Raw genomic sequence first — 105,119 nt, 5'->3', positions numbered from 1 at the left:
TATGAATCTTCCTCCCTGAATTGGTCTTAGCAACTTTATTCTAACTGGAAAGTTCATATGTTTCTATTTTTTTGTGTAAAAATAGGCGTGAATGAATTTCTTCATCCACACCAAAAATTATACAGCCCCAAAAACTAGCTTAGGCTAGTTTTTTTTATTTACCTCTTTACAAAGGGAACATTTGTTTGTATAATAGAGAAAAGAACAGGTGTTCCCATTAAATAATAGAGGTGAGATAATTATGCTAGGTATAAGAAGAGCAGGTTTAGTATTTTTTATTTTAATGATTGGCATTGCTTTAGGTACATTAGGTGTTAAAACAGCCCTATTGATCGTGACCCCCATTTTCATTTTGTGGTTCATGTTGTGGGACGAACGGAGTTACCGTCGCCATACTCGAAACAACTATGACAAATCTTATTACACATATCGCCGCTAGTCGGTAATCACTATAAAAAAACAAGGGCAACTTAGTCAGTTGCCCTTGTTTTTTAGTTTATTCAGTTATTTCTAGTGGTGTTCCTTCTATTATATTGTCGTAAAACCATTCTGAATCAGGAATCGACAAACGGAAACAACCATGGGAGGCTCGTGTTCCTAATTTTTCGGCTTCTTCGATATTAATTGACATATCGGCTTTAACTGGCACACTGTGAAATAAGTAAACCCCGTAATCTTTAAAAGAAACGTAATTTAAGGCCCCTTCGCCTAAAACACCGTTAAAGAAACTTTCACCGCGAATGTTTTGAATTTCAAAATGCCCCAGTGGCGTAGCATTAACTTCATCATCAAGACCTGATGAGGTGACCATCGTATAAATTAATTCTTGATCATCATAAAAGTAAATGCGTTGATCGGTAATATTAGCAACAATTCGTAATTGGGTTTCCCAAGTTATTTCCGGGTATGCTCCCCCTGTTGGTTTTTGCCAAAGATCTTTATCTAGCACTTCCACTGCTTCGGTTTTTACAACTGGTTCGGTTTCAACTGCTTTTTCTAAAGTAACGGCTTTTTCAACTAATTGATCAGCCACAATAATTTCTGTCTGAGCAGCTTTTTGACTCGCTCTGACTTGCTGCAACTTGAACACAAGACCTATCAGCCCGAGACTCATTAGTAAGGTAACAACAACTAACGCTTTCTTTTTCTTCATATTTGCCTTCACTTTCTTTGCTTAACATGACTTTAGAGTCCTTGCTTCACTACGAGAATAACATAGCTTTTTTTTAAGGTCAAAGAAAAAATTATGAAGCTTTTCTTAATTTTTAAAACTTATTAATGATTTCATCGACGTTCTTAATCATCACTGAAATAGTCCCATCAGGATTATTGATGAATTCAATTAAATCAGTATTTTTATAAACATCAACTGGAATAATCATTTCGATGCCGTTGGCTAATTTCAATTTTTGTTTACTGTATTTTTTTTCATACTTAGGAACATTCACCGGAATGTCTTCATCAAAGTTTGTCCGCTCAACTCGTTCAATATATTCTGCTTTCGCGGAGATATTATTTTCAAAAACCGCTTCAGCAATTCGCTCATTGCTAATCTTACCTTCCGATTCAATGCTTTCATAAACTGCTTGTTGAATATTCGATAGACTAACATACTTTTCTTCATTGTATTTATCAGCGATTTCTTTCACTGCTTTTTTAACAATTTTAATATTTTCTTGAACTGTCGGTGTTGCCTCGGTTTTTAACAAAATTTCTGAAAAGTAATTAACTTTTCGACCATCAAACTTATATTTTTTTTCAACTAAGTTAAAGGTTTTTTGGCTAAGATTAATTAAAACCCCTTCTTCAACTTTTTGAGTCACATTAGGTAAAATTGTTTTATTGATAATAATATTATTTAACATCTTGTCATCAGCGTATTCCACGAAATGGGTATATGAAGGCTTATAGTTTAATTTAAAGATGCCAATGTACTCTTCAAATTCTTGCTCTGCCCTAAAATAAAGTAAATCCCCACTAGGAATTTCTTCCCCTTGAACAACACAGTCATAAAATTTCTGAGCAATGGCTTCACTTTTTTCGATAAAACTAATAGTTTCATTACTGATTGTCGTAAATAATTCATTCGTCTCATCTAAAAGACCGGTTTTAAAATCTGAGTTATCAAATTTCTTCATAACGCCTTCTAAATAAGTTTTTACTGCGTAGTCCCCTAAATTTAGCTCTTGCTGGGAACAAATTAACGAACTGGCTTCTAAATCTAACACATGTAATATTGCTTCTCTAATTTCCATCAATAAACTCCTTAGTTGATTCTTTAACTTTCGTAACTAATGGATATTATACAACAGTTCACCTTAGTTATGTAAGCTCTTTAAGAACTAATATACATTTTAAGCTTAATTAGCTATACTTGATGTAACATTAAAATTTAATAGGAGTTGCATATGAAAAACTTAATTTTTAACGAACTACGGATTTTTAGTCGCAATTATAAAGTTAAATTATTAGTTTTAGTCTTAATTACCTTGGGCTTAGTTGGGGCCTTTGCCGTGGACAGCTTGAATATTGGAAATTTAGAAAAGGCTAAAAAGATTGAAGCTCAAGCTGTTAACGGAGCCTTAAAAGATATTAGTGAAAAAGAACGACTTGCCACACCTAAGTCAGAACTAGCAAACTCATTAATCTCCTTAGAAAGCTTAATTTCAAAACAACAAATGGCCTTAATTACTGAGAACAATCAACTATATTTAGCAAAAGAAGCTGAAATAATTGACTTGCAGCTTAGTTTAATTGGGCAGAATAAGAGCCTAGACCTTCAGTCCTTCTTCCCACCTAGCTTTCAATTAGCAGGGGATAAAGTTATTAATCAGTATCTAGTTAAAGAAACAATCCCAAAGAACTTTAATTTGTTAAATGGCGTTAGTTACACGATGTTTTTTAGCAGTTTATTATTAACTTTCTGGAGTATATTTTTATTTATCCTTTACGCTGATATATTGACTGAAGATTTTGAACATGACACTCTTTTAAAAGGCTTGCCTTATCTTTTCAGTCAGCGACTTTGGGCGAAAATCTGGCTCCAGTTCCTGTTTATGCTGTTAGCTCTTTTCCTAGCCATTAGTGGGGCCTTTCTGACAATGTCCCTCCGCTACTCAGTTGGTGACGTCAGCTACCCTTACAGTATTTATTTCAATCATAACTATCATGCGATCCCTTTTCGCCTCTACTTGCCCTTAGTTTTTATCATTATTGCTTGCTTAACCCTCTTTATTTTGCTATTTTCTGTTTGTTTAAATCTACTAACTAAAAATAGTTATGTCACTTTATTTATACAATTTTCAACTTACTTCCTTGCTACTCTGTGGCCACTGTCAAATAAGTACTTAGTCTTTTCACCTATTCCTTATTTGAATGCCCAGGCGATATTAACTGGCGAGACAGCCGTCACTGCTGGTCTGCCTAGTATTGATTTACTAACTGGTTTACTTATTTTATGTGCCTGGATAATTCTTTTAAGCTTAGTAATCCATTTCGTGACAGCTAATAGAAAGGTGGCAAAGACATGAGTGCTTATTTTAAATTTGAATGGCAACAGTTTACTACTAATAAAAAAAACATCGCTATTTTTTTAATTGCGTTGACCTTTGCTGGCTATTACGTCTTAAGTCTCGGTGCCAATTACCAACCGAAAGAACAGATCAACGAAAGCGAGCTTAAGGCAACTACCTTATCTCGCCGAGAATTTGTCGATGCTACTTCCATAGCCGACGATTTAAGTGGTAACTTAACCTACGCCGTTAATGTTTTTGAGGAATATTTAAAAATAGATGAACCACGCTTAGTTGCCTTAAGTACAAATAATTTAAAGGAGTATACTAAATTAACAGCTGAGTGGTATGACTTAAGTAATTATTTAATTCCGACTTCCCCTGAAGGGTTTCTTTACTACAACAGTGCTTATTTTACTTATGGTGAATTTTACCCTATGGAAGATGCTTTTTATGGTTATGAAATGACTAGCAAACGCTACGCAGGTTATCTCAAGGAAAAGATTCCGATTACTAGAAACATCTTAGAAGAAAGAACCGCCTTTCAACATTTACAGCGACTATTTGAAACCTTTTTGCCCTACTTATTGCTACTGTCAATGCTATTTTTAAGTGTTGATTTAATCACAAAAGATCGTCACCATCAAAGTATCCTTTTAGGCTTCCCTATTAGTAGCGGTCAAAAGTTAGTCGTTAAATATCTGATTAGTCTGCTAGGTCTGAGCTTAGTCATGACTTTAACTTTAAGTATTATTTTCATCGGGATTGGCTGGCAATTTGGTTTCGGTTTAGCAAACTTACCGGTTCCGATTAATTCAGAACAGTTCCTGCCTATCTGGCAGTTATTATGCCAAAATATTAGTTTACTATTGCTCCAAGGGACGGTTATTTTTTGGTGCTTGGCTCTCCTCTCACTAACTTTTAACAACGAGTTTCTAAATTTACTAATAGGTGTGGCTTACTTATTTACCGAAAAACTTTATTATGGTCGCGGCAAAGGTTTTTTCATCGACTATAGTCACTATCCTTCTAGTTATATCCGCACTGGAAAAATTGTAAACGGCTTTGACAACTATTACTACGCTTCAAAAGACGGTCTCTATCACTACCAACAAGGTTTGATTACCTTGGGGCTGACTAGCCTGATTCTAATGACTGTAACTTTGCTCTGGACCAAATCCAGAAAGTTCCATTCAATCTAACTAAGGAGGATATCTATGTTATCTATTAAACATATTACTGTCGCTTTTGAAGGTAAAAAAGTTCTAGATGATTTATCATTAACTTTTAAACTAGGAGAAATTGTTGGTTTAGTTGCGCCTAACGGGACTGGTAAATCGACCTTAATAAACGTTATTATGAATTTCCTGCAACCCCAAACTGGTTCAGTAACCTTTAAAAAAATATATAATTATCAATCTAAAAGTAACGAAGTCGCCATGCATCAGCAGATTTCGACTTTTCCTGAACAAGGGGATCTATACGACGAACTAAGCGGCTATGAGCATTTAGTTATGTTTGCCCAAATGTGGGGGAACAGTAAACACACCGTCGACAACATTATTACTAAACTACAAATGAGTTCCTATGTAAAGCAAAAAACTAAAACTTACTCCCTTGGCATGAAACAACGCTTATGTTTCGCTATGCAGTTAGCAACTGACACGCAAGTGATGTTAATGGATGAAGTGATGAACGGCTTAGATCCAAATAATATGGCCTTAATTTCTGAAGTATTAGTTGACTTAAAAAAACAAAACAAATTAATTATTATTGCTTCTCATTTATTAGATAATTTAGAAACATATGCTGACCGTATTTTATTTATGGATCGAGGTAAAATTATTTATCAGCGCAACAAACAGCACTTACTTTATGAGGACCAATTTTTACGGGCATCTGTTGACAATTATCAACGCCAAAGAATTCTTGCAAACTTACCAAAAGAGCAGACTAGCCCTTTTACATTAAAAAATCCGCAAAAACTCCTCTTAAATATCTCTGACTATTCAAATTCTGAAGTAAGTGGGTTACTTAACATCTTCCTTCAAGAAAATATTCAAGACTTTCAGTTAGGAAAACTGACTTTAAATGAGCTGTATTTTCATTATTACCTAGCCACATAATAAAAAGGGAATCTGCTTTGGCAGATTCCCTTTTTAGTTAGTCTTCCTTTTGTTGCTCTTCTAATTCTTTGCCTTTTTGAATAATAAATTTAGCTAAGTCATCTTTGACTTCTGGATGAGTTAAGCCGTATTCAATACTCGTTTTCATGAAGCCATATTTATCGCCCACATCATAACGAGTACCTGTAAACTCATGGGCAAAGACACGTTGGGTTTTATTTAAGGTATCAATGGCATCAGTTAATTGAATTTCGCCACCGGCACCAGGTGTTTGATGATCTAAAATATCAAAAATTTCTGGCGTTAATAAATAGCGGCCGATAATTGCTAAATTACTAGGCGCTTCTTCCGGTGACGGTTTTTCAACAAAGTTTTTAACGTTATACAAGCCTTCTTTAACCATGTGTTCCGGATTAATAATCCCATATTTAGACGTGTCTTCATGTGGCACTTCCATGACAGCAATCGTCGCCGCCCGAGTTTCATCATAATTATTAATTAATTGCTTCGTTAAAGGAATTTCCGCACTCATTAAGTCATCACCAAGCATGACGACAAAAGGCTCGTTCCCGACAAATGCCCGGCCTAATGAAACGGCATGGCCTAAACCTTTCGGACTTGACTGGCGCATAAAGTGTAAGTTTAAATCTGTCGTTTCTTCGACTAATTTTAACAATTCAGTCTTCCCTTTTGACTTTAAATTCATCTCTAATTCTAAGTTAGCATCAAAGTGATCTTCAATTGGTCGCTTAGCCTTACCAGTAATAATTAAAATATCTTCAATTCCTGAAGCTAAAGCTTCTTCCACAATAAATTGAATCGTCGGTTTATCGACAATCGGCAGCATTTCTTTAGCCATCGCTTTCGTTGCTGGTAAAAAGCGTGTGCCTAAACCAGCCGCTGGGATAATTGCTTTTTTGACACGCTGTTTCATTTTGCGTCGCCTCTTTCTTAAAACTCTTTTTCTGACTTACCATCACGTAGCATAATATTACGAGCGGCTTCCTTAACGTCAGCCTGATTGTATAAGACGTTATAAATCGTTTCAGTAATCGGTAACTCAACACCTAGTTCTTTCGATAACTCATAAGCCGCTTTCGTTGTTGACACACCTTCAACGATCATCCCCATATTTTCAAGGACTTCTTCTAAATTATGCCCACGACCAAGTAAGTCCCCGGCTCGCCAGTTACGAGAATGAACACTCGTACACGTCACAATCAAATCACCAACACCACTTAAGCCAATAAACGTTAACGGATCAGCACCCATTGCGACACCTAAACGACTAATTTCCGCTAAGCCTCGAGTCATAATTGCGGCTTTCGCATTATCGCCAAAACCTAGCCCGTGGATTGCTCCTGAACCTAAGGCAATAATATTTTTTAAGGCTGCCCCAGTTTCAACGCCAATCACATCATCATTTGTATAAATACGGAAGTAATCATTCATAAATAAGTCTTGGACGTAACCTGCATAAGTTAAATTTTTACTAGCAGCTGTAATTGTCGTAATATCGCCAACTGCGACTTCTTCGGCATGACTTGGTCCAGATAAAACAACGACGTCTTTCCGGTTTTCTGCTGGAATTTCCTCTTCTAAAACTTCAGAAATCCTCTTGTAACTGCCTTGTTCTAAACCTTTACTCGCGTGAATAATCACTGGTTGGTTTTCTAAGACTTGGGCCACGTCACGAGCCACTGAACGAACAGCTTTCGTTGGCACAACAAAGAGGATCGCATCCACATCTGTTAAACAAGTTTTTAAATCACTGCTTGCTTTCAATTCTTTCGGAAAAACAATCGTCGGCAAATAGTTTTTATTCGTATGTTCTTCATTTATTTCTTTAACTTGCTCAGGTTTATGCCCCCAAATCGTGACATCATGACCATTTTCAACTAAAACTTTCGCTAATGCGGATCCCCATGATCCAGGACCAAGAACTGCAATTTTCTGTTTCATTTAATTTTTTCCCTCCGTTGTCCGTGCTAAAATCCAATCAGTTAATTCAATCATTGATTCGGCTATTTTATCTGGTTTGTAAGGGGCCATCTCAGCCACTGTTTTTTGTGACCATTTCACAAAAACACCTTCAATGCCCGCATTATGGGCACTTTCGATGTCTTGCCAATTATCACCAACCATAATAGTATTCGCTTTTTCTGAACCAAGGCGGCTCATCCCTAAAAGGACTGGCTCTGGGTCTGGTTTGACTTTCTCATAGTCATTACCACCTAAAATAACATCAAAATAACTAGTTAAACCTAGAACGTCTAAGCCATGACGTAACATCGTATTGTACTTAGTTGAAACAACTGCCAGCTTAATACCGTGAGCTTTTAAACGCTCTAAAGATTCTGGCACATCTGGAAAGGCACGGATTAATTCATCATGCATTTGATGATTAAATTCCCGGTACTCCTTAACAAGCTCTAAGCCATGCTCAGGACTAACGCCTAGAAAAACTTCTTCTAAGGCTGGTCCATTAAACTTACGGACAGAATCCGTTGTGTACTCTCCTGGAAAGTGTTTATTTAGAACATGAAGATAGGATTCCGAAATTAAGTGATTCGTATCTCCGATTGTTCCATCAAAATCAAATAAAACTGCTGTAATTGGTGACATTATTTGGCTCCTTCACGATTATAAAATTTAGGTTGTACTTTTTTCCGGCGATAAATCATAAAGCCGATACTGCCAAGGAATAACAGAACGGATAAGAGTTGGGAAACTCTAAAGATTCCGAAAATCCAGAGACTATCAGTCCGCATGCCTTCGATAAAGAAACGACCAAATGAATACCAGAGAACATAGCTGAAAAATACTTCCCCTTCTTTTAAGAAGTCTTTTTTCTGACGTAACCATAAAAGTAACAGGAAGCCGATGACATTCCAAAGACTTTCATACAGGAAGGTTGGCTGACGGTAAGCCCCATCAATTAACATGTTTTCAATAATGAAGTTTGGTAGCTTTAAGTTTTGTAAATGGGCTAACGTCGTAACCCCGCCATAAGCTTCTTGGTTCATAAAATTTCCCCAGCGGCCAATTGCTTGAGCGATAATCACCCCTGGTGCGGCGATATCGAGAAACTTCCAAAAAGAAATATAACGAGACTGAGTAAAGAAGTAAATGACTAAACCACCAGCAATCAAACCACCATAAATCGCTAAGCCACCGTTACGAATGGCAAAGATTTCTAAAGGGTTATCAATATAGTAGCGCCACTCGAAAATAACGTAATAAAGACGGGCACCTAAAATTGAAAATGGTAATCCCCAAAACATAAAGTCGACAATGTCGTCTTCTCTTAGACCAACTCGGGTAGCTTCCCGGGTCGCTAACCAAACAGCTAGGACAATCCCCGTTACAATAATGACACCGTACCACTTGACTTCTAATCCAAAAAGATTGAAAGCCACTGGGTTTACTTGAGCTATATTTATCATCTAATTAATCATCCTTTAATTGTTTAATTCGTTTTCTGAATTTTCTTTAATTAACGCAGTTAAATTATTTTCAAATGTCTTAGTGGCATCATAGCCCATTGTTTTAGCTCTAAAGTTCATGGCAGCTACTTCAATAATAATCGCCACGTTTCGACCGGTTTTTACGGGAATTGAAATTTTAGGAATGTCAACGTTAGCTAGTTGGACTGTTTCAGCTGCGCCACCTAAACGATCGAATTTCTTTTCTTTGCTCCAATTTTCTAAGTTAACGACTAATTGCACTTGACCACTGCCGCGAACAGAACTCGCCCCAAACAAGTTCATGACATCAATAATACCAATCCCTCTAATTTCGATTAAGTGCTCTAATAAGCGAGCAGGTTCACCAATAACCGTCCGTTCATCTTGTTGGTAGACGTCTACTCGGTCATCAGCAATTAAACGGTGGCCTTTTTTAATTAATTCTAAGGCCGTTTCACTTTTACCAATGCCGCTATCCCCTTGAATTAAGACTCCTAGACCATAAACTTCAACTAAAACACCATGAATTGATGTCCGCTTTGCAAGTTTACTTTCTAAAAAATTAGAAATGACCCCTGAAATGCGGGAAGTTGTTAAAGCCGAACGCAAAACCGGCATTTTTTTCTCTTCAGCCGCTCGTAACATCTCAGCTGGTGGTGTTAAATTACGAGAAAAAATAATTGCTGGCGTATCCTCTTGACATAAACGACGCATCACCATATGTTGTTCTTCTTGCGTCATTTTTTCCGAAAAAGTTGTTTCTTTTCGCCCAAAAAGTTGCACCCTTTCATAAGGGTAGTAATTAAAGTAGCCTGTTAACTCTAATCCCGGCCGGGAGATGTCACTTGTTGTGATTTTTTTATTTAAATAGTCTTCACCGCAGATTACTTCTAACTGTAATTCATTAACGATGTCTTGGACTGTCACTGACTCTGCCATACAAAACCTTCTCTCTTAAATAGTTGCTTTCCCCATTTTATCATTTAACGTCTTAAGTTTCTAGTTAATACCCTGAAAGCTTAGACTTCTCTTAAAAACAAAAAAAGTCACAGCGATCGTCGCTATGACTTTTAAGCTTAATACCCTTTTGAATACCATTTAATTGCTTGACGCGTTTCACGAGCAATCGCCTTTTTTTGAATAGTGATCGTGGCTGAGTCTTGTTTAATTTCCACTTGATTTTTTAAGATTTGGTATTGTTGGTAAACACGTTCTTTTAAACTTTTACTTTTCATCATAAATCCTCCTTTAGTGAGTCCCCGACTTGGTTACTCCGTTAATTGCTATCAATGACGCTAAATAAAAAACTACTTCCAAAATGAAAGTAGTTTTATTAACACTGGGCTAGCTGGATTCGAACCAACGAATGACAGAGTCAAAGTCTGTTGCCTTACCGCTTGGCGATAGCCCAAAAAAAAAAAATGGAGGAAAGTGGATTCGAACCACTGAACCCTAAGGAACGGATTTACAGTCCGTCGCGTTTAGCCACTTCGCTATTCCTCCAAAAGACAGGTTATTTAACCCGACTTCAATATAATACATAATTTTGAAGATTAATTCAAGTGTTATTTAAAACTTTTTTATTTTTTTGATGAATTTAGTAATATTTTCGTAACAAAGCTTGATAAATCAAGCTTTATAATTAAATGAGAATTTTCTTATTGAAACAAATTCCAGTGACTAATTAAAGTTTCGTAGCCTTCGTCAAAAGTTTTAACGTATTTTGGGCCTTCGCCTTGAATTGAAACAATTAATTTACCTGTTTCTAATTTCTCAACTTCACCGATAATTTTTTTCCCAACAGTTAATTCGTGAACTTCAGCTGGTTGTCCTTTAGCGTTGACTTTTTTTTCAGTCACGGCCACTTCGATGTCTTTATTTTTTTTCATCATCTATTCTCCTCTACTTGAAATCTAACGAGCAATTAAACGTCCTTATCAAAGATACCATAATTTGGCGAACTTGTTAAGGTTGTTAGTTAATTATTACGACTTTCTATGGTAGCAAGTCTAAATTTAGTTGATTAATTATAGTTTGACTGACTTCCATTGGTGATAAATGGGTATTATTTATTTTTATTGAGCTGACCTTTGGAAAAAGCTCATTTAATTCCTCTGGCTGACTTTCCAAACGGTAATTTGCTAGGGAGTCTAATAAATCCTTACGAGAAAATGTTAGATCTCTTTTTGAAGGTTTCATTTTTAACCTTTGCTCATGAACATTACGTTTTAGCCGTTCTTCGACTTCAGCAATTAATTCAATAAAATAAACGGCTTGTTGGGCTTCTAAGAATATAGTTGCAATTTCATTTAAAAATTGAATATCTTCAGGAGCATCAAAGTTGATTAGGACTGTGAAAATAATCGTTTGAGTCGTATTGTGGTCAGGATTCTTGACGAAGGCTTTAAACAGCTCCTTACGGGTCTTGTCTGACAAAGCAAAAGTCGCTTCACTGTAGCCTAAATAATTTGCAAAAAGGTCAATTGTTTGATGATTAAACAATAATTTCCCATCGATTCGCTTTTCTAGTTCCATACCAACAGTCATTTTACCGACTGCCTGGCTGCCAATTATCACAATCAATGCCATCTTAGAACCCCTCTCTGTTACTTATTTACTGTTGATTATACCTTATTTTTAAATACCTAGGCTATTAATTACTTTCAAACCTAAATAAACAGCCCTCTTTAAGTGATTCTAAAAGGCTGCTTATTATGAGATGATGTTTTAAAGCTCTGTTGTTTTAACTGAAAACAACACATTATAACCACGTTCTTTTAACACTGTGCCAACTTCCGCTTCACTGGCATGACTTAATTGTAAAACAATTGTTGGAATTTTTTCATTGCGGTACACAACAAGTTGGACAATATTCATATTATGAGTAGCAAAGATACTTGTTAAGTCTGCTAAGACTCCTTGATGATCCTCTTTAATCTCAATGGCTACTCTAACCCCTGCTTGGTTATAACCAGTGAGTTCTAAGAAAGCATCAAAGATATCATTATTCGTAATGATACCGACTAATTCATGGTTGCTACTACAAACTGGTAAGACACCGACATTCTTCTGACGCATTTGAAAGATCGCCTCTTCGATTAAGGCATCGGCTTCAATTGTCGCCACCTCTTTAATCATAACATCAGCAACTGTCGTTTTGTTTAATAAATAAGTCGCTTCATAAACACTTAAACTAGTGGCTTTTGAAGGCATGGCTTCTTGAATCGTGCCTTCCGTTAATAAACCAATCATTTGATTATTCTCTAAAACCGGTAAACGGTGAATGCCATGCTCCTTCATCAAATCAACAGCATGATTAATTTTAGTCTCTTTAGTGACTGTGACTAGTTTTTTCGACATGTAATTTTCGACAATCATTAATTACCCTCCTAAGTATGCTTTCTGGACGTCTTCACTGGCTAATAATTCTTGACCAGTGCCACTTAAAACGACTTTGCCTGTTTCTAAGACGTAGCCGCGATTGGCAATTGATAAAGCCATATTCGCATTTTGTTCGATTAACAAGACCGTCGTCCCTTGTTTTTGAATATCTTGAATAATATTAAAAATTTCTTTAATAAAAATTGGTGCTAGGCCCATTGATGGCTCATCTAGTAGTAAGAGCTTCGGTTGAGACATTAAGGCTCGCCCCATCGCTAACATTTGTTGTTCCCCACCAGATAACGTCGCTGCATCTTGGGTTTTCCGTTCTGCTAAAATTGGAAAACGCTGAAAAACTTCCGCCATTAAGGCTTTATTCTCAGCCTTGTCTTTTTTTAAGAACGCACCCATTTCAAGATTTTCTAAGACCGTTAAGCCAGGAAAGACGTGGCGTCCTTCTGGAACTTGGGAAAGACCGCTACCGACGATTTTTTGCGGTGGCACTTTTTCTAAGCTTTGGCCTAAAAAATCAATGCTGCCAGTTGTTGGTTTAATTAAACCGGAAATCGTCCGTAAAATAGTTGTCTTTCCTGCTCCATTAGCTCCAACTAAAGAAACAATTTCCCCTTGATTGACTTCAAAACTAACTTTTTTAACGGCTTCAATCACGCCATAATGGACTGATAACTCACTTACTTTTAACATTAGATTTCCCCTCCTAAATAAGCTTGAATAACTTTAGGATTGTTTTTAATTTCTTCAGGACTGCCTTTAGCGATTAAGCGACCGTATTCTAAAACGTATAAGCGTTCGCAAACGTCCATCACTAGGGACATATCGTGCTCAATTAATAAAATAGTAATGCCAAATTCTTTTTGAATTTTACGAATTAACGTCGTTAACTCCGCAGTTTCTTGAGGGTTCATCCCCGCTGCTGGTTCATCTAAAAAGAGCACTTTTGGTTCAGTGGCTAAAGCCCGGACAATTTCTAACCGCCGTTGCTCCCCGTATGGCAAGTTTTTAGCTAAATCATTCACTTTACTTTCTAAATCAAAAATCGCCAAAAGCGCCATGACTTTCTCTTTCATCTCAGCTTCTTGTTGGTAAAACCGAGGCAAACGTAAAACACTTGTTACTAAACCTTGCTTATTATGACCATTCATGGCAATTAAGACGTTGTCTAAAACACTTAACTCTTTAAAGAGGCGGATATTTTGAAACGTTCTCCCTAGCCCTAATTTAGCAATGGTGTAAGGTTTCTTTTTAGTTAATTCCACTTCTTTGCCGGCAATAGTTAATTTAACACTGCCTTCTGTTGGTTCATAGACTCCGGTTAGTAAGTTAAATAAAGTAGTTTTACCGGCGCCATTCGGTCCAATTAAGCCTACGAGTTCGTTATTACCTAATTCGATCGTAACGTCTGAGACAGCCGCTAAACCACCAAAGTTTTTCGTTAAGTTACTGACTGTTAGTAGTGACATCTTGACTGCCTCCTTTGCCTTTAGTTAAAAGTTTTTTAATTGAAAATTCCCAGCTTCCTAGTAAGCCCCCTGGTTTGAAAATCATAATAATAATTAACGCTAACGAATAAATAATCATCCGTAAATCGCCAAAATCTCTTAAGAAATAGTTCAAGACTCCTAAAAGAATCGCTGCCAAGTAAGATCCGGTAATACTACCAATCCCACCAAAGACGACAATAATTAAAATATCCACTGATTTCATAAAACCGAAATCTTTAGGAACAATCATTTGAATGTAACTTGCTTGCAATGAACCTGCCACACTAGCCGTTACTGCACCGATGATAAAGGCCATCACTTTGTATTTCGTTGTATTAACCCCCATTGATTCGGCAGCAATCTCATCTTCTCTGATCGCTAAAGTTGCCCGACCAGCGCCACTGCGAATGTAGTTCGTTATTAAGACAGTCGTTAAGACGACAAAAATGAAGACAACTGGCCAAGTGGCGTAGGCTGGAATACCAAAAACACCAGCAGCACCTCCTGTGACAAAGAAACCTTGTGAAGGGTCATCTTTACCATTAACAATCACAATTCTAATAATTTCAGCGATTCCTAAAGTAGCAATCGCTAAATAATCCCCTTTTAAGCGTAACGTTGGAATACCGACCAAACCTGCCACAATTCCCGCAATTACCATGCCGATCAGAATACTGACAATAAAGCCTAAAAAGGTTGGTAGTTTACTAGCAATAATGGCTGTCGAATACGCACCAATTGCCATAAAGCCCGCATGGCCTAAGGAAAACTGACCTGAAAAACCGATAATTAAGTTTAAACCTGTTGCTAAAATAATATTAATACCAATAATAATTAATAAATCTTCTGTCACTGGATTAATTGCGCCGATCTGTTTTAAGACGAAAATTAAAGCAAAGGCCACTGCGGTAATTCCAAGCCAGACAAGATTATATGTCATGTTCTTTTTCATCTGCTCTCACCTAAACCTTCTCTTTAATATTTTTACCAAGCAAGCCTGCTGGTTTAATTAATAAGATCACAATTAAAATCCCGTAAACAATCGCATCTTTATATTGGGCAAGGCCTGGAATTGGCGAGCCACTAATAAAGGTTTCAATAATACCAATAGCAAAACCACCTAAAGCGGCGCCCGGAATAACGCCAATCCCACCAAACACTGCTGCCACAAAGGCTTTTAAGCCTGGGGTCACTCCCATTAAGGGATCAATACTGTTGTAGTACAAACCAATTAAGACGCCTGCCGCTGCCGCTAAGGCTGAACCAATTGCAAAAGTAAAAGAAATTGTCTGATTCACATTGATGCCCATTAACATCGCAGCATCAGGATCAACACTAACTGCCCGCATGGCTTTCCCCATCTTTGTGCCTTTAACGATAAATTGTAATAAAATCATCAATAAAATCGTCGTCACTAAAATAATTAATTGAATGTTAGAAATCGTGACTAAACCTAAGTCAAAGTTTTTCGGGACAATTCCTTGGGGATAGGGACGAACTTCCGGCCCGACAAAGTAAATCATGCCATTTTGAATTAAAAAGGAGACCCCAATTGCTGTAATCAACGCGGCAATTCGTGTTGACCCTCTTAATGGTCGGTAAGCTAAAAACTCAATGATTACTCCCATTAAGGCACAACCAGACATCGAAATTAATAAGGCTGCTAAAAATGGCAGCTGTAAAGAATTCATTAAATAATAGCCACTGAATGCTCCAAGCATATATATTTCGCCGTGGGCAAAGTTAATTAATTTAATAATACCGTAAACCATTGTATAACCTAAGGCGATTAAGGCGTAAATACTACCTAATGACAAGCCATTTATAAGTTGCTGTAAAAAAATATCCATAGCAAATCCCTTCCGATCTAATTTAAGAAAAAGCAAGGCATAGGCGAACCTATCCTTGCTGATTCACATTTATTTATTAAGGTTGGACAATTTCAGAAGTTGCTTCTTCGCCATTAGTTAAACCGATGACTACTGCTGCTTTAACTGGGTTATGATTTTCATCCATCGTCATTGTTCCCGTGACTCCGACAAATTCTTTTAAGTTAGCCAATTCATCTTTAATTTTTTCGCTATCGGCTTCACCAGCATTTTCAATTGCTGTTTTTAACATGAAGACTGAGTCATAAGCTAAGGCATTAAAAGAACTTGGTGATTTGTCTTTATGTTTTGCTTTAAAATCAGCTACAAAATCAGCAACGGTATCGTTAGCCGGGGCATTTTCCGAAAAGTGTGACGTATAGAAGACATCATTGACATTTTCAGCTCCTGCCACATCAACTAATTTAGAATCCGAGAAGCCGTCCGCACCTAGAATCGGTTGCTTGATTCCCATTTCACGAGCTTGTTTAATAATTAAGCCAGCTTCTGTGTAGTAACCAGGAATGTAGATGAAATCAAAGTCTTTGTCTTTGATTTTAGTTAAAATCGCTTTAAAATCTTTATCCCCTTCAACAAAGTATTCTTTTTCAACAACATCGCCTTTAAATTCATCTTCAAAAGCTTTCGTTAACCCTTTACCGTAGTCACTTGAGTTATCGCCAATGATGACTCCTTTCGTTTTACCCATGTTGTCTGAGGCGTACTTAGCAAGTAAGCTTCCTTGGAATGAATCTTGGTAACTAGTTCTGAAAATATATTCTTGAACTGTTCCGTTAACAACGGTAATTTCATCATTTGTGCCAGATGGTGTAATCGCTGGTACTTTAGCTTTCGTTAAGTTAGGAATCGTCGCTTTGGCAGCACCTGATGTGGCTGGTCCAATAATTGCGACAACTTTATCATTGTTAGTTAAGCTAGCGGTAACTGAAACGGCTTCGGCAGTTTCAGATTTATTGTCTTTTACGACTAATTCAATTTGCTTGCCTAAAATACCACCTTCGTCGTTAATTTTATCGACAGCTAATTCAATCCCATCACGTTCTTGAATCCCATAAGCCGAAACTGCACCAGAGAGTTCTAAATTTACGCCGATTTTAATCGTTTCCCCATCTTTCGCGCTTGATCCTCCGCCACCACATGCTGCCAATAACAGCATTGATGCCCCTAATAAAATACTAAGTCTTTTTTTCATCTTCCGAACCCCCTGATTTTTAATCATTCTCTAACATTTGAGATAAATACAAATATAAGGGATATTTGATTCAATGTCAAGAATTTTCTGACAATTCCGACAAAAGAATTTTAACTCCAATATAAAAAAGAACGAATCCTTAGATTCGTTCTAAACGTGCTTATTTATTCCCTTGATAAAAGCTGGCAACAGCACCAATCAAGTTAGCGTCATTTTTAAACTCACAGATTTTAATGTTTGGTAAGAAATCTTTGATACCGTGCTGGTCAAACAACGCTTTCACTCGTTGATTGACTTCTGGTAACAGATCAGGGTGAGCTGAGACACCTCCGCCAATCACGATACATTCTGGATCTGTTGTAAATTGAATACTAAAAATTCCTCGTGCCACATAATTATAGAAGCTTTCAACCTCAGCTTCAGCAAGCTGATCCCCTTCTTTGGCAAAAGTAAAGACTTCTTGCCCTGAGTAGGTTCCCTTAGGAAGGCCTTTGCTGACACAATAACGCTCTGCCATCTTGACAGCTGTGCCAACTGTACTAAAAGTATTTTCGGCATCCATATAAATCAACCCAAATTCCCCGCCATATAGATGAGCCCCTGTTTGAACTTGACCGTTTTTAATGACGGCGCCACCGACACCAGTCCCCAGAACTAAAAATAAAACATCTTGAAAACCTTTGGCTGCTCCTTGCCAGACTTCAGCAATACCGGCAGAGTTCGCATCATTTTCAAAAGACACTGGTAAATCAAAATAAGTTTCTAATTCAGCCTGAATTGGAAAATGATGAATGTAAGGAATCGCACTAATTCCTTCAATCACACCTTTTTTACGATTGACGGCGCCTGGGGCACTAATTGCCACCCCTTCAAAAGATTCATCAGAAAACCTATCTTTTACCGCTTTCATTTCGCTTTTTAAAGCTTCCCAAGTCTTTGGTGTCGGAAACTCGCCTTGGCTCTCTAAGCGTTCATTAGACCACTTGCCGTACTTAACACCAGTGCCACCCCAATCAAAAGCTAATACTGACATAATTCGACCTCTTTTCATTATAATCTTTACATTATTAGTATACCTTCAATTAATCAATAATTCTAGAATTAATTGATTTTTTAACTGTTGTCCCTCTTCGTAGATCGCTTCAGGATAGTTCTTAATAAAGTAATCCTCGATGACTTCTTTAATTTGAAAGCCACATCGCTGATACAAACGAATCGCCGGGTAGGAAAGATCACCAGTTTTAACAATTAAGCGGGCTTCTGACTGCTGGCGACTTTTTATTTCCTTGATCCCATACTCAACAAGCTCTTGCCCAATTCCCATACTTTGATAAGCTTCAGCCACTGCCAAGTTCATCAATTCGTAGTGATCTTCTGCTTCTTTGTTTAAAACTAAGACTCCTAGAACCTCACTAGTTGAATTAACTTTGACAAAGGTTTCGCTTGTTTTTAAATAAGCCGCAACTAAGCTAGCCTCTGGATCCGCTAAAAGTAACAACTCCCAAGGATAGTCTGACTCATTAGTGATTGCAATGATCGTCATGTTTGTGTACCCTTTCGTATGGTCCGTGATATTCTTGATCTGGGTTTCTCCGTAAACTAAATCTTAATGGCACATAGTCAATCCCACCTTTAATAAAAGGATGACATCTCAAGATCCGACCGATCCCCATGATAAAGCCTTTAAAGCCACCATGAGCGCCAACAGCGTCAAGCATGTACTGAGAACACGTTGGATGGTAACGGCAACGCCTTGGTAAGCCGGGGGAGATATATTTTTGGTAACCACGAACGGTTTTTATAATTATTTTTGACATCTTAATTCCTCGATTTCTATTAACTTCTTTCTATTATAAAGAAGAAGCACCTTTGAAGCAAAATAAAGAGGCTGGAGCAACTCCCAACCTCAATCTGCTTATTTAATAAATTTAAAAATATGGTTCCATGTCTCGCTATCAAAGACATCAGTCGGACGACCTTCTCCAATTACGCCAAAACCAATCATCGTTCCCACAACAAATAGAATAACGGCTAGTAAGACAATGACAATAATTTTTAATAGTTGGCGGATCACGTATTTAGTCGATATTCCCATAACTGACTCCTTATATAGTGAGTTTATTTAATGACTTCAGTTTTTTTGGCTTCCTTGAAAACTTCCTTGCCTGCATTATCAAAGCGTTGGATGTTAGCACCTAAGCCTCTTAGTTTCTCATGAAAATCGTGGTAGCCACGGTCTAAGTATTCAAGATGTGTCACTTTTGTTTGATCCTCAGCGACTAATCCAACTAAAACTAAGGCTGCTGCAGCTCGTAAATCTGTAGCGGCAACTTCAGCACCGTGTAATTTTGCTCGATCGTAAACGTAAGCAACATTGTTATCAATTTTAAAGTTAGCTCCCATTTTAGCCATTTCAACTAAATGTTGGTAACGGTTTTCAAAGACTGTTTCCGTCACAACACTCGTTCCTTCAGCAACTGCTTGTAAGGCACTCATTTGGGCTTGCATATCTGTTGGGAAACCTGGATGAGGTAAGGTTTTGATATTCGTTGATTTCAAGACTTTTGGTCCAACAACCCGAATACCGTCGCCTTCTTCACGAATTTTAACACCCATTTCTCTAAGTTTAGAGATTAGGGGACCATTGTGCTCAATAATCGCTTCTTCAATAAAGATATCCCCTTCAGTCATGGCAGCAGCTACCATAAAGGTTCCTGCTTCAATTCTGTCTTGAACAATCTTATGAGAAATTCCGACTAACTTATCAACGCCTTCAATTCGCATTGTTTCTGTCCCAGCACCAGTGATTTTAGCTCCCATTTTATGAAGAACGTTTGCTAAATCAACAATTTCTGGTTCCCGAGCGACGTTTTCAATAGTTGTGATGCCTTTAGCTTTAACAGCAGCCATCATAATATTTTGAGTGGCACCTACACTAGGGAAATCTAAATAAATCCGAGCCCCTTTTAAGCCATCTTTAGCGATTGCTTCAATGTATCCATCTTCTTGAGTGATCGTTGCTCCTAAAGCTTCTAAGCCTTTTAAATGTAAATCAATTGGACGAGTACCTATGGCACAGCCACCAGGCATCGCTACTCGAGCGTGATTGTTACGGGCTAATAACGGGCCCATCACGACAATTGACGCACGCATTTGGCTAACATATTCATAAGGTGCCTCAACTAATAGTTGACGGCTAGCATCGATTGTCACTGTATTTGTTTCTTGATTAAATTCAATATCAGTATTTAAATGTTTAATTACTTCATTCATCATAAAAACATCAGAAAGAATTGGGACATTATCTAATGTCGTAATACCTTCTTCTGCTAGTAGGCTAGCTGCTAGGATTGGTAAGACAGCATTTTTAGCCCCTTCAATTTTAACGTTTCCGGTTAATTTATTTCCACCTCGAACAATAATATGTTCCATCATGTTCCCCCCAAGTAAATTCAAACAAACTTTTAATAGTATAACACAATGACTAAAAATATTGTAGTAGTCTCGATGTTATTTAATATTCTGTATTATTATCGTAACATTGTAAGCCAAAAGTTTCGCATCAGCTCGAGACACTCCATAAAGAAGGAACTCGCTGTGTAACCTATCGCAATTGCTATTAAGACAAAAATCATGCGAATTTGAATCGAGTTAGTTCGTTTGAAAAAGGTATCAGTTCTAAAGGACTGCATTGCCCAAAATGTCAAATAAATAAAAGCAAAATGACTTGTTAAACGGACTAAGGCTTCAACACCATATACACTCATTTAATTTTCCTTTCAAAAACAAATTTCTAAACCTTCTCAATTCTATCATAGTTTTATAATAAAAAAAAGAAAGAGTGCTTAAAGCACCCTTTCTTCTGATATTCTTATCATTTAACGTTATTTTCTTGACACATTAATACGGTTGATTGCTCGACTTAGAGCTACTTCAGCCCGTTTTAATTGGTCAATATCATGTTCTTTTTTCGCTTCTTCAATCGTCGCTTCAGCTCGTTCTTTGGCTTTTTCAGCCCGTAAGACATCAATTTCTGATGGCTTTTCAGCACTGTCAGCAATAATCGTCACAACATTGTCACGAACTTCCATAATACCACCATTAATGGCAATAATGTCTTGCTCGCTACTATCGCGACTATTTTTAACTCGAACTTCATCAATTTTTAAAGGAACAATAATCGGAGCATGGTTAGGCATGATTCCTAAATCACCATCAACCGTTCGAACAACAACTAGTTGTGCCGCTTGATTGGTGTAGCTTAGGCCATTAGGAGTAACGACCTCTACTTTTAATTTAGCCATCCAGGGACCTCCGTTCTTAATAGCCTAGGTTTTGCGCCTTTTCGATAACTGCATCGATACTACCAACACTTCTAAAGGCTTCTTCAGGTAATTCATCATACTTACCATCTAAAATTTCTTTAAAGCCACGGACTGTTTCCGCCACTGGGACATAAGACCCAACTTGGCCAGTAAACTGTTCCGCCACATGGAAGTTTTGTGATAAGAAGAACTGAACACGACGAGCTCGGCCAACTAAGATTTTTTCTTCGTCAGATAACTCATCCATCCCTAGAATCGCAATAATATCTTGTAGTTCCCGGTATCTTTGTAAAATATGTTGGACTTCTGTCGCAACTTTATAATGTTCAACCCCAACGATTTCTGGTGCCAAAGCCCCTGAAGTTGAAGCTAAAGGATCCACAGCAGGGTAAATACCCATTTCTGTTAAACGGCGTTCCAAGTTAGTCGTTGCATCTAAGTGAGCAAAGGCTGTCGCTGGTGCCGGATCGGTATAGTCATCTGCTGGAACATAAATAGCTTGAATCGAAGTAATTGAGCCTTTTTGAGTTGACGTAATCCGCTCTTGAAGTTGACCCATTTCTGTTGCTAAAGTCGGTTGATAACCAACTGCTGAAGGCATCCGACCTAAAAGGGCTGACACTTCAGAGCCCGCTTGTGTAAAGCGGAAGATATTATCAATAAACAGTAACACATCTTGGCCTTCCACATCACGGAAATATTCAGCAATTGTTAAACCGGTTAAGGCAACCCGCATCCGGGCACCTGGGGGCTCGTTCATTTGACCAAAGACCATGGCAGTTTTTTCAATAACCCCAGATTCTTTCATCTCATAATAAAGGTCATTCCCTTCACGGGTCCGCTCACCAACACCAGTAAAGACTGAAATTCCCCCATGTTCTTGGGCGATATTATTAATTAACTCTTGAATTAAGACAGTTTTACCAACACCGGCTCCACCGAATAACCCAACTTTACCACCTTTTAAATAAGGGGCAAGTAAGTCAATTACTTTAATACCTGTTTCTAAAATTTCAGTACTCGTTGCTAATTGATCAAAAGTTGGGGCTTTTTTATGAATACTACTTTTTTCAATTTCATCGTCAAAAGGTTTTTCTAAATCAATGGTCTCACCTAAAACGTTAAACACTCGTCCTAAGGTTTCTTTACCGACTGGCACAGAGATCGAAGCACCTGTATCAAGTACTTCCATTCCCCGTTGTAAACCGTCTGTTGATTCCATAGCGATTGAACGGATGATACCATCACCAAGTTCAAGGGCTACTTCTAAAACAACTTTTTGTTTTGAGTCAGCTTTATAAACGACTAAGGCGTTGTTTATATCTGGTAAGGATTGATCTAACGGAAATTCCACGTCGACAACGGGACCGATAACTTGTACAATCTTGCCTGAATTCATGACACATTCCTCCCGTTATTACTCTAATGCCGCAGCTCCGCCAACGATTTCCGTAATTTCTTGGGTAATCGCAGTTTGACGGGCACGGTTGTATGAAATAGTTAAATCGTCAATAATATTTTTTGCATTGTCTGTCGCACTCTTCATCGCAGTCATTCTAGCCGCATGTTCAGCGGTTTTGGCATCTAAAATTGCACCATAAATCAAGCTTTCTGCATATTGAGGCAATAGTTTGTCTAAAATTGCATCTTCGCTTGGTTCTAGAATATATTCCAGTTCATAAGTTTTAACTTCACCTGCATCTAAATCAGAGATTGGTAACATTTTTTCCGCTCTAAATTGGGCTGCCAATGAGTTTATGTGATGATTATAACAAACATATAATTCATCAAAAACTTCATTTTCATACATCTGCACAGCCGCTTTAACAATTTTTCGAACTTCATCAAAGGTTGGATGATCGCTAATTCCTCGTAACTCATAGGCAATATTCATGCCACGACTTTTAAAGAATTCTGCACCGGCACTGCCGATGGCCATCATCACATACTCTTCGTCACTCTCATGATCTTCTTGCAACATCGTTAAAGTTTGCTTAATTACCGAACTATTATAACCACCAGCTAAGCCTTTATCGGCTGTAATAACAATATAACCGGTTTTTTTAATCGGTCTTGAAATTAACATACTATGGTAATCATCTGGATTCTCATCTTCAAATAAATCGACTTCCCGCTCACCTTCAATTAACTCTAACTGAGTGACTGCTAGGTGAGTAACGATTTCCCGAACTTTTTCCGAATATTTTTGGAAATTACGAGAATTCGCTTCTGATTTATTTAATTTTGAACCTGAAACCATTTGCATAGCGCTAGTAATTTGACTGGTTTTTTTTGTTGAGGTGATTTTTCGTTTAATTTCAATTAATGATTCAGCCACACAAACTCACCATCCTTTTAAGCGTCTGCTGTCTCTTCATTAGCAACTTGATTCGTGGCAGCAAAGATTTCTTTGTACTCTTTAATTGCGCCGTCGATTTCAGCTGATTCAGGTAGACCTTTCGTCTTGCTAATATGGGTGAATATTTCTGGGTAATTATCGTCAATATGATCAAATAATTCACTTTCAAATCGTAAAATATCATCTACTGGAATACTGTCTAAGAAACCATGAGTCAAGGCGTACAAAATCGTGACTTGTTTTTCAACAGCCAAAGGTTTGTGTAGATCTTGTTTTAAGATTTCGACTGTCCGACGACCACGGTTTAATTTAGCTTGCGTTGCTGCATCTAAATCAGAACCGAATTGAGTAAAGGCTTCTAATTCACGGAAACTCGCTAAATCTAAACGAAGGGTTCCAGCAACTTTTTTCATTGCTTTAATTTGAGCAGAGCCACCTACCCGGGAAACGGATAAACCAGCATCGACTGCTGGACGGACGCCTGAATAAAACAAATCGTTTTGTAAATAAATTTGACCGTCAGTAATCGAAATGACGTTCGTTGGAATGTACGCTGAAATATCACCAGCTTGGGTTTCAACGAACGGCAAAGCTGTCATTGAACCACCACCAAGATCTTCACTTAACTTAGCTGCACGTTCTAATAAACGTGAGTGTAAGTAGAAGACGTCTCCTGGGTAAGCTTCCCGACCTGGCGGACGACGTAATAGTAAAGACAGTTCTCGGTAAGCTGCCGCTTGTTTTGATAAATCATCAAAAACAACTAAGACATGCTTGCCGTTATACATAAATTCTTCACCAATCGTTGTTCCAGCGTAAGGTGCAATGTATAACAATGGCGCAGGCTGTGAGGCACTGGCGGTAACAACGATTGTATAGTCCATGGCACCGAAACGTTTCAGTGTTTCCACTTGGTTACGAACCGTTGATTCTTTTTGACCAATGGCAACATAAATACAAATCATGTCTTGACCTTTTTGGTTAATAATTGTATCAATCGCAATTGAGGTTTTCCCTGTTTTACGGTCACCAATAATTAACTCACGTTGACCACGACCGATTGGTACTAAGGCATCAATCGCTTTTAAGCCTGTTTGTAATGGTTCATCAACAGATTGACGTTGCATTACTCCTGGGGCAGGTGATTCAATCGGACGGTTTTTTGTCGTCTTAATATCACCTAAACCATCAACTGGTTGGCCTAAAGGATTAATGACACGACCGATTAGCGCTTCACCAACTGGCACTTCCATGATTTTTCCTGTGCGTTTGACTTTATCGCCTTCACGAATTGTTTCAAAATCCCCTAAGACAATAATCCCAACATCATTAGATTCCAAGTTTTGAGCCATTCCATATGCTCCATTTGAAAACTCTAATAGTTCACCACTCATGGCATTCTCTAAACCATAGGCACGAGCAATCCCGTCACCAACATAAGTAACGACACCGACTTCATCGACAGCTAAAGCATCGGCGTAATTGGCGATTTGTTGTTTAATGAGCGCACTGATTTCTTTTGCTTTAATGCTCATCTATCTTCACCTCTTTTTTCTCATTTACCTTACTTCAATAGTTCTTTGTGCATCGCGTCTAATTGTTTTTGGACACTATTATCAATGACTTTATGATTGGCACTTACGATTAAACCACCTAAAATTTCGGGTTTAACTTTTTTTCTTAAAATAACTTTTTTGTAATCATAACGTTTGGCGATTTCAGTTTCGATTCGTTCCGACTGGGAATCATTTAGTTCCACAGCTGAAGTGACTTCAGCGACTAAAATGCCTTTGTTATCATAGTAAAAATGTTCGAACTCATCAATAATTTGCGGAATTTCATCCATCCGACCGTATTCGTAAATCACTCGTAAAAACTTAGAAATTGTTTCGCCAAAGTCTTTATCTAATTCATGTAAGATATCAACTTTTTCAAAAGGTTCTAAGCGATCATCACTTAAAATTCGGCCTAATTCAGGAACTTCTTCATAAATTTCTCGTAAGGCTACTAGTTCTTCATGAATTTCGTCTAAATGGTGCTCTTCTTTCGACGTATCATAGAGGACTTTTCCGTAGCGACGATCAATCGTTAAGTTTTCAGTCTTCATGAGTTGTTCCCAGCCCTTCAATATAAGAATTAATTAACTCAGTATGAGTGTCTTGGTTTAATTCTTTTTTCAATATTTTAGCGGCTATTTGAATAGATAGATCTGCAACTTCACGTCTCGCAGACTCAATGATTTGTTCTCTTTCTATCGCGACGTCTTTTTCAGCTTTTTCACGATAATTTTGCGCATTACGCTTCGCTTCAGTAATAATGTTTTCAGCACTAACTTCGGCATTGTCTTTAGCACGTTTAATAATTCCCGCGGCTTCAGCTTTAGCTTTCGTTAACTCAACTTCACTTTTCTTAGCAAGGTCAGTAGCATCTATTTTTGCTTGCTCTGCTCCATCAATTTCATTAGCGATTTTTTCAGCTCGCTCATCGAGCATTTTTGTCATTGGTCCCCATGCAAACTTTTTAATAAGTAGCATTAATAGTAAAAACGAGATGCTGACAAAAGCCATAGTTGTAAGGGTAGTAGTACTACCTACGACTAAATTGTTGATCATAATCGCTCGCACTTCCTCTCTCAATTATATAGAAAGAAAGCAGAGACGGTTGCCCGATAGATTTCGGCGTCCTGCCTTCGTGTTTAATTTCCTAAGAATACTAATAGTAAAGCTACAACGATACCTAAAATTGGCACCGCTTCAATTAGTCCAGCACCGATAAACATTGTACTTCTTAATTCACCTGACATTTCAGGTTGACGAGCCATACACTCTAGTGTTTTTGAAATAACTTTTCCGTTACCGTATGCGGCCGCGATTGCTGATCCGAATACTGCGATTGATGCTGCGATGTAATTCATAATTAATTTCCTCCTAATATTCCGTTACTTGATTTATAAAACAATTATTATTAGTGTTCCGCCACAACTTTGTGTGAAAGATACACCATTGATAATGTCACAAAAATAAATGCTTGAATCCCTCCAATAAAGATGGAGAATCCGATCCAAATCATTTCTAATGGGATTGCTGGAACGGCACTTAATAAGCCTTTGCTTCCGGCAAATGTTGAGATCAATGTTAGTAAAACTTCCCCGGCATAAATATTTCCGTATAAACGTAGACCTAACGTTAAGACGTTAGTAAATTCTTCCATTAGTTTAATCGGCATTAAAAACTTAGCTGGTTCAGCGAAACTATTCGTGAAATAACCTTTAATCCCAAATTTCTTCATTCCGAAATAGTTTGTTAGTAAGATTACGATTGCTGCTAACGTTAATGTAACTAACGGATCGGCAGTCGGGCTTTTCCAAAAACTGATTTCTTCTCCCTGAGTGTTATGAACACCGATTTTTGTTACCAACCCGATTAGATTGGAAACCAAAACAAATAAAAACATTGTAAAAGCCAACAAATGATAATTTCTGACTTCTTTGCTAGGTAAATTGTCCGAAACTATTTTGCGAACAAAATCCATCACCATCTCTAAGACGTTTTGTTTACCTGTGGGCTTTAGTTGCAGATTCCTAGAACAATAAAACACAAAGGCAAAAATGATTGCACATGTTAAGAGAATCATTAAGCAAACTGTTACATCAAAATCATATCCAGCCAAATTAACAATCCAGGATTTTTCTTCCATATTACTTCACCTCTTTTCCAAAGAGAAGATAAAAATAACAAAAATAATAACTAAGAAACACTGTATAAGTTTTTTCTTATAAAGCTATTACTTATCGCTACTCGACATTGATATAATACCACCATTCTCACAAAAACACAAAGGTTTTCATGAAAATAACTCAATTTCTTTCACGTTGTTACTACTATGCACTTATCTTGTTCTCTCTTAGGTTTTGTTAAACTTTAAAACAAGCTAAAACTATTCATTTATTTGTTTGGTTTTACTTTAATCAATTCTCCTCTCGCATAAAAAGTCACTTACTCCCCTATCGTATCAAATATCGCGAGGTTTTTAAAGATATATGTGAATTATTTACACTTCTTTAGAGAAATATCTTTTTTTAAAGGCATTCCACAAAAAAAAGATGCTAAAATAGCATCTTTTAATAACGTTCTTTCAAAGCTCGGGCAATTTCCCGGTTTTGATCTTTACGTTTCAAATCTTCACGTTTGTCATATTGTTTCTTACCTTTAGCAATCCCAATTAAAACTTTAGCGTACCCATTTTTAATATAGACTTTCAATGGCACTAAAGTAATTCCAGGATTTTTAGTTTCACCAATCAACATGTCGATTTGTTTTTTACGCATTAACAATTTTCTTGTCCTCAAAGGTTCATGATTAAAGAGATTTCCTTGTTCATAAGGGCTGATGTGAACGTTATGTAGATAAACCTCACCGTGACGTACTTTAGCGAAACCATCTTTTAAGTTAATTCGTCCTGCTCTAATGGCTTTGATCTCAGTCCCTTTTAGGACTAAGCCCGCTTCAATTGTCTCCATAATAGTAAAATCATGCCGGGCCTTGCGGTTTTGGGCAATTAGTTTTCCTTCATGTTTAGGCATAAAACGACCTCCAACTATTTAGACTTTTTCTTCTTGTTATTTGTTTTCTTTTTCTTAGCAACTTCCTTATAAAAAGGTTTCTTACTTGCTGCTTTTTTCTTTTTATTCCCTTGATTTTGACGGTAGTCCGTCGGTTTGTTTGATTTCTTATCCCGATTGCCACGACCTGGCGCTTCACGACGAGGACGTTTTTGTTCTTTTGGTATCTCAACCTTCTCATTTTCAGGGACTTCTTCGGAAGAAATCATTTCAAAATCGATTTCCCGGGTAGTTGTATCAGCTTTAGTCACTTTGATGACTACTTTTTGACCAATCTTATAGGTGACACCTGTTCGTTCGCCAACTAACGCTAAGTGACTTTCGACGAAATGGAAGTAATCCGGCAATTTAGTAATGTGAATTAAGCCCTCTACTGTGTTTGGCAATTCGATAAAGAGTCCAAACTTAGTAACTGATCCAATGACGCCAGCAAATTCTTCGCCAACTTTGTCCTGCATAAATTCAGCTTTTTTCAGACTGTCTGTGTCCCGTTCAGCATCAACTGCTCGACGTTCCATTTGTGAGCTATGAACCGCAATTTCTGGTAACGCTTCGGCCCACTTCTCTTTCGTAGCTTCCAAAATTGGTTTTGTCATGTAAGCTTTAATCAAGCGATGGACAATCAAATCTGGGTAACGACGAATAGGTGAAGTGAAGTGCGTATAGTCTTCCGCAGCTAAGCCGTAATGGCCGGCAGGGTCATCACTGTATTTCGCTTGTTGCATACTGCGAAGTAACATTTTATTGATTACCGCTTCTTCTGGCTTACCAGAAATTTGTTCTAAGACTTCTTGTAATGCTTTAGGAGTGATGTCTTCTTTTGTTCCTTTTACTAGAATACCAAAGTTTGTAGCAAATTCAAAGAAACGTTGCATTTTATCTTCTTTTGGTTGCTCGTGGATTCGGTAAATAAATGGTAACTTAGCATCAGTAAAGTGCTTTGCGACGGTTTCATTAGCGATTAACATAAATGATTCGATTAAGCGTTCGCCAACTCCCCGACTTCGTAAGACAATATCAATTGGATGGCCGGCTTCATCGACAATGATGCCTGCTTCACGATCTTCAAAAGAAATCGCTCCCCGTTCTTGACGCATCGCTTCTAAAATTTGGTGAAGTTCACCCATGTCAGTAAACATCGGTACTAGTTCTTGATAACGTTCTAACGTTTCAGGTAATTGTTCATCTAAGATTTCATTGACTGCACTATAAGTCATTCTTTCTGTGGTTTCAATCACACTTTCAAAAATATCATGACTGACTACTTTTCCTTGTTGATTGATTTCCATTTCACAACTCATTGCTAGACGTGGCACATGAGGATTCAGGGAACAAATGCCATTTGATAAACGATGAGGAATCATCGGAATTACCCGATCAGTTAAATAAACACTTGTTGCGCGGTCAGCAGCTTCTAAATCCATTGGGCTACCTTCTGTAACATAGTGTGAGACATCAGCAATGTGGACACCTAAAAAGAAGTTGCCATTAGCTAGTTTTTTAACAGTTACAGCATCATCTAAATCCTTCGCCTCAGCTCCATCGATTGTCACAATTCTTTGACCTCGTAAATCACGACGGCCTTGGATGTCACTTTCACTGATTTCATCAGCAATTTGATCGGCGTGAGCTAAGGCTTCTTTAGGGAATTCAGTTGGAATACCATGTTGCATCACAATACTTAAAATATCCATCCCAGGATCATTTTTATGACCAACTGTTTGCTTGACTAAGCCTTCTAGAGAAGTACCGAAACCAGGCTCTGGGTAATGCGTCACTTCGACGACACAAATCGAGCCTTCCACTGGTTGAATGCCTTCAGCAGCAATCAGAATTTGATAATTACTTAGTTTTTTATCTTGTGGTACAACATAACCATATAAATCAGTCTCTTGGCGTTTCTCGGTATCGTATGGGAAAAATTCGCCCACAACTTGAGTCATTGACCGTTGAACAATCCCGACAACTTTCCCTTCTGCCGTTCTACCTTCTAAATGGTTAGCTGGTTGAATAATATCGATTTGAACTGTATCACCATTTAAGGCGTAACCGGTGTTTTCTTTCGAGACATAGACGTCGCTTTCTTCGCCTTCGATTGAGACAAAACCAAAGCCACGCTCATTGGCACGGAAGATCCCTTCAACTAACACTTCTTTAGCGGGCAATTTAATTTTTCCTTTTTGGGTAAAGACAACACTCTTCTCCCGTTCCATCATAGCAATTGTTTTAACTAAGGATTTAAAGTCAGCACTTTGCTCTAAACCAAGCCCGGCACTAATTTCTTCCATCGAAAAACTTTGTTTTTGACTGTCAGCCAGAAAACTTAAGATTTTTTCTTTAATTGTTTCTTTCATTATTTCTCCTTGAGACAAGCTTCACCTGTTTAATTTTCTAAAGGTGCTTGCCAGTTTAATTTATTCGTAAATGTCAATATATCTTCTTGTAATTGTAGCTTCTCAGGTCCTACAGTAATCACATGACCACTTTCTGGATACCATTTAACTTCTACTGGTGATTTTTTTAATTGGGCTTCTGTTAAATAGACAGATTGCGGGTCGATCATCAAATCTTTGCCAGCCTGAACTAATAAGCTGGGCTGTTCTACCTCAGCCATTTTATAGAAAACCTCACTTGTAAATTTTTTTATTTCAGCAATTTGAGCTTGCACAGCTTTTTCAATCATTGGCAATCGACTAGTGATTTCAGCCTCAGCCACACTCGCTTTTTTCATTGCCGTTTTGGCATACCATAAAAAAGATGGGATAATATTAGTCTTTGACTCTGCGATGATTGGCGAACAAAGTGGTCCGCCACCAATAATCACTTCTGGGTAATCTTCCATGGCGCTCATTGCAAAGATTCCGCCCAGTGATAAACCAAAGATTGCTAATTCTTGATGACCTTCTTTTTGCATAAACTCAATGCTTTGGCGTAAGTTTTCTTGCCATAATTTTGGTCCTGCTTGTAAGATATCTTCCGGTCGTTCTGTTCCGTGACCGCTAAACATTGGTAATAACACACTATAACCAGCTTTATTTAGATAGCGTCCTAATTGACGAACATCATTGGGGCTCCCAGTGTAGGCGTGCATTAAAATCACCCCACGTTGACCACCTTTAAAATACGTTGTCTTTGGTAACACTACTTTAGCTTCCATGCTCATTCACTCCGACTCTAATTTATTTACTAACTCTATTGTACCTAAAAAAGCCTCCTGTTCAAAACAGGAGGCTTTTGCTCATTACTTAGATGATAAGTAGGCTAATAATAAAGCTACAACTACCCACGATACGCCTAATACGGCAGTTATCTTTTGCATAACAGCTTCAAACCCACGCGCTTTTTGTTTACCGAATAATTGATCTGCACCACCCGAAAACGCACTAGCCGCACTGTTTTGTTTACTAGGTTGCATCATTACTGCAATTATGATTAAGATTGATATAACAATCATGACTCCCAATAAAAAATTATACACGTGTTGAAACCTCCCTGTTCTATACATATTGACATCTAACTAATCTTATCACAATTTTTTTATAATTACTAGGATTTTCACAACATTTTTCTGAAATTTCTTCAAAAATAATCTACTAACTTCTTCACTAACTATTAGCTAAAGACTTCTCTTTCTAGTCTAGCTTTGATTCTCTTACTTAATGTTCTGCCCCACCAATAATTTTCATATCCCCTAAGTCATGTAATTCTACGACTTTTTCTAAAGCAGCAGCCAGACCTTTCGAGATATCAGCAATACTCATTGACGGTTGATTCGGTTTAGAAACGACTTGCTCATGAATAAAAGGAACGTGCATAAAGCCCCCTTTAATCTCTGGATAGTCAGTAGCAATTAAATATTGAACTTGGTACATAATATGATTACAAACAAAAGTCCCGGCACTGTTAGACACACTAGCAGGTAAACCAGCCGCTTTCATGCCTTCAACCATTCCTTTGACGGGTAACTGGCTAAAGTAAGCTGGGGCCCCAGTCTTTTGAATCAGTTCATCAATCGGTTGTTGCCCGATATTATCAGGAATCCGCGCATCATCGATGTTAATTGCTACTCGCTCTGGCGTTAAACCAAAACGGCCACCAGCTTGCCCAACATTTAAAACTACCCCTGGTTTCTCCGCTTCAATCGCTGCTTTAACAACTTTCGCTGATTCTTTAAAGACCGTTGGAATTTCTAACTTAATAATCTCGGCTCCGGCAATCACTTCTGGTAATAATTTTACTGCCTCCCAAGCTGGATTAATCGTTTCCCCACCAAAGGGATCAAAACCTGTCACTAAAATTTTCATAGTTGTCGCTCCTTTTATCTTTTTTAAAATGCCCAAACATACATCAAACTAATATGAATCACAATTAACAATAAAGCAACAGGTGCTTGAGCTTTAATCACGGCATTTTTGTCTTTAATTTCTAACAAGGCTACTGGCAGTGTATTAAAGTTAGCGGCCATCGGTGTTAACAATGTGCCACAAAAACCAGCTGTCATCGCCAAAGTTGCGGCCACCATTGGATCGCCACCTTGCATGACAACGAAAGGAATCCCAATCCCTGCCGTAATTACTGTAAAAGCAGCAAACGCATTTCCCATGACCATCGTAAAAATAACCATGCCTAAAACATAGGCTGTGACACCTAAAAATTTGTTTCCTTCGGGAATAACTGTTGAAATGCCAGATGAGATAACCTCACCGACACCAGCTTTCATGAAGATAACTCCTAAAGCAGCTAGTAATTGAGGTAAAATCCCCGTCGGACCAACTTGTTGAATCATGCGATCGCTATCAGCTAACACTGTTTGCCGTGATGGTTTCGCTAATAAGATGACGATGATCAATGAACCAAGAGAACCTAAACCAATGCCAACTTGACCACCAAGAGGCGTAAACTGAGTAATCAATACGGCAATGACTGCTAAAGAAATACACGGAATAAAGATTCTATTGCCAATTCTTTCTGAGGCAGCTTGGGACTCTGCTTCTTCTAAAGGAATCAACTCACCAATCTTGACTTGTTTCGTACCAGTTAACATACCTAGTAAAACAACTAACACGCCGTTAACTAAATCAGGCAAGATATTTCCTAGGGCAAATAAGACTCCTAAGACTAACCAAAATAAACTTGTTCCAAAACGAGCTGGATGATTTTTCAAACGTAAGACTCGAAAGCCGGTTGTTGCCAACAAAATACCGATGATGGCATAAAAGAATTCTAAAAAGTATTTAATAAAAGCTTCCATCTAACGTTCCTCCAGTGAATTATTTTTACCGTACTTGCGCTTTAAGTAGTTATCAAAGGTTTGGTGCCATAAACCAACTAGCACTAAAGTAATTAAAGCGATTGGAATGGATCTTAAGGCAATATCTACGCCAGTCATTGGGTAGCCAAGAGAATCCATCGTTCCGACAATTAGTAACGTGCCTGCTGAAGCGATAAAGGTGTTTTGAGCAAAAAAGTTACCGAAATTATCTGAAGCTGCTGCCATGGCTTTAATTTTTTCCCGATCTTTTGTTTCTAGTTCACCATGTTCTGTCGTTGCTGCAGCATCTGCCATTGGTTGAACTAAGGGACGAATAAACTGAGTTTGTCCTTGAACCCTAATTGACAATGTCCCTGAGAGTTCGCGAATTAACGTGTATAAGGTTAAAAAACGACCTGGTGTTAACCCTTTAATTTTTTCAATTAAATAAACCGCCCGTTGGCGTAAGCCAAAACGCTCGGATAAACCAATCATCGGTAGCGTTAGGAAAAAAATTGTAACTAAACGATTATTCACAAAGGCACTACCTAGTAACTCTAAAAACTCGACAATTGAAATCCCTGAAACTAATGCGGTAGATAAGCCGGCTATAATAACAACTGCTATTGTGTCTAACTTTAAAATAAACCCTAATAAAATAATAACTATACCAATTAATTTGATCATTATCTCACTCCTTGTTTTCTTAGAATGTTCTCATAATATCACAAAACAAGTTGAGATAACATCTTTTGTGTTCTTAATAGTTTGTTATTTTTGCTGCTTAGCTATTTTATTTAATCGAGCTTCAGCAACCTAAGAAAGGAGGCAATGACTATATTGTCATTGCCTCCTTTCTGTTTATTGTCTAATATCAATCCACCAACGATCACTCGCCCCTAAGTCTTCGACTTCGCTAAAACTCCCGTCGTTATTTTCGACTTGACTGCTGCCGCCATAATAAAAAACATTTAAAAACATTTTATCTAGTTGATCTTCATCAACAAAATAACCTACATGGATGGTTCGTTTCTCATTAGGTTGAATGGTCGGTAATTGGTAATAGCTATCTCCTTCACCGTGGCTATCTAAATAATCCACTTCTGTCGAAAGAGCACTTGGTTCCTCATAAGTTTCCCTTTCCTCATACGTCCATTCTTGACTTTTCTTAACTAACAGTTGGATTGGATGTTGATAATACAAATCCTCAATTGGTTGGTCAGTGATATTAGTCAAAGTAGTCGTCAAATAGACAAATTTTGGTTTAACAACGTTGCTAGCTATTTCTTGATCAATCGTTGTTTTACCATCACCGATAGAATAAGTTTTTTGCGTGTAGGCTAATAACTCCCCTTCAGCAGTCATCATCTGATCTTCTACCATTCGTTCTAAGGCAAAATCACTTAAATTACTTTGATCCAGACTTGCCAGAGAATCTAAGACTTCGACTTTATCAACTTGGTAAGTGAAACTCCCACGTAAGGGGCTAACTGATTGACCGACTTTGACTAAGTTAGAACTATCTTCCTTAATACCAAGAACTTTATTATTAGTATTTTGCGGTTCTTCCGCAAACTCTTTTTCGTATTGATCATAATCTAAGAAGAACGTTGCCTTAGCTTTAGTCGTCTCAGTTAATTTGATATTCGCCATTATTTTAGTTAATTCGGTCTCGGAGACATCATTGCCCACATAAGCTTGAAGTAAGTAACCTTCTTTTTCAAACATTACGTAAACCTGGCGATCAAAAGCTAATTCACGACCGTTATCTACTGACTTAGTGATAATCCCTTGATTATCACCATAAGTAACTTCTTGATAATCCCCAGTGTTTAATTTACTAAATTCGGCCTCTTTATTAATTTTCCAAAGACGAAAAGAAAGACCACCTTTGGCGTAATTATCTTTGTAGGAATACTTAGTACTGTCTTCATTACCTACCATCTCAGAAGGTAAATAACCTAGATCTAAGAAGTAGTGCTTTTTATTTCCTTGGTTATTGCTGCCCTTAATTGAAAGATTGACTTCATATTGTTCCTTTTTAACAAAAATTTCATAAAGTTTTGTACCGGCAAAGACTGTCGTTGGAATAGCAATTAACAAGACTGCCCCAGCAATTGCCAGCTGTTTTTTCCAGCGCTTGGGACTGGGACTTTCTTGAGTCAGTTGCTCCAGTAACTCAGCTTTCTTTACTTGATAATCTGAGGAAAATTGATGATCCTCAGTCGTTTTTTCAAAATCCGCCATAGCGATTTTTTCGGCAATTTTTTTTAACTCAGCCAATTGTATTTGCGAATGCTTCACTTGTTATTCCCCCATTCATTTGGATAATTTTCTTTTTTGCCCGCTCGTATTGTTTACGGACATTGTCAGGACTGATGTCTAATATATTAGCAACTTCCTTTGTATTTAAACCATAATACAAACGATAAATAAAAACTTGTTGGTAGGCTATCGGTAATATTTTTAATAATGTCAGTAATTGTTCATCGGATATTAACTCATTAACATGACTAGCAACATTATCTACCCCACTGACAACCTCTTGCTGATAATCTTCAATGAAATGAATCTGAGTTTGATTTTTCCGATAGTTATCAATGCTTTTATTCTTAGCGACTTTTAAAATATAACGTTTTTGTTCCTCCTCATCTAAAGAACTTACTTGCTCAATTTTTTTATAGATCTGAATAAACGTTTCTTGAGTGACATCTTCTGCTTGCTGAACATTATTTAAAATACGATAGGCCACACGATAGACTTTTTGCTCATACTTTTCATATAATGCCGTTAATAATGCTTTAGCTGGTTTGTATTTTTTCATTTGCTTCCTCCTTGCCTCTCTACTCTATATAACGAATTGGTTTTAACTTTTGTGACACTTTCAGAAAATTTCATTTAATTAGTCCGCTTACCCTTAATTATTTACAATAGTATGCTACAATAAATCATACTAATTAAAGATAAGGGGTAATGTATCTGTGTTAAATAATCTGACTAAACGCTGGTTGTTTTTCGTAACTGGCTTAATTATTTTATCATTTGGCATCTCACTCATGGTGAAAGGCCAAACTTTAGGGCTTGGTTCATGGGACGTTTTACATTTAGCTTTAACGAATAAAATTGGCTTTACTATGGGAATTTGGTCGATGATTGTCGGCTTTATCATCATTTCAGTTAGTTGGCTAATTACGAAAGAGCGACCAAAATTGGGCGTCTTTGTTAATATGTTCTCTTGTGGTATTTTCATTGATTTTTTTAATTCCATCTTACCAGAAGTTAAATCATTTCCTGCTCAATTGTTTGTCTACTTACTAGGTGTTGCGATTTTAAGTTTTGGCATTGCCTTTTATATTTCCCCAGACTTAGGCGCTGGTCCTAGAGATAGTTTGATGTTACTCATCGTCGATAAGACGCCACTCTCTTTACGAATGACTCGTAATCTATTAGAATTGTTTGCTGTTGTACTAGGCTTCTTACTCGGTGGCCCAGTTGGCTTAGGAACTGTTTTAGTCGTGACAATGCTTGGGACTTTCATTCAATGGATGTTACCAATGACTACGGCTCTCCTCAATGCCTTTCTAACTGGTGAAGTCATCGAACCTTCTTCTCATTAAGCATCAACAAAAAGCATCAACAAAAAAGTGTCGCTCAAAAATAAACTGAGCAACACTTTTTTATTTTACTTTACGATATTCATTAACTAGTGGTATTGATAGTAGTAATAGTGGTAAGAGAATTAAACTCCAATCAGCTAAGCTGCCACCGCCTTGAATGATTTGGGATACCCAAATAAATAAAGCCAAGGCTGCTGAGAGATAAATACTATAAGCGATTTTTTCCATGACTAACCTCCAATTAACTTAGTTAATTAATTATACCTAATTTGACTGACTATTCAATAAACTTGTGATTTAAAATAAAATCGTTTAAACTTATGAACGACAGTCAGAAATTGCTAGAACTTAATTAGGTTCTTAGTCATTCTTGACTATAATATGAGTGAGGTGAATGTGTTGAAACGAGTGACTATCGATTGGAACTATTGGATTATCCGCTTTATCTTTTTAATGGTTGTTATTATCGGCTTTAAAGCAATTAGTAATTATCAATTATTTTTAAACGGTTTAAAACACTTGCTGAGTGTCTTGTCGCCCTTTATTTTAGGTTTTATTTTAGCCTACTTATTAAATGGCGCTCAAGAAAAATTGGAACACTTATTAAATAAAATCAACCTGCCTTTTATCCAAAAAAAAAGTCGTGGTTTTAGTGTCTTACTCCTTTATGTAGTTGGCCTAACTTTTATCTTTCTGATTTTAAATTATGTTGTGCCCTTAATTTTAACGAATATCATGGATTTAGTCGCCCTACTACCGACTTTCTATAACTACCTAATTGAACTGGCAATGAAATTAGAAGAAAATGGCACAGTTAAAATGATGGATCTTGATGAATTAATTACGACCTTTACGGCTAGTTATTCCCCAGATAAGATTTTGAGTCAGTGGACTTCAGCAATCTCATCTCTTGGGATTTTGACTAAAAATCTTTCCTCATTTGTCTTAAACACATTCTTATCTTTAGTTATTTCAATTTACGCCTTACTATTTAAAGATTCCCTCTTAACGTTTATTGCTAGTTTCTTTCAAAAAATCATGCCTGAAAAACTGTATACTACGAGTAAACACTGGCTTAAAACGACTAACAAAATTTTCTATAAATTTATTAGTTGTCAATTTCTTGATGCTTGTATCATCGGTGTCTCTGCTACAATCTTACTCAGTTTACTAGGCGTTAAATTCGCTTTAACGCTAGGAATTCTACTAGGAATTTGTAATATGATTCCTTACTTTGGATCAATCTTTGCTTCAGTTTTAACCGCAATCATTACGTTCTTTACTGGCGGTCTTAGTTTAGCGATTACGACTATTATCGTCTTATTAATTCTTCAACAAATTGATGGTAATATTATTGGTCCTAGAATTATGGGTGGGGCTTTAAATATGAACCCCATTTTAATTATTGTTTCAATTACGATTGGTGGCGCCTACTTTGGAATACTAGGCATGTTCTTAGCAGTGCCAGTTGCGGCAATTTTAAAAATTATGACAATGAACTGGTTAGAACACAGTAAAGCAGCTATCCCTGTCGAAGAGCCCTTGAAATAAATATACGTTTTACTAATATTTGTTTTCCAATTAGACTATTCGACTTATTTTTGTTATAATAATCAAACAGTGAACATTACTTTTGACGTAGGAACCATCTGACTAAGATGGTTCCTGCGTTTTTTTTGTTTTCTGATAAAAAACAGATTGGAGATTTACAATGCACAAGGATTCACGTTTACCACAACCCCCTGGAGAAGGCCTACTTTATGGGGTAATTATTTGTAGTGTCACCGTCATTATGATGACTAGCCTCAATATTTCACTTAATTTCACAGGTCCTGGAACCGAGCTTTTTTTAACAATTTTAAAAGCTCTACCAGTCTTTTTTATCATTGCAATGGCTGTTGAACGGTTTATTGTTCACCCCTTAGTTGAAAAACTAGTCCAGAAATTTGCTGGCAAGGAAGATAGTTTTAATGCCCACATCCTATTTACCGTCTTTTTCACAGTCATCGGCATGTCTTTGATTATGACTGTCCTCGGCGATTTTATCGGTCATGGTTTCCAACTTAAGCCTCATATTTTCCAGCGTTTTCTAGCAAACTGGCCTAGAAATTTCGGCCTCGTGTTGTTATTTGAATTAATCATTGCCCAACCATTAGGCCGTTTCGCAATGACTCGCCTTCACCTTTCTCAAAAATAATTGAATTAAAAAAAGCTACTAACTAAGGGTTGCAATGACTAGTTAGTAGCTTTTTTGGTTTATTTAATTGTCATATAAAAATCATCGGTTGCTTGATTCTTATCAAAAAAGCGATCGTAAGATAACAGACGGTAATCAGTTACTAACGTTTGAATCTCTTTATTAAGATCTTTATCAAACTTTTGTTCGCCGTTTAAATAAATATAATCAGCCCCAATTTGAGTCACACCTTGCTGATAAAGCTCTGTCATTAAGTAATAAAAAGGTGGCATTTTATAATTATCTCGGCTTAATAATTCAGGCATTAAAAAAATTGGCGACAACTGAGACACTTGCTTCGTTTTAGGTTGATCCTCTCCGTGATTACGATATATGAAGTAAGGGGTGCGATAAACATCATCACCAACCGCTTCTTCATTCCCGCGCATGAAAGACGGACTATGATCACCGTATAACACAAGATTGATTTTATCCTCAGAACTTTCCATACTTGTAATCAAGCCTTCGATTGCACTGTCAGTCTCTCTCAATTCTTTGAAGTAGCTCACACCATACTCAACATAATCGCCAAAAGCACTAGCTGTTGGTTCTTCTGATAAAATCCCTGGTTTAATTTCAGGAACAAAGGAAGAATCTGGCAATAAGTTAGCTGGATAAGTCGAATGATTTTGCATTGATAAGGTATTAATAACCGCATATTCTGGTATTTTTTTAACTAAATACTCCGTTAAATACTCATCTTTAATTCTACCAGTTACTGGCATTCTACGCGCATCTGGCATATCAGATTGATCAAGCATGTGATTAATCCCCATTTGCTTATAGACACCTTGACGATTATATAAGGCGTACGTAAATGGATGAATGGCTGCTCGTTCAGTTTCTGGATAAATACCTAAAAAAGATGAATTAGTTGGGCTTTTTTCATAATACTCAGTATAGGGTGTCGTTACTGTTGGCGCTTCATGAAGCTCTAAACTCATACTTGTTAGAACTGAAAACTCAAGATTCGCCGTTCCTCCGCCAATAAATTGCGAGTACATATTACCGCCATAAGCATTTTTTAGCTCATTGATATAAGGAGCAGCTGGTCCATTTTCAAGGATGCTTTCATAATCCCAGAGGCTTTCACTTAAATAAATGATTGTTCGTTCATCACGAATATCTTTATTCCGGGACTTGTTGCCTGCTTCAGCAATTAGTTGGTACTTTTCAGTAATCTCATTAATTTTTTTATCGCTGTATTGATTTGGTTTTGCCATAAATTTCTTTGATATGTTTTGAACAAAATACGGCACATCCCCTGCTTTTTTAACTTCTTTTTGAATATTAAACGTTTGTCCCTCTGGCGGGTTCAAAGAAAATAACACTTGCGCCGCCTTAGTAGAACTTGAATAAATAACTAATGATGACAACAGAATAAAGAGGATGGATGCAATCCGAAGGACGGGCGGCAAACATAACTTATACTTTTTACTAAACTTCCTTGATAACACTAACACTAACAATAGGACGGGCAATGCGATACTTAATAAAATAAAAACAGCTTTAAGTGAAACGATATCTGCTAATTCTTTAATATTTGCCAATTGTCCAAATTCATAAAAATGAATCACGTCTCCCCGTTGTTCAAACTTCACAATGTTCGCGTAATACAATAGACCTAGAGCTAAATTTCCAAGTATTAAGGACACTAAAAAGCTATTACTCAGACTGTAGACAAAAATAAAGACTAACCACAATAACCCTGCACCTTGTAAAGTATGCTCATTCACAAGATCATTAGGTATATAATTCCCTTCATAAACAACTGACGATAATTTATAAGTCCATAAATAAGCAAATAAGAATAATATGCTCATCATCAATCCTACAATTATTATTTTTTGTTTCTTATTCATCAAATCCACCTTACTATCTTTTAATAATCATCCGTAAATCAAATTAATTATACACGGATTCCTACTATAATACTACTTGATTTTCAAAGGCAGGCTAAGCCCCCTGCCTTCAAGCTTGATCCTTCGACACTTTTTAATTGCTTAAATAGCTAGTGCTATCGAGGGAGATTAATGACTCCCTCTTAGATAGTCAGCTAGTTATTTCATAATATCGTAGATACTTTTTGACATTTTGGAAATTGTTTCATAACTAACATAATTTTGCGTTAATACCGACAGAACATAAGGTTGTTTATTATAGACAATCGCAACATCATGACGGTAACTACCGACATCACCTATTTTGTGAGCTACTTTAACTGGTAAATATTTTGGAATCCGTTGATCGTCATAGACTGTGTTTTGTAAATAACCCACTACTTGGCCACCTTCTTGATAAATAGCAGCCATCAATAAGGCATTTTCTTTGGCAGTAATACTGAAGGGCGACGTCCAAGTCCGCCCGATAATGCCGGAAATGTCTTTTCTCATAGTAGGACTAAATTTATTTGCACCGTAATAACCTAAAAAATTAGCCCCTTGATTATCAGAATACTTAGCTGTCCAATTCATAATTTGATCTAATGAGTAATAAGACCCCATCGGCTTTCCTTGTAAAATTCCTGCACCGCCCCGCATGTAAGAATAATTTGTCATTTGGTTAATACGATCATTGTATTGATATTTTTTATTGGGATTTAATTTTTTAGCATTAATCATTTTTTGCGTGTAGTATAAGGCAGGTAACTTTCCAGTACTGGCAGCTGTAAATCTTTGATTCCCATTAATACTTGCAGTCGAACCATCAGTCAAACTCAGGACATGAATGCCGTAATTACTTGATTTGTATTTTTTGTTTAACAAAGCTTGGACTTTTTTCATTTTTTGAGCATCAGAAGTCGTTAACTTAGTAGCTTTTGTATTAAGGTAACCTTGCCATCTATTTTTGCTGTCATATACGGAATAATAACTACTACCATTATAATGATTGTAGATTCCTTTAGCTAAATAACTTTGATTGTATAATTTACTACTACTTTGTTTTTTCTTCCAGTTAAAATTACTCCATAAATTATAATTTTTACTTGTCACAACGACTTGTTTATTAAATGAGCGATAACTCCCTTGAGGGCCGTTAGTTTCTTTCGCACTTTTAGCATTTAAGTAACCTAACCACTTTCCTTTACTGTCATAAGTAGAATAGTACTTGATGCCATTATAGTGACCGTAAACACCTTTAGCCAAGAATGTCTTATTAACTAACTTACTTGTTTCGCCACGTTTTTTCCCATTAAAATTTGCCCATAATGTCTCTTTATTACTAGTTATCGTCACATACTTATTCAGGCCTTGATAACTGCCTTGAGGCCCATTAGCCATTTTGACACTCCGACTATTAACATACCCTTGCCATTTTGACTGACTATCGTATAACGAATAAAAAGCTTGTCCATTAAAATGATTATAGAAACGCTTAACTAAATAGGTTTTACCTAATACGTTATTTGTTGGTTGTTGGATTGAACCATTAAAATCTTTCGTAATCAGTGCTTTAGGATCGACAATGGTAGCATACTTATTCAAGCCTTGGTACATCCCTTGTGGTCCTGCTCCTAGTTTTCCGCTTTTACTATTAAGATAACCTTGCCACTGTTTTTTGTGATTGAACAAGGAATAGTAAGTTGTTCCATCGAAATGACTGTACATTCCCTTAGCTAGAAAGGTTTGGCCATACAAATTACTACTTGATTGTTTCGCCCCACCATCAAAATCATTTAATAGACTGTCTTTTTTATTTAAAACTGTGACATACTGATTGAACTCTTGGTACGCTCCTTGAGGCCCAGCTGCTATTTTGACTGTTTTTAAATTCACATAACCTTGCAACTTTTCCGACTTATCAAATAAAGATAAATAAGTTTCACCATCAACATGATTGAACTGTTCTTTTGCAAAATAAGTGCGATTATTAAGAATTGGTACTTTAGGTGCATTTTCATTTAAAAAATCTTGCTGAGCTGTGACACCTTTAGCGACAACTGTTGCGTATTTATTAAACGCCACACCTTGTCCCCCAGGACTATTGCTGACAAAAACATCAGTCCCTTTAATATAGCCAAGGAACAAGTCTTGTTTATTATAGATGCCGTAATATTCTTCGCCAGTTTCATTTTCGACTAATTCTTTTGTTAAAAAAGTTAACCCCACTAGCTCTTTTGTTGTTCCTAAAACATCACCATTAACTTCTTGGAATAATTTTGAGTCCGGATAACGAATTGTGACATACTGTTTTTCACTGATAATTTTTGTTGAAAAACTTGTTAACGCCTCAGACTCTGAATTTAAACTACTTTCTTCAGTACTTTCAAGAGGACTGTTAGTAGACTCTTCCCTAAGGCTTTCAGTCGTTTCTAGAGGTTCTTCTGTCTCTGTTTTATTTTCTGACTCACTTTCTGCTTCACTGTTACTAATAATTGCCTCACTATAAGTCGTTGCTACCGTAGCATTCGAACTTGCTTCTTCCGCCTCCACAGAAGTCCCTAGACTAAATAAAGTCCCTAGACTTACTAATAATAATTGCCACTTTTTCATCCCAATTCCTCCTATTGATTGTCTTAACTATTATTTTGATTATTTATTATAAAAACTTTTTTGTCTAACCACCTTATTATAACAAAATATATCTTTTATACTATTATTATCTTAAAGAAAGGGAAAATATAGCTTTTTTACAATTTATTGTGTTTAATCAAGAGAAATGTTATAGTTAACGTACAATTAAACAGTCATTCTATGAAGAGTTGAGGTAGTGATACGACACAATAACCTCACAGCAACGTGCTTAACAAGTAACGTGCTCCAGTCGTAATGCCATAGTGGGTCCTTTCAGCTCACTTCATATGTGGGCTGTTTTTTTGTAAAAAAATAAAGGACGTGTTTTAAATGTATCTAAAAATTAATGGTCGGATTGAAAAAATCAGTCTTACGAAACCTACAAAAGCTACGGAAGATGAATTAATCGCTTATTTTGACCAGCTCTGCCAACTAGCTGTAGCAAACCCTTGGCGAGGCGTCGAGTTCGCTGAAGGCGCTGAGCTCTTAAAGGCGCTAGAGACGCTCAAAGACGACGATAAACGCCAGTCTAAATGGCAGCTAGTTATTGAAAAACGGCAGCTCATCTTAGCTGATCCAAGTCAGCAACCTTTGCCTCGAAATTGGGCCGAAGCCATGGCCGCCCGCCAAAATTCCTAAACTTTTATTCATCCTACTAAGAAAGATTAGAACTAAGCTAGCCACTATAGCTTAATCTTAACTAGAATCGCAAAAAAAAAAACAGTTCCTAAGACTTCGTAACTCTTAGGAACTGTTTTCTCATTTAATTATAAAACCGCCATTCCTAAAGCTTGTTGGATGGCGATAATGTTTTTATCGTCCCGGAATTGCAAAGACTCGCTAGGAACAACTTCACTAGAAATCCAAATTTTCAGTTCTGCATCTAAATCAAAATGACCAATTGTCTCCACACTAAACTTTGAAATTGAACGATAAGGTATTGATCTATACTCGACTTTTTTGCCTGTTAGACCTTGCTTATCAACAATAATTAACCGTTTGTCAGTAAAGACAATTAAATCCCGGACTAATTTGAAAGACATCGTTACCGCTTCATTCGGAATTAAGATATTAATTAATTCTTTTTCAACCTCTTCATTGGAATGTTGACTAGCATTCCCTAATAACCCATCAAATAATCCCATTTTACATTCTCCTACCCTTCATTCACAACTTGTTTAAATTTAGCTTGTTTTAACTCTGTTAAGCTCATCATTAATCCAAAACTGAGGAGATACATGACTGATAAACAAGTCATAACCACACTTAAATTGTATTTATCTAATAAAAAACCAATTAAAACTGATGAAAAACCACCAATCGCTCGACCACCATTGATGACTAAATTATTCGCTAAAGAACGTACATGAGTTGGGTACAACAAACTAACAATCGCCCCGTATCCACCGAACATCCCATTTGAAAAGAAACCGACAATCATTCCTAGTAGTAATAATGCCACGGGTGATTGGGCTAAGGGAAAGATAAAAACAGAAATGGCTGAGGCAATTAGAAAGACAGCAAAGGACAATCGCGGCCCATACTTATCAAAAAAGCGCCCAAAAACTAACATCCCTAAGCTCATCCCGGTAATTGTGGCAATCATCCAATAAGAAGAACCAGCGACGGAAAAGCCTAACTCAGTTTGCATAATTGAAGGCAGCCAATTCATCAGGCCGAAGTAGCCAGCAATTTGCACTACTGCCATGAGCATTAACGTCATAGTTCGTTTAATTAGCTGAGGACTACCAAACAGTTCGGCTTTGATCGTCGTCTGACTTGGTTCAGCTCGATTCGCTTGCCAAGTCGGACTCTCCTCTAATTTGTCCCGGACAATGAAGGCTAAAATGACTGGTAATAGACCGAAGAGAAAAAGCCCGCGCCAACCGAAAAGTGGCAATAGTAAGGCTGACAACACGGCGGCGGCAATTGCCCCAATTTGACCAGAGATAGCAATGACGGAAGACATTTTACCGACTTTTTGTGGCGGAAAGGCTTCTGCTACTAAAGCAATGCCAATGCCGTACTCCCCGCCTGCACCAATACCTGCTAATAATCTAAAAAAATAAATCCAATAAATATTTGAAGCGAAATACATGGCGGCTGTAGCTAAAGCGAAAATAAAAATGGTGTAAGTAAAAATTCTAATTCTGCCGTACTTGTCGGCTAAACGACCAAAAAAAAGACCACCTAACAGCATCCCAATATTCGTGACTGATGAAATCAAACCGGCTTGAGCTCCTGATAAGCCTAACTCATGGATAATCGATGTTAAAGAATAGGCGATAAACATAATATCCATATTCTCTAATCCCATACCAAAGGCTGATGATAGCAAGGTTAACCGTTGATTTTTTGTCATTTTGGTTGCTTTAAATGATTGTAAATTTTTCATATTCTATTTTCCCCTTTTAAATGAATGCTCTCTGTCATTCTTTTATTTAATAGTTCTAAATTAGTATACGGCAAGGCTTTTTAATTAGCAATAGTTTTTTAGTCGGTCTTTTATAATGTTAAGCTTCCCTAAAAAATAAACAAGCCTAGCCCGTGTTTGGGATTTGGGAGTGATAAACTCTAAGATGTCTCTTAAAGTAATGGATAATAGTATACATCTAGGAGAATTTCTCTTATAGTAGTCTGTATAGCAAAAATTAAGTATAGGTAGTGATGACTTATGATAAATCTTTTAATTAATCAGTTTGAGCAACGACAGTTACGAAAAAAAACTGATTTACGAATGGCTTTTGGTGCATTTGCAGGAAAAGTCGGCTTATTTTCCAATCTATTATTATTTATTAGTAAACTTTTAATCGGCTTAATCTCCGGCAGTGTTTCGATTATGGCTGATGCGATGAATAACTTATCAGACACCGTTTCCTCTGTCTTAACTTTAGTCGGTTTTTACATCTCTGGCAAACCAGCAGATAAAGAACACCCTTATGGTCATGAACGTTTTGAATATATTAGCGGTATGATGGTTTCCCTCTTAATTACTTTTGTCGGCTTTCAATTTCTAACGACTTCGATTGAGCGGATTCGTGAGCCTAAAAGTATCAGTGTCACCCCAATTATTTTAATTGTTTTAGTCTTATCGATTTTGTTTAAAATTTGGCAAGGTCTCTTTTATCAAAAAGTCGCCAAGAAGATTACTTCGAATACCCTGGTAGCAGCAGCTAAAGATAGTTTTAACGACGTTTTCACAACCTTAGCTGTCTTAGTCTCAGCAACTGTAGAAGGTCTGACAGGACTGAAAATCGATGGCTATATCGGTTTATTAATCGCTTGTTACATCATTTACTCAGGCATTCAACTCATTCGTGAATTTGTTGACGAATTAATGGGGCTGCGGCCTAATCAAGAACAAATTGATATGATGACAACATACTTATCTTCCGTGACTGAAATTGTCGGCTACCATGATTTACTGATCCATCAGTACGGACCTAATAAAATATTCGCTTCCGTCCATATTGAAATTGATGACCGTTGGGATCTAAATCGGGCTCATGAGGCCACCGATGAAATTGAATACACCTTTCGTAAACAATTGGGAATTGATTTAGTGTGTCACATTGATCCCGTTAATTTGCATGATCAAAAGGAACAGTTTATTCATCAAGAAATCAAAGACATTATTAAAAGTCTCAGTCCTGACTTAAAAGCCCATGACATCCGTACCGCTAATCATGGAACTGGCGATAAGATTTTGTTCGATTTAGTTATTCCGAATAAATTCCATTTAACTGAAGAACAAGTAAAAGCCGAGATTCAAGTAGCAATCACGAAAAAAATCGGCAACTACAAAGCAGACATTCGCTTTGATCATACTTATTTATTATTATAGTTTAACAACAACAACAAAAAACTGGCTGAAGTTAAAGACTTAGCCAGTTTTTTTCGTTGTCATAACCTTTACTTATAGATATTTCTCTAACATCACGGCAATGCCGTCTTGATCGTTTGACAAAGTCACTTCATCTGCTAAAGCTTTTAACTCAGGAACGGCATTGGCCATGGCAACACTAAGACCTGCATACTCTAGAAGTGAACGATCATTGTGACCGTCACCGAAAGCTATCAGTTCCGCCCCTTTAATGCCAAAGGCTGGTAGGACCTCATCAAGGGCTTTCGCTTTATCAATTCCTAAAGCCGTAAATTCATAATAACAATCTGCCGTAAACATTGAACTCACTTTACTTGTAAATGGCCCTTTCATCTCTGGGACATTAGCTAATAAATAAGCTGGCTCCCCTGCGATTAAAATTTTATTTAATTTAAAATCAACGAACTTAGCTAAATCAGCAACTTCACACAACTGATAGCCCCCACCTCGGGCTTCGTACTCGATAATATTTATCTCTTGATTTGGTAATGAGATAAGGTTATCAAAAACATCATTAACATACATGTAGTCATCTTTATCAATCATTGGTTTAACATCAAAATTTTTCATATGTTCCAAGATTTCCTGACTTTCCGTAATGCTCAGGGCTTTATTAAACAAAAGCTCATTACTTTGACAATCAATCACACTGGCCCCATTATAAGAGACGATTAAACCACCATATTTAGCCATTTCTAATTCTTCCACACATTTTTTCATCCCTGGTGTTGGTCTGCCAGACGCTAAGATCAACTTAAAGCCTTTAGCTTGGACAGCTATTAACACGTCTTTCGTTTTTTTACTAATCTCTTTTTGGCTATTTAATAATGTGCCATCAATATCTAAAACAATCGCTTTTATCGTCATAAAATTCCCCTCATTTCATTAGTTTCTTCTTCTCTATCATAAGGTAGTTTTGCATAAAAAACAATAGTTAAGGTACTTTATTAATCGCATTAACGAATAAACGGTTTCTAATTCAAACTCTGTTCTTTACTTTCACCTCATTATGTTTTATATTTGATTCATCATTTATTAATTACCTTAATTAAGGACGTGAATAGTTTGGAAAGTAAACAAAACTTAATCCGCCAGGGAAATTTAGCTACTCTAAGCCAACTTCTCTTCAAGCAAGGTTCAGCCTTAAAAGCTGAAATGGCAACGGCGACTAAAATGAGTGTAGTCACAATCAATGCTTTGATTAAAGAACTTTTAGAAGAAGGGATTGTCACTGAAGGCTTGCCTGTTCAACAATCCCTTGGTCGTCCGGCTCTTAATTACCATTTTAATTATAACCAAAGTTATTATTTACTCCTAAGCATTCAAGCTGATCTGACACTAACACCTCAAAAATTAATCATCCTTGCCAAAATTGTCAATTTAGCTGGGGAAGAAGCTTACGCTAAAACCTTTGACTACTCTGAAGTTACCTTAAGTAGATTATTAGAAATTATTCAACTAACTTTAGAGCAACCTTTGACCATTGCTAAAATAGCATTAGCTCTGCCAGGTAAAGTCGCTAATGACCTTGTCCAATCAAGTTATGCCGATTTGTTCAATGGCTGGAATATCGCTGCTGAATTAAAAAAAGTCACTGACATCCCGTTGTCAATTCAAAATGATGCCCACTTATTAACGATGGGCAGTTTGATCAAACACCAAATCAAGGCCACAGGACCGATCGTTGGGATTTTTTATCCTGAAAAAAGCATGCCTGGTATTACGATTGCTGCTAATGGACAGATTTTTGAAGGGTTCAACGGCCTAGCTGGTGAAGCTAAATACTTACCTAGTCTCATCGATCGGCCTGTCCCGAATCATGGACTTGAACTTAAAGCTAACTTACTTGAAATCATTGCTATTTATAATGCGGTAATTGTGCCTGAAATCTTTCTGATTTCTTCTGATTCCCTTGAGGAAGCAGAAATTATGGAGACAATTGCTTCTTCCCCCCTTTTAAACAAACAACCTAACAAACCTAGGTTTCAGATGATTGGCGACTTTCAAGATACATTAACTTTCGGTTTAAGATGGCTAGCTAGTCTAGATACGCTTTACTTACTCTCTTAATATCAAAGATAAAAACGACTACTAGGAAACACTTTCCTAAGTAGTCGTTTTTTAAGTTTAATTAACAAGATCTAAATAACCACGATCGTTCAGTTTAACTGTCACATCGTAAGTTGTCTCATCCGCTTTTTTAAGGTTTTTTAATACTGTTGTGTTGCCGGCAATTAGTTCTGTCAGATTTTTTTTAGTTAACTTCTTATTTTTGAAAGTCCCAGTGACTGTGTATTTACACTTAGGATACGTATCACAACCATAAAAGACCCCTTTTGAGACTAGGTTACCTTCACATTGAGGACATTTTCCAATAACTACTCGCTTAGTTGGGTACTTAGACTTAAACTCCTCTTTCACTTCGTAATTCGAAAAATCAATTTGAGCAATTTGATTCGGCACAGCTTCAATCAAATGACTAATAAATTTTTGAATATTGGCTAAAAAGATTTGTGGGTCCCCTTCTTTACGGCCAATTTTCTTTAAATACGTTTCCCATTTAGCCGTCATTTCTGCACTAGCTAACAAAGGCTCACCTTCAATCGCTAAACATAAGACCTTCCCTTTATCTGTCACTAACAAACTATTTTTAACAGACTTAATGTATTCACGATTTTTAATTGTCTCGATGATTGATGCCCGTGTCGCTTCCGTGCCAATCCCTTCGATAGCCTTTAACATCTCTTGGGCTTTCTCATCATCAACTGTCCGACCGGCAGTTTTCATTGCTGTAATTAACGTCCCCTCAGTGTATGCTTTAGGCGGCTTCGTTTCTTTTTCTACTGGTCGAATATTAACTAAGACATTTTCAGCTACTGTCACTTTTGGTAATAGACTTGTTTGTTCTTTTTGGTTGTCACTTGCAAATAAGACTTTCCAGCCTTGATTTGTTGGGACTTGACCTTTACTTTTAAATAACAATTCAGCAACTTTCGTCTCAATCACTGTTTCTTGATACTCATAATCTGGTAAAAACATCGCAACAGTCGTTTTAGCAATTAATAAATAGATTTTTTGTTGTAAGGTTGGTAGCTTTTTAAAGCGCTCCGCCGTTGGGACTTGTTTAGTTAAAATAATTGCGTGATGTTCTTGAACTTTTTTATCGTCTACGTAACGTTTACGAGGAGTTAACTGGGTTGCTTGAGATTCTATTCCTAAAAACCCGAAATAACGAGGCAACTTTTCTTTTAAGTAGTCAAATTCATTTTTAGTAATGTAAGGTGTATCTGTACGGGGATACGTTAAAAGCTTGGCTTCATAAAGACTTTGAACTGCTTTTAACGTGTCACTGGCACTGGCTTTGTAAAGTTGATTCACCCGACTTTGTAAACTACTTAGAGAATATAACATCGGACTGTTAGTCTTTTTATTTTTTTGCTCAACATTAGCAATTACGCCAGGTTGAACCCCTAGTTCGACTTGCTCCTTAGCTAAAAACGCCAACACTTCTTCACTATCAGCAAATTTTTTAGTTGGACTTAAACTCCCTTTGAAAACCCCTTCCCCAGCTTTAATATCACTTTCAATTTCGTAATAAATCTTCTTTTGAAAGTTTTCAATTTCTAACTGGCGTTTATAAATCAAATAGAGGGTCGGTGTTTGGACACGTCCTAGGGAGAAAACGCCTTGTAACCCTTTCTTCTGTAAAGCTAAGCTATAGAGGGGGCTACCGTTCATGCCAATTAACCAATCACTAATTTGGCGCGCTTTGGCTTCTTGGTAATATGGCAAATAATCTAAGCCTTCTTTTAAATTAGCAAACCCTTCTCTGATTGACTCCTTCTCTAGACTATTAATCCAGAGCCGTTTGTAATTTTTCTTCTCATTATAAGCACCAGCTTTAACAATGATTGACCAGGCGATGTTCTCACCTTCTCGATCACTATCGGTCGCCACAATAATCGTTTGGGCTTTTTTTAGTAAGTCCCCAACAATTTTAAATTGCTTCTGTTTATCTTTCGGAACGACAAATTCATAATTAGCTGGGAAGATTGGCAAATTCTCTAATTTCCATTTTCCCCACTTTTCTTGATAATGACCAGGGGTTGCAAGTTCGACTAAGTGACCGAAGCCGAAAGTAATAAAAGTTTCTTCCGGAAACAACTCATCTTTAATTATAAAGTAGCCATCTTTTTTAGTAGAATTTTGGAAGGCATTTGCATAAGCCAAGGCTTGGCTTGGTTTCTCAGCCAGTATTACAATACTCATTCTATAACGCTCCTCATGCTCTTTTATACTTCTCTAAAGGAAACAATCCTTCATTATTATAGCATAATTCCCTACTCTTTCTCCCTCACTTTTGACTTTTCCTTAGACAAAAAAACGACGCAGGAACCAATTTGATTTCTGTATCGTTTCTCAGTTAAACTTATTCTTACTGCTTAGTAATGTTATCCTAAGACAATTGCGGCAGAGGCTAAGGCTTCTTCTACAACTTCCATGACTAACTGACTATGATTTAACTGGTCAGTAACGGCAGCCATATCATTGGTCTCAATCATCCGGCTGAATTCTTTAAACTCAGGATACATGCGATGTTGATTACTACCATTTAACGGTTTTTTAGACCCTTCATTAAGTGATAATTCAACTTCTGTTAATAAACTAGTCGGCCCAGTCACAGTCATTGACCCTTGATTTCCTTGGATCGTTGAACGAACAGCCGAACTTGAGTCTTTTGCCCCAATACAAACAACTTTAGTCGTATCATAGTCCATTAAAAGCATGCCAGAAGTATCAATGCCGCGTTCCATATTGGCTAAGTATTGAACACTTTGAGGTTTTCCTAATAAACCAACTACAAAATGGATGTTGTAAATGTTAATATCCATTAGGGCACCACCACCCATTTTAGGATTGAAGGCTGGTAAAACATTGCCCGCTTTAAAACTATCGTAGCGTGAAGAATACTGTGAATAGTTACATTCAATGATTTTTAACTCCCCTAAAGCTTGTAAGTTATCTTTAATTTCTTGGTAATTGGCAAAATATTGATTCGTAATTGCTTCAACTAAGACTAAATTTTTTGACAGTGCCAAGGTTTTTAATTCCATGAATTCAGCGAGTTTTAAAGTAAATGGTTTTTCACAAATGACATGTTTATTCGCTTCCAAGGCTTTCTTAGCGTATTCATAATGTAAGTGATTTGGCAGCGCCACATAGACGGTATCGATGTCTGCTTCATGTAAGAGTTTATCAAAATCAGTAAAATGCGCCTCAATGTGATACTCTTTTTGAATGCTCACTAATTTGTCATAACTCCGTTCCGTTCCTAAAATGGCTTTTAATTGAATCTCGGGAATTTCTCCGACCATTTCTAAAAAAGTTCCAACAATCATCCCTGCACCTAAAATTCCTAGTTTCATACTTAATCTTCCTCCTCTGGGTAATTAAACTGACTGCCTGCTTCTAAAATTTCTAACTGACGAATGGTTTCCTCATCTTTAACACTTTTTTCTGCCCCATTAATTAGCGTGTCATACAAGCCTTCGTAAACCCGACTGTAATCGCCAACTTCCGAAACGACTTTTTCTTCATGGTAATTGCCAGCTTGATCCATGTACGTCAACACGCCATAATGTTCTGGTAAATCTATACCGAAGTCACTTTGGTCAGGCAAATAGAACATCTTCAAGTGTTCTTCTTGTCGGTCTTTAGTTACTTTAACGAATGAGCCTTTTTTCCCATAGACAACGAAACTTGGGCGCTCTTTCAAACGGAAGTAACTTGATTTGACTGATACTTTCATTGTACCGTAATAAAAGTCTAAATCAAAGTAGTCATTCATCCGCCCTTTTCCTAATAATTGACGAACATCGTAACGAATGTCATCTGGTTCCCCAAAATAAGACAACACTTGATCTATCGTATGACAGCCATGGCCATATAAATAGCTGTCCACTTGGGAGTAACTGGTGACACTTTCAGGAACTTCTGGGCGAAAATAATCATAGTGCATTTCAACTTCTAAAATATCCCCTAAAACACCACTTTCAATGACTTTTTGCACAGTTAGAAAATCTGAGTCGTAACGGCGATTTTGATAACACTGGACTAACAAATGTTTAGACTTAGCTAAGGCAAATAACTCTTTAGCCTGAGCTGAAGTTTCAGTGAAGGGCTTTTCAATTAAAGCATTTTTTCCTTTTTCTAAAATCATTTTGCCATAATAATAGTGTAAATGGCTAGGTGTGGCTACGACGACTAGCTGAATCTCAGAATCATTAAAAATATCATCGAGATTCGTCGTGTAAGTGACGCCAGCAATCAGCGGCCATTGATGATTATCTGTGCGTGAATAAATTGTTTTGACTTTAATTTTATTTGCTAGTTTAAGCGAAAATGGTAGATGGTAACGATTAGTACTTTTACCATTTGCAATATAAGCGATTGTTAACATGTGAGGACCTCCATTAGTTAGTTGATGCTTTTAGTATAACTTACTGCCCTCTTGATTAGGATTTATTTAACAATTCAGGTCATAATTTTCTTTTTATAAGAACTATCACCGGTTCTTTTGAACACTATGTTCAGAACCATAGTATTATAGCCGTTAATCTAGTAAACTAAGACTTACGGAGGTGTTAGTTATCGTATTAATTTTAGAAGAATTAAAAAACCAAACTTATTTTACTCAGACGGAAAAACGAATTGCTGATTATATTTTACAGCATAGCGCAGATATTCCTGGCATTTTTATCGAAGACCTAGCTAAGTTAACTTATACGTCTCACTCGGCGATTATTCGCTTAGCTAAAAAAATGGGTTTTACAGGCTTTCGTGAGTTTAAAGTCGCCATTTCTAGTGCCGTTCATAGCCAATTACATACTGTCAGCTTAGTTGATGCTAATTTTCCTTTCGATGACCAAGACTCCCCTTTAGCCATCGCTAAAAAAATGGCTGATTTGAGCATTGAGACTATTACCAAAACCCTCGCCCAATTAGAGGAACAAAACTTAGCTGAGATTGCTGAACAACTCACTCAAGCTAATCGGGTGTTTATCTTTGCAAAAGGCGATTCCCAAATTAGAGCACGAAGCTTTCAAAATAAACTAGTTAAAATTAATAAGTTCTTTATTTTAGCTGATGAGTATTCAGATACTTATTGGCATGCTGTTAACTTAACACCACAAGATTGTGGGATTTTTTTATCTTATAGCGGAATCGTGCCACAATACGAGCGGATTATGAGTTACTTTCAACAAGAAGAGATTCCTAGGATTCTTCTTTCTGGCAATCCTAACTCCCCTTTAGTTCCTTTAGCTGACAAACTATTGCTGACTGTTCAAGAAGAATACGACTTTGCTAAAATTGGTACCTTTGCCTCCCAAACAGCTTTTGAGTTTATTTTGGATTCACTTTTTTCAATTATGTATGCTAAAGAATACCGCCAAAACTTACTCAACTTAGAAGCAAAACAAAGTTTATTACAAGATGGCTTATTGTCGGATTAAGGCTGAATATAAAGATTTTTTGCCTGAAAATCAGACAGCTAATCAAATATAGACTCATTTAAGGAACAGTCATTGCTTCTTAGGTCCTTTTAACTCCTTAAATCAGTCTAACTAGCTTCCAGAACCACTAATCGGATAATTAGTCCATGAAGACTTCTTGGCTACTTAAACAGCACTATGTGCGTTATTAAGACCTTTTATTCTTTCCTCAAAATTGTTAAACAAAAAAAGATCTCCGTTCTGACAAATATCAGAACAGAGATCTTTTAAATTTACTTAATTCTCACTTAAAGAATGATTATTTTTTTAAGTTGTAGAAAGCTTGTAAACCTTTGTATTGAGCTGAATCACCTAATTGGTCTTCGATACGTAGTAATTGGTTGTATTTAGCAACACGGTCAGTACGTGATAAAGAACCAGTTTTGATTTGGCCAGCGTTTGTTGCAACTGAAATGTCAGCGATAGTCGCATCTTCAGTTTCACCAGAACGGTGAGAGATAACTGCTGTATAACCAGCTTGTTTAGCCATTTCGATTGCTTCAAATGTTTCAGTTAAAGTACCGATTTGGTTAACTTTGATTAGAATTGAGTTAGCAATGCCTTTTTCAATTCCTTCAGCTAATTTTTCAGTGTTTGTAACGAATAAATCGTCACCAACTAATTGGACTTTATCGCCCATGATTTCAGTCATTTTTTTGAAGCCATCCCAGTCATTTTCGTCTAGGCCATCTTCGATTGAGATTAATGGGTATTTAGCAACTAAGTCAGCGTAAACTTGAATCATTTCTTCAGTTGTTTTTTCGCCTTCGCCTGAATCAGCAAGAACGTAAACACCTTTTTCTTTGTCGTAGAATTCTGAAGCAGCAGCATCCATTGCAAGAACGATGTCTTCGCCAGGTTTGTAACCAGCTTTTTCAATCGCTTCAACGATAACTTCAAAACCTTCTTCGTTTGAACCTAAGTTAGGTGCAAATCCACCTTCGTCACCAACAGCTGTTGAAAGACCTTTAGATTTTAAGATTGCAGCTAAGGCGTGGAATACTTCAGCACCCATACGTAGAGCTTCTTTGAAAGTTGGCGCGCCAACTGGCATAATCATAAATTCTTGGAAGTCGATGCTGTTGTCAGCATGTGATCCACCATTGATGATGTTCATCATTGGAGTTGGTAATACTTTAGTATTGAATCCACCTAAGTAGTGGTATAAAGGCATTTCTAAGAAATCTGCAGCAGCGCGAGCAGCAGCAATAGACACACCTAAAATAGCGTTAGCTCCTAATTTACCTTTGTTTGGAGTACCATCTAATTCGATCATTGCTTTATCGATGTCCATTTGATCTCTAACATCGTAACCAATTAACGCTTCAGCGATAATGTTGTTTACATTGTCAACCGCTTTAGAAACACCTTTACCTAAGTAACGGTCTTTATCGCCATCACGTAATTCAACGGCTTCGTATTCACCAGTTGAAGCTCCTGAAGGTACCATTCCGCGACCAAAAGCACCGCTTTCTGTGTATACTTCTACTTCGATTGTTGGGTTACCACGTGAGTCAAGGACTTCGCGTGCATATACGTCTGTAATAATTGACATGTTTTTATTCTCTCCATTTCTTGTTGTGTTTTTATATCTAAGGAATTTCTTCCAAAGGTTATACAATAGTTAATTAACTTAGGAATTGCTTCCTTAGTCTTATCTTAATACGTTTTGGTCGTAGTTGCAATTGTAACTACTATTTAACGGTATTTATTTACTAATTAAAGATTCACCAGTCATTTCAGCTGGTTTTTCAATGTTTAGTAAATCTAACATCGTTGGGGCAACATCGGCTAAACGGCCATCAGTTCTTAGTGTGGCACCTTTTTTAGTAACGATGACAGGGACTGGCACAGTTGTGTGGGCAGTGTGTGGGTTACCTTCTGGTGTCGACATTGTTTCTGAGTTACCATGGTCAGCGAAAATAATAGCTGAACCACCTTTAGCTAGGATTGCATCAACTACGCGCCCTAAGTTCTCATCAACGGCTTCAATGGCTTTAATTGTCGGCTCTAGCATGCCAGAGTGACCAACCATATCCGGGTTTGCAAAGTTTAAGATAATCGCGTCGTTTTCATCAGCTTCGATTGAGGCAACTAAAGCATCCGTCACTTCGTAAGCGCTCATTTCAGGTTTTAAATCGTAAGTTTCAACTTTTGGTGAGTTGATTAAAATACGGCTTTCCCCTTCAAATTCTTCGTTACGGCCACCGTTCATAAAGAAGGTCACGTGAGGGTATTTTTCAGTTTCAGCAATTCGTAACTGTTTTAAGCCATGATTAGCTAAGACTTCACCAATCACATTTTTCATTTCCATCGGTGGGTAAGCGACTTCCGCAATAATACTCGGATTGTAAAGTGTCATCGTCACAAATTTAACATTTGTCGGTGTTACTTTACGGTCGAAGTTTGCCCATTCCGTGTCTGTGAAGGCATTTGATAATTGAATGGCCCGGTCCGGACGGAAGTTAAAGAAAATGATTGCATCATTATCTGACACTGTTCCAACTGGTTTGCCGGCTTCTTCAATCACGATTGGTAAAACAAATTCATCATTTTTGCCATCAGCGTAAGAAGCTTCAATCGCCGCAACAGGATCTGTGGCTTTGATTCCTTCACCTAAAACTAAGGCATTATATGCTTTTTCGACACGTTCCCAACGTTTGTCACGATCCATAGCGTAAAAACGTCCAGTGACAGTTGCCACTTTACCGTAATTAAGTTCCGCCATTTTCGCAACTAAGGCTTTCATGAAACCAACACCAGAAGTCGGTGCTACATCACGTCCATCTAAAAAGGCATGAACGAAGGTTTCTTTAACGCCTTTCGCTTTCGCTGTTTCTAATAAGGCATATAAATGATTTTGATGACTATGAACACCACCGTCAGAAAGTAAACCGAATAAATGTAGAGCTGAGTCATTGGCAATTGCATGATCCATTGCTTTAACTAAGGTCTCATTTGTTTGGAACTCTCCATCAGTAATGGCTTTGTCGATTCTTGTTAAACTTTGATAAACAATTCGTCCGCCACCAATATTTGTGTGACCGACTTCTGAATTCCCCATTTGACCTTCAGGTAAACCAACATCTAAGCCGGCAGCCTTCATTGTACTATGAGGAAATTCATTGTAATAACGATCAAAGTTAGGTTTGTTTGCTTGCGCAACGGCATTGCCAACTGTTTCTTCACGTTGACCAAAACCGTCAAGAATAATAATCGCTACAGGGGCTTTACTCATATTATTTAACAGCCTCCAATAAAGCTAGGAATGATTTAGCATCTAAGCTAGCGCCACCAACTAGTGCGCCATCAATGTTTTCTTGAGCCATATACTCTTTGATGTTTTCAGGTTTAACAGAACCACCGTATTGGATACGGACTTTGTTAGCTACTTGAGCACCAAATTTGTCAGCAATTGTTTTACGGACAACAAAACATGTTTCGTCAGCATCTGTTGCTGTTGAAGATTTGCCAGTTCCGATTGCCCAGATAGGTTCGTAAGCAACTACTAAGTTAGCTACTTGCTCATCAGTTAAACCGTCTAAAGCATTTTCAACTTGACCTTTGATCCATTCAGCTGTTTCGCCAGCTTCACGTTGTTCTAGTGTTTCACCACAACAAACGATTGGTGTCATGCCATTAGCAATGATTGCTTTGGCTTTTTTGTTGACGTCTTCATCTGTTTCGTGGAAATACTCACGACGTTCTGAATGACCAATGATAACGTATTGAACACCTAAGTCAGCAATTGCTTCTGGTGAGTTTTCACCAGTGAAAGCACCAGCGTTTTCAAAGTAACAGTTTTGCGCTGAAATTTTCAAATCAGTGCCTTTAGTTGCTTCCGCTAAGCCTTGTAAGAATAATGCTGGGGAGCCAACAACTGAATCAACTGCTGAGTTAGCAGGGATGTTGTTTTTAACTTCTTCAATAAAAGTAATTGCTTCTTGAGCAGTTTTATTCATTTTCCAGTTTCCGGCAATAATTGGTTTACGCATAATAAAAAACTCCTTCTATAAGTTGAATTTGTTTTGATTAATCGGTAGAGTGTTGTCCCTGCCGATCTTAATTTTTGGTGACACTTTGAGAGTCAGTTCGACGAAACAACGTTCCCCTTACTTTTCAGTTAAAGCAGATAAGCCAGGTAATTCTTTGCCTTCTAGTAATTCTAGAGAAGCACCGCCACCTGTTGAAATCCATGAGAACTTGTCTGCACGGCCTAAGTTGATCGCTGCAGCAGCTGAATCGCCACCACCGATGATTGAAGTTGCTCCTGCTTGAGCAGCAATTGCATCCATCACAGCGATTGTTCCTTTTGCGAAGTCTTCGTTTTCAAAGACGCCCATTGGTCCGTTCCAAACAACTGTTTTCGCACCATCAATGACTGATTCGAATAATTCAATTGTTTTTGGTCCGATATCTAACCCTAAGAAACCTTTATCGACAGCTTCGCCTTCAGTTGCTTTTAATTCAGTGTAGCCAGCAAATGCGTTGGCTTCGATTGAATCAACTGGTAAGACTAATTTATCGCCAGCTTTTTCGATTAATGATTTCGCTAATTCAACTTTATCAAGTTCAACTAATGAATCACCAATTTCAATGCCTTTAGCAGCGTAGAACGTGTAAGTCATTCCACCACCAACGATTACTTTGTCAGCTTTTTCAATTAAGTTCTCAATAACGCCAATTTTATCTGACACTTTTGAGCCACCTAAGATCGCTACAAAGGGACGAACTGGTGCTTCAACTGCTTCTTTAATAAATTTAATTTCATTTTCCATTAAGAAACCAGCTGTTGCGTTTGTCACGTTAGATGAAATCCCAACGTTTGATGCGTGAGCACGGTGAGCCGTTCCGAAAGCATCGTTAACAAAAATATCGTCGCCTAAAGAAGCCCAATATTTTCCTAATTCAGGAGCATTTTTACTTTCTTTACTGCCATCAATGTCTTCAAAACGAGTGTTTTCGACTAATAAAACTTCACCAGCTTGTAAGTTGTTGATTGCTGTTTCTAATTCAGTACCACGAGTTTCAGGAACAAAGATAACTTCTTTGCCTAATAATTCGCTTAAACGAGCGGCGATTGGGCGAAGTGATTTGCCTTCTTTATCCGCTTCTTCTTTAACACGGCCTAAATGTGAGAAAAGAATTGCTTTTCCCCCTTGTTCTGCAATGTATTGGATTGTTGGTAAAGCAGCTTCGATACGGTTGTCATTGGTAATTACGCCATCTTTCAATGGGACATTAAAGTCAACGCGCACTAAGACTTTTTTATCTTTTAATTCTACATCTTTAACAGTTTTTTTAGCCATTACTATTGTGCCTCCTAAAGGATATTGGTTTTAAGGTTGGTTTTTTCTTTACTAAAAGATAAAAAGCGAGGAAGCGCGATGCTTCCCCGCTTATTTGATGACTAATTTAAACTTTAATGTGACAGTTTGAATTAACCTAATTTAGCAAAGTACTCTAACGTACGAACTAATTGTGCAGTGTATGACATTTCATTGTCATACCAAGCAACAGTTTTAACTAATTGGTTATCGCCAACAGTCATAACTTTAGTTTGTGTTTCGTCAAATAATGATCCGTAAGTCATACCTACGATATCAGAAGAAACGATAGCGTCAGCTGTGTAACCGTAAGATTCGTTAGCTGCTGCTTTCATCGCTGCATTAACTTCATCAACTGTTACTTTTTTGTCTAAAACAGTAACTAATTCAGTTAAAGAACCAGTTGCAACAGGAACACGTTGAGCTGCTCCGTCTAATTTACCGTTTAAGTCTGGAATTACTAAACCAATTGCTTTAGCAGCACCAGTTGTGTTAGGGATAATGTTTTCAGCAGCCGCACGCGCACGACGGAAATCGCCACCAGGGTGAGGTCCATCAAGAGTCATTTGGTCACCTGTGTAAGCATGGATTGTAGTCATTAAGCCTTCAATGATTCCAAATTCTTTGTTTAAAACATCAGCCATTGGCGCTAAACAGTTAGTCGTACATGAAGCACCTGAGATAACTGTTTCTTTACCAGTTAAGATATCATGGTTAGTGTTATAAACGATTGTCGGAACGTCATTTCCACCTGGAGCAGAGATAACAACACGTTTAGCTCCACCTTTAAGGTGTTTTTCAGCGCCTTCTTTAGATGTGAAGAAACCAGTACATTCTAATACGATTTCAACTCCTAAGTCGCCCCATGGTAATTCTTCTGGGTTACGGTTAGCTAAAACTTTAACTTCTTTACCGTTAACATTGAAGAAACCATCATGAACTTCAACGTCACCGTTGAAACGTCCTTGAGTTGTATCATATTTTAATAAATGAGCCAACATTTTTGAATCTGTTAAATCATTGATTGCAACAACTTCAATACCTTCTACTTCTTGGATACGACGGAAGGCTAAGCGTCCGATACGTCCAAATCCATTAATACCTACTTTAACTGTCATGCGAAATTTCCTCCTTTAGAAAATCGAAACAAATTTATTATTTTAAAGAGTTACCTCTTTTAAAATCAAGTTTAATATTTTAGTATTAGTGAGGCTCTTTCGCACTCGCTAATTCTAAAATCATGTTTGCTGCCCCTTCATCGGTAATTAACCAAGTTTGCTGGGGAGCGTGTTTCATATATGCTTGAATGGCATTAGCTTTGGATTTCCCACCAGCAACTGCCAAGATATATGGAACTTTTTGAAGATCTTTAAGTTGTAACCCAATTCTTGGTATTTTGTAAACAACTTCACCATTGTCATCGAAAAAGTATCCAAATGACTCAGCTACTGCACCGTTGTTTTTTAACATTACCATTTCTTGCTCTGTCATTCCTCTTCTAGCAGCCATATGTAACGCTCGGCCAATGCCGTGAATGACACAAGTTGTCTCACTAATTAAGTTCAACACTTGTTTAACAAAGGGTTCTTGCAATAACGATTGATATGTCTCGTGACTCACTCGTTCTGGTACATACAGTGGTCTTGAAGTGCCACCTGTTTTAGCTGCCATTAACGCACTCACGGAATTCGCTTGAATATCAATAGTTTCACCAATTCCACCACGGGCTGGTACAAAGATATTATTTCGAATGTTGTGATCGAGAATCGACATGTTTTCAGCAACGGTTGCCATTGTTGTGCCACCCATTACTGCAATCACATTTTCTTTATCTGGTAACAATTGACTTAAAGACTCTGTAACAATTTGACCAAAGCTTGCAAGAACTTTGCCTTCATCGTCACTTTCACCGCCAGCAATAATACATTTTTCAATATTGAACAATTCTGCTAAGCGACGTTCTTTTTGTTTCATCCCCGAATATTGACCCATCAGCGACTCCAACCCTGTCATAACTTTCTTACCAGTAGCCGTTAATGTCATGCCACTTTTTGAGGTTTCAATCAATTGTAAGTTTTTCAGTAAGTCTGTTTCTGTCCTTAATACTCTTTCTGTCATTCCCATTTTTAACGCCAATGTCCGTCGACCAACTGGTGACATCCAATGAATGTTTCGTAAGATATGGTAACGCTCTTGAACAACATCCATCATATCTGGAGCGATTTGTTCAATCAATTCAATTTGATTTTCCATTGCTCTGCTCCTTCGTTGGACGCGAAATGACCTAGTGCGTCGTTTTCCGACCCATCACTTCCAAAAAAAAATGATAAATCCGGATTTTATGCGTCTTTAACTGCATCCCTCTTTATCAACCTTACAAAATTAGTGTATCACTAAATAACTTCTTTAGCAAGTGAAAAGCCTTTTTATTTCTTCCTTATTTAGAGAATTAAAGACTAAGAACTCATATTCTTAGCCTTTCCATCAGTTATTAATCATATCTTCGTCGTTTGGCAGATGAGGGAATATTTAAGATATCCCGATATTTCGCTACTGTTCGGCGAGACAACACTAAGGCCTCAGCTTTTAATAAATCTACTAGCTTTTGATCTGATAAAGGTTTGTTTTTATCTTCTTGATCAATCAATTGCTTCATTCTTCTTTGGATATTAGCTGCTGAAACATCTTCATCGCCGTTATCTTGACTTAGGCCAGTACTAAAGAAGGACTTTAGTTCAAAGATACCAAATGTAGTTTGCAAGTATTTACCATTGATCGAACGACTGACTGTGGACTCATGAACATCAATCACTTCAGCAATTTCTTTTAAGGTCATGGGTTTTAATGGCCGTTCAGATTGTAAGAAGAATTCTCTTTGCCTTGTAACAATTTCTGTTCCCACTCTTAAAATAGTATCGCCTCGTTGTTCAACACTGCGTTTAATCCAGTCAAATTCAGACTTTTTTTCTTTAATGTATTTCTTAACTTCACGATCGCCAGTCTTTTCCATCTTATCAAAATAGCTTTGTTGAAATTCAATGACTGGGGCACCACTTCTAGTTGATAAGACTTGAAGTTTATCTTCTGAAATTTTAACTAATAGATCCGGATTGATGAATTGTTCATCGGTATCCCCAAAGGCTGCTCCAGGAAAAGGACTGAGCAGCTGCACGTAATCGTGAATGCCTTGGATTACTGATCGTTCTACTGCATACTTAGTAGCGACTTCTTGCCACTTGCGATTAGCAAAATTTTCAAATTCTTCTTCTATTACAATATAGGCTAACTCTGGCGCCTGGTCGTCGCGCTCAATTTGTAATAACAAACATTCTTGTAGATCTCTAGCACCAACGCCGGCTGGATCTAATTGTTGCAACAAGGTCAGACCGTCTAACATTTGGATATAACTGGCCCCTGTGACTGTCATCGCTTCTTCTAAGGCAATCGTCAAATAGCCATTAACGTCTATGTATTCTACTAAAAAGATAATTAATTGCCGTAAATAAGTATCTCGGTAATTTAAATGGATCTGTTCTAGTAAAAATTCGAATAGCGAGATGCTGCGATCCGGTATTTGATTCAAGTAATTATTTTCTTGTTCTTGATAATTTTGATTGCTACTTTTTCTAATTGGTTGTTCTGCGTAATCACTTTCAACTTTGACATCCATCAATGGATTTTCTAAAGCTTTATTTTCTAGGAAGCTACGGAGGTCTTCGGTGTTATATTGAAGCATTTGAATGGACTGTTGTAATTGTTGGGTCATTGCCATCTTCTGCATTTGCTTTTGTTGCTGACTAAAGTTTTGGTTAAATTGCATGTTATTACACTTCTTTCTATCTTTTTCGATCTTTTTCGACATAATGATAAAATGTACTTGCTATTTTCCTGAATATTAGATAAACTAGTCTTTGTTATGCGCCCTTAGTGTAGTGGATATCACGTAAGATTCCGGTTCTTGAGACAGGGGTTCGATTCCCTTAGGGCGTATTTTTTTATTAATAAAACCGGCGACTTTCATCACCTATCTTACCACAAAAGGTGATAGATTAAAAAAGTAATATTATATGAAAGTCAAAAAATAGGTGCCACATCAATAACCCTTGCCATAGAAGTTAAGCCAATAAAAATATGACTTAACTGCTCTTGCAACAATCTGATAAACGACCCAACTACTAATTGCTTAATTTAGTAGTTTTTTTTATTTTCCCAAACTAATTACTCTTACTTGCACTTTAATAAGATAAGCTATCATCTCAACTAGCTCATCTTACTCTTAGCATCGCTAAAATGATTAATCATTTAAAACAAAAAACTCCAAACTATCACCTAATCAGTGACAGTTTGGAGCCTAATTTTTTTAACTTACTTCTTGCCTAAGAAAAATGACAGAACTGCGACTAATATCACTGCCCCAGCAATTGAAGGAATGATTGCCATCCCTGCTAAGCTTGGTCCCCAATGACCTAGTAACCCTTGACCGATTGAGGAACCCACAAGCCCAGCCACAATGTTCGCAATCCAACCCATGGACTCACCTTTACTAGTGATTGCTCCTGCAACAGCACCGATAATCGCTCCAACTATTAATGACCATAAAAATGACATATGTTTCTTCCTCCTTTTATTTAATAACTTAATTATGACACTCTTTAGTCATTAAAACCAAGGATATGCACTGTTTATTAGTCACTTTAATAACAAAGGAACCTTTTAATAACAGAGTTTTTTACTTGAAACGTTTTTGGTAAATTGTCAAAAACTCCTTAAAATCGCCTTTCGCAAAGTGTTTAATCGGATACTTTTGACCATCTTTCAGATGAACCACCGGATAGTATCCCCCTTGGGCTTTTTGAAATTCAAGATTAGCAATTTCAGTTTCTTTAATGACTTTTACCTTATTATTTTCTTTAATTAAAATACCTTCGGAAAAAAATTCAACCCCATCATTGCGCTTGATGATAAATTGATACGTGCCGATAAAAACAAAACAAACACCGACTAACAAGACAAAGGTTTTAGCACTTAAAAAGTCGGCTAAAATAAAAATCAAAATCCCTGCCCCAGTAAATCCTAAACCATTTTTTAAACTGTCTTTCTGTTTCTTATATAATGAATTACCTAGTTGATTCTCCATTTATTAGTTAAACTCCTTTGAATTACTCAGCTTATTTAAGCTCACGAATTTGTTTTAATTCGATTTTACGGTCTTCGATGACTTGGTTTATCTCTTCTGAGAAGGCTTCTAGAACAATTCGGCCACTTTGATACGTATACGCCCCAATTCGACGAACTTCTTGGGGATCTAAGACGATTTTCCGATGACCAATATTTTCAAAAAATTTATCTACCATAAAGGTTGGCAAATAATAATGATTTTGAGCACAGTATGATTGTAAATAGATATAATCATCAATCGTAATCTGACAATCATCAAAACCATCGAAACTTTGATATTCTGCTCCTAAGGCGGCACTTGCTAATTCCACATCCCGTTTTTGCAAAATATCATGAACCTTCTTATTGAGTAATACTAAGACATCGATCTCTTTCATTTTTTCTGCCATTTTCGTTCGTTTATCAAGTTCTTTTAAGATAAATCGATTATTTATATTCGTACCAATAATGGCGATTAAAGCGCCAATCACCACGCCAATTAAACTTACTATTGCTATATACATCTAGCCACTCCCTTACCTTATTAATAATGGATTAATTATAGCATGGTTTTTATGATAATTCTTTGCAAATTATCTAAGCTTATTTAATTGACCTTTATTGACCTTTGAGATACACTTTAACTAGTCACTAACTAACTTTTTATGTTAGAATAGTAGAGAAATTCGTTTTCGATTACATAGGAGGAAAGTACATATGAATTTAATCCCAACAGTCATTGAGCAGTCTTCACGAGGAGAAAGAGCTTATGATATTTATTCAAGATTATTAAAAGACAGAATCATTATGCTAAGTGGGCCAATTGACGATAACGTCTCTAACTCGGTTATTGCTCAATTACTATTTTTAGACGCACAAGATTCTGATAAAGACATCTTTATTTACATCAATTCACCTGGTGGTAGTGTTTCAGCTGGCTTAGCCATTTACGACACGATGAATTTTGTTAAAGCTGATGTTCAAACAATCGTTTTAGGGATGGCCGCTTCAATGGGCAGCTTCTTATTAACGGCTGGTACTAAAGGCAAACGTTTTGCCTTACCGAATGCTGAAATTATGATTCACCAACCTTTAGGTGGCGCTCAAGGTCAAGCAACTGAGATCGAAATCGCCGCTCGTCATATTTTAAACACTCGTGAACGCTTAAACACTATTTTAGCTGAACGAACTGGCCAACCAATTGAAGTTATCGAAAAAGACACTGATCGTGATAACTTTATGAGTGCTGAAGAAGCAAAAGCTTATGGTTTAATTGACGAAGTTATGGTTAATAGCAAAGCAATGAAGTAAAACCAAAAGTCAGCTTGATTGCTGACTTTTTCTTTATCGCATTTATCAAATAAAAAGGATGTGTTTTAATGGATATTAGTAATATTAACGTATCAGCTACCAATACTGAAGTGGGTCTTAAAATCGGCGATGCTGGGGCACCAGTGAAAGTTATTGAATTTGTCAATTTACGTTGTCCTTATTGTCGCCAATGGTTTGATGAGTCGGCAGAAACTTTCGCTGAGTATGTTGCATCTGGAAAAGTCCAACGAATCATTAAACTCTTCGATAAAACCAAACCTGGTTTGGACAAAGGAAACATCATGCATAAGTACGTTCCCCAAGAACCGACTGAGGGACTGGCAGCTATCGCGGCAATCTATCAAAGCCAAGATGACTGGGGTAACTTAGAAAGTTTTGCTGAAGTGGCTGACTTCGCTGAGCAAACATTAGGTTTAACTTTAGCTGAAGATCCAGCAGTTGCTGAGAGTATCGTCAGTGAAGCTGCCGAAGCAGGAATTATCTTCGTGCCAACTATGGTTGTTAATGACGACATTTTCGATCAAAAAATTAGTCAATCAGCCTTTAAAGCACTTTTAGACGCCTAAAACAGAAAACCCTTAGCTAAATTGATTAGCTAAGGGTTTTTAGTTTCTCTTAAATTATCGGCATACTCATTAATTTTACGAATCCGATGATTAATTCCTGATTTCGAAATTGGTCCTGAAGGTACTAGTTCCCCTAGTTCTTTCAGGCTGACTTCCGGATGTTCTAATCGGAGTTCAGCAATTTCTCGCAGGCGTTCTGGTAAGTTACTTAACCCTACCCGACTCTCAATGTAATCGATGTTCTCCAGTTGCTTCGAGGCGGCATCGATTGTTTTACTTAAGTTAGCCGTCTCACAATTGACAATCCGATTAACGGAATTACGCATGTCTCTGACGATCCGAACATCTTCAAATTTCAACATGTTATTAGTTGCCCCAATTAATGTTAAAAAGTCAGAAATGTGTTCTGCCCCTTTTAAATAAGTAATGTAGCCATTTCGACGCTCTAACGTTCTCGCATTTAAATTGTAATAATTCATCATATCACAAACATCTTTACTATGTTGCTCATCGAGCGAATAAATCTCTAAGTGATAACGACTTGTTTCAGGATTATTAACTGAACCTCCCGCTAAAAAAGCCCCTCTCAAATACGAACGCATTTTTTGAGCATTGCCAACAATTGTGTCAGACACTTTATCGGTAAACATCGAATTTTCAACAATGTCTAAATCGACGAGGACTTTTTGTGTCTCTTGCTTAAGTCGAACGATATAAATATTATTTTTTTTCAATTTCATTTTACGGCGAACTAACAACTCACTTTGGACGTTGTAATGATCCTTCAGTAACGTGTAAATCCTTCTAGCAATAGCCGCATTTTCTGTTTGAACATTCAAGACAAATTGGCGATTTGCCAATGACAAGGCTCCATTCATGCGAATTAAAGCTGCAAGTTCAGCTTTTGCGTGCTCACGATGAACTTCCAAGGTTGTCAGTTCTTTTTTGACATCTGATGCAAATGACATTGAACTTGTCACCTCTTTCTTTAATATTTCGCTCCAAAAACAAGACGGAAGATTTCATCAACAACTTTGTCGCCGTCATGGAACACGCCACCGTCTCTTAATTGTAAAAACTCCGCAGAAATAACCCGACACTCTTCGTCTCGTAGTCCTTGAAAATCATGTGCCACTTGAACTAAGTATTCATCGTATTTTTCCGGGTCCATATAACCTTCAGGAATTTTTTCAATATTAACTAAAACCGTATCGACAAATTTTTTCCCTAAGTGTTTATTTAAAACTTGAATGTGATTGGCATCGCTAAAATGCTCGGTCTCACCTTTTTGAGTCATGATATTACAAATATAAACAACTTCCCCTTGAGCATTAGCAATGGCTTCACCAATTTCGGAAATCATTAAATTCGGCAAGATGCTCGTATAGAGACTGCCCGGTCCTAAGACAATCATATCCGCTTCTTCAATCGCTTTAATGACTTTCCGGCTCGCTTTAGGCGCTTCGTCATTGTTTGAATTAGTCACATACACTCGGTCAATTGTTTTACGTTCCAAACCAATTTTGGATTCCCCTGAGGCAATTGCCCCATCTTCAAAAATGGCATGAAGGGTCAATGGCTCTTCTGAAGCTGGGTAAACTGACCCTTCCACATGCATAATCCGTGACAATAGTTGAATCGCCTCATAAGTACTATTACGCATTTCTGACAAGGCGGCGATGATCAAATTCCCTAAAGAGTGGTTCGCTAAAAATTCATCGTCTTTATGGAAACGGTATTGAAATAAATCTTCATATAACTTAGGCATATCTGACAAGGCCACTAACACATTGCGCAAATCCCCTGGTGGTGAGACTTTGACGGTTTCCCGCAAAGACCCACTACTGCCACCATCATCTGCGACTGTTACAACCGCCGTAATTTCAGCACTTTCATTACGTAAACCTTTCAAAATTACCGGAAGCCCCGTTCCACCACCAATGACTGCGATTTTAGGCTTTCTGATACGGTAAGTCTTCATGAACGATTCACCGTCTCTTTACGCTTGCCACGGTCACGATGAGTCACATTGACATGATATTCGGCTAACTTGATCGCTTGTCCTAAACGTTCTGTTAAGGCCACTGAACGGTGTTGTCCACCAGTACAACCAATCGCAATAGTTAAACTAGTTTTGCCTTCTTTCCGGTAACCAGGTAAAATTGATAACACTAAATCGTGAAATTTTTGATAAAAATCTTCAGTTTCTTCAAAAGACATCACGTAATCATAAACCTTTTGATCAACACCTGTTAAAGGACGCAGTTCATCAACGTAATGAGGGTTTGGTAAGAAACGAACATCCATCACAATATCAGCATCGATTGGCAATCCATATTTAAAGCCAAAGGAAACCATTTCAACTCGAAACATTTTAGTGTCTTCCGATTTAAATTCTTTAATAATCATTTCTCGTAATTGACGGGGACTGAGATCTGTTGTGTCAATGACTAATTGAGCATCCCCTTTAATTTCTTCTAATAGGCCACGTTCTTTCCGAATGCCTTCAGTAACGAGACCGTCCATCGCTAAAGGATGTGTGCGACGGGTTTCTTTGTAACGAGAAACTAGTTCTTCATCTGAGGAATCTAAAAATAAAACACTTGTTTCAATCATTTTAGTATTTTCAATTTCGACTAACATATCTTGGATTTCTTGGAAAAATGTCCGTGATCTTAAGTCAATAACTAAGGCAATCTTTGTGACTTTACCAGACTCTTTAATTAGTTCCCAAAATTTCGGAATTAAACGAGGGGGTAAATTATCGATACAGAAAAAACCCATGTCTTCAAAACTTTGCATCGCCACAGTTTTACCTGCGCCACTCATACCTGTAATAATAACTAATTGCAAACTATCTACCATAATGTATGCCTTCTTTCTTAAATCAGCCCTTATGAGTTCACAGGCTTTTCTGCCCCTAATCACGGACCTTCTCACTATCTAAAACATTATATCATACCGGGCGTGTCGAATCAATACACTCCCCCTTAGGAGTTAACAAACAGCTGATTAGGGATTGACAAACAGAACGCACGTTCGTATAATAAAGGCATAACTAATATAAGGAGTGATCTTATGTATGCTAACCCTATCGGACTTGTTGATAAGATTAGAGTCGTTAAAACTTATCCCAATATGCTCGTACGTTTTACCCTTAAAACTTCTCAAGGTAAAATTAATTGCCTAGTTGCAAAAAAGGAGCTGGCAAATCAACTATTATTTTTTGAAGATGCCCAAACCGAAATTGCTTGTTTTGGTCATATTAATCCTAAAGAGCAATTAGTCATTGAAAAAATGACCATCCGTAATCCTTCCTCATTTATCTCAGCTTTCGCAATGGCCCATTAATAATGCGATACCTTCAATGTATAACCGTCTCACCTGATTTTTTTCCACCAACGTATTTTCGCAAGCACACCTCTAGTTTCCGTAGAATGTCTGGCGAGTTACTGAAAATTGACAGTCAGGACTATCATACTTGGGCTTTTACAAGCCCTAAAATAAAAAATGGCTGTGCCTTAGTCCCACCATTAGCGCCTCAACATATCTTAATTTTAACCTTAGATGATCGGGAAGATATCTACACTGCCGGTTACCGCTTAGTTAATTATTTAAGTCAAATGAAAGTGACACTTATGGATTTACCTGCTAACACCTCATTGTATCTCCCTTATCAAAATGACCTCTAAAAGTCAGCTACTGCAGCTAACTCCTAGAGGTCATTTTATTAAATTAAATGTCATTAACGATACAAGTCAAAATAATCAACTAAACTAAAATATGACAGTTTGTCTAAGTTGACAAAACCTTCCACATTTTCAGCTAATATTTGATAAATTTTAGCTCGTTTGGTTTTACTAAATTCAGTATCAACTTTAACTTGATGAGCTAATTGATTGCGACCAATTAGTTGTTGCTTTAAAATCCCTCGTCTGCGCCCATTACTACTAAATTCTTTTACTATAAACTCACTCAATAACTCTGGGACACTAAGGTAGGATTGACTAATTATTTCCAATTCATTACCAAAAAATTTTGTACCTACTAATTCCACGCCTAAACCACAACCCTCTGGAATAAATACACTGTAAATTAAGACTAAAAGCAGCTCCTCGTGAGAAAACTCATTACGTAAAGTCGCTAATGCTGTGTCGTAATCTTCCATAGTAATTTTTCCTTGATCTAAACTGCGATTTAAAAGTCGCAGAATTAATTCTAACTCTCTAAAATACTGCGTGCATCGTTGATGATTTTCTTCATAAACTTGTTGTTTTTGTTGGATTAATTGGCGGAACTCAAGCTTATTGTCTTTACCAAAGCGTCCTTCATCAGCAATTAACAAGACTTTATTATTGAGTTCAGTTAGTGCTAACTCTGTTAATCGTAAGTCTTCTTCGATAATTGTGATGTCTAATTTAGGTCTTTCCTCTTCTTTGCGATTCCGTTTTAAACGTTTAGCAGACTCACTATAATAATAATTTTTTTGCTCAGTTAATTCATTTTGCGCTTCTAGTAAGGCTTCTAATTCTAATTCATAATTAACTGGCAAGATATATTTTTGAAGAGTTGAAATAAAAATTTGACCTTCCCGAAAAAAAGAAGCCCGCTCTTTCCGCGTTCGCCGACGTTGGCCAGCTAATTGCTTAAGATGCCATTTAAATTCACTTGCAACAGTCTTTTTGATTGCGACACGATGCCAAGTAAACGCCAGTCCGGCCACAACGACAATACTAAAAAAAGTAACTGTGACAATTCCAAAATGACGAATGTTACTAGGTGTCCATTCTAAGAAACTATTTAAGTATAAAAGATACACCGTTAAACAAATACCAATTATCCCTAAGAAAACTTGTAACTTACCCAAACTATTCTTCAATTGTTACCCTCCATGTTCATTTTACAAACCTTTATCTTATATAATATCAGTATATTTTAAAAAAGGCTATTTAATTTTTAAAACTTTGGCGATCAATTCGCCGACATTTTTAGGGGTAATTGTCTCAGATAGCTGGGATATAGTCAGGTTTGCGGCTAAGAGCGCTTCCCGGTTCTTCGCCTTTTCAATAGTCAAAGGCCTCAAACTTTTTTCTTTTTGATAGTGATAATCGAAAATAAGGTCCTTGTTATTGGATATCACATGGATTTTCCCTTGAGAGACATACCAATAAAAGACTTGGTCTTGGACAACAATTTTTCGTTTGCCTTTTTTTGATAGTGCCATTTCATCTCATCCTTTATTTTTACGCGTCCACCTTAAACCAGCGACTAAAGCTTCATTAAAATGATACCAATCGTGATTCCCTGGTAATTCACAATAAGTGATTTGCCAACCTAAACGGCTAATTTCTTCATTAAATATCCGATTATTTGCTAGTAAATTATCTGCCGTGCCACAACTAACAAAAACATTCGGTCGTTCCCTCTCAGGTATTTTCGTCGCCAAGCTGAGTAAATCGACACTTTCATCAATTGCTAACTCCGGACCAAAGGCACTTTCTAAATCTTTCAAAATGGCTGGATTAAGGCCTTCACGACTTTGACTTTCCACTCTTCTTAATTCTGGTAACTCTTGTTTAACTAGTAACATGGCCGAAGAGAAAGCTAAGACATTACCAAATGTTTCTGGATAATTCAACCCACATTTCAAGGCACCATAGCCACCCATCGAGGCACCCATAATATAAGTATCTTCTTTACGGCTACTAATATTAAAAGTTTGCTTGATTATTTTTGGTAGCTCCAAACTAATATAATCAAAATAATTCAAGCCATAGCGCATATTAGTATAAAAACTGCGGTTAACTTCAGGCATTACAAAAATCATTTGATACTTATTAGCATAGACAGGTAACATAGTATTCGTCAACCAACTATCATGATTACCGGTTAAGCCATGAAGTAAATAAGCAACTGGATACTTCTCATTACTATCATAATCTTTAGGTGTTAGAATCGTGAGACCTGTATCTAAATCTAAGACTTTTGAATAAACACTTCCTCGTAGAATCATTGCAACTCACTCCTTTGTCTTTTGCTAATCATATCATAACTGTCACCACGATAAAAAAAGAAAAACACTTTTCAAATGAACTCATCTGAAAAGCATTTTCCTTGAACGGAATTTATTTTATAGGGTAGATAAGATAGACCAATTTCTTAGAATGCCTTATCTATAAATGTATTCTATCCCGTAACCCTCGGAAAGACAAGGCTATAACTTGTTTTTTATGAAGAAACAAGTTTTTTTAAACATTATACCTTTTACTTTTTAATCACCGTTTTCAAGTAATGTCCAGTATAACTGTCTTTAACTTTCACTAGTTCTTCCGGTGTTCCTGTTGCAATAATCATGCCTCCACCGTCGCCACCTTCTGGGCCTAAATCGATAATATGATCCGCTGTTTTGATAACATCTAAATTATGCTCAATGACTAAAACAGTATTGCCCGTTTCAACTAAACGATCTAAGACTTCTAATAAACGACCAATATCGTCAGTATGCAGTCCCGTCGTTGGCTCATCGAGAATATAGAAGCTATTACCTGTGGAGCGTTTATGAAGCTCACTAGCAAGTTTCATCCGTTGAGCTTCCCCACCTGACAAGGTCGTCGCTGGCTGACCTAATGTCACATAGCCTAAACCAACGTCAACGATTGTTTGCAGTTTCCGGTTAATTTTCGGGATGTGTTTGAAAAAATCGACAGCATCTTCTATTGTTAAGTCTAAAATATCAGAAATATTTTTTCCTTTATAGTGAACTTCTAAGGTTTCAGAGTTATATCGCTTGCCATGACAAATTTCACAAGGAACGTAGACGTCTGGTAAAAAATGCATCTCAATTTTGATAATCCCGTCACCACGACAGGCTTCACAACGACCGCCTTTAACGTTAAAACTAAAGCGACCTTTTTTATAGCCTCGAACTTTTGCTTCTGTTGTTTTCGCAAAAAGATCACGGACATCATCAAAAACACTTGTGTAAGTTGCTGGGTTACTACGGGGAGTCCGCCCAATTGGACTTTGGTCAATACTAATCATCTTATCAATTTCTTCATAACCAGTAATTTTTTTAAACTTCCCTGGTTTATTCGAATTACGATTTAATTTTTGAGCTAAAGATTTTTTCAATATTTGATTGACTAAGGTACTTTTCCCTGAGCCTGAAACACCTGTCACAGCAACAAATTTTCCAAGTGGGAAATCCACTGTCACATTTTTCAAGTTGTTTTCAACGGCACCGGTAATCCGGATTTTTTTACCATTTCCTTGACGACGCTCTTTCGGAACTGGAATCACTTTTTTTCCTGCTAAATATTGACCCGTCAAAGAATTCGGATTAGCTTCTACTTCTGCTGGTGTCCCGGCTGCGACAATCTCGCCACCTTGCTCACCTGCTCCTGGGCCAATATCGATTAAATAATCTGCCGCTCGCATTGTGTCTTCATCGTGCTCAACCACAATCAACGTATTGCCTAAGTCCCGCATTTTCTTTAAAGATTCAATTAAACGGTCATTATCTCGTTGGTGTAACCCAATCGATGGTTCGTCTAAAATATAAAGAACGCCAGATAAATTCGAACCAATTTGAGTCGCTAAACGAATTCTCTGAGCTTCGCCACCTGACAAAGTCCCTGATGAGCGACTTAAAGATAAGTAGTCTAACCCAACATTTTGTAAAAAGCTTAGACGATCTTTAACTTCTTTTAAGATTGGTCGTGCAATTAAGGTTTCTTGTTCACTTAAAGATAAGCCCTCAAAAAAGGCTAAAGCTTTAGTAATCGACTTTTGGCTAACTTCCCCAATATGAGTACCGTTGACTTTTACAGATAAGGCTTGGGCATTCAAACGGTAACCGTGACATGACTGACAAGGTAATTCTGTCATATACAAGCGCATTTGTTCACGGGTATAATCACTATTTGTTTCATGGTAACGACGCTGAATATTGTTTAAGACACCTTCAAAAGGAATGTCTACATCACGAACACCACCAAAATCATTTTGGTAATGGAAGTGGAATAACTCCCCTTCTGACCCATGAAGTAGCAACTTTTTCTGAGCTGGTGACAGCTTGTTATAAGGCGTATCGAAGTTAATTTTAAACGTCGTACAAGCTTGTTCTAGCATTTGCGGGTAATAATTCGAACTAATCGGATTCCACGGAGCAAACGCCCCTTCTCGCAGACTTAAACTGCCATCTGGAATAACTAAGTCTTCATCGACTTCTAGTTTCATACTTAAACCATCACAATCGGCACAAGCCCCAAAAGGCGCGTTGAAAGAGAACAGTCTTGGTTCTAGTTCACCAACTGTAAAGCCACAGTAAGGACAGGCATAGTGTTCGCTAAAGAGGATTTCTTCTTGATCAATCACATCAACTAAGGCATAACCTTCTGCCAACCGTAACGCCGCTTCAAATGAATCAAACAAGCGTGAACGGACACCTTCTTTAACGACAATTCGATCGACGACAATTTCAATTGAATGTTTCTTATTCTTATCTAATTCTGGTACTTCTGTCACATCGTATAACTCGCCATTAACTCGGGTTCTGACATACCCTTCTCGCTTAACCATCTCAAAAACCTTTTTATGTTGGCCTTTTTTGCCTGAAACAATCGGCGCTAAAATTTGAATTCTAGTCTTCTCTGGTAGCTCTAACACCCGGTCAACCATTTGTTCAACTGACTGACTAGAAATTTCCGTTCCATCATTTGGACAAATCGGGTGACCAATCCGGGCGAATAATAAGCGTAAGTAATCATTTATTTCCGTCACTGTGCCAACAGTGGAACGGGGATTTTTGCTCGTCGTCTTTTGGTCGATTGAAATTGCTGGACTAAGACCATCAATACTATCGACGTCTGGTTTATCCATCTGACCTAAAAATTGGCGGGCATAAGAAGATAAACTCTCAACGTAACGTCGTTGCCCTTCGGCATACAAGGTGTCAAAAGCTAAAGAACTTTTACCTGAACCGGATAGACCAGTAATTACTACAAATTTTTCTCGGGGTATCGTTACATCAATATTTTTTAAATTATGAGCTCGCGCTCCATGAATGACAATTTTGTCGTTAGCCACATTCCATCCTCCATCTCATCATTACCTTGTTTATTTGTTGCCTTTAAGTTCTAAGACTGTGTCTCGTAACGTCGCTGCTCGTTCAAAGTCGAGAGCTTTAGCCGCATCTTTCATCTCTTTCTCAAGACGCATTAAGACCTCGTCTTTCTCAGCTTTCGATAAGTTACGGTAATCTTTAGCTAAGTCGTACTCAGCATCATCTTCTGCTACTTTCGTAATTCTAATTAAATCACGAACTTCTTTAATAATCGTTGTTGGCACAATGCCATGTTTTTCATTATAGGCTTCTTGGATTGTCCGACGACGTGCAGTTTCATCAATGGCTTTTTGCATCGAATCGGTAATCTTATCCGCATACATAATAACTTTACCTTCAGAGTTTCGGGCTGCCCGTCCACTTGTTTGGACTAAGGAACGCTCACTTCGTAAGAAGCCTTCTTTGTCAGCATCTAGAATCGCAACTAAAGAAACTTCAGGAACATCTAAGCCTTCACGAAGTAAGTTAATCCCGATTAAGACATCGAATTCACCTAGACGTAGATCACGAATGATTTCCGTCCGTTCCATTGTTTTAATGTCACTATGTAAGTATTTAACTTTCATACCTAACTCTTTAAAGTAATCCGTTAAATCTTCCGACATTTTTTTCGTTAAAGTCGTAATAAAGACCCGTTCATTTTTTTCCACTCGTTCATTGATTTCTCCGACTAAGTCATCAATTTGTCCCATGATTGGACGCACTTCGATAATTGGGTCTAATAAGCCTGTTGGTCGAATGATTTGTTGAATGACTGAATCGGTCCGTTCCATTTCATAAGGTCCCGGCGTCGCTGAAACATACAAAATTTGGTTAACGTGATCTTCAAACTCCGTTAACTGTAACGGTCGGTTATCTAAGGCACTTGGTAAGCGAAAGCCATGATCAACTAACATCTGTTTCCGCGCTCGGTCACCATTATACATGCCACGAATTTGAGGTAAACTGACATGTGATTCATCAGCCACAATTAAAAAATCATCTGGAAAGAAATCAATTAAGGTGTAAGGCGCTTGACCTGGTTTCCTGCCATCCATATGTCGTGAATAGTTTTCAATTCCCGAACAGTAGCCCATCTCTCGCATCATTTCAATGTCGTAGTTTGTTCGCTGTTCTAGGCGCTGGGCTTCTAATAATTGGTCTTCCGAACGTAATTCTTTCAAACGGTCTGCTAACTCTTCTTGGATATTAGCAATCGCCTCTTCCATCTGTTCTTCATTTGTGACAAAGTGTTTCGCTGGAAAAATCGCTAAATGTTCCCGTTCCCCAATAATTTCGCCAGTTAAAGCATCGACTTCGCGAATCCGCTCGATTTCATCGCCAAAAAATTCAATCCGCATGGCATGTTCGTCTCGTGACGCTGGAAAGATTTCAACTACATCCCCTCGCACTCGAAAACGGCCTCGTTGAAAGTCAATGTCATTACGTTCAAACTGAATATCAACTAAGGCTGCTAATAACTGACTGCGGTCCATTTCCATCCCTGCTCGCAAGGATAAGACTTGGGATTGATATTCATCAGGATTACCTAACCCGTAAATACACGACACTGAAGAAACGACAATCACGTCATTCCGTTCTAATAAAGAACTTGTGGCTGAATGTCGTAACTTATCAATCTCATCATTAACACTCGCATCTTTTTCAATAAAAGTGTCACTTGATGGCACATACGCTTCTGGTTGGTAGTAGTCATAATAACTAACAAAATATTCTACTGCATTATTTGGAAAGAATTCTTTGAATTCCCCATAAAGTTGACCTGCTAAGGTTTTATTATGAGCAATTACTAAGGTTGGTTTATTAACTTCTTGGATAACGTTAGAAATCGTAAAAGTTTTCCCTGTCCCAGTAGCCCCTAGTAAAATTTGTTCCTTTTTATTTTCATTTAATCCTGCGACTAACTCTTTAATTGCTTGAGGTTGATCGCCATCTGGTTTGTATTTAGAAACTAACTCAAAATGCCGACTCGTGTCTTTTTCAATCATTTAATTGCCTCCTTAAATAGAAGTAGCTCCATAATAACTAGGGTACACATTCTTTGAAATAAAGTCACTTAGAAGGACTTACACAAAGGAAACATACGTTCTAGTTCACTTGTTAATTTTATCATACCGAACGTATTTTCGCCACTACTTTTCCTCAATTTGATTTTCACGAAAAAAAGACGTACTTACTTTTTAATCTTTCTTCTTTCATTTTTAATCTTTCTATTGTCTTTTAGTTATTTTCTAAGATATAATGTGGAGTAAATTAAATTTTAAGGAGGAATAAAATGAAGAAGAAACAGTTAATTATGCAACTTGTAACAGCTTTAGTTTTGCTCTTAACTTTAGTGCTAGGAAGTTCAACTGCTCAAGCCGAGAAAAAAACAACTTATGTTATAGGGACTGACATTACCTTTGCTCCTTTCGAATTCTCAGATAGTGATGGAAACTATATTGGTATTGATATGGATTTATTAGCCCGAATTGCCGAAATTGGTGATGTCACTTTCGACATTAAACCGGTAGGCTTTAGTTCGGCTGTTCAAGCCGTAGAAGCTGGGCAAATGGACGGAGTCATGGCAGGTATGACAATTACGGAAGAAAGACAAAAAAGTTTTGATTTTTCCGACCCTTACTTTCAAAGTGGTATTCAAATGGCTGTCGCCAGTGACAACCAGGACATTAGTGGCTATCACGACTTAACAGGTAAAACTGTAGCAGCTAAAACTGGTACTGAAAGTTCAGAATTTTTAGAAGCCCATAAAGATGAGTATGGCTACACGATTAAACTTTATGACACAGCGGACATTATGTACAGTGTCCTAAGTGCTGGTAATGTTGATGCGATTTTTGATGACTTTCCCGTGATTGGCTATGCTGTTAAACAAGGCCAACCGTTAAAACTAATTGGTGAGTTTGAAAAAGGTGGCAGTTACGGCTTTGGCGTTAAAAAAAGCCAAAACCCTGAATTGCTCGCATTATTCAATGCTGGCTTAGCAGAATTAAAAGCTAGTGGCGAATACGATGAGATTTTAAACACTTATATTGAAGCCCCAGAAGTTACTACTGATGAGCAAAGCTTCAAAGGGATTATCTTAAATAACTATCAATCCCTTTTAAAAGGTTTAGGTTATACATTGTTAATCACCTTTGCCTCATTTATCATTGCAACTATTATTGGGATTCTCTTCGGTTTAATGAGTGTCTCTGAAATTGGTCTCTTAAGAGGGATCGCCTCTCTATACGTGACAATTATTCGTGGGATTCCTTTGTATGTCTTTGCTTTATTTATCTACTTAGGTATTTCCAACTTTGCCGGAATTAAAATGGATCCTGTAATTGCTGGGATCATTACTTTAAGTCTAAATGCTGGTGCTTATATTGCGGAAATCGTTCGTGGGGGAATTAACGCTGTCCCTGCTGGTCAAACAGAAGCTGCCCGTAGTTTAGGCTTACCTTACAGCAAAACGATGGCTAAAATAATTTTACCCCAAGCTTTTAAAATTATGATTCCTTCATTTATTAATCAATTTGTCATTACTTTAAAAGACACAAGTATTTTATCCGCCATTGGTATTTTAGAACTCTTACGTTCTGGTCAAATTATTATGGCTCGTAACTTACAAGCCTTTAAAGTCTTACTAATTATTTCAATCATGTACTTAGTCGTGATCACGTTACTAACAAGTCTTTCTAAACGAATTGAAAGGAAGGTGCATAGAAATGGCAACTAAAGTTATTGTTGAGCATCTAATTAAACATTTTGGCGATAATCTTGTCTTAAACGATCTAAATACCACGATCAATGAAGGAGAAGTCGTCTGTATCATCGGCCCTTCTGGTTCTGGTAAAAGTACCTTTCTCCGTTGTTTAAATCAATTAGAAGAAACAACCAGTGGCACAATTATTGTTGACGGTTTTGACATGACGGATAAAAAAACGGATATTAATCTTGTTAGACAAAATATCGGCATGGTTTTCCAACATTTTAACTTATTCCCTCATTTGAGCGTTTTAGACAATATTATCTTAGCCCCTGTCGATCTAAAAGGCTTAACCAAAGCTGAAGCAACAACTCATGCTGAAGAACTATTAGCTATGGTTGGTTTGGCAGATAAACGAAATAGTTTCCCTGAGTCTTTATCTGGTGGGCAAAAACAACGGGTGGCAATCGCTCGCGCTTTGGCTATGACACCTGATATTATGCTTTTTGATGAACCGACGTCAGCCCTTGACCCGGAAATGGTTGGGGATGTCTTGAATGTCATGAAAAAACTCGCCCTTGACGGGATGACTATGGTTATCGTTACTCATGAAATGGGCTTCGCTAAAGAAGTTGCTGACCGAGTGATCTTTACTGACGGTGGCAAGTTCGTTGAAGAAGGAACTCCTCAAGAAATCTTTGACGCCCCACAGAACGAACGGACAATTGCTTTCTTAGACAAAGTCTTAAATATTTAGTTAAGTAAAAAAAACCATGACAACTGTCATGGTTTTTTTACTTGGCAATGAAATTAAGTGATTTTTAAAGGCATTCCTTTTAAACTAGGCCTTTATAGAAAAACTAACAAGTAGGTGACTAATAAAATCAGGACGGCCAGTAGTTTAACGATTAGCAGTTGCAGATTGCGCATTTGACTCAATGCTGCCGCAGCTAAAAATAAGCTACCGACAACGTATAAGTAATGATAAATTAAACTACTATCCCCTCTTTTTTGACTAAAGATAAAACCTAAAGACCAAAGTAATGACATACCAAAAATCACATACGCTCTTTTTACTTCCTTGGAATTTGAAGTCACTTCTGCCACTCCTTCAAAAGAATTTTTATGCTGTTGAAAGGTTACTACATGGGCTAACTTTTAAAACTCTAACGTCTTGGAACGTTCATCTAAATCCACGTACTCCATGTCTTTTAATTTCAATGGGACAATGATTTTCGTATAAACGGGACCAATTTCTGGGTAAAAACCAATTTCACTAAAGGCTTTATCATTAAGCTTATAGCTAAAGCCTGTTCTGACCGCTTTGTCGTAATCCTCTTTGAACTCAATATTTGGTGAGCTTAAATTAAGATTATATAAGTTATTGTAAATTTTTATATAGTAAATATGTTCAGTCTTCCCTAAGAAAGTCACTGATTCATCATCGATTACAACTTCTTTATCGTAAAAATGTAAATTGTCTAATTTTAAAACGTCAAGTTGATCGCCATGGCGTTTTTTAGAGTATTCGTAAATGAAAGGCTTCTTTTGCCGATCTCTAATCGCTGAGGATTGGTTGCTAGCGATTTCATTAAAACCTTTTAACGTTTGAACTTTCAAGTAACTATAGCTGCCGATAATCAAACCACAAACGGTAAATGAAATTAAGGCAATTGTTCTAAAACGGCTTTTATTCGCATATAATCCGAGTAAAATCACACCAAAAAAACAAAAACCGATAATAATAAATAGAAATGGTAACGTATTATTAATAAACAATTCCGAATTAAGCCATTCCGTTGCATCTATCTTACTGCCATTCATTTAATCGATCCCCTCCATTTATTTGGTATAGTTCGATTATACCTCATTTTTAAACTCTCTCCTAGTATTTTTTTGTTCAAATAACTTTTTGTGTAGGTTTTTTTGAATCTTTTGACTCTTACTTAATTCTAACTTCTTTAGTTTTTTTACATTTATGAACTAAAATATACAAAAAAATACTGAAAGCTTTCAATCATCAATCTCAGCCTTCAGTATTCCTATCTTTTATAAAAAAATTACTCTTGATTCATTGAACGAACACCTAAGACAATTTTTTCTAATTGTTGGCTAAACTCACTAATATTAACAATTCGGGCTTTCCGTAAATACTCTTTACCTTCCACAAATAGTAATAAAACTGGTACCGCTAAGACTTGAAACGCTTCTGCCACAGCTGGAGTTTTGATTGCATCTAGTTCGACTGTTGCGATTTCCGGATAATTTGCAATAATTTTTTCGATTTGTGGCTTCAGTCCATGACAGACGCTACAGTTTTCTTGGCCAATATAAAGAAAAACTAATTGCTCCTTAGCGATGACTTCTCGGACTTCTGATAATTGATTGTATTGATTAAACACTTGATCCACCTCTTTCAATTAAATTATACCGAATAAATTGAAAATAAACGAAAGTTTAGCTTTCAGAACACTAACTCGCTTAACTTAAGCTAGCTCTGTCCCTTTCATTTGAAAATCATTATTCTTATTTACTTTATTAAGTTGCCTTAGTATAATACGAATCATCAACATTTCAACAGGAGGTCATTATGAAAGATTACGACGCCGCTAATAAAAAGTTTTTTTTGATTCGAAAAATTGATTATATTTGTAATATAATTATGTTCTTTTGGTTAGTCATTACTTTCTTCGCTTTGATTTTTAACTTTCAACTATTTAAACAATCTTTTACCTTATTACTGCTCGTTTCCTTCCTCCTTGGTAGTTGGGAATTAGCTGCCTACTATCGCTTTCGCAAAAAATATCGACAAGAGCAGCTTGCAACTAAAAGCAAATGGCCTAATTAAGTGAAGGGATTTTTCCAAACAAAAAAAGGCAGAACGAATTCTGCCTTCACTTCAACATTATTAATCCATTTGAACATTGTGATGAACTTTTTGGACATCATCTAAGTCTTCTAACACATCGATTAAGCCTTCAAAACTAACTAAATCATCACCTTCAAGAGTCACTTCATTTTGGGCCATCATTTCTAATTCTGCCGCAGTGAATTCCGTCACACCTTGTTCTTTCAAAAATGTTCTAACATTGTTAAAATCTTCTGGTTCTGCATAAATGATCACTTGACCAGCTTCTTCTAATACGTCTTTAACTTCAATGTCTGCTTCTAAAAGTTTTTCAAACATTTCATCTGAATTATCGCCTTCATAAGCAAAGACTGCCGTGTTCTCAAACATATAAGCAACGGCACCACTAACACCCATGTTACCGCCATTCTTACCAAAGGCTGCTCGGACTTCTGAAACAGTGCGATTAACGTTATTAGTTAAAGCATCGACAATTAACATCGAGCCATTTGGGCCAAAGCCTTCATAACGGAGCTCTAAATAAGTCTCATCGCCACTGCCTTTAGCTTTTTCGATCGCCCGATCAATGACATGTCTTGGTACATTGTATGTTTTAGCACGATCTACTACAAATTGTAATTTTTGATTTAAATGGGGGTCCGGTTCACCTTGTTTGGCAGCTACATAAATTTCAATCCCAAATTTAGCATAAACTTGACTTGTTTTTCCTTCTTTAGCGGCTTTTTTTTCTTTAATATTCTCCCACTTACGTCCCATACTATTCATCTCTTTTCTTAATTCGTCTGATATCCTTATTCATTATACTGATATTTTCAAGTTTTGTTAAGCTTTTTTTACATAACCGACATTTTTTCTAATCTTTTTTTAAATATAGCGGTTTACGATAATAATCTTGTTCCGGTAAATGGCTTGAGAAGAGCTGATAGACTTGGCCGGCACGGATATCCAAGGCTACTTGTTGCTCAGTTTTTTGACTGACATTACTAATCAGTGGCAATGAACTTCCTTTCCCTTTAAGGCTTAAAAATTCTCGGCCTTTTTCTGTAAAGCCTAAAACTCTTAAATAGCTATTTTCCCAGACTGCTTCAATCTCAGTTTGTTTGACATTTAATAAGACATAAGTACATAAACGTTGAATTCTTGTCCAAGTAAAACGTTTCGTTTTCACTAAACTAACAAATTCTTCAAAGCTCTTGGCTTGATTAACTTGTTCTTTTAAGCGATATTCCAATCCTTCAACCATTTGATAAATCTCTCTTAAATCCGTCAGTGAACGCGTTAGTAATTGATATTTAAGCAAGGGCCAAGCGGCTTCCCAAGAAATTAAGGATTCGCCAGCGAGACTTGCAAAACTCCCTGCCGTTACTACTTTTTCCACTTGACTGAGCTCTTGGCGAAAAGCCGCTTGCCGAATCGCTGTGCCACTAGCAAATTCTTGAGAGTGAATCTTTTCCTCATGGTGGTTAGCAACTGCCCGCTGAATCGGGTATAAGTTCATTGGCTGCTGGTACACTTGATTAGCTTTGGCATAAGCCATTCCTAAAATATGATTTGGCGATGTAAAGTCTAACTGCCACTCTGGATAGAGTTGGCGGTAAACGGCGGTCATTTGCTGAGGATAGCTCATCCCATTATTTTTCAAAGCATTGAAGGTTGTTTCGATTTCACTTAAATGTTCTTGATGAAAGGCTGCAAACCCTTGATAATCTAAGTCTTCTTGATTATCAGTGCCAAAACACAAGTTTTCGACTTCTAGCCCTTGCAACAATTTAACTGCCCCAGTCGCAAAATAATCGGCGGACTGGACAGCGTAGGCAAAAGGTAATTCAATGACTAGATCCGCCCCTTGTTTTAAAGCTTCTTCAGCCCGAAGCCATTTATTAATAATTGCTGGCTCCCCTCGTTGTAAAAAATTGCCACTCATAACAGCGACAACTACATCTGCCCCACTAACTTGACGGGCCTGACTTAAATGATATTTATGACCAGCATGGAAAGGGTTATACTCAACAATCACGCCACAACTTTTCATTTGCTTCCCTCCCTAGGTAAGTCTTTAATAATTAAACTTGTCCACTGTTGCTGCCAGTTTTTTTTAGCGACCCGTGCTTGATAAACTTTTAAAAAATGCGGCTGTTCTCGGTAGCTAGGACTGGGGGCCACAACTAAATTGAATAGATCATGATAGCCATGAGGGGCGATTAATTCAATCTCAGAGCCCTTTTTTCGGGCGCCAATGGCAGTACACCTTTCAGGGAAATGGGCAATCCCTTCGTAAACCGACTGATACTGTTTCTGAGCGGGGTGATGGCAACCCATGTAATATTGATTTTTAACTTCCCACTCAAAGGTGGGATGTTTTTGATTTAGTTGAGTCTGTAGAGTGACACTCTCTTCATAAGGGACTTGATCATCATAATAAATCACATCAATATCTGAAAGCAGCTCTGAGCTAGCACCAGTCAACTGATTCCAAAGGGTGTTTCGCAAGGCACCGGCACACAAACAGCCTTCTTTTAAATGTAAGCTTTCAACAATTTCTAGAATTTCCATTAATGCTGGTGTTGCTTTAATTAACGCTCGTAAGCGATGCTCATACGTCATTTAAGGGACCTCCTAAACATAGAAAAATAGGAAGATTTCTCTCCCTATTTGGTTGCTTCTATTTTAACATGTTTAATCATTCATTGCTTCGATATATTTGTAAGCTTCTTGACCAGCGATACTACCATCACCAACAGCTGTTGCTACTTGGCGTAAAACAGTGGCACGGACATCACCGACGGCATAAATTCCAGGAATCCGGGTTTCCATTTTTTCATTCGTTGGAATCCACCCTTCCTCATCAGTAATTCCTAAGCCTTTAAAAGGAGCTGTTAGAGGATCTAATCCAACGTAAATAAAGACGCCATCAGCAGTAATTTCGGAAGTTTCACCGGTTTGTGTATCTTTCAGGCGTAAGCCTTTGACTTGCATGTCATTACCTAGAATTTCCTCTGCGGTACTGTTCCAAATAAAGTCGATTTTTTCATTTTTAAATGCCCGATCTTGCAAGATTTTTTGGGCTCTTAACGCATCACGACGGTGGATAATTGTAACTTTTTCAGCAACTTGAGTTAAGTAGCTACCTTCTTCAACTGCTGAATCGCCACCACCAATCACGACTAAGTGTTTATTACGGAAGAAAGGTCCATCACAGACGGCACAGTAAGAAACACCCCGGCCACTATATTCTTCTTCGCCAACTACGCCTAATTTACGGTGCTCAGAACCAGCGGCGATAATCACAACTTTCGTCTCAAATGTTTCATCTTCAGTGATAACTTTTTTGAATGTGCCATGGTCTTCAATCCCAGTCACAAAACCATAAGCGTGTTCAGCCCCAAAGTTACTTGAATCAGCCAACATTTTTTCCCCAAGTTCTGGGCCTTGCATAATCCCTACTCCAGGATAGTTTTCAACTTCTGCTGTATTATTTAATTGCCCCCCTGGTAAGCCACCTTCTAAAACAAGCACTGATAAGTCGGCTCTTGAAGCATATAAGGCTGCGGTCATTCCGCCGGGGCCTGCCCCGATAATGATTACGTCACGCATAATTTAACATCCTCTTTCCATTCAAATTCTATTATTACTTTACCTTTTAGTTGATTGTTTGTCTACCCTTATGCTTTTAATTTTAGTCCTTTAAATAGCTAAAAAAAGAGACAATTAAGGTTTGGATTCCTTAACTGTCTCTGAATGTCTCTTTATTTATTGGCAGTCACAAAAGCTGCTGCTTGGGTTCCTGCTTGACGACCGTAAATAATAATATCAGCTACGGCATTACCACCAATCCGGTTAGCACCATGTAAACCACCTGTTGCTTCCCCAGCTGCATAAAGACCTTTAATTACTGAGTTGTCAGCTTTTAAAACTTCGGCTTGAGGGTTAATTTTTAACCCGCCCATTGTATGGTGAATCCCAGGGGCAATTTTAATGGCGTAAAATGGTCCTTTAGCTAAATCATTGTCCATCCCAGTTTCCCGTTTAAACTCTGTATCAGCTTGCTCAGCCACAGCTTTGTTCCAGTTAGTTAAAGTCGTTGCCAATGCTTTATCATCGATTTCAATGGCTTTCGCTAAATCAGCAACTGTTTCGCCTGATTTTACAAAACCTTGTTTTTCATAAAAATCAATCGCTGTTACCCGTTCTTTAACACCAGCATCAAAGATTAAGTAGGCGGATTTTTCTGGTAAGGCAATAATCGCTGCTGAAACATTGTCTCGAGTTTCTAGTTCATTAATGAAACGTTGGCCGGCTTGAGAAACTAAAATAGCTCCTTCGCCACGAACGGCTTCAGTAACTAAAAATGACGTTTCTTGTTCAACTGTTGGGTGAATTTGAATTTCTTTCAGATCCACAGTCGCGGCTCCGATTTTTTCAGCCATTTTAATACCGTCACCTTGACTACCCTTTTGGTTAGTCGTGACAAAACCGTCTAAGTCTTTGTTGTACTCGGTAACCATGTCTAAGTTAGCACCGAAACCACCTGTTGCGACAATCACTGCATCAGTTGTAATAGTTTTCTCAATGTCACCTTCAAAGATAACGCGAACCCCACTAACTGAACCTTTTGTTTCAATGATTTCCTTAACGTCGGCTTCAGTAAAGAGAGGAATTTCTCTTTCGTAAACATTACGAAGCAAACCATCTACTAAATATTGACCAACAGCTGAACCGTCAGCTGGACGGTGAGTTCGTTTAACACTCATACCACCTGTAGTTGTTAAGTTGTTTAAAGTAATCCCCATGCCATCTAACCAATCAATCGCATCAGCAGAGCTATCGACAAAGTAACGTAATAATTCTGGATCATTCGTTTCCTTACCACCAGCTAATGTTTCTTCGTAAAACTTCTCGTTAGTATCCTCAATCTTTGCTTCTTTTTGAAATTTTGTTTCAGAAGCATTCATACCTGCTGAGGCTTTCAAAGTATTGCCCCCAGCTACTGGCATTTTTTCGAAAATAACTGGGTTTAAGCCAGCATCTTTCGCTTCAATAGCTGCTGCCATGCCACCACCACCAGCACCAATAATAATGACATCATAACTATCTTTTAATTCATCTAATGATAGTTTCTCGTGTTCTGAAGCACCTGATGTCACCTCAGATTTTTCCGTTGTTGCTTTTGTCTCATTCGTTGCTTTCTCTTTTGAATCACTGCTACAGCCAGTTGCCAATAACAGGACTGAGAAAAGTGAAACTAACCCAATACTAATTTTTTTCATGTCATACTCCCCCTTGGTTTTCTTGTTACCTATTTCACAACCAATATATCAAAAAGATTGTGAAAAAACAATTAAACTTTGTTTTTCTCATCTGTTTTTCATTTTCGAACATTAGTGAAAAGCAAGAATTTATTGATTCTCCCCTAATTGTGATAAACTATATTTAGTAATTAATCGATGGGAGGCTCTTAGTCATGAAATTAGCAGAAGCTTTATTATTACGTTCTGAGTACCAACAAAAATCCGAAAACTTACGGAACCGGATTCTCCAAAATTTAAAAACCCAAGAAGGTGAACCCCCCCATGAAGATCCGAATCTTCTCCTCCTTGAGTTTGAAGAAATTAGTTCACAATTAACTAGGCTGATCAAACAAATTCACCGAACTAATGCTTTGGCACTCTTACCAGATGGTCGGACTTTAGGGGATGCTCTAATCGATCGGGATGATCTTCTAAAAAGCCGGCAACTCCTTTCGACAATCGTTGAAAATGCCAATGAAGCTGATTACCGATTAACACGTACAGAAATCAAGATGACTGTGACCGTAAGTATTGCTGACTTTCAAAAGAAAATTGATCAGTTGTCTAAAGCCTTTCGCCAACTGGACACTCAAATTCAAGGCATTAACTGGACAGTTGAATTAGCTGAATAACAGCTAGTTGGTAATTATCCTAATGGAATATCAAGGTTTTGTGTCTACCTAAGACACTCTTATGGGCAGGCTCTGGGACAGGCCTTAGGTTCGATTCCTAAACTTACAACTTAGTCCAAGACACGTCACATGTGACCATTTATTAATAACAACTTACTACCAGATATTAATTAAGATAATGAGGGTGGGTTTGGGTGATTAACTGTCCGATCCAGGAGATGTGCTTTTGTCACATCTCCTTTTATTTTTGTCAAGATTACAAAAGTCCCTTTATCTTCTTGACTTTAAGGTAGTAATCTTTAAACTAAGCAATAAGCGTCTTTTTATCTAGCTTGTTGTTTTAAATTCGATTTATCTAAGGAGATTTGTCTATGAAGCTTTCCTCGCGTCTCTCCATCTCAGACCAAGAGCTCTTTTTCCTGAGTTGGCCAATTTTTGTGGAATTATTTTTACGAGTAGTTATCGGCAATATTAATGTCTTTATGATTTCTAATTATTCAGAGCCAGCTGTGGCAGCCATTGGTGCAGCCAATCAGTTACTCAATTTATCGGTGTTCGTCTATGGCTTTATTACCGTTGGTACCCAAATTATTATTGCGCAATTAATCGGTGCTCAAAAGAAACACAAAATTCCGAAAATCATCACTAGCGCTTTAGTCGGTGCCATCTTAATCGGTTTACTGATAAGTTTAACTTTTATTATTTTCCCAGGACAACTGCTACGTTTTATGCGTCTAGATGAAACCTTAGTCGGAATCGGCACAGGTTACGTCCGAATATTTGGTGGTAGTTTAATTGTTTCCGCTATTTCAGCAACAATCATTGCCGTCCTGCGAAGCCACGGACTAACTCGCCCAGCATTAATGATACCCATGGTCTCCAGTGTGATTGCCGTCCTAGGTAATTACGTTGCCTTGTATAGCCCCTTAGGAATTCCTAGCTTTGGTGTTAATGGTTTAGCCATGGCCAGTGTCGTTGGTAATACGACTGGTTTAATTATTGCTAGTCGACTTTTGTATAAGCATTTAAGTTTTAATGTGTTGAAACTAGATAAGCAAAATATTTCTTTGCCTGACTTAAAAAACATTTTAACTCTCGGTCTGCCTTCATCTGGCGAGTCCCTTTCTTACCAAGCGGCTCAAGTAGTTGTGACAATGATCGTTGCTTCATTAGGTCAAAGCGTCTTAATCGCCAAATCTTACGTCACGGCAATTACTCAGTTTGTCTACTTAGTGGCCGCTTCATTAGCCCAAGGTAATCAAATTATTGTCGGTCGGAATGTGGGCGCTAAAGAATACGATCGGGCCTATACCCGTGGTATGCGGACGATTGTGATCGCTACCGTCAGCTCTCTCCTAATCAGTCTCTTAACGTTGATTTTCATCGAACCGATTATGGGTATTTTTACGACGAATCAAGAGGTCATTGAAATTGCTAAAATCGTTTTTATTGTTGATATTGTTTTAGAAGCTGCCCGCTCAATTAATATGGTTATGGTCAGTGCTCTAAATGCGACTGGCGACGTGAAATACCCCTTAATTTGTAGTTTAATCGTCCTCTGGGTGATCAGTTTGCCCTTCTCTTATACTTTAGCCATCATTTTCAAAATGGGCTTAGTCGGTGTCTGGTTAGCCTATGCCATTGACGAAGTCTTACGGAGCGTTTTAATGATTTACCGTTGGCGTTCCGGAATTTGGCGCACCAAATCGACAATTACTTAAACCAAAAACAGCTTCTAATTGTAGAAGCTGTTTTTTAGTCCTAACTATAAACTATTTTGGAGGTCGCCAATGAAACGTAACTTGATGTTATTCACCCTTGCTCTAAGCGGTCTAAGCGTTGCCCTCTGGCTACTTTTAACTTTGGATCACCCTTTATTAACGGTGCCGCCTGAATTACCAGCCACAGGAATTTTCGCCCCTCAGACTGACAGCCTCTATGCCAATCCAAAACAGATCCTCTTTGTTGATCAAAAGGCTTCTACTAAAGGCAAGGGCTCCGAACAAGCACCTTTTTCAACTATTACAGCAGCTCTTAATCGTGCCACCCCAGGGACGACCATTAAAATTGCCCCTGGTGATTACCAAGAATCTTTAGCGTTAAAGACATCAGGAACACCAGGGGAACCTATTATTATTGAAGGCAGCTCAACTAAAGTAACTTCTTTACAAAGTCTGCCTACTGAAGAACAGGACAGTCTGATCGCTATTAACAATCAGCAACACATTTTTATTAGAAATTTAAGTTTAGAAACGTTTTGGACTGACTCCCAAGACATTACCCCAAAGGGCATTAGTATTTCAGGCAAATCTAGTCATATCTTAATTGAAAATGTCACAATTACGAACTTAGGAACGACAGCTAAAAATGGCAATGCCCACGGAATCGCCATCTATGGTGAAGAAAAGATTGAAAACATTCGCCTAAAAAATAATCATCTCCATCATTTAACTTTAGGCTTTAGCGAAGCCATTGCTTTAAATGGCAATGTTTCTAACTTTTTAATTGATGATAATGAGATTCACGACACCGATAATATTGGCATTGATATTATCGGTTACGAAAAAACGAGTCGAATCAATGATGTGGCTCGTCATGGGATTATTCGTAATAACCGCTTAAAAAAGATTTCTAGCCAAACTAATCCGGCATACGCCGGTAGTCTTGGAGCTGGCGGCATCTATGTGGATGGTGGCCAGGACATCTTAATTGAAAACAATTACGTCACTGACAGTGATATCGGCATTGAAGTTGCTAGTGAACACCCTCGTAAGTTTGCAAAAAACGTAACCATTCGCCACAATACACTGCTGAATAATACTTACACCGGACTAGCCATTGGCGGCTACGAAAAGGGCTTAGGCGGTGTTAAAAAGGTGCTAATCAGTGACAATCAATTATTGAAGAACGACTTGACTGACCTCCAAGGCGGCCAACTGTTAATCCAATTTAATGTGAATGATGTCTTGATAGAAAACAATCAGTTTCACCAGTCTGACTCCCAGCTCCTAATTGTTTCGGAAGAAGGACTAGCTTCAGAGACTGTCTTAAAAAACAACGATTACCAAGGTCAAGGCGGACTTTGGAAAGTCGCTGAGGAAAACTTTGATTCAGAGGCAAACTTTAGCCATGTTAAGCCTGGCAAAAAAAGGCCGTGACAGTGTCACGACCTTTTTTTATTCACTTTTTTGTAAACGGTACATGTCGTAGTAAAGTCCACCTTGTTCAATTAATTGCTCATGAGTGCCTCGTTCTACAATTTTACCTTTGTCTAACACTAAAATTAAATTAGCATCGCGAATTGTTGATAAACGGTGAGCGATCGCTAAAGTTGTCCGTCCTTGGCGCATCTTCGCCAGACCAGCTTGAATCAAGCTCTCCGTTTCCGTATCGATATTCGCAGTTGCCTCATCTAAAATCAAGACTTTCGGATCAGTGACGATTGTTCGAGCAAAAGAAATTAATTGCCGTTGACCACTTGAATAACTAGCCCCTCGTTCAATCACCTTGGCATGGTACTTACCTGGTAAAGTTTCGATAAACTTATCGGCTTGGACAAATTCTGCAGCATCACGAATTTGGTTATCAGTAATGTCTTTGTTCAACATTCGAATATTACCAGCAATGTCGCCATAAAACATAAAGGCATCTTGTAAGACTAAGCCCATTTTGCTTCTAAGCTCTGTCATTGGGAAGTTACGAATGTCTTGCCCATCAATTAAAATTTCACCTTCATAAAACTCATAGAAACGCATCATCACATTGATAATCGAACTTTTACCACTACCGGTATGACCGACTAAAGCCACTGTTTCACCAGCATTAGCCGTAAAGCTAATATTATTTAAAACATTGTGCTCGCCATCGTAAGAAAAACTGACATTTTTGAATTCAATTTTCCCTTCGATAATTTTAGCGTCGGCATCCGCTTTTTGTTGCGGTGCTACTTCTTCATGATCCATAATTTTTAAAATCCGACTGCCAGCTACGATGCCATCTTGAAAGACACTTAAAAAGTCCATCATATTAATCATCGGTTGGAAAAAGGCCCGGACATAAGAAATAAAGACGAAGATTAAGCCGACTTCTAGAGGACTAGTTAATGAAATTACCCCAAAGTATCCTAAAACTAAACCAATCGCAACTGCTACAAGTAAGTTAATGACTGGTGCTAATAGTAAAGAATTAGTCCGAATCATTTGGAAACGGGTTTGGAGGTATTCGTCGTTCGTCTTCTCAAATTCTTTTTCTAACCGATTTTCTTGGCGGAATTGTTGAATGATGCTCATGCCTGAAATCGATTCATTTAATTTAGTATTCAACTGACTTAATTTTTCCCGCATGTTTCGGTAAACTCGCGAACTAAATTTTTGATAGTACCAAATAATGACTAACAAAATTGGTAAAAAGAGCATACATAGTAGCGCTAAAGTTGGGTTAATTATAAACATCGCAATAAAGGCTGTAATAACACTAAAAATTCCTGTTAAGACGAATAAGAAAACGTACCAAAATTCAAATAGCGACTCAGTATCATTAGACACTCGGGAGACAATTGAACCGGCTGGCGTTTGATCAAAATACCTCATCCCCATTGTTTGTAACTTTTTAAACAAGGTACTTCTAACATGCTGGTACGTATTTAATGACGCTTTTGAATATAAATAAAATTGGAAAAACCACACGACGGCTTTAATAATTGTACCTACTAAATACAGGAAGGCAAAGAAGAAAATAATTTCCGTTGTGGCTGTTTGAGGCTTTAAATAATCATCAATAAAAACTTGAATAATTTTAGGCATCATAATATTAATAATTGATAAGACAATCGCCAAGGCGATAGCTACAATAAATTGGCCTTTAAAAGGTTTAGTGTAAGTTAGTAAGCGTTTGACGATTGAGACTTGCTCTTTCATCGGCATTGATTTTCCCCAAGCTGATTCTGTTTCTTCCGCCATTAGACGCCACCTCCTTCGATTTTAGCTGCTAATTGTTGTTGCTCGTACATTCTGGCATACCAACCATTAAGGGCGACTAAGGACTGATGATTGCCACGTTCAATGATTCGCCCTTCATCGATAACAATAATTTCTTGCGCATGCATCACACTACTTAAACGGTGGGCTGCAATGATGGTCGTTTTATCTCCTCGAACAGTTTTTAAATTCGTTAAGATTTTTTCTTCGGTTTTAGCATCTACTGCTGATAACGCATCATCTAAAATTAATAATTCCGGATTCACACTTAAGGCTCTCGCAATTGACAAGCGTTGTTTTTGACCACCAGATAACGAAACCCCACGTTCGCCAACCATCGTATCGTACTGTTTTGGCATTCCTAAAATATCTTCATGAATCGCTGTTAACTCAGCCGCTTGTTCAACTTCTGCCTGAGTCGCTTCTGGGTAGGCAAAACGAATATTGTCCCGGATCGTCATTGAAAATAAGAAATGATCTTGCGGCACATAACCAATTGCCATCAATAACCCATCTAGGGAGTAATCACGAATATCATTGTCACCAAAAGTGATTTGCCCCTCATAAGTGTCTTGCTCACGCATTAATAATTTTAAGATTGACGTTTTGCCTGCACCCGTTTTACCAACAATTCCTAACGTTTGACCTTCTTCGATTTCAAAGTGAATGTCTTTTAAAGTATCATGCTGATCGTCATGGTATTTAAAACTTTTAATGTTAAATGTTATGCGACCTGCTGCCCCTTGCTCAAGGACATCTGCTTTTTCAACAATACTTGATTTTTCCTCAAGTAATTCTTGCACCCGGTCGTAACTAGCACTTCCTCGTTCAAGAACATTGAACAGGCGACCGATGGCAAACATTGGCCAAATCAACATTGAAATATAATCAATAAAAGTAATTAACTGACCAATTGTGATTTCACCGTTCATAATAAAGGTGCCCCCGACAATAATCGTTAAAATATAAGACAAACCAATCACAATTGTAATAATTGGATCAAACAAGGCATCTAAAATATTAACTTTATTAATTTTAACAATTGCTTGATCAATCTTTTGATCAAAGTCCGCAATGTCTTCTTTTTCTTGGCCAAACGTTTTAATCACTTTAATGCCACTAATACTTTCTTGGGCCTTGTCGTTAATTGCTGAAAAAGACTCTTGAGACTCTCTAAAAGCACTGTGTAACTTACTTCCCAGAGTTCGTGACGTAAAAGCTAGTAAAGGCAATGGTAGTAAAGCAATTAACGTCAAACGCCAATCGACAAAAATAATCATTGCAATAATCGTTACCCCGCCGTTCACTAAAGAATCAGCAAAGGTTAAAATCCCCGCACCAGCCACATTTTGAATGGCTGATAAGTCATTAGTGGCATGAGCCATTAGATCCCCTGTCCGGTATTTTTGAAAAAAGACACTATCCATTCTGGTAAAATGGTGGAATAATTGTTTTCTTAAAGATTTTTCTAATTTAGCGGCACTGCCCCAAATATTCGTCCGCCAAATATAGCGTAAAATATATTGTAAAATAGCGACGCCAATCACGATACTTACCCATAGAACTAGCTTTTGTGCTGTCAAGGTTCCTTCGGCAATCTCATCGATGACGATCCCGATGACTCGTGGTGAGACAATTTGTAGCAATGACACTAAGATTAATGACACAACGCCAATGACGTACGATTTACGTTCTTGTTTAAAGAACCAACCGAGCTTCCTAAAAATTTTCATACTTTCTCTTCACTCTCCCTACTTGTAACTAGCCAGTCCTGACATTTGTCACAGAACCATTTAATAAACCTTGTTTTACTATCTCACATAAGCCAAACATACATTCGTTTTATTTTAGGTGCAAAAAAACGAGCAGATAAAAATTCTGCCCGCTTAGACCTTCATACGACTGATTGACGAATATTATTTTTTGTCTGGTTTTGCAGCCTGACTTTTCATATTCTGCATCATTTGACGAATTTTTTTCTCAGAAGGCTTTTGACCCATCTGCATCATCATCATACGTAACATATCCTCGTTAACGGGAGGATTTTTTTTCAAGTAATCTTCCATATATTTACGCGCCAAAAAGAAACCACCAACTGCGCCTAGTATTAGAGCTACAACTACTAATAAAATAACTAAACCTGTATTCATCTTAATCTCTCCTTCCTTTCAACTTGTACTCTCAATAAACAATTGTACTAAAAAAGCGCTCAAATGAAAAGTTAAATCTGTCAAATAATGAAATCTTTTTTTAATTCCCGACAAAAGCTTGTCTTTTAGATACTATTTGTAATATCTTCTAGCAAGTTTTCATTAAATACGCCAGCTTTTAACATGGCAATTTCATGTTTGTAAGGGGCTTTAGCCGTTTTCTTGTCCTCACCAACATATGGTGTTTCTAATATTTTCGGTAATGTCGCTAATTTCGGATGGTGAACAATTTTATTTAAGGAATCAAAACCAATTGTCCCAAAGCCAATATTAGCATGGCGGTCTTTATGAGAACCACGAGGATTTTTAGAATCATTGACGTGAATAACTTTCAAACGGTCTAAGCCAATAATCCGATCAAATTCTGCTAGCACTTCATCAAAATCACTGACATCGTAACCAGCATCATTGATATGACACGTATCTAAGGTCACTGATAATTTTTCGTTATACTTAACCCCTTCAATAATCGCAGCAATTTCTTCAAATGAGCGGCCGATTTCTGTCCCTTTGCCAGCCATCGTTTCTAAGGCAATCTGCGGAATCTGTTCTTTCGTCAAGGCTTCATTTAAACCTTTGATGATTTGTTGAATCGCCGCTTCTGGACCAGCACCAACGTGGGCACCTGGGTGCATCGTGATTTGTGTCGCTCCTAAGGCTTCAGAACGGACAATTTCATCTCTTAAAAACTGGGTGGCGAAACCAAAGTTCTCTGTTTTAATCGTATTCCCTAAGTTAATAATATATGGGGCATGGACAACCATATCACTTAACCCATGCTCTTTCATAAAGAGTTGGCCTGTTTCAATATTCATTTCTTCCACGGCTTTACGACGAGTATTTTGAGGCGCCCCTGTATAAATCATAAACGTACTAGCTTCGTAGCTAGCGGCTTCTTCCGCTGCCCCTAATAACATTTTTTTACCGCTCATACTAACATGAGATCCAATTAACATCTATTATTCCCCCTGAATAAACCACTATTTATCTTTTTTAAATAGGATTTTTACTTTTGATTGATTACTTTCTAAATTGTAGAGGTTTTTCCTTAAGCAAACAATCTTATTGCTCAAAGAAAAAGGAAAGACCTTTCTAACTAGAAAGGTCTTTCTGATAGTCTCTGAATGACTGACTAACAATCTAACTGTTTTAAGTCATTAAAATTTAAGTAAGAAGTAATTTTTCTTACCACGACGAATAACTGTAAAGCGATTATCAATTTTGTCATCTGAGGTTAATTCGTAAGTTAACTCTTGTTGACGTTCACCGTTAACGTAGATTGCCCCATTTTGGACATCTTCCCGAGCTTGACGCTTCGATTTTACTAAACCAGAGGTCACTAATAGTTCGACTAGTTGTTGATTATCTTCCTCTTTGACTTCGTAGTTAGGAACATCTTTAAAGCCTTGACTAATTTCTTCACCATTCAGTGATTTAATATCGCCACTGAACAAGGCTTCTGAAATTTTGATTGCTTGCTCGTAAGCTGCGGCTCCGTGTGCTAAGGTAGTCACTTCTTTGGCCAAGGCCTTTTGTGCTTCACGCTTTTCAGGTGCTGCTTCGAAGGCTTTTTCAATCACGGCAATTTCTTCTAAAGATAAGAAAGTAAAGTAATTTAAAAACTTAATCGCGTCCCGATCGTCTGTGTTAAACCAGAACTGGTAAAATTCGTAAGGCGTCGTTTTGTCAGCATCTAACCAAACAGCGTTACCTTCTGTTTTACCAAATTTTGTGCCATCGGCTTTTTTGATTAGGGGCATCGTTAAACCGTAACCTTGGACTTCTTTTTCACGACGTAATAATTCAATGCCGGAAGTAATATTTCCCCATTGATCACTACCACCTAATTGTAGTAGGCAATCATGGCGGTCATATAATTGGACGAAATCGTAGGCTTGCAATAATTGGTAAGCAAATTCAGTATATGAAATCCCTGATTCAATCCGACGTTTGACACTCTCTTTACTCATCATGTAATTAATTGTAAAGTGTTTACCAACATCACGTAAAAAATCGATCATTAAAATACTGCCTAACCAGTCGTGGTTGTTAGCAATAATTGCAGGATTTTCTTTATTATCAAAATCGATAAAACGTGATAATTGATTTTTAATGCTTAGAGACCAATTTTGGACTGTATCAGCAGTATTTAAACTTCTTTCAGCATCTTTAAATGATGGGTCACCGATCATACCAGTACCGCCACCGACCAATGCTATTGGAACATGGCCTTGTTGTTGAAATCTACGTAAAGTTAAAATAGGCAGTAAGTGTCCAATATGTAGACTATCAGCCGTGGGATCAAAACCAATATAGAGTTTAACAGACTCTTCTTTTAGTTTTTGGCTTAATGCTTTATCATCAGTGATTTGATAGACTAAACCACGGTCTTTCAATTCTTGTAAAAAATCTGTGCTCATTTTACTCCTCCTAATAATCTTATTATCATTACTAATCTTAACTGATATGTCTAATAAAGGAAAGGCATTTTCAGAAAAATCATCTTTTGAAAGTGACAATTTCTTAAGGTTTCCTGTTACTGACCTTAGAGACTAGGCATTGTCTCTGATTTTTGCTATAATTAAGCGATATATCTAAAAGTTCTGAGGTGAATGATTCTTGTTAAATAAAAATATCAAAGAGAAAGTCCAAGGTGCCATCACTAAAGCTCGTGGTAATTTCTCTGAAAGTGAAGGCACGACAAAAGATAAGTTAGCTTTTGCCTTCAACGTTACATTTGAAGTCATGAAATCATTGACCTATTTTATGATTTCCCTAGGTTTTTTGTTAGGAATGCTCGTTGCGGGAGTTGGTATAGGGTACTTTGCTTACCTTGTATCTGATACTGCCGTCCCCGATAAAAAAGAACTCCAAGCCAAAATTACCGATGTTGAACAAATTTCCAGTATCACTTATGCTGGTGGTGAAAAAATTGCTGACATTAAGTCTGATTTAATTCGCACAAATGTTAGTTCAAAAAATATCTCGCCATTAGTAAAACAGGCTTTAATTGCCACTGAAGATGAATACTTCAATGTCCATAAAGGGGTTGTTCCGAAAGCTGTCATTCGTGCCCTTGTTTCTGATGCCACAGGAATTGGCGGTAGCTCTGGTGGTTCAACGATTACTCAACAGTTAGTTAAACAGCAAGTCCTCACAAGTGAGACATCTTATAAACGTAAAGCCAATGAAATCATTTTGGCCTTTCAAGTTGAAAAATTCTTTTCAAAAGATGAAATTATTACTTCTTACTTAAATGTGTCACCTTTTGGTCGGAACAATAAAGGCCAAAACATTGCTGGAGTTCAAGAAGCGGCTAAAGGCATCTTTAATACTACAGCTGCGGAGTTAACACTTACCCAAGCTGCCTTTATTGCTGGCCTGCCTCAAAGTCCAATTGACTACTCCCCTTATACTAACCTTGGTGAGTTGAAAGAAGACTTGTCTCATGGCTTAAAACGTAAAGATCAAGTTCTTTATAACTTATATAAGGAAGAATACATTAGCAAAAAAGAGTACGAAGAAGCCATTGCTTATGATCTAACGAAAGATTTCAAAAAAACCGAAAGTGCTTCTGATGAAACGAATGGTTACTTATATTATTATTTACAAAATGAAGCGGTTCAGATTTTAATGCCAACTTATTACAAAGAAGACGGCTTAAAAAAAGCTGACATTGAAGAAAATCCGACCCTTCAAGAAAAATACTATAAAATTGCTGAACGAGAACTGCGCCGAAGTGGTTATACTGTTCAATCAACGATTGATCGCAGTGTTTACTCTGCTCTTCAAGAAACAACTCGGAATGTCGTTCCTCAGTATGTTTATGACGATCAAATCCAACTTGGTAGTGTCGTGATGAACAACCAAACAGGACGTATCCTTGGGTTTGTTGGTGGCCGGGACTATAATAAAAATACTAATAATCACGCCTTTCAAACCCGCCGGTCGCCAGGCTCAACCATTAAGCCCCTTTTAGCTTATGGGCCAGCAATTGATCAAGGGTTGATTGGTTCAGAATCAATGCTGTCTGATTTCCCAAGAAAATATCGCAGTGGCGATGATTTAAAAAACTACGCAAACTCTGGTTCTGGCAAATTTGTTAGTGTCCGAGAAGCATTAAAACAATCTTTAAACATTCCAGTCGTCAATCTTTACGACGAAGTCCTAGAACGGATGGACCCAGGCGAGTATTATAAAAAAATGAATATTCCGATGACTGATGCGGAACTTCGTTATGAATCGATTCCTCTAGGGGGAACGGATACTGGTCCAACAGTCTTCGAACAAACTAATGCCTTTGCAACATTAGCAAATAATGGCAAGTACGCCAAAGGCTACGCCATTGAAAAAATTACTGACAATGAAGGCAACGTGATTTATCAACATAAAGTTGCCCCAGTTGATGTTTATTCACCAGCAACCGCGTCAATTATGACTGATATGATGCGAGACGTTTTAAATTCTGGTACAGGTACCCAAGCTAAAGGCACCTTAAATAATATTGGTAGTTATGTCGTCAATGCTGACTGGGTTGGTAAAACAGGAACCTCACAATCTTATGGTGACTTTTGGTTCATCGCTTCAACACCGACGATTACTGTTTCTAGCTGGATTGGTTACTCTAAAGACACAACACCGATGTCTCCATCTATGGGTGATACGAATATGACCTTATGGGCTTACTTAGCCAATGCGGCTTATCAAGCGAATTCTGATGCTTTTGGTGTTGGTCAAGAGTTCAAACTTGATTCGAGTGTGGTTCAAACAACGGTTTCTAATATCACTGGTCAGAAAAAAGGCAATATGACGATCGATGGTTATACTCGAACGGATAATGGCAAAGACATCACTTCTCTTTGGGCGGTTAACCCTCCAACAACTCCTGAGTTCCGTTTTGGTCTTGGTGGCTCTGATGGTAATTATAAATCAGCTTGGGATAGTATGTACGTTAAACCTAAACCTGTGACTCCGCCAAAACCGAAAGATAAAAAAGAAGACAAAAAAGAAGAAAACAAAGACAAAAAAGACGATGATAAAGATAACTAAAAAAAGTGGTAACCATTGAGGTTACCACTTTTTTTTAGACTTTATTTAGTTGATCCTTTTTTCACGATTCCATGAGGTAAGACAACTGTTTTTTCATCAATTTCTTCTTTATTCATTAATTTAGTTAACAGTCTCATTGAAACAGCGCCAATATCATATAAAGGCTGTGTGACACTTGTTAAACGAGGTCGGACCATTTCCGTTAAGATTGAGTTGTTACTCGTAATAACTTCAAAGTCTTCAGGAACTTTAACTCCGCTATCGATTAAGCCATTGGTAATCCCTGCAGCTAATTCGTCATCAACAACGTAAGCAGCTGTTGCTCCACTATTGATAATCCGTTCGCTTAGTTTTTCACCAGCTTTATATTGATATTCAGATTCAAAAACTAGTCCTTCACTGAATTTTAAGTCGTTTTCTTTTAAGGCTTCTTTATAACCAGCTAAACGCTCTTTACCATTAATCGGATCGAGTAACGAACCGCTAATAAAGGCAATACTTTTGTTACCAGTACTTGCTAATAAATTCGTCGCTTCTTTCGTCGCTTCACGGTAATTGATATTGACTGAGCCGACTTGGTCATCTGGATCAATTGAACCAGCTAAAACAACTGGCGTCTTAGATCGTGAAAATTCTCCACGAATCGCATCAGTAATATGGTGACCCATAAAAATCACGCCATCGACTTGTTTAGCTAATAAATTGTTTAAAACATTGACTTCTTTTTCATCATTGCCATCAGAGTTAGCTAAAATAATATTATATTTATACATTGTGGCAACATCATCAATCCCACGAGCTAGTGAAGAAAAATAAATATTACTAACGTCAGGAATAATAACACCGACAGTCGTTGTTTTCTTACTTGCTAAGCCACGAGCGACAGCATTCGGACGGTAATCCAAGCGGTCAATAACTTCTAAAACTTTCTTTCTTGTTGCTGGTTTAACATTTGGGTTGCCGTTAACGACCCGTGAAACTGTTGCCATTGAGACATTTGCTTCTCTAGCAACGTCATAAATTGTGATTGTTTGTTTTTCCATTTCTATTTTCTCCTTTTAAAAGACACTCTCAGTCTTTGTTAATAACTAAAATAACATTTTTCATTTTCTGAAAAAGCAGTTTACATTTCTCAATTTTAAGATTAACAAATATTCTCATTATTTGCAAGCGTTTTAATCTGTTTTTTCATGAAAATGTCCGAAAGTTTTCAAAAGACCATAAAAAAAAGAAGAGATCGATAATAATCTCTTCTTTCACAAACTTTTTATTGACTAGCAATTTTATGCTTATTCGTTTTCTTCTAAAATATCAGCCTTAATATCTTGAGCCGCTAGTTTCGCCTCTTCGGCAACTTCAGCCACATCGAGAATAATGTCTTCGCTTTTCGATTCAAACTCAGCTAAAAGATCTAACCCTTTGTCTTCAATTTCTGCTGCTGTTTTTTTGAATTTATCAGACAGGTCATCTGTATTTTTTTTGAATGAAGATAAGGCTTCTTCTGAACCCTTCGTCGCTTTATCTTTGACTGTCCCAGCAAATTCTGTTGCTTGCTCAGTAAAATCAGACGCTTTGTCTTTAGCTATGTCGGTAAATTCATAACTTTTTTCTTGAACATACTCACCGTAATCGTAGGCTTTGGCTTTGAAATCATCGGCTTGAATCGCTAATTCATCTCTTAATTCTTTACCTGATTTTGGTGCTAATAATAAGGCTGCGACTGCTGCCGCTGTTCCTCCAATAACTGCACCTAATAAAAATCCACCTGATTTTTTGCTCATAATGTCATCCTCCACTAGTTTTTATTTTTTGAAAAAGTTCATTGCTGTTTTACTTAGTTTGCCAGCTACTGTGGCTTTGGCAGCATTACTACTAATAACCCCGACTTTGCTTGCTACATTGCGACTCGAAGCGTTTAAATCAGAAACGCTCACACTTAAGTCTGCCACTGCTGCAAACAAGGGATCAATTGTTTCGACTTTTTGGTTAACATCTGCCAGTAAATCATTACTTTTCACTAATAGCTCTTCGACTTGATAAGTTAATACGTTAATATCTTTGGTTACTGAGTTAATCGTAACACTGGTTTCATCTAAAATTACTGTCGCTTTATCAATTGCTGCATTTGATTTTTCAATTGTTTTTGTTACTTTAGGGATAATCATCACACAGCATATTATAATGACGACTACTAAAATCACAAAAGCGATTGCGGCAATAATTGCTGCCACTTCTCCACCTGTCATATACATTACCCTCTCTGTTTGTAAATAATAACTATCTTTAGCATAACACCTAATTATTAATTTCTCAATCATAAATGACTCATTAAGTAAAAAGTAGCTTAGGTTACTTCTTTTCTGATACAATACTATGTATAAATAGCTTATACAAGAAAGAAGTTGTTATTATGTACAAATATTTTTTAACTAGCTCAACAGTTAACTCGAGTGAAGGGACTTTAACGGAAGAAGCGACTAAAACAGTTAATGCTTTCACTAAATTTTGGGATTCAATCGACTGGGATGGTTTAATTGCTAGTTTCATTTCAAAAGGTATCGTCATTTTAATCGCCATTGTGATTATTTTAAGTGCTAAAAAAATCGGTTTAACCCTGATCCGTCGGGGCTTTAATAATTACCGAACAAAAGAAAGTTACAGCACTAATCGGATTGAAACCCTTCATCGTTTAACGAGTAATACTTTTCAATATTTTTTATATTTCATTTTGCTTTATACGATCTTAACAGTCGTCGGTGTTCCCGTTGGCTCCCTAATCGCCGGTGCCGGGATTGCCGGAATCGCCATTGGTTTAGGCGCCCAAGGCTTTATCAATGACTTTTTAACTGGCTTTTTTATTATCTTAGAACGCCAAATTGATGTTGGTAATTTCGTTAAAATTGATGGCATTGAAGGAACTGTCCAATCCGTTGGTCTCCGGACAACTAAAATCAAAAGTTTAGATGGTACCTTACACTTCATTCCTAATCGTAACATTTCGATTATTAGTAATCTGTCTCGAGAGAACATGCAAGCTCTGATTAAGATTCGCTTAAAACCTGATACTGATTTTGCTGACATTCATCAAATTATCGAAAAGGTCAATGCTGAATTAGTACCTAAGTACCCGGAAATTCAAAGTGGTCCTGATAATCTCGGCTTAAGCGACTTAGGAAATGGCCAAGTCGCCATAAAAATTTCCATCTATACGTTAAACGGCGCCCAATACAAAGTTCAAGCGGATTTTTTAAGTGCTTACCTTAAAGCGATTACGGCAGCTGGCTATGATGTACCAGACTCGCCCCTGATTTTAAAATAAAAAAAGTCAACCTACTAGCTAATTTAAACTGTACCCTATAGAATGGACACGAAATAAAAAGCGTGCCTTCTGTAGGGTATTTTTGTATGATAAATAAAAAAGGAAGTGACACAAATGGGAATTAATAAGTTTACACCGCAAGAGGTCACAG

Annotated in this window: 105 protein-coding genes and 3 tRNA genes; 24 read left to right on the top strand and 84 right to left on the bottom strand. The window is 37.4% G+C overall.

From position 1 onward, the window contains the following. Positions 1-241: 241 nt before the first annotated feature. Positions 242-439: a hypothetical protein gene (locus CBF35_RS09055; RefSeq protein ID WP_126780312.1), complete on the top strand. Its 198-nt coding sequence runs from the start codon at positions 242-244 to the stop codon at positions 437-439. Positions 440-496: 57 nt separating this feature from the next. Here the strand turns inward: CBF35_RS09055 and CBF35_RS09050 are convergent, their stop codons facing one another. Further along, positions 497-1,153 carry a L,D-transpeptidase family protein gene (locus CBF35_RS09050; protein WP_244922583.1) on the bottom strand — a complete coding sequence of 219 codons (657 nt, stop codon included), beginning with the start codon at positions 1,151-1,153 and terminating at the stop codon, positions 497-499. Positions 1,154-1,265: 112 nt separating this feature from the next. Then, positions 1,266-2,255: a nucleoid-associated protein gene (locus CBF35_RS09045; protein WP_126780309.1), complete on the bottom strand. Its 990-nt coding sequence runs from the start codon at positions 2,253-2,255 to the stop codon at positions 1,266-1,268. Positions 2,256-2,408: 153 nt separating this feature from the next. Between CBF35_RS09045 and CBF35_RS09040 the strand changes: the two genes are divergently transcribed. From CBF35_RS09040 to CBF35_RS09030, 3 genes are read left to right on the top strand one after another with little or no spacing between them, the layout of a single operon-like run. Beyond that, positions 2,409-3,530: a hypothetical protein gene (locus CBF35_RS09040; RefSeq protein ID WP_126780307.1), complete on the top strand. Its 1,122-nt coding sequence runs from the start codon at positions 2,409-2,411 to the stop codon at positions 3,528-3,530. Continuing rightward, positions 3,527-4,714, top strand: coding sequence for a hypothetical protein (locus tag CBF35_RS09035; RefSeq protein WP_126780305.1), 1,188 nt, complete (start codon positions 3,527-3,529; stop codon positions 4,712-4,714). The genes CBF35_RS09040 and CBF35_RS09035 overlap by 4 nt, the downstream gene beginning before the upstream one ends. 15 nt (positions 4,715-4,729) lie before the next feature. Beyond that, positions 4,730-5,638 carry an ABC transporter ATP-binding protein gene (locus tag CBF35_RS09030; protein WP_126780303.1) on the top strand — a complete coding sequence of 303 codons (909 nt, stop codon included), beginning with the start codon at positions 4,730-4,732 and terminating at the stop codon, positions 5,636-5,638. A 37-nt stretch (positions 5,639-5,675) separates the two neighbouring features. On the opposite strand, the gene galU is transcribed toward CBF35_RS09030, so the two are convergent. From galU to CBF35_RS08840, 39 genes are all read right to left on the bottom strand, one after another. Next, on the bottom strand, positions 5,676-6,572 hold the full coding sequence (galU, locus tag CBF35_RS09025) for a UTP--glucose-1-phosphate uridylyltransferase GalU (RefSeq protein ID WP_126780301.1): 897 nt from the start codon (positions 6,570-6,572) through the stop codon (positions 5,676-5,678). A 17-nt stretch (positions 6,573-6,589) separates the two neighbouring features. Beyond that, positions 6,590-7,600: an NAD(P)H-dependent glycerol-3-phosphate dehydrogenase gene (locus tag CBF35_RS09020; RefSeq protein ID WP_126780299.1), complete on the bottom strand. Its 1,011-nt coding sequence runs from the start codon at positions 7,598-7,600 to the stop codon at positions 6,590-6,592. Beyond that, positions 7,601-8,263 (bottom strand): pyrophosphatase PpaX, encoded by a 663-nt coding sequence (gene ppaX / locus CBF35_RS09015; RefSeq protein WP_126780297.1) that lies wholly within the window; start codon positions 8,261-8,263, stop codon positions 7,601-7,603. Next, positions 8,263-9,084, bottom strand: coding sequence for a prolipoprotein diacylglyceryl transferase (gene lgt / locus CBF35_RS09010; RefSeq protein ID WP_126780295.1), 822 nt, complete (start codon positions 9,082-9,084; stop codon positions 8,263-8,265). Before lgt ends, ppaX begins: the two co-directional genes overlap by 1 nt. Before the next feature lie 15 nt (positions 9,085-9,099). Beyond that, entirely contained in the window at positions 9,100-10,044 is a 945-nt protein-coding gene (hprK, locus tag CBF35_RS09005; protein ID WP_126780292.1) for an HPr(Ser) kinase/phosphatase, read from the bottom strand. 137 nt (positions 10,045-10,181) lie between these two features. Then, on the bottom strand, positions 10,182-10,340 hold the full coding sequence (locus CBF35_RS14895) for a hypothetical protein (protein WP_170174761.1): 159 nt from the start codon (positions 10,338-10,340) through the stop codon (positions 10,182-10,184). Between the two features lie 104 nt (positions 10,341-10,444). Further along, positions 10,445-10,516 (bottom strand) — tRNA-Gln (locus CBF35_RS09000). An 11-nt stretch (positions 10,517-10,527) separates the two neighbouring features. Then, positions 10,528-10,608: transfer RNA gene (locus tag CBF35_RS08995), tRNA-Tyr, on the bottom strand. Positions 10,609-10,763: 155 nt separating this feature from the next. Further along, the gene (locus CBF35_RS08990) at positions 10,764-10,994 is read right to left on the bottom strand and encodes a DUF2969 family protein (RefSeq protein ID WP_228026048.1); all 231 of its coding nucleotides are present in this window, start codon (positions 10,992-10,994) and stop codon (positions 10,764-10,766) included. 106 nt (positions 10,995-11,100) lie between these two features. After that, positions 11,101-11,694, bottom strand: a complete 594-nt coding sequence (locus CBF35_RS08985) for a hypothetical protein (RefSeq protein ID WP_126780288.1) — start codon at positions 11,692-11,694, stop codon at positions 11,101-11,103. 138 nt (positions 11,695-11,832) lie between these two features. After that, positions 11,833-12,483, bottom strand: coding sequence for a CBS and ACT domain-containing protein (locus CBF35_RS08980; protein WP_126780286.1), 651 nt, complete (start codon positions 12,481-12,483; stop codon positions 11,833-11,835). A 3-nt stretch (positions 12,484-12,486) separates the two neighbouring features. Beyond that, positions 12,487-13,191, bottom strand: a complete 705-nt coding sequence (locus CBF35_RS08975; protein ID WP_126780284.1) for an ABC transporter ATP-binding protein — start codon at positions 13,189-13,191, stop codon at positions 12,487-12,489. Then, positions 13,191-13,967 (bottom strand): ABC transporter ATP-binding protein, encoded by a 777-nt coding sequence (locus tag CBF35_RS08970; RefSeq protein ID WP_126780282.1) that lies wholly within the window; start codon positions 13,965-13,967, stop codon positions 13,191-13,193. The genes CBF35_RS08975 and CBF35_RS08970 overlap by 1 nt, the downstream gene beginning before the upstream one ends. Beyond that, positions 13,945-14,940 (bottom strand): branched-chain amino acid ABC transporter permease, encoded by a 996-nt coding sequence (locus CBF35_RS08965; RefSeq protein WP_126780279.1) that lies wholly within the window; start codon positions 14,938-14,940, stop codon positions 13,945-13,947. Before CBF35_RS08965 ends, CBF35_RS08970 begins: the two co-directional genes overlap by 23 nt. 10 nt (positions 14,941-14,950) lie before the next feature. Next, positions 14,951-15,838, bottom strand: a complete 888-nt coding sequence (locus CBF35_RS08960) for a branched-chain amino acid ABC transporter permease (protein ID WP_126780277.1) — start codon at positions 15,836-15,838, stop codon at positions 14,951-14,953. Positions 15,839-15,914: 76 nt separating this feature from the next. Continuing rightward, positions 15,915-17,069, bottom strand: a complete 1,155-nt coding sequence (locus CBF35_RS08955; protein ID WP_126780275.1) for an ABC transporter substrate-binding protein — start codon at positions 17,067-17,069, stop codon at positions 15,915-15,917. 160 nt (positions 17,070-17,229) lie between these two features. Beyond that, positions 17,230-18,102, bottom strand: coding sequence for an ROK family protein (locus CBF35_RS08950; protein WP_126780273.1), 873 nt, complete (start codon positions 18,100-18,102; stop codon positions 17,230-17,232). Between the two features lie 45 nt (positions 18,103-18,147). Further along, positions 18,148-18,612, bottom strand: coding sequence for a GNAT family N-acetyltransferase (locus CBF35_RS08945; RefSeq protein WP_126780271.1), 465 nt, complete (start codon positions 18,610-18,612; stop codon positions 18,148-18,150). Beyond that, a complete protein-coding gene (yidD, locus tag CBF35_RS08940; RefSeq protein WP_126780269.1) occupies positions 18,590-18,886 on the bottom strand; it encodes a membrane protein insertion efficiency factor YidD in 297 nt (98 codons plus the stop codon). Before yidD ends, CBF35_RS08945 begins: the two co-directional genes overlap by 23 nt. Positions 18,887-18,984: 98 nt before the next feature. After that, the gene (locus CBF35_RS08935) at positions 18,985-19,164 is read right to left on the bottom strand and encodes a DNA-directed RNA polymerase subunit beta (RefSeq protein WP_126780267.1); all 180 of its coding nucleotides are present in this window, start codon (positions 19,162-19,164) and stop codon (positions 18,985-18,987) included. A gap of 23 nt (positions 19,165-19,187) precedes the next feature. Beyond that, positions 19,188-20,501 carry a UDP-N-acetylglucosamine 1-carboxyvinyltransferase gene (gene murA, locus CBF35_RS08930; RefSeq protein ID WP_126780265.1) on the bottom strand — a complete coding sequence of 438 codons (1,314 nt, stop codon included), beginning with the start codon at positions 20,499-20,501 and terminating at the stop codon, positions 19,188-19,190. 98 nt (positions 20,502-20,599) lie between these two features. After that, complete coding sequence (locus tag CBF35_RS08925) at positions 20,600-20,836, bottom strand: DUF1146 family protein (protein ID WP_126780263.1); 237 nt, start codon at positions 20,834-20,836, stop codon at positions 20,600-20,602. Between the two features lie 117 nt (positions 20,837-20,953). Beyond that, entirely contained in the window at positions 20,954-21,373 is a 420-nt protein-coding gene (locus tag CBF35_RS08920) for a F0F1 ATP synthase subunit epsilon (protein WP_126780261.1), read from the bottom strand. 16 nt (positions 21,374-21,389) lie between these two features. After that, complete coding sequence (atpD, locus tag CBF35_RS08915) at positions 21,390-22,793, bottom strand: F0F1 ATP synthase subunit beta (RefSeq protein ID WP_126780258.1); 1,404 nt, start codon at positions 22,791-22,793, stop codon at positions 21,390-21,392. Positions 22,794-22,811: 18 nt separating this feature from the next. Then, positions 22,812-23,732 (bottom strand): F0F1 ATP synthase subunit gamma, encoded by a 921-nt coding sequence (locus CBF35_RS08910; RefSeq protein WP_126780256.1) that lies wholly within the window; start codon positions 23,730-23,732, stop codon positions 22,812-22,814. Positions 23,733-23,749: 17 nt separating this feature from the next. Then, the gene (atpA, locus tag CBF35_RS08905; RefSeq protein ID WP_126780254.1) at positions 23,750-25,288 is read right to left on the bottom strand and encodes a F0F1 ATP synthase subunit alpha; all 1,539 of its coding nucleotides are present in this window, start codon (positions 25,286-25,288) and stop codon (positions 23,750-23,752) included. Between the two features lie 29 nt (positions 25,289-25,317). Further along, a complete protein-coding gene (atpH, locus tag CBF35_RS08900; RefSeq protein ID WP_126780252.1) occupies positions 25,318-25,860 on the bottom strand; it encodes an ATP synthase F1 subunit delta in 543 nt (180 codons plus the stop codon). Next, complete coding sequence (gene atpF / locus CBF35_RS08895; RefSeq protein ID WP_126780250.1) at positions 25,850-26,365, bottom strand: F0F1 ATP synthase subunit B; 516 nt, start codon at positions 26,363-26,365, stop codon at positions 25,850-25,852. The genes atpH and atpF overlap by 11 nt, the downstream gene beginning before the upstream one ends. A gap of 83 nt (positions 26,366-26,448) precedes the next feature. After that, positions 26,449-26,667, bottom strand: coding sequence for a F0F1 ATP synthase subunit C (gene atpE, locus CBF35_RS08890; protein ID WP_126780248.1), 219 nt, complete (start codon positions 26,665-26,667; stop codon positions 26,449-26,451). A gap of 50 nt (positions 26,668-26,717) precedes the next feature. Continuing rightward, entirely contained in the window at positions 26,718-27,449 is a 732-nt protein-coding gene (gene atpB / locus CBF35_RS08885; protein WP_126780246.1) for a F0F1 ATP synthase subunit A, read from the bottom strand. Between the two features lie 424 nt (positions 27,450-27,873). Next, positions 27,874-28,335: an SsrA-binding protein SmpB gene (gene smpB / locus CBF35_RS08880; RefSeq protein WP_126780244.1), complete on the bottom strand. Its 462-nt coding sequence runs from the start codon at positions 28,333-28,335 to the stop codon at positions 27,874-27,876. Between the two features lie 14 nt (positions 28,336-28,349). Next, the gene (gene rnr / locus CBF35_RS08875; RefSeq protein ID WP_126780318.1) at positions 28,350-30,731 is read right to left on the bottom strand and encodes a ribonuclease R; all 2,382 of its coding nucleotides are present in this window, start codon (positions 30,729-30,731) and stop codon (positions 28,350-28,352) included. 26 nt (positions 30,732-30,757) lie between these two features. Beyond that, positions 30,758-31,531 (bottom strand): alpha/beta hydrolase, encoded by a 774-nt coding sequence (locus tag CBF35_RS08870; protein WP_170174760.1) that lies wholly within the window; start codon positions 31,529-31,531, stop codon positions 30,758-30,760. A gap of 84 nt (positions 31,532-31,615) precedes the next feature. After that, entirely contained in the window at positions 31,616-31,852 is a 237-nt protein-coding gene (secG, locus tag CBF35_RS08865) for a preprotein translocase subunit SecG (protein WP_126780239.1), read from the bottom strand. Between the two features lie 178 nt (positions 31,853-32,030). After that, on the bottom strand, positions 32,031-32,678 hold the full coding sequence (gene pcp, locus CBF35_RS08860) for a pyroglutamyl-peptidase I (protein WP_126780238.1): 648 nt from the start codon (positions 32,676-32,678) through the stop codon (positions 32,031-32,033). Between the two features lie 23 nt (positions 32,679-32,701). Further along, positions 32,702-33,625 (bottom strand): DUF979 domain-containing protein, encoded by a 924-nt coding sequence (locus CBF35_RS08855; RefSeq protein ID WP_126780237.1) that lies wholly within the window; start codon positions 33,623-33,625, stop codon positions 32,702-32,704. Beyond that, the gene (locus CBF35_RS08850) at positions 33,626-34,312 is read right to left on the bottom strand and encodes a DUF969 domain-containing protein (RefSeq protein WP_126780236.1); all 687 of its coding nucleotides are present in this window, start codon (positions 34,310-34,312) and stop codon (positions 33,626-33,628) included. Positions 34,313-34,486: 174 nt separating this feature from the next. Continuing rightward, positions 34,487-35,929, bottom strand: a complete 1,443-nt coding sequence (locus CBF35_RS08845; RefSeq protein ID WP_126780235.1) for an anti-sigma factor — start codon at positions 35,927-35,929, stop codon at positions 34,487-34,489. Then, on the bottom strand, positions 35,901-36,449 hold the full coding sequence (locus CBF35_RS08840; protein WP_126780234.1) for a sigma-70 family RNA polymerase sigma factor: 549 nt from the start codon (positions 36,447-36,449) through the stop codon (positions 35,901-35,903). The genes CBF35_RS08845 and CBF35_RS08840 overlap by 29 nt, the downstream gene beginning before the upstream one ends. A gap of 157 nt (positions 36,450-36,606) precedes the next feature. Between CBF35_RS08840 and CBF35_RS08835 the strand changes: the two genes are divergently transcribed. Then, positions 36,607-37,242 (top strand): YczE/YyaS/YitT family protein, encoded by a 636-nt coding sequence (locus tag CBF35_RS08835; RefSeq protein ID WP_126780233.1) that lies wholly within the window; start codon positions 36,607-36,609, stop codon positions 37,240-37,242. Between the two features lie 60 nt (positions 37,243-37,302). On the opposite strand, the gene CBF35_RS14890 is transcribed toward CBF35_RS08835, so the two are convergent. Further along, entirely contained in the window at positions 37,303-37,470 is a 168-nt protein-coding gene (locus CBF35_RS14890) for a hypothetical protein (protein ID WP_170174759.1), read from the bottom strand. Positions 37,471-37,650: 180 nt separating this feature from the next. On the opposite strand from CBF35_RS14890, the gene CBF35_RS08830 reads away from it, so the two are divergent. Further along, entirely contained in the window at positions 37,651-38,793 is a 1,143-nt protein-coding gene (locus tag CBF35_RS08830; protein WP_342352316.1) for an AI-2E family transporter, read from the top strand. A gap of 160 nt (positions 38,794-38,953) precedes the next feature. Continuing rightward, positions 38,954-39,439 carry a DUF2798 domain-containing protein gene (locus CBF35_RS08825; RefSeq protein ID WP_126780231.1) on the top strand — a complete coding sequence of 162 codons (486 nt, stop codon included), beginning with the start codon at positions 38,954-38,956 and terminating at the stop codon, positions 39,437-39,439. A gap of 59 nt (positions 39,440-39,498) precedes the next feature. Here CBF35_RS08825 and CBF35_RS08820 read toward each other — a convergent pair whose 3' ends face one another. Together CBF35_RS08820 and CBF35_RS08815 are read right to left on the bottom strand one after the other, a co-directional pair. After that, a complete protein-coding gene (locus CBF35_RS08820) occupies positions 39,499-41,340 on the bottom strand; it encodes an LTA synthase family protein (RefSeq protein ID WP_126780230.1) in 1,842 nt (613 codons plus the stop codon). Positions 41,341-41,538: 198 nt separating this feature from the next. Continuing rightward, positions 41,539-43,971 (bottom strand): serine hydrolase, encoded by a 2,433-nt coding sequence (locus CBF35_RS08815; protein ID WP_126780228.1) that lies wholly within the window; start codon positions 43,969-43,971, stop codon positions 41,539-41,541. A 351-nt stretch (positions 43,972-44,322) separates the two neighbouring features. On the opposite strand from CBF35_RS08815, the gene CBF35_RS08810 reads away from it, so the two are divergent. Then, the gene (locus CBF35_RS08810) at positions 44,323-44,631 is read left to right on the top strand and encodes a hypothetical protein (protein WP_126780226.1); all 309 of its coding nucleotides are present in this window, start codon (positions 44,323-44,325) and stop codon (positions 44,629-44,631) included. Positions 44,632-44,759: 128 nt separating this feature from the next. Here the strand turns inward: CBF35_RS08810 and CBF35_RS08805 are convergent, their stop codons facing one another. Beyond that, complete coding sequence (locus tag CBF35_RS08805) at positions 44,760-45,137, bottom strand: PH domain-containing protein (protein ID WP_126780224.1); 378 nt, start codon at positions 45,135-45,137, stop codon at positions 44,760-44,762. Positions 45,138-45,148: 11 nt separating this feature from the next. Further along, entirely contained in the window at positions 45,149-46,387 is a 1,239-nt protein-coding gene (locus CBF35_RS08800; RefSeq protein WP_244922582.1) for an MFS transporter, read from the bottom strand. Positions 46,388-46,666: 279 nt separating this feature from the next. Here CBF35_RS08800 and CBF35_RS08795 point away from each other — a divergent pair, with 279 nt between their 5' ends. Next, positions 46,667-47,836, top strand: coding sequence for a cation diffusion facilitator family transporter (locus tag CBF35_RS08795; protein ID WP_126780222.1), 1,170 nt, complete (start codon positions 46,667-46,669; stop codon positions 47,834-47,836). A 72-nt stretch (positions 47,837-47,908) separates the two neighbouring features. On the opposite strand, the gene CBF35_RS08790 is transcribed toward CBF35_RS08795, so the two are convergent. Next, positions 47,909-48,742: a Cof-type HAD-IIB family hydrolase gene (locus CBF35_RS08790; protein WP_126780220.1), complete on the bottom strand. Its 834-nt coding sequence runs from the start codon at positions 48,740-48,742 to the stop codon at positions 47,909-47,911. A 198-nt stretch (positions 48,743-48,940) separates the two neighbouring features. On the opposite strand from CBF35_RS08790, the gene CBF35_RS08785 reads away from it, so the two are divergent. Then, positions 48,941-49,945, top strand: coding sequence for an ROK family protein (locus CBF35_RS08785; RefSeq protein ID WP_126780218.1), 1,005 nt, complete (start codon positions 48,941-48,943; stop codon positions 49,943-49,945). A gap of 57 nt (positions 49,946-50,002) precedes the next feature. On the opposite strand, the gene CBF35_RS08780 is transcribed toward CBF35_RS08785, so the two are convergent. From CBF35_RS08780 to CBF35_RS08770, 3 genes are all read right to left on the bottom strand, one after another. Continuing rightward, a complete protein-coding gene (locus CBF35_RS08780; protein ID WP_126780216.1) occupies positions 50,003-52,144 on the bottom strand; it encodes a DNA topoisomerase 3 in 2,142 nt (713 codons plus the stop codon). Between the two features lie 182 nt (positions 52,145-52,326). Further along, entirely contained in the window at positions 52,327-53,301 is a 975-nt protein-coding gene (locus tag CBF35_RS08775) for a Gfo/Idh/MocA family protein (protein WP_126780214.1), read from the bottom strand. Positions 53,302-53,303: 2 nt separating this feature from the next. Then, positions 53,304-54,335 (bottom strand): Gfo/Idh/MocA family oxidoreductase, encoded by a 1,032-nt coding sequence (locus CBF35_RS08770; RefSeq protein ID WP_126780212.1) that lies wholly within the window; start codon positions 54,333-54,335, stop codon positions 53,304-53,306. 190 nt (positions 54,336-54,525) lie between these two features. On the opposite strand from CBF35_RS08770, the gene CBF35_RS08765 reads away from it, so the two are divergent. Continuing rightward, positions 54,526-55,389: a MurR/RpiR family transcriptional regulator gene (locus CBF35_RS08765; protein WP_126780314.1), complete on the top strand. Its 864-nt coding sequence runs from the start codon at positions 54,526-54,528 to the stop codon at positions 55,387-55,389. A 298-nt stretch (positions 55,390-55,687) separates the two neighbouring features. Here the strand turns inward: CBF35_RS08765 and eno are convergent, their stop codons facing one another. The 7 genes from eno to rpoN all read right to left on the bottom strand — a co-directional run bounded on the left by eno (position 55,688) and on the right by rpoN (position 64,575). Beyond that, positions 55,688-56,983: a phosphopyruvate hydratase gene (gene eno, locus CBF35_RS08760; protein WP_126780210.1), complete on the bottom strand. Its 1,296-nt coding sequence runs from the start codon at positions 56,981-56,983 to the stop codon at positions 55,688-55,690. Positions 56,984-57,136: 153 nt separating this feature from the next. Then, positions 57,137-58,666 (bottom strand): 2,3-bisphosphoglycerate-independent phosphoglycerate mutase, encoded by a 1,530-nt coding sequence (gene gpmI, locus CBF35_RS08755; protein ID WP_126780208.1) that lies wholly within the window; start codon positions 58,664-58,666, stop codon positions 57,137-57,139. 1 nt (position 58,667) lies between these two features. Continuing rightward, on the bottom strand, positions 58,668-59,423 hold the full coding sequence (tpiA, locus tag CBF35_RS08750) for a triose-phosphate isomerase (protein WP_126780206.1): 756 nt from the start codon (positions 59,421-59,423) through the stop codon (positions 58,668-58,670). 117 nt (positions 59,424-59,540) lie between these two features. Next, complete coding sequence (locus CBF35_RS08745; RefSeq protein WP_126780204.1) at positions 59,541-60,737, bottom strand: phosphoglycerate kinase; 1,197 nt, start codon at positions 60,735-60,737, stop codon at positions 59,541-59,543. A 131-nt stretch (positions 60,738-60,868) separates the two neighbouring features. Next, positions 60,869-61,873, bottom strand: a complete 1,005-nt coding sequence (gene gap / locus CBF35_RS08740) for a type I glyceraldehyde-3-phosphate dehydrogenase (protein WP_126780202.1) — start codon at positions 61,871-61,873, stop codon at positions 60,869-60,871. 85 nt (positions 61,874-61,958) lie between these two features. Next, complete coding sequence (locus tag CBF35_RS08735) at positions 61,959-63,008, bottom strand: sugar-binding transcriptional regulator (protein ID WP_126780200.1); 1,050 nt, start codon at positions 63,006-63,008, stop codon at positions 61,959-61,961. A 238-nt stretch (positions 63,009-63,246) separates the two neighbouring features. Then, entirely contained in the window at positions 63,247-64,575 is a 1,329-nt protein-coding gene (gene rpoN, locus CBF35_RS08730; RefSeq protein WP_126780198.1) for an RNA polymerase factor sigma-54, read from the bottom strand. 98 nt (positions 64,576-64,673) lie between these two features. On the opposite strand from rpoN, the gene CBF35_RS08725 reads away from it, so the two are divergent. Further along, positions 64,674-64,745, top strand: a tRNA-Arg gene (locus CBF35_RS08725). 375 nt (positions 64,746-65,120) lie between these two features. Here the strand turns inward: CBF35_RS08725 and CBF35_RS08720 are convergent. The 3 genes from CBF35_RS08720 to CBF35_RS08710 form a co-directional block, all read right to left on the bottom strand. Then, the gene (locus CBF35_RS08720) at positions 65,121-65,363 is read right to left on the bottom strand and encodes a GlsB/YeaQ/YmgE family stress response membrane protein (protein WP_126780196.1); all 243 of its coding nucleotides are present in this window, start codon (positions 65,361-65,363) and stop codon (positions 65,121-65,123) included. A 121-nt stretch (positions 65,364-65,484) separates the two neighbouring features. After that, positions 65,485-65,892 (bottom strand): hypothetical protein, encoded by a 408-nt coding sequence (locus CBF35_RS08715; RefSeq protein WP_126780193.1) that lies wholly within the window; start codon positions 65,890-65,892, stop codon positions 65,485-65,487. A gap of 31 nt (positions 65,893-65,923) precedes the next feature. Beyond that, positions 65,924-66,436 carry a hypothetical protein gene (locus tag CBF35_RS08710; RefSeq protein WP_126780191.1) on the bottom strand — a complete coding sequence of 171 codons (513 nt, stop codon included), beginning with the start codon at positions 66,434-66,436 and terminating at the stop codon, positions 65,924-65,926. Positions 66,437-66,629: 193 nt separating this feature from the next. Between CBF35_RS08710 and clpP the strand changes: the two genes are divergently transcribed. Both clpP and CBF35_RS08700 read left to right on the top strand, forming a co-directional pair. Next, on the top strand, positions 66,630-67,223 hold the full coding sequence (gene clpP, locus CBF35_RS08705; RefSeq protein WP_126780189.1) for an ATP-dependent Clp endopeptidase proteolytic subunit ClpP: 594 nt from the start codon (positions 66,630-66,632) through the stop codon (positions 67,221-67,223). Between the two features lie 68 nt (positions 67,224-67,291). Then, entirely contained in the window at positions 67,292-67,810 is a 519-nt protein-coding gene (locus CBF35_RS08700) for a thioredoxin domain-containing protein (protein WP_126780187.1), read from the top strand. A 29-nt stretch (positions 67,811-67,839) separates the two neighbouring features. Here CBF35_RS08700 and whiA read toward each other — a convergent pair whose 3' ends face one another. Genes whiA through rapZ form a run of 3 tightly spaced genes read right to left on the bottom strand, consistent with a single transcriptional unit; the run spans position 67,840 to position 70,675 of the window. Further along, positions 67,840-68,778 carry a DNA-binding protein WhiA gene (whiA, locus tag CBF35_RS08695; RefSeq protein ID WP_126780185.1) on the bottom strand — a complete coding sequence of 313 codons (939 nt, stop codon included), beginning with the start codon at positions 68,776-68,778 and terminating at the stop codon, positions 67,840-67,842. 20 nt (positions 68,779-68,798) lie between these two features. After that, a complete protein-coding gene (locus CBF35_RS08690) occupies positions 68,799-69,791 on the bottom strand; it encodes a gluconeogenesis factor YvcK family protein (RefSeq protein ID WP_126780183.1) in 993 nt (330 codons plus the stop codon). Continuing rightward, positions 69,788-70,675, bottom strand: coding sequence for an RNase adapter RapZ (gene rapZ, locus CBF35_RS08685; protein WP_126780181.1), 888 nt, complete (start codon positions 70,673-70,675; stop codon positions 69,788-69,790). The genes CBF35_RS08690 and rapZ overlap by 4 nt, the downstream gene beginning before the upstream one ends. A gap of 213 nt (positions 70,676-70,888) precedes the next feature. On the opposite strand from rapZ, the gene CBF35_RS08680 reads away from it, so the two are divergent. After that, complete coding sequence (locus tag CBF35_RS08680) at positions 70,889-71,161, top strand: hypothetical protein (RefSeq protein WP_126780179.1); 273 nt, start codon at positions 70,889-70,891, stop codon at positions 71,159-71,161. 86 nt (positions 71,162-71,247) lie between these two features. After that, positions 71,248-71,502, top strand: coding sequence for a hypothetical protein (locus tag CBF35_RS08675; protein WP_126780177.1), 255 nt, complete (start codon positions 71,248-71,250; stop codon positions 71,500-71,502). Between the two features lie 53 nt (positions 71,503-71,555). Here CBF35_RS08675 and CBF35_RS08670 read toward each other — a convergent pair whose 3' ends face one another. The 5 genes from CBF35_RS08670 to uvrB all read right to left on the bottom strand — a co-directional run bounded on the left by CBF35_RS08670 (position 71,556) and on the right by uvrB (position 78,922). Further along, complete coding sequence (locus CBF35_RS08670; protein ID WP_126780175.1) at positions 71,556-72,689, bottom strand: hypothetical protein; 1,134 nt, start codon at positions 72,687-72,689, stop codon at positions 71,556-71,558. Between the two features lie 66 nt (positions 72,690-72,755). Continuing rightward, the gene (locus tag CBF35_RS08665) at positions 72,756-73,034 is read right to left on the bottom strand and encodes an SAM-dependent methyltransferase (RefSeq protein WP_126780173.1); all 279 of its coding nucleotides are present in this window, start codon (positions 73,032-73,034) and stop codon (positions 72,756-72,758) included. Positions 73,035-73,040: 6 nt separating this feature from the next. Next, the gene (locus CBF35_RS08660; protein ID WP_126780171.1) at positions 73,041-73,823 is read right to left on the bottom strand and encodes an alpha/beta hydrolase; all 783 of its coding nucleotides are present in this window, start codon (positions 73,821-73,823) and stop codon (positions 73,041-73,043) included. A 251-nt stretch (positions 73,824-74,074) separates the two neighbouring features. Further along, a complete protein-coding gene (gene uvrA / locus CBF35_RS08655; RefSeq protein ID WP_126780169.1) occupies positions 74,075-76,897 on the bottom strand; it encodes an excinuclease ABC subunit UvrA in 2,823 nt (940 codons plus the stop codon). A 30-nt stretch (positions 76,898-76,927) separates the two neighbouring features. Then, positions 76,928-78,922 (bottom strand): excinuclease ABC subunit UvrB, encoded by a 1,995-nt coding sequence (gene uvrB / locus CBF35_RS08650; protein ID WP_126780167.1) that lies wholly within the window; start codon positions 78,920-78,922, stop codon positions 76,928-76,930. A gap of 287 nt (positions 78,923-79,209) precedes the next feature. On the opposite strand from uvrB, the gene CBF35_RS08645 reads away from it, so the two are divergent. Together CBF35_RS08645 and CBF35_RS08640 are read left to right on the top strand one after the other, a co-directional pair. Next, positions 79,210-80,655: an amino acid ABC transporter substrate-binding protein/permease gene (locus CBF35_RS08645; RefSeq protein WP_126780165.1), complete on the top strand. Its 1,446-nt coding sequence runs from the start codon at positions 79,210-79,212 to the stop codon at positions 80,653-80,655. Further along, positions 80,645-81,382 carry an amino acid ABC transporter ATP-binding protein gene (locus CBF35_RS08640; protein WP_126780163.1) on the top strand — a complete coding sequence of 246 codons (738 nt, stop codon included), beginning with the start codon at positions 80,645-80,647 and terminating at the stop codon, positions 81,380-81,382. The genes CBF35_RS08645 and CBF35_RS08640 overlap by 11 nt, the downstream gene beginning before the upstream one ends. 92 nt (positions 81,383-81,474) lie before the next feature. Here CBF35_RS08640 and CBF35_RS08635 read toward each other — a convergent pair whose 3' ends face one another. The 3 genes from CBF35_RS08635 to CBF35_RS08625 form a co-directional block, all read right to left on the bottom strand. Beyond that, on the bottom strand, positions 81,475-81,723 hold the full coding sequence (locus tag CBF35_RS08635) for a hypothetical protein (protein ID WP_126780161.1): 249 nt from the start codon (positions 81,721-81,723) through the stop codon (positions 81,475-81,477). A 60-nt stretch (positions 81,724-81,783) separates the two neighbouring features. Then, positions 81,784-82,449 carry a hypothetical protein gene (locus CBF35_RS08630; protein ID WP_126780159.1) on the bottom strand — a complete coding sequence of 222 codons (666 nt, stop codon included), beginning with the start codon at positions 82,447-82,449 and terminating at the stop codon, positions 81,784-81,786. A gap of 236 nt (positions 82,450-82,685) precedes the next feature. Beyond that, positions 82,686-83,027: a thioredoxin family protein gene (locus CBF35_RS08625; protein WP_126780157.1), complete on the bottom strand. Its 342-nt coding sequence runs from the start codon at positions 83,025-83,027 to the stop codon at positions 82,686-82,688. Positions 83,028-83,215: 188 nt separating this feature from the next. Between CBF35_RS08625 and CBF35_RS08620 the strand changes: the two genes are divergently transcribed. After that, positions 83,216-83,473: a hypothetical protein gene (locus CBF35_RS08620; RefSeq protein ID WP_126780155.1), complete on the top strand. Its 258-nt coding sequence runs from the start codon at positions 83,216-83,218 to the stop codon at positions 83,471-83,473. Between the two features lie 60 nt (positions 83,474-83,533). Here CBF35_RS08620 and CBF35_RS08615 read toward each other — a convergent pair whose 3' ends face one another. From CBF35_RS08615 to CBF35_RS08595, 5 genes are all read right to left on the bottom strand, one after another. Beyond that, positions 83,534-84,250, bottom strand: coding sequence for a YebC/PmpR family DNA-binding transcriptional regulator (locus tag CBF35_RS08615; protein WP_126780153.1), 717 nt, complete (start codon positions 84,248-84,250; stop codon positions 83,534-83,536). Positions 84,251-84,347: 97 nt separating this feature from the next. Then, positions 84,348-85,526, bottom strand: coding sequence for a nucleotidyltransferase (locus CBF35_RS08610; protein ID WP_126780151.1), 1,179 nt, complete (start codon positions 85,524-85,526; stop codon positions 84,348-84,350). Next, positions 85,523-86,098: a nucleotidyltransferase family protein gene (locus CBF35_RS08605; RefSeq protein ID WP_126780149.1), complete on the bottom strand. Its 576-nt coding sequence runs from the start codon at positions 86,096-86,098 to the stop codon at positions 85,523-85,525. The genes CBF35_RS08610 and CBF35_RS08605 overlap by 4 nt, the downstream gene beginning before the upstream one ends. Before the next feature lie 72 nt (positions 86,099-86,170). Next, positions 86,171-87,088, bottom strand: a complete 918-nt coding sequence (trxB, locus tag CBF35_RS08600) for a thioredoxin-disulfide reductase (RefSeq protein WP_126780147.1) — start codon at positions 87,086-87,088, stop codon at positions 86,171-86,173. A gap of 152 nt (positions 87,089-87,240) precedes the next feature. Further along, positions 87,241-88,761 (bottom strand): flavocytochrome c, encoded by a 1,521-nt coding sequence (locus tag CBF35_RS08595; protein ID WP_126780145.1) that lies wholly within the window; start codon positions 88,759-88,761, stop codon positions 87,241-87,243. A gap of 194 nt (positions 88,762-88,955) precedes the next feature. Here CBF35_RS08595 and CBF35_RS08590 point away from each other — a divergent pair, with 194 nt between their 5' ends. The 3 genes from CBF35_RS08590 to CBF35_RS08580 all read left to right on the top strand — a co-directional run bounded on the left by CBF35_RS08590 (position 88,956) and on the right by CBF35_RS08580 (position 92,572). Continuing rightward, a complete protein-coding gene (locus CBF35_RS08590) occupies positions 88,956-89,414 on the top strand; it encodes a DIP1984 family protein (RefSeq protein WP_126780143.1) in 459 nt (152 codons plus the stop codon). Positions 89,415-89,785: 371 nt separating this feature from the next. After that, the gene (locus CBF35_RS08585; RefSeq protein WP_126780141.1) at positions 89,786-91,135 is read left to right on the top strand and encodes an MATE family efflux transporter; all 1,350 of its coding nucleotides are present in this window, start codon (positions 89,786-89,788) and stop codon (positions 91,133-91,135) included. A 69-nt stretch (positions 91,136-91,204) separates the two neighbouring features. Beyond that, entirely contained in the window at positions 91,205-92,572 is a 1,368-nt protein-coding gene (locus CBF35_RS08580; protein WP_126780139.1) for a right-handed parallel beta-helix repeat-containing protein, read from the top strand. Between the two features lie 18 nt (positions 92,573-92,590). Here CBF35_RS08580 and CBF35_RS08575 read toward each other — a convergent pair whose 3' ends face one another. The 5 genes from CBF35_RS08575 to tyrS form a co-directional block, all read right to left on the bottom strand. Continuing rightward, positions 92,591-94,372, bottom strand: a complete 1,782-nt coding sequence (locus CBF35_RS08575) for an ABC transporter ATP-binding protein (RefSeq protein ID WP_126780137.1) — start codon at positions 94,370-94,372, stop codon at positions 92,591-92,593. Next, positions 94,372-96,123 carry an ABC transporter ATP-binding protein gene (locus CBF35_RS08570; protein ID WP_126780135.1) on the bottom strand — a complete coding sequence of 584 codons (1,752 nt, stop codon included), beginning with the start codon at positions 96,121-96,123 and terminating at the stop codon, positions 94,372-94,374. Before CBF35_RS08570 ends, CBF35_RS08575 begins: the two co-directional genes overlap by 1 nt. Positions 96,124-96,306: 183 nt before the next feature. Beyond that, on the bottom strand, positions 96,307-96,540 hold the full coding sequence (locus CBF35_RS08565) for a YneF family protein (protein ID WP_126780133.1): 234 nt from the start codon (positions 96,538-96,540) through the stop codon (positions 96,307-96,309). Between the two features lie 125 nt (positions 96,541-96,665). Continuing rightward, positions 96,666-97,556, bottom strand: coding sequence for a deoxyribonuclease IV (locus CBF35_RS08560; protein ID WP_126780131.1), 891 nt, complete (start codon positions 97,554-97,556; stop codon positions 96,666-96,668). Between the two features lie 201 nt (positions 97,557-97,757). Then, on the bottom strand, positions 97,758-99,020 hold the full coding sequence (gene tyrS, locus CBF35_RS08555; RefSeq protein WP_126780129.1) for a tyrosine--tRNA ligase: 1,263 nt from the start codon (positions 99,018-99,020) through the stop codon (positions 97,758-97,760). 199 nt (positions 99,021-99,219) lie between these two features. Here tyrS and CBF35_RS08550 point away from each other — a divergent pair, with 199 nt between their 5' ends. Then, complete coding sequence (locus CBF35_RS08550) at positions 99,220-101,649, top strand: transglycosylase domain-containing protein (RefSeq protein WP_126780127.1); 2,430 nt, start codon at positions 99,220-99,222, stop codon at positions 101,647-101,649. Between the two features lie 41 nt (positions 101,650-101,690). On the opposite strand, the gene ccpA is transcribed toward CBF35_RS08550, so the two are convergent. The 3 genes from ccpA to CBF35_RS08535 all read right to left on the bottom strand — a co-directional run bounded on the left by ccpA (position 101,691) and on the right by CBF35_RS08535 (position 103,895). Continuing rightward, on the bottom strand, positions 101,691-102,692 hold the full coding sequence (ccpA, locus tag CBF35_RS08545) for a catabolite control protein A (RefSeq protein WP_126780125.1): 1,002 nt from the start codon (positions 102,690-102,692) through the stop codon (positions 101,691-101,693). Between the two features lie 246 nt (positions 102,693-102,938). Beyond that, the gene (locus CBF35_RS08540) at positions 102,939-103,430 is read right to left on the bottom strand and encodes a YtxH domain-containing protein (protein ID WP_126780122.1); all 492 of its coding nucleotides are present in this window, start codon (positions 103,428-103,430) and stop codon (positions 102,939-102,941) included. Between the two features lie 21 nt (positions 103,431-103,451). Then, positions 103,452-103,895 (bottom strand): DUF948 domain-containing protein, encoded by a 444-nt coding sequence (locus tag CBF35_RS08535; protein ID WP_126780120.1) that lies wholly within the window; start codon positions 103,893-103,895, stop codon positions 103,452-103,454. Between the two features lie 164 nt (positions 103,896-104,059). Between CBF35_RS08535 and CBF35_RS08530 the strand changes: the two genes are divergently transcribed. Further along, complete coding sequence (locus tag CBF35_RS08530; RefSeq protein WP_126780118.1) at positions 104,060-104,968, top strand: mechanosensitive ion channel family protein; 909 nt, start codon at positions 104,060-104,062, stop codon at positions 104,966-104,968. Positions 104,969-105,119 lie beyond the last annotated feature (151 nt).

The organism is Vagococcus salmoninarum (assembly GCF_003987495.1).
Classification (GTDB): domain Bacteria; phylum Bacillota; class Bacilli; order Lactobacillales; family Vagococcaceae; genus Vagococcus_D; species Vagococcus_D salmoninarum.
The sequence above is the reverse complement of the archived record's forward strand: the minus strand, read 5'-3'. Positions and strand labels throughout refer to the sequence as shown.

Coding starts and splice junctions, on each gene's coding strand:
- CBF35_RS09055 (WP_126780312.1), top strand. CDS start 242: ATGCTAGGTATAAGAAGAGCAGGTTTAGTATTTTTTATTTTAATGATT.
- CBF35_RS09050 (WP_244922583.1), bottom strand. CDS start 1,153: ATGAAGAAAAAGAAAGCGTTAGTTGTTGTTACCTTACTAATGAGTCTC.
- CBF35_RS09045 (WP_126780309.1), bottom strand. CDS start 2,255: ATGGAAATTAGAGAAGCAATATTACATGTGTTAGATTTAGAAGCCAGT.
- CBF35_RS09040 (WP_126780307.1), top strand. CDS start 2,409: ATGAAAAACTTAATTTTTAACGAACTACGGATTTTTAGTCGCAATTAT.
- CBF35_RS09035 (WP_126780305.1), top strand. CDS start 3,527: ATGAGTGCTTATTTTAAATTTGAATGGCAACAGTTTACTACTAATAAA.
- CBF35_RS09030 (WP_126780303.1), top strand. CDS start 4,730: ATGTTATCTATTAAACATATTACTGTCGCTTTTGAAGGTAAAAAAGTT.
- galU (WP_126780301.1), bottom strand. CDS start 6,572: ATGAAACAGCGTGTCAAAAAAGCAATTATCCCAGCGGCTGGTTTAGGC.
- CBF35_RS09020 (WP_126780299.1), bottom strand. CDS start 7,600: ATGAAACAGAAAATTGCAGTTCTTGGTCCTGGATCATGGGGATCCGCA.
- ppaX (WP_126780297.1), bottom strand. CDS start 8,263: ATGTCACCAATTACAGCAGTTTTATTTGATTTTGATGGAACAATCGGA.
- lgt (WP_126780295.1), bottom strand. CDS start 9,084: ATGATAAATATAGCTCAAGTAAACCCAGTGGCTTTCAATCTTTTTGGA.
- hprK (WP_126780292.1), bottom strand. CDS start 10,044: ATGGCAGAGTCAGTGACAGTCCAAGACATCGTTAATGAATTACAGTTA.
- CBF35_RS14895 (WP_170174761.1), bottom strand. CDS start 10,340: ATGAAAAGTAAAAGTTTAAAAGAACGTGTTTACCAACAATACCAAATC.
- CBF35_RS08990 (WP_228026048.1), bottom strand. CDS start 10,994: ATGAAAAAAAATAAAGACATCGAAGTGGCCGTGACTGAAAAAAAAGTC.
- CBF35_RS08985 (WP_126780288.1), bottom strand. CDS start 11,694: ATGGCATTGATTGTGATAATTGGCAGCCAGGCAGTCGGTAAAATGACT.
- CBF35_RS08980 (WP_126780286.1), bottom strand. CDS start 12,483: ATGATTGTCGAAAATTACATGTCGAAAAAACTAGTCACAGTCACTAAA.
- CBF35_RS08975 (WP_126780284.1), bottom strand. CDS start 13,191: ATGTTAAAAGTAAGTGAGTTATCAGTCCATTATGGCGTGATTGAAGCC.
- CBF35_RS08970 (WP_126780282.1), bottom strand. CDS start 13,967: ATGTCACTACTAACAGTCAGTAACTTAACGAAAAACTTTGGTGGTTTA.
- CBF35_RS08965 (WP_126780279.1), bottom strand. CDS start 14,940: ATGAAAAAGAACATGACATATAATCTTGTCTGGCTTGGAATTACCGCA.
- CBF35_RS08960 (WP_126780277.1), bottom strand. CDS start 15,838: ATGGATATTTTTTTACAGCAACTTATAAATGGCTTGTCATTAGGTAGT.
- CBF35_RS08955 (WP_126780275.1), bottom strand. CDS start 17,069: ATGAAAAAAAGACTTAGTATTTTATTAGGGGCATCAATGCTGTTATTG.
- CBF35_RS08950 (WP_126780273.1), bottom strand. CDS start 18,102: ATGTCAGTATTAGCTTTTGATTGGGGTGGCACTGGTGTTAAGTACGGC.
- CBF35_RS08945 (WP_126780271.1), bottom strand. CDS start 18,612: ATGACGATCATTGCAATCACTAATGAGTCAGACTATCCTTGGGAGTTG.
- yidD (WP_126780269.1), bottom strand. CDS start 18,886: ATGTCAAAAATAATTATAAAAACCGTTCGTGGTTACCAAAAATATATC.
- CBF35_RS08935 (WP_126780267.1), bottom strand. CDS start 19,164: ATGGGAATATCGACTAAATACGTGATCCGCCAACTATTAAAAATTATT.
- murA (WP_126780265.1), bottom strand. CDS start 20,501: ATGGAACATATTATTGTTCGAGGTGGAAATAAATTAACCGGAAACGTT.
- CBF35_RS08925 (WP_126780263.1), bottom strand. CDS start 20,836: ATGAGTGTATATGGTGTTGAAGCCTTAGTCCGTTTAACAAGTCATTTT.
- CBF35_RS08920 (WP_126780261.1), bottom strand. CDS start 21,373: ATGGCTAAATTAAAAGTAGAGGTCGTTACTCCTAATGGCCTAAGCTAC.
- atpD (WP_126780258.1), bottom strand. CDS start 22,793: ATGAATTCAGGCAAGATTGTACAAGTTATCGGTCCCGTTGTCGACGTG.
- atpA (WP_126780254.1), bottom strand. CDS start 25,288: ATGAGCATTAAAGCAAAAGAAATCAGTGCGCTCATTAAACAACAAATC.
- atpH (WP_126780252.1), bottom strand. CDS start 25,860: ATGAAGACTGAAAACTTAACGATTGATCGTCGCTACGGAAAAGTCCTC.
- atpF (WP_126780250.1), bottom strand. CDS start 26,365: ATGATCAACAATTTAGTCGTAGGTAGTACTACTACCCTTACAACTATG.
- atpE (WP_126780248.1), bottom strand. CDS start 26,667: ATGAATTACATCGCAGCATCAATCGCAGTATTCGGATCAGCAATCGCG.
- atpB (WP_126780246.1), bottom strand. CDS start 27,449: ATGGAAGAAAAATCCTGGATTGTTAATTTGGCTGGATATGATTTTGAT.
- smpB (WP_126780244.1), bottom strand. CDS start 28,335: ATGCCTAAACATGAAGGAAAACTAATTGCCCAAAACCGCAAGGCCCGG.
- CBF35_RS08870 (WP_170174760.1), bottom strand. CDS start 31,531: ATGGAAGCTAAAGTAGTGTTACCAAAGACAACGTATTTTAAAGGTGGT.
- pcp (WP_126780238.1), bottom strand. CDS start 32,678: ATGAAAATTTTAGTGACAGGTTTTGATCCCTTTGGTGGGGAAACGATT.
- CBF35_RS08855 (WP_126780237.1), bottom strand. CDS start 33,625: ATGGAAGCTTTTATTAAATACTTTTTAGAATTCTTTTATGCCATCATC.
- CBF35_RS08850 (WP_126780236.1), bottom strand. CDS start 34,312: ATGATCAAATTAATTGGTATAGTTATTATTTTATTAGGGTTTATTTTA.
- CBF35_RS08840 (WP_126780234.1), bottom strand. CDS start 36,449: ATGAAAAAATACAAACCAGCTAAAGCATTATTAACGGCATTATATGAA.
- CBF35_RS14890 (WP_170174759.1), bottom strand. CDS start 37,470: ATGGAAAAAATCGCTTATAGTATTTATCTCTCAGCAGCCTTGGCTTTA.
- CBF35_RS08825 (WP_126780231.1), top strand. CDS start 38,954: ATGCACAAGGATTCACGTTTACCACAACCCCCTGGAGAAGGCCTACTT.
- CBF35_RS08820 (WP_126780230.1), bottom strand. CDS start 41,340: ATGAATAAGAAACAAAAAATAATAATTGTAGGATTGATGATGAGCATA.
- CBF35_RS08815 (WP_126780228.1), bottom strand. CDS start 43,971: ATGAAAAAGTGGCAATTATTATTAGTAAGTCTAGGGACTTTATTTAGT.
- CBF35_RS08810 (WP_126780226.1), top strand. CDS start 44,323: ATGTATCTAAAAATTAATGGTCGGATTGAAAAAATCAGTCTTACGAAA.
- CBF35_RS08805 (WP_126780224.1), bottom strand. CDS start 45,137: ATGGGATTATTTGATGGGTTATTAGGGAATGCTAGTCAACATTCCAAT.
- CBF35_RS08800 (WP_244922582.1), bottom strand. CDS start 46,387: ATGAAAAATTTACAATCATTTAAAGCAACCAAAATGACAAAAAATCAA.
- CBF35_RS08795 (WP_126780222.1), top strand. CDS start 46,667: ATGATAAATCTTTTAATTAATCAGTTTGAGCAACGACAGTTACGAAAA.
- CBF35_RS08790 (WP_126780220.1), bottom strand. CDS start 48,742: ATGACGATAAAAGCGATTGTTTTAGATATTGATGGCACATTATTAAAT.
- CBF35_RS08780 (WP_126780216.1), bottom strand. CDS start 52,144: ATGAGTATTGTAATACTGGCTGAGAAACCAAGCCAAGCCTTGGCTTAT.
- CBF35_RS08775 (WP_126780214.1), bottom strand. CDS start 53,301: ATGAAACTAGGAATTTTAGGTGCAGGGATGATTGTTGGAACTTTTTTA.
- CBF35_RS08770 (WP_126780212.1), bottom strand. CDS start 54,335: ATGTTAACAATCGCTTATATTGCAAATGGTAAAAGTACTAATCGTTAC.
- eno (WP_126780210.1), bottom strand. CDS start 56,983: ATGTCAATTATTACAGACGTATATGCACGCGAAGTCCTTGACTCACGT.
- gpmI (WP_126780208.1), bottom strand. CDS start 58,666: ATGAGTAAAGCCCCTGTAGCGATTATTATTCTTGACGGTTTTGGTCAA.
- tpiA (WP_126780206.1), bottom strand. CDS start 59,423: ATGCGTAAACCAATTATTGCCGGAAACTGGAAAATGAATAAAACTGCT.
- CBF35_RS08745 (WP_126780204.1), bottom strand. CDS start 60,737: ATGGCTAAAAAAACTGTTAAAGATGTAGAATTAAAAGATAAAAAAGTC.
- gap (WP_126780202.1), bottom strand. CDS start 61,873: ATGACAGTTAAAGTAGGTATTAATGGATTTGGACGTATCGGACGCTTA.
- CBF35_RS08735 (WP_126780200.1), bottom strand. CDS start 63,008: ATGGAAAATCAAATTGAATTGATTGAACAAATCGCTCCAGATATGATG.
- rpoN (WP_126780198.1), bottom strand. CDS start 64,575: ATGCAATTTAACCAAAACTTTAGTCAGCAACAAAAGCAAATGCAGAAG.
- CBF35_RS08720 (WP_126780196.1), bottom strand. CDS start 65,363: ATGTCATTTTTATGGTCATTAATAGTTGGAGCGATTATCGGTGCTGTT.
- CBF35_RS08715 (WP_126780193.1), bottom strand. CDS start 65,892: ATGGAGAATCAACTAGGTAATTCATTATATAAGAAACAGAAAGACAGT.
- CBF35_RS08710 (WP_126780191.1), bottom strand. CDS start 66,436: ATGTATATAGCAATAGTAAGTTTAATTGGCGTGGTGATTGGCGCTTTA.
- clpP (WP_126780189.1), top strand. CDS start 66,630: ATGAATTTAATCCCAACAGTCATTGAGCAGTCTTCACGAGGAGAAAGA.
- CBF35_RS08700 (WP_126780187.1), top strand. CDS start 67,292: ATGGATATTAGTAATATTAACGTATCAGCTACCAATACTGAAGTGGGT.
- whiA (WP_126780185.1), bottom strand. CDS start 68,778: ATGTCATTTGCATCAGATGTCAAAAAAGAACTGACAACCTTGGAAGTT.
- CBF35_RS08690 (WP_126780183.1), bottom strand. CDS start 69,791: ATGAAGACTTACCGTATCAGAAAGCCTAAAATCGCAGTCATTGGTGGT.
- rapZ (WP_126780181.1), bottom strand. CDS start 70,675: ATGGTAGATAGTTTGCAATTAGTTATTATTACAGGTATGAGTGGCGCA.
- CBF35_RS08680 (WP_126780179.1), top strand. CDS start 70,889: ATGTATGCTAACCCTATCGGACTTGTTGATAAGATTAGAGTCGTTAAA.
- CBF35_RS08675 (WP_126780177.1), top strand. CDS start 71,248: ATGTCTGGCGAGTTACTGAAAATTGACAGTCAGGACTATCATACTTGG.
- CBF35_RS08665 (WP_126780173.1), bottom strand. CDS start 73,034: ATGGCACTATCAAAAAAAGGCAAACGAAAAATTGTTGTCCAAGACCAA.
- CBF35_RS08660 (WP_126780171.1), bottom strand. CDS start 73,823: ATGATTCTACGAGGAAGTGTTTATTCAAAAGTCTTAGATTTAGATACA.
- uvrB (WP_126780167.1), bottom strand. CDS start 78,922: ATGATTGAAAAAGACACGAGTCGGCATTTTGAGTTAGTTTCTAAATAC.
- CBF35_RS08645 (WP_126780165.1), top strand. CDS start 79,210: ATGAAGAAGAAACAGTTAATTATGCAACTTGTAACAGCTTTAGTTTTG.
- CBF35_RS08640 (WP_126780163.1), top strand. CDS start 80,645: ATGGCAACTAAAGTTATTGTTGAGCATCTAATTAAACATTTTGGCGAT.
- CBF35_RS08630 (WP_126780159.1), bottom strand. CDS start 82,449: ATGAATGGCAGTAAGATAGATGCAACGGAATGGCTTAATTCGGAATTG.
- CBF35_RS08620 (WP_126780155.1), top strand. CDS start 83,216: ATGAAAGATTACGACGCCGCTAATAAAAAGTTTTTTTTGATTCGAAAA.
- CBF35_RS08615 (WP_126780153.1), bottom strand. CDS start 84,250: ATGGGACGTAAGTGGGAGAATATTAAAGAAAAAAAAGCCGCTAAAGAA.
- CBF35_RS08610 (WP_126780151.1), bottom strand. CDS start 85,526: ATGAAAAGTTGTGGCGTGATTGTTGAGTATAACCCTTTCCATGCTGGT.
- CBF35_RS08605 (WP_126780149.1), bottom strand. CDS start 86,098: ATGACGTATGAGCATCGCTTACGAGCGTTAATTAAAGCAACACCAGCA.
- trxB (WP_126780147.1), bottom strand. CDS start 87,088: ATGCGTGACGTAATCATTATCGGGGCAGGCCCCGGCGGAATGACCGCA.
- CBF35_RS08595 (WP_126780145.1), bottom strand. CDS start 88,761: ATGAAAAAAATTAGTATTGGGTTAGTTTCACTTTTCTCAGTCCTGTTA.
- CBF35_RS08590 (WP_126780143.1), top strand. CDS start 88,956: ATGAAATTAGCAGAAGCTTTATTATTACGTTCTGAGTACCAACAAAAA.
- CBF35_RS08585 (WP_126780141.1), top strand. CDS start 89,786: ATGAAGCTTTCCTCGCGTCTCTCCATCTCAGACCAAGAGCTCTTTTTC.
- CBF35_RS08580 (WP_126780139.1), top strand. CDS start 91,205: ATGAAACGTAACTTGATGTTATTCACCCTTGCTCTAAGCGGTCTAAGC.
- CBF35_RS08575 (WP_126780137.1), bottom strand. CDS start 94,372: ATGGCGGAAGAAACAGAATCAGCTTGGGGAAAATCAATGCCGATGAAA.
- CBF35_RS08570 (WP_126780135.1), bottom strand. CDS start 96,123: ATGAAAATTTTTAGGAAGCTCGGTTGGTTCTTTAAACAAGAACGTAAA.
- CBF35_RS08565 (WP_126780133.1), bottom strand. CDS start 96,540: ATGAATACAGGTTTAGTTATTTTATTAGTAGTTGTAGCTCTAATACTA.
- CBF35_RS08560 (WP_126780131.1), bottom strand. CDS start 97,556: ATGTTAATTGGATCTCATGTTAGTATGAGCGGTAAAAAAATGTTATTA.
- tyrS (WP_126780129.1), bottom strand. CDS start 99,020: ATGAGCACAGATTTTTTACAAGAATTGAAAGACCGTGGTTTAGTCTAT.
- ccpA (WP_126780125.1), bottom strand. CDS start 102,692: ATGGAAAAACAAACAATCACAATTTATGACGTTGCTAGAGAAGCAAAT.
- CBF35_RS08540 (WP_126780122.1), bottom strand. CDS start 103,430: ATGAGCAAAAAATCAGGTGGATTTTTATTAGGTGCAGTTATTGGAGGA.
- CBF35_RS08535 (WP_126780120.1), bottom strand. CDS start 103,895: ATGACAGGTGGAGAAGTGGCAGCAATTATTGCCGCAATCGCTTTTGTG.
- CBF35_RS08530 (WP_126780118.1), top strand. CDS start 104,060: ATGTACAAATATTTTTTAACTAGCTCAACAGTTAACTCGAGTGAAGGG.